This window comes from Dysgonomonas sp. 25, from assembly GCF_010501075.1.
Classification (GTDB): domain Bacteria; phylum Bacteroidota; class Bacteroidia; order Bacteroidales; family Dysgonomonadaceae; genus Dysgonomonas.
In genome coordinates this window covers 173,014-288,356 of the sequence record NZ_QVMN01000004.1, presented here as the reverse complement: position 1 = coordinate 288,356, position 115,343 = coordinate 173,014, and the positions used below count along the sequence as shown (strand labels likewise).

General features: G+C 41.8%; 92 protein-coding genes and 5 tRNA genes (2 of these 97 only partly in view). 40 read left to right on the top strand and 57 right to left on the bottom strand.

Annotation, left to right across the window (positions count from 1 at the left end; genetic code table 11):
- The 3 genes in view from D0T66_RS08905 to D0T66_RS08895 are tightly spaced (at most 8 nt apart) and all read left to right on the top strand, a layout consistent with a single transcriptional unit that may run on beyond the window.
- On the top strand, positions 1-133 hold the 3' end of the coding sequence (locus tag D0T66_RS08905) for a glycosyltransferase (RefSeq protein WP_163356917.1). Its footprint begins 734 nt before the window's first position; 133 of the gene's 867 nt are visible here — the last part of the coding sequence; its start codon lies off the left edge, out of view; the stop codon is at positions 131-133.
- A gap of 2 nt (positions 134-135) precedes the next feature.
- Positions 136-951, top strand: coding sequence for a glycosyltransferase family 2 protein (locus D0T66_RS08900; RefSeq protein WP_163356916.1), 816 nt, complete (start codon positions 136-138; stop codon positions 949-951).
- A gap of 8 nt (positions 952-959) precedes the next feature.
- Positions 960-1,430, top strand: coding sequence for an energy transducer TonB (locus D0T66_RS08895; RefSeq protein WP_163356915.1), 471 nt, complete (start codon positions 960-962; stop codon positions 1,428-1,430).
- A 6-nt stretch (positions 1,431-1,436) separates the two neighbouring features.
- On the opposite strand, the gene D0T66_RS08890 is transcribed toward D0T66_RS08895, so the two are convergent.
- Entirely contained in the window at positions 1,437-2,807 is a 1,371-nt protein-coding gene (locus tag D0T66_RS08890; protein WP_163356914.1) for an rRNA cytosine-C5-methyltransferase, read from the bottom strand.
- A gap of 99 nt (positions 2,808-2,906) precedes the next feature.
- Between D0T66_RS08890 and upp the strand changes: the two genes are divergently transcribed.
- Entirely contained in the window at positions 2,907-3,566 is a 660-nt protein-coding gene (gene upp / locus D0T66_RS08885; protein WP_163356913.1) for a uracil phosphoribosyltransferase, read from the top strand.
- 48 nt (positions 3,567-3,614) lie between these two features.
- Here the strand turns inward: upp and D0T66_RS08880 are convergent, their stop codons facing one another.
- On the bottom strand, positions 3,615-4,541 hold the full coding sequence (locus tag D0T66_RS08880) for an SPOR domain-containing protein (RefSeq protein ID WP_163356912.1): 927 nt from the start codon (positions 4,539-4,541) through the stop codon (positions 3,615-3,617).
- Between the two features lie 396 nt (positions 4,542-4,937).
- Between D0T66_RS08880 and D0T66_RS08875 the strand changes: the two genes are divergently transcribed.
- Together D0T66_RS08875 and D0T66_RS08870 are read left to right on the top strand one after the other, a co-directional pair.
- Positions 4,938-6,401, top strand: a complete 1,464-nt coding sequence (locus tag D0T66_RS08875; protein WP_163356911.1) for a capsule assembly Wzi family protein — start codon at positions 4,938-4,940, stop codon at positions 6,399-6,401.
- Positions 6,401-6,898 (top strand): GAF domain-containing protein, encoded by a 498-nt coding sequence (locus D0T66_RS08870; RefSeq protein WP_163356910.1) that lies wholly within the window; start codon positions 6,401-6,403, stop codon positions 6,896-6,898. Before D0T66_RS08875 ends, D0T66_RS08870 begins: the two co-directional genes overlap by 1 nt.
- Here D0T66_RS08870 and D0T66_RS08865 read toward each other — a convergent pair.
- The 29 genes from D0T66_RS08865 to D0T66_RS08725 form a co-directional block, all read right to left on the bottom strand.
- A complete protein-coding gene (locus D0T66_RS08865) occupies positions 6,895-8,724 on the bottom strand; it encodes an SLC13 family permease (protein ID WP_163356954.1) in 1,830 nt (609 codons plus the stop codon). The two genes, D0T66_RS08870 and D0T66_RS08865, sit on opposite strands and share 4 nt — an antisense overlap.
- A 162-nt stretch (positions 8,725-8,886) precedes the next feature.
- Entirely contained in the window at positions 8,887-9,927 is a 1,041-nt protein-coding gene (locus D0T66_RS08860; protein ID WP_163356909.1) for a dehydrogenase, read from the bottom strand.
- Positions 9,928-9,929: 2 nt separating this feature from the next.
- Positions 9,930-10,526 (bottom strand): SIS domain-containing protein, encoded by a 597-nt coding sequence (locus tag D0T66_RS08855; protein ID WP_163356908.1) that lies wholly within the window; start codon positions 10,524-10,526, stop codon positions 9,930-9,932.
- A gap of 315 nt (positions 10,527-10,841) precedes the next feature.
- A complete protein-coding gene (locus D0T66_RS08850; RefSeq protein ID WP_163356907.1) occupies positions 10,842-12,674 on the bottom strand; it encodes an acyltransferase family protein in 1,833 nt (610 codons plus the stop codon).
- A gap of 20 nt (positions 12,675-12,694) precedes the next feature.
- Complete coding sequence (locus tag D0T66_RS08845) at positions 12,695-13,993, bottom strand: nucleotide sugar dehydrogenase (RefSeq protein WP_221412200.1); 1,299 nt, start codon at positions 13,991-13,993, stop codon at positions 12,695-12,697.
- A gap of 17 nt (positions 13,994-14,010) precedes the next feature.
- A complete protein-coding gene (locus D0T66_RS08840; protein WP_163356906.1) occupies positions 14,011-15,147 on the bottom strand; it encodes a glycosyltransferase in 1,137 nt (378 codons plus the stop codon).
- The gene (locus D0T66_RS08835) at positions 15,122-16,369 is read right to left on the bottom strand and encodes a glycosyltransferase family 4 protein (protein WP_163356905.1); all 1,248 of its coding nucleotides are present in this window, start codon (positions 16,367-16,369) and stop codon (positions 15,122-15,124) included. The genes D0T66_RS08840 and D0T66_RS08835 overlap by 26 nt, the downstream gene beginning before the upstream one ends.
- 5 nt (positions 16,370-16,374) lie before the next feature.
- A complete protein-coding gene (locus D0T66_RS08830) occupies positions 16,375-17,619 on the bottom strand; it encodes a hypothetical protein (protein ID WP_163356904.1) in 1,245 nt (414 codons plus the stop codon).
- Positions 17,620-17,623: 4 nt separating this feature from the next.
- Complete coding sequence (locus D0T66_RS08825; RefSeq protein ID WP_163356903.1) at positions 17,624-18,367, bottom strand: glycosyltransferase family 2 protein; 744 nt, start codon at positions 18,365-18,367, stop codon at positions 17,624-17,626.
- A 232-nt stretch (positions 18,368-18,599) separates the two neighbouring features.
- Positions 18,600-19,481 (bottom strand): hypothetical protein, encoded by an 882-nt coding sequence (locus tag D0T66_RS08820; RefSeq protein WP_163356902.1) that lies wholly within the window; start codon positions 19,479-19,481, stop codon positions 18,600-18,602.
- A gap of 22 nt (positions 19,482-19,503) precedes the next feature.
- Complete coding sequence (locus tag D0T66_RS08815) at positions 19,504-20,676, bottom strand: glycosyltransferase family 4 protein (RefSeq protein ID WP_163356901.1); 1,173 nt, start codon at positions 20,674-20,676, stop codon at positions 19,504-19,506.
- A gap of 129 nt (positions 20,677-20,805) precedes the next feature.
- Entirely contained in the window at positions 20,806-22,113 is a 1,308-nt protein-coding gene (locus D0T66_RS08810; protein WP_163356900.1) for a lipopolysaccharide biosynthesis protein, read from the bottom strand.
- Between the two features lie 33 nt (positions 22,114-22,146).
- Positions 22,147-23,238: a Wzz/FepE/Etk N-terminal domain-containing protein gene (locus D0T66_RS08805; protein WP_163356899.1), complete on the bottom strand. Its 1,092-nt coding sequence runs from the start codon at positions 23,236-23,238 to the stop codon at positions 22,147-22,149.
- A 10-nt stretch (positions 23,239-23,248) separates the two neighbouring features.
- Positions 23,249-25,675, bottom strand: a complete 2,427-nt coding sequence (locus D0T66_RS08800; protein ID WP_163356898.1) for an SLBB domain-containing protein — start codon at positions 25,673-25,675, stop codon at positions 23,249-23,251.
- A gap of 227 nt (positions 25,676-25,902) precedes the next feature.
- Positions 25,903-26,925 (bottom strand): N-acetylmuramoyl-L-alanine amidase, encoded by a 1,023-nt coding sequence (locus D0T66_RS08795; RefSeq protein WP_163356897.1) that lies wholly within the window; start codon positions 26,923-26,925, stop codon positions 25,903-25,905.
- Between the two features lie 19 nt (positions 26,926-26,944).
- A complete protein-coding gene (locus D0T66_RS08790) occupies positions 26,945-28,282 on the bottom strand; it encodes a hypothetical protein (RefSeq protein ID WP_163356896.1) in 1,338 nt (445 codons plus the stop codon).
- Between the two features lie 97 nt (positions 28,283-28,379).
- The gene (pgl, locus tag D0T66_RS08785; RefSeq protein ID WP_221412199.1) at positions 28,380-29,102 is read right to left on the bottom strand and encodes a 6-phosphogluconolactonase; all 723 of its coding nucleotides are present in this window, start codon (positions 29,100-29,102) and stop codon (positions 28,380-28,382) included.
- Positions 29,103-29,149: 47 nt separating this feature from the next.
- On the bottom strand, positions 29,150-30,688 hold the full coding sequence (zwf, locus tag D0T66_RS08780) for a glucose-6-phosphate dehydrogenase (RefSeq protein ID WP_163356895.1): 1,539 nt from the start codon (positions 30,686-30,688) through the stop codon (positions 29,150-29,152).
- A 1-nt stretch (position 30,689) separates the two neighbouring features.
- Positions 30,690-31,586 (bottom strand): phosphogluconate dehydrogenase (NAD(+)-dependent, decarboxylating), encoded by an 897-nt coding sequence (gnd, locus tag D0T66_RS08775; RefSeq protein ID WP_163356894.1) that lies wholly within the window; start codon positions 31,584-31,586, stop codon positions 30,690-30,692.
- A gap of 210 nt (positions 31,587-31,796) precedes the next feature.
- A complete protein-coding gene (locus D0T66_RS08770) occupies positions 31,797-32,582 on the bottom strand; it encodes a hypothetical protein (RefSeq protein WP_163356893.1) in 786 nt (261 codons plus the stop codon).
- A gap of 113 nt (positions 32,583-32,695) precedes the next feature.
- Positions 32,696-33,139 (bottom strand): 50S ribosomal protein L9, encoded by a 444-nt coding sequence (rplI, locus tag D0T66_RS08765; RefSeq protein ID WP_163356892.1) that lies wholly within the window; start codon positions 33,137-33,139, stop codon positions 32,696-32,698.
- 23 nt (positions 33,140-33,162) lie between these two features.
- On the bottom strand, positions 33,163-33,432 hold the full coding sequence (rpsR, locus tag D0T66_RS08760) for a 30S ribosomal protein S18 (RefSeq protein WP_185154831.1): 270 nt from the start codon (positions 33,430-33,432) through the stop codon (positions 33,163-33,165).
- Entirely contained in the window at positions 33,433-33,804 is a 372-nt protein-coding gene (gene rpsF / locus D0T66_RS08755) for a 30S ribosomal protein S6 (RefSeq protein ID WP_163356890.1), read from the bottom strand. It abuts the gene before it with no gap.
- A gap of 105 nt (positions 33,805-33,909) precedes the next feature.
- Positions 33,910-34,614, bottom strand: coding sequence for an SAM-dependent methyltransferase (locus D0T66_RS08750; protein ID WP_163356889.1), 705 nt, complete (start codon positions 34,612-34,614; stop codon positions 33,910-33,912).
- 9 nt (positions 34,615-34,623) lie between these two features.
- Entirely contained in the window at positions 34,624-36,147 is a 1,524-nt protein-coding gene (locus D0T66_RS08745; protein ID WP_163356888.1) for a glycosyltransferase family 39 protein, read from the bottom strand.
- A gap of 84 nt (positions 36,148-36,231) precedes the next feature.
- The gene (locus D0T66_RS08740) at positions 36,232-37,335 is read right to left on the bottom strand and encodes a DegT/DnrJ/EryC1/StrS aminotransferase family protein (RefSeq protein ID WP_163356887.1); all 1,104 of its coding nucleotides are present in this window, start codon (positions 37,333-37,335) and stop codon (positions 36,232-36,234) included.
- An 8-nt stretch (positions 37,336-37,343) separates the two neighbouring features.
- Entirely contained in the window at positions 37,344-38,999 is a 1,656-nt protein-coding gene (recN, locus tag D0T66_RS08735) for a DNA repair protein RecN (RefSeq protein ID WP_163356886.1), read from the bottom strand.
- A 34-nt stretch (positions 39,000-39,033) separates the two neighbouring features.
- Positions 39,034-40,185 carry a metallophosphoesterase gene (locus D0T66_RS08730; RefSeq protein WP_163356885.1) on the bottom strand — a complete coding sequence of 384 codons (1,152 nt, stop codon included), beginning with the start codon at positions 40,183-40,185 and terminating at the stop codon, positions 39,034-39,036.
- The gene (locus D0T66_RS08725; RefSeq protein WP_163356884.1) at positions 40,182-41,306 is read right to left on the bottom strand and encodes a metallophosphoesterase; all 1,125 of its coding nucleotides are present in this window, start codon (positions 41,304-41,306) and stop codon (positions 40,182-40,184) included. Before D0T66_RS08725 ends, D0T66_RS08730 begins: the two co-directional genes overlap by 4 nt.
- A 154-nt stretch (positions 41,307-41,460) precedes the next feature.
- Here D0T66_RS08725 and D0T66_RS08720 point away from each other — a divergent pair, with 154 nt between their 5' ends.
- The 6 genes from D0T66_RS08720 (at position 41,461) to D0T66_RS08695 (ending at position 48,912) form a co-directional block, all read left to right on the top strand.
- Complete coding sequence (locus D0T66_RS08720) at positions 41,461-41,601, top strand: hypothetical protein (protein ID WP_163356883.1); 141 nt, start codon at positions 41,461-41,463, stop codon at positions 41,599-41,601.
- A 549-nt stretch (positions 41,602-42,150) separates the two neighbouring features.
- Entirely contained in the window at positions 42,151-42,909 is a 759-nt protein-coding gene (locus tag D0T66_RS08715) for an MBL fold metallo-hydrolase (protein ID WP_163356882.1), read from the top strand.
- A gap of 104 nt (positions 42,910-43,013) precedes the next feature.
- A protein-coding gene (gene prfB / locus D0T66_RS08710) for a peptide chain release factor 2 (protein WP_163356881.1) occupies positions 43,014-44,127 on the top strand; the annotation gives its coding sequence in 2 pieces (ribosomal slippage) (positions 43,014-43,076 and positions 43,078-44,127; 1,113 coding nt in all).
- Positions 44,128-44,378: 251 nt separating this feature from the next.
- Positions 44,379-45,335 carry a hypothetical protein gene (locus D0T66_RS08705; protein ID WP_163356880.1) on the top strand — a complete coding sequence of 319 codons (957 nt, stop codon included), beginning with the start codon at positions 44,379-44,381 and terminating at the stop codon, positions 45,333-45,335.
- 179 nt (positions 45,336-45,514) lie between these two features.
- Positions 45,515-47,740 carry a T9SS type A sorting domain-containing protein gene (locus tag D0T66_RS08700; RefSeq protein WP_163356879.1) on the top strand — a complete coding sequence of 742 codons (2,226 nt, stop codon included), beginning with the start codon at positions 45,515-45,517 and terminating at the stop codon, positions 47,738-47,740.
- A gap of 236 nt (positions 47,741-47,976) precedes the next feature.
- On the top strand, positions 47,977-48,912 hold the full coding sequence (locus D0T66_RS08695) for a hypothetical protein (protein ID WP_163356878.1): 936 nt from the start codon (positions 47,977-47,979) through the stop codon (positions 48,910-48,912).
- A gap of 133 nt (positions 48,913-49,045) precedes the next feature.
- On the opposite strand, the gene D0T66_RS08690 is transcribed toward D0T66_RS08695, so the two are convergent.
- From D0T66_RS08690 to D0T66_RS08665, 6 genes are all read right to left on the bottom strand, one after another.
- Positions 49,046-49,657 carry a hypothetical protein gene (locus D0T66_RS08690; protein WP_163356877.1) on the bottom strand — a complete coding sequence of 204 codons (612 nt, stop codon included), beginning with the start codon at positions 49,655-49,657 and terminating at the stop codon, positions 49,046-49,048.
- Between the two features lie 27 nt (positions 49,658-49,684).
- Entirely contained in the window at positions 49,685-50,236 is a 552-nt protein-coding gene (locus D0T66_RS08685) for an energy transducer TonB (RefSeq protein ID WP_163356876.1), read from the bottom strand.
- A 73-nt stretch (positions 50,237-50,309) separates the two neighbouring features.
- A tRNA-Asn gene (locus D0T66_RS08680) sits at positions 50,310-50,383 on the bottom strand.
- A gap of 30 nt (positions 50,384-50,413) precedes the next feature.
- A tRNA-Asn gene (locus tag D0T66_RS08675) sits at positions 50,414-50,487 on the bottom strand.
- 30 nt (positions 50,488-50,517) lie between these two features.
- Positions 50,518-50,591, bottom strand: a tRNA-Asn gene (locus D0T66_RS08670).
- Between the two features lie 30 nt (positions 50,592-50,621).
- Positions 50,622-50,695: transfer RNA gene (locus tag D0T66_RS08665), tRNA-Asn, on the bottom strand.
- An 86-nt stretch (positions 50,696-50,781) separates the two neighbouring features.
- Between D0T66_RS08665 and D0T66_RS08660 the strand changes: the two genes are divergently transcribed.
- The 9 genes from D0T66_RS08660 to miaB all read left to right on the top strand — a co-directional run bounded on the left by D0T66_RS08660 (position 50,782) and on the right by miaB (position 60,379).
- Positions 50,782-51,768, top strand: a complete 987-nt coding sequence (locus D0T66_RS08660; RefSeq protein WP_163356875.1) for an adenosine kinase — start codon at positions 50,782-50,784, stop codon at positions 51,766-51,768.
- Positions 51,769-51,833: 65 nt separating this feature from the next.
- Positions 51,834-53,177, top strand: coding sequence for a dihydrolipoyl dehydrogenase (gene lpdA / locus D0T66_RS08655; protein ID WP_163356874.1), 1,344 nt, complete (start codon positions 51,834-51,836; stop codon positions 53,175-53,177).
- A 64-nt stretch (positions 53,178-53,241) separates the two neighbouring features.
- Positions 53,242-54,090 carry an RsiV family protein gene (locus D0T66_RS08650; RefSeq protein ID WP_163356873.1) on the top strand — a complete coding sequence of 283 codons (849 nt, stop codon included), beginning with the start codon at positions 53,242-53,244 and terminating at the stop codon, positions 54,088-54,090.
- Positions 54,091-54,100: 10 nt separating this feature from the next.
- A complete protein-coding gene (rsmG, locus tag D0T66_RS08645) occupies positions 54,101-54,724 on the top strand; it encodes a 16S rRNA (guanine(527)-N(7))-methyltransferase RsmG (protein ID WP_163356951.1) in 624 nt (207 codons plus the stop codon).
- A 64-nt stretch (positions 54,725-54,788) separates the two neighbouring features.
- Positions 54,789-55,886 carry a M48 family metallopeptidase gene (locus D0T66_RS08640; protein ID WP_163356872.1) on the top strand — a complete coding sequence of 366 codons (1,098 nt, stop codon included), beginning with the start codon at positions 54,789-54,791 and terminating at the stop codon, positions 55,884-55,886.
- 1 nt (position 55,887) lies between these two features.
- Entirely contained in the window at positions 55,888-56,991 is a 1,104-nt protein-coding gene (locus D0T66_RS08635) for an LA_2272 family surface repeat-containing protein (RefSeq protein WP_163356871.1), read from the top strand.
- 1,154 nt (positions 56,992-58,145) lie between these two features.
- On the top strand, positions 58,146-58,421 hold the full coding sequence (locus tag D0T66_RS08630) for a hypothetical protein (protein WP_163356870.1): 276 nt from the start codon (positions 58,146-58,148) through the stop codon (positions 58,419-58,421).
- 3 nt (positions 58,422-58,424) lie between these two features.
- Entirely contained in the window at positions 58,425-58,925 is a 501-nt protein-coding gene (locus tag D0T66_RS08625; RefSeq protein ID WP_163356869.1) for a DUF6438 domain-containing protein, read from the top strand.
- Between the two features lie 92 nt (positions 58,926-59,017).
- Positions 59,018-60,379, top strand: a complete 1,362-nt coding sequence (gene miaB, locus D0T66_RS08620; protein ID WP_163356868.1) for a tRNA (N6-isopentenyl adenosine(37)-C2)-methylthiotransferase MiaB — start codon at positions 59,018-59,020, stop codon at positions 60,377-60,379.
- A 108-nt stretch (positions 60,380-60,487) separates the two neighbouring features.
- Here the strand turns inward: miaB and D0T66_RS08615 are convergent, their stop codons facing one another.
- From D0T66_RS08615 to D0T66_RS08600, 4 genes are all read right to left on the bottom strand, one after another.
- On the bottom strand, positions 60,488-61,057 hold the full coding sequence (locus D0T66_RS08615; RefSeq protein ID WP_163356867.1) for a hypothetical protein: 570 nt from the start codon (positions 61,055-61,057) through the stop codon (positions 60,488-60,490).
- 14 nt (positions 61,058-61,071) lie between these two features.
- On the bottom strand, positions 61,072-61,515 hold the full coding sequence (locus tag D0T66_RS08610) for a hypothetical protein (RefSeq protein ID WP_163356866.1): 444 nt from the start codon (positions 61,513-61,515) through the stop codon (positions 61,072-61,074).
- A gap of 194 nt (positions 61,516-61,709) precedes the next feature.
- Complete coding sequence (gene pgk / locus D0T66_RS08605; RefSeq protein WP_163356865.1) at positions 61,710-62,972, bottom strand: phosphoglycerate kinase; 1,263 nt, start codon at positions 62,970-62,972, stop codon at positions 61,710-61,712.
- 866 nt (positions 62,973-63,838) lie between these two features.
- Positions 63,839-64,435 carry a hypothetical protein gene (locus D0T66_RS08600; RefSeq protein WP_163356864.1) on the bottom strand — a complete coding sequence of 199 codons (597 nt, stop codon included), beginning with the start codon at positions 64,433-64,435 and terminating at the stop codon, positions 63,839-63,841.
- A 258-nt stretch (positions 64,436-64,693) separates the two neighbouring features.
- On the opposite strand from D0T66_RS08600, the gene D0T66_RS08595 reads away from it, so the two are divergent.
- Both D0T66_RS08595 and D0T66_RS08590 read left to right on the top strand, forming a co-directional pair.
- A complete protein-coding gene (locus D0T66_RS08595; protein WP_163356863.1) occupies positions 64,694-65,218 on the top strand; it encodes a hypothetical protein in 525 nt (174 codons plus the stop codon).
- A 355-nt stretch (positions 65,219-65,573) separates the two neighbouring features.
- On the top strand, positions 65,574-66,128 hold the full coding sequence (locus D0T66_RS08590; protein WP_163356862.1) for a hypothetical protein: 555 nt from the start codon (positions 65,574-65,576) through the stop codon (positions 66,126-66,128).
- A gap of 90 nt (positions 66,129-66,218) precedes the next feature.
- Here D0T66_RS08590 and D0T66_RS08585 read toward each other — a convergent pair whose 3' ends face one another.
- Together D0T66_RS08585 and D0T66_RS08580 are read right to left on the bottom strand one after the other, a co-directional pair.
- Positions 66,219-67,679, bottom strand: coding sequence for an aminoacyl-histidine dipeptidase (locus tag D0T66_RS08585; RefSeq protein WP_163356861.1), 1,461 nt, complete (start codon positions 67,677-67,679; stop codon positions 66,219-66,221).
- Between the two features lie 590 nt (positions 67,680-68,269).
- Entirely contained in the window at positions 68,270-69,622 is a 1,353-nt protein-coding gene (locus D0T66_RS08580; protein WP_163356860.1) for an FISUMP domain-containing protein, read from the bottom strand.
- A gap of 1,224 nt (positions 69,623-70,846) precedes the next feature.
- Here D0T66_RS08580 and D0T66_RS08575 point away from each other — a divergent pair.
- From D0T66_RS08575 to thrC, 3 genes are all read left to right on the top strand, one after another.
- On the top strand, positions 70,847-73,066 hold the full coding sequence (locus D0T66_RS08575; protein ID WP_370520781.1) for a bifunctional (p)ppGpp synthetase/guanosine-3',5'-bis(diphosphate) 3'-pyrophosphohydrolase: 2,220 nt from the start codon (positions 70,847-70,849) through the stop codon (positions 73,064-73,066).
- A gap of 160 nt (positions 73,067-73,226) precedes the next feature.
- Positions 73,227-75,185: an FISUMP domain-containing protein gene (locus D0T66_RS08570; protein ID WP_163356859.1), complete on the top strand. Its 1,959-nt coding sequence runs from the start codon at positions 73,227-73,229 to the stop codon at positions 75,183-75,185.
- Positions 75,186-75,594: 409 nt separating this feature from the next.
- Positions 75,595-76,893 (top strand): threonine synthase, encoded by a 1,299-nt coding sequence (gene thrC / locus D0T66_RS08565; protein WP_163356858.1) that lies wholly within the window; start codon positions 75,595-75,597, stop codon positions 76,891-76,893.
- A 60-nt stretch (positions 76,894-76,953) separates the two neighbouring features.
- Here thrC and D0T66_RS08560 read toward each other — a convergent pair whose 3' ends face one another.
- From D0T66_RS08560 to D0T66_RS08530, 7 genes are all read right to left on the bottom strand, one after another.
- Entirely contained in the window at positions 76,954-78,867 is a 1,914-nt protein-coding gene (locus tag D0T66_RS08560; RefSeq protein WP_163356857.1) for an alpha-amylase family glycosyl hydrolase, read from the bottom strand.
- Between the two features lie 206 nt (positions 78,868-79,073).
- Positions 79,074-80,000: a TIGR01212 family radical SAM protein gene (locus D0T66_RS08555; protein WP_163356856.1), complete on the bottom strand. Its 927-nt coding sequence runs from the start codon at positions 79,998-80,000 to the stop codon at positions 79,074-79,076.
- A 3-nt stretch (positions 80,001-80,003) separates the two neighbouring features.
- The gene (mutL, locus tag D0T66_RS08550) at positions 80,004-81,854 is read right to left on the bottom strand and encodes a DNA mismatch repair endonuclease MutL (protein ID WP_163356855.1); all 1,851 of its coding nucleotides are present in this window, start codon (positions 81,852-81,854) and stop codon (positions 80,004-80,006) included.
- 14 nt (positions 81,855-81,868) lie between these two features.
- Positions 81,869-83,584, bottom strand: coding sequence for an OstA-like protein (locus D0T66_RS08545; protein ID WP_370520780.1), 1,716 nt, complete (start codon positions 83,582-83,584; stop codon positions 81,869-81,871).
- A 42-nt stretch (positions 83,585-83,626) separates the two neighbouring features.
- Entirely contained in the window at positions 83,627-84,994 is a 1,368-nt protein-coding gene (locus D0T66_RS08540; protein WP_163356854.1) for a peptidylprolyl isomerase, read from the bottom strand.
- 90 nt (positions 84,995-85,084) lie between these two features.
- Complete coding sequence (locus D0T66_RS08535) at positions 85,085-85,957, bottom strand: peptidyl-prolyl cis-trans isomerase (protein WP_163356853.1); 873 nt, start codon at positions 85,955-85,957, stop codon at positions 85,085-85,087.
- Positions 85,954-87,984: a peptidylprolyl isomerase gene (locus D0T66_RS08530; protein ID WP_163356852.1), complete on the bottom strand. Its 2,031-nt coding sequence runs from the start codon at positions 87,982-87,984 to the stop codon at positions 85,954-85,956. The genes D0T66_RS08535 and D0T66_RS08530 overlap by 4 nt, the downstream gene beginning before the upstream one ends.
- A 201-nt stretch (positions 87,985-88,185) precedes the next feature.
- Here D0T66_RS08530 and D0T66_RS08525 point away from each other — a divergent pair.
- From D0T66_RS08525 to D0T66_RS16205, 6 genes are all read left to right on the top strand, one after another.
- Positions 88,186-88,267 (top strand) — tRNA-Leu (locus D0T66_RS08525).
- A 124-nt stretch (positions 88,268-88,391) separates the two neighbouring features.
- The gene (locus D0T66_RS08520) at positions 88,392-90,020 is read left to right on the top strand and encodes a tetratricopeptide repeat protein (RefSeq protein ID WP_163356851.1); all 1,629 of its coding nucleotides are present in this window, start codon (positions 88,392-88,394) and stop codon (positions 90,018-90,020) included.
- 170 nt (positions 90,021-90,190) lie between these two features.
- The gene (locus D0T66_RS08515; protein WP_163356850.1) at positions 90,191-90,811 is read left to right on the top strand and encodes a hypothetical protein; all 621 of its coding nucleotides are present in this window, start codon (positions 90,191-90,193) and stop codon (positions 90,809-90,811) included.
- An 18-nt stretch (positions 90,812-90,829) separates the two neighbouring features.
- Positions 90,830-94,093 carry an ankyrin repeat domain-containing protein gene (locus D0T66_RS08510; protein ID WP_163356849.1) on the top strand — a complete coding sequence of 1,088 codons (3,264 nt, stop codon included), beginning with the start codon at positions 90,830-90,832 and terminating at the stop codon, positions 94,091-94,093.
- A gap of 14 nt (positions 94,094-94,107) precedes the next feature.
- The gene (locus tag D0T66_RS08505) at positions 94,108-95,487 is read left to right on the top strand and encodes a hypothetical protein (RefSeq protein ID WP_163356848.1); all 1,380 of its coding nucleotides are present in this window, start codon (positions 94,108-94,110) and stop codon (positions 95,485-95,487) included.
- A gap of 32 nt (positions 95,488-95,519) precedes the next feature.
- Positions 95,520-96,776, top strand: coding sequence for a hypothetical protein (locus D0T66_RS16205; RefSeq protein ID WP_185154830.1), 1,257 nt, complete (start codon positions 95,520-95,522; stop codon positions 96,774-96,776).
- Between the two features lie 74 nt (positions 96,777-96,850).
- Here D0T66_RS16205 and D0T66_RS08495 read toward each other — a convergent pair whose 3' ends face one another.
- Positions 96,851-98,335, bottom strand: a complete 1,485-nt coding sequence (locus D0T66_RS08495; protein WP_163356847.1) for a succinate CoA transferase — start codon at positions 98,333-98,335, stop codon at positions 96,851-96,853.
- 105 nt (positions 98,336-98,440) lie between these two features.
- Here D0T66_RS08495 and D0T66_RS08490 point away from each other — a divergent pair, with 105 nt between their 5' ends.
- The gene (locus D0T66_RS08490; protein ID WP_163356846.1) at positions 98,441-99,445 is read left to right on the top strand and encodes a GlxA family transcriptional regulator; all 1,005 of its coding nucleotides are present in this window, start codon (positions 98,441-98,443) and stop codon (positions 99,443-99,445) included.
- A 106-nt stretch (positions 99,446-99,551) separates the two neighbouring features.
- Here the strand turns inward: D0T66_RS08490 and D0T66_RS08485 are convergent, their stop codons facing one another.
- Positions 99,552-100,637, bottom strand: a complete 1,086-nt coding sequence (locus tag D0T66_RS08485; protein WP_163356845.1) for a hypothetical protein — start codon at positions 100,635-100,637, stop codon at positions 99,552-99,554.
- Between the two features lie 465 nt (positions 100,638-101,102).
- On the opposite strand from D0T66_RS08485, the gene D0T66_RS08480 reads away from it, so the two are divergent.
- Together D0T66_RS08480 and D0T66_RS08475 are read left to right on the top strand one after the other, a co-directional pair.
- A complete protein-coding gene (locus D0T66_RS08480) occupies positions 101,103-102,140 on the top strand; it encodes a histidine kinase (protein ID WP_163356844.1) in 1,038 nt (345 codons plus the stop codon).
- 4 nt (positions 102,141-102,144) lie between these two features.
- A complete protein-coding gene (locus D0T66_RS08475; protein WP_221412197.1) occupies positions 102,145-103,218 on the top strand; it encodes a sensor histidine kinase in 1,074 nt (357 codons plus the stop codon).
- 9 nt (positions 103,219-103,227) lie between these two features.
- On the opposite strand, the gene D0T66_RS08470 is transcribed toward D0T66_RS08475, so the two are convergent.
- The 5 genes from D0T66_RS08470 to D0T66_RS08450 all read right to left on the bottom strand — a co-directional run bounded on the left by D0T66_RS08470 (position 103,228) and on the right by D0T66_RS08450 (position 109,303).
- Positions 103,228-103,668, bottom strand: a complete 441-nt coding sequence (locus D0T66_RS08470) for a thioesterase family protein (RefSeq protein WP_163356842.1) — start codon at positions 103,666-103,668, stop codon at positions 103,228-103,230.
- A 12-nt stretch (positions 103,669-103,680) separates the two neighbouring features.
- Entirely contained in the window at positions 103,681-103,974 is a 294-nt protein-coding gene (locus D0T66_RS08465; RefSeq protein ID WP_163356841.1) for a DUF721 domain-containing protein, read from the bottom strand.
- A 2-nt stretch (positions 103,975-103,976) separates the two neighbouring features.
- A complete protein-coding gene (locus D0T66_RS08460) occupies positions 103,977-105,074 on the bottom strand; it encodes a DNA replication/repair protein RecF (RefSeq protein WP_163356840.1) in 1,098 nt (365 codons plus the stop codon).
- A 70-nt stretch (positions 105,075-105,144) separates the two neighbouring features.
- Positions 105,145-105,762 carry a polysaccharide deacetylase family protein gene (locus D0T66_RS08455; RefSeq protein WP_163356839.1) on the bottom strand — a complete coding sequence of 206 codons (618 nt, stop codon included), beginning with the start codon at positions 105,760-105,762 and terminating at the stop codon, positions 105,145-105,147.
- A 61-nt stretch (positions 105,763-105,823) separates the two neighbouring features.
- The gene (locus tag D0T66_RS08450) at positions 105,824-109,303 is read right to left on the bottom strand and encodes a DUF2723 domain-containing protein (RefSeq protein ID WP_163356838.1); all 3,480 of its coding nucleotides are present in this window, start codon (positions 109,301-109,303) and stop codon (positions 105,824-105,826) included.
- Positions 109,304-109,523: 220 nt separating this feature from the next.
- Here D0T66_RS08450 and D0T66_RS08445 point away from each other — a divergent pair, with 220 nt between their 5' ends.
- From D0T66_RS08445 to priA, 5 genes are all read left to right on the top strand, one after another.
- A complete protein-coding gene (locus D0T66_RS08445) occupies positions 109,524-110,156 on the top strand; it encodes a hypothetical protein (RefSeq protein WP_163356837.1) in 633 nt (210 codons plus the stop codon).
- Positions 110,157-110,285: 129 nt separating this feature from the next.
- A complete protein-coding gene (locus D0T66_RS08440) occupies positions 110,286-111,386 on the top strand; it encodes a glycosyltransferase (protein ID WP_163356836.1) in 1,101 nt (366 codons plus the stop codon).
- A 38-nt stretch (positions 111,387-111,424) separates the two neighbouring features.
- Positions 111,425-113,248 carry a DUF4139 domain-containing protein gene (locus D0T66_RS08435; RefSeq protein ID WP_163356835.1) on the top strand — a complete coding sequence of 608 codons (1,824 nt, stop codon included), beginning with the start codon at positions 111,425-111,427 and terminating at the stop codon, positions 113,246-113,248.
- Positions 113,249-113,307: 59 nt separating this feature from the next.
- Positions 113,308-113,940 (top strand): porin family protein, encoded by a 633-nt coding sequence (locus D0T66_RS08430; RefSeq protein ID WP_163356834.1) that lies wholly within the window; start codon positions 113,308-113,310, stop codon positions 113,938-113,940.
- Positions 113,941-115,005: 1,065 nt separating this feature from the next.
- Positions 115,006-115,343, top strand: partial view of a primosomal protein N' gene (priA, locus tag D0T66_RS08425; RefSeq protein ID WP_163356833.1) — the 5' portion only. It continues 2,095 nt past the right edge of the window; only the first 338 of its 2,433 coding nucleotides appear in the window; the start codon lies at positions 115,006-115,008; its stop codon lies beyond the right edge, outside the window.

The window sequence follows — 115,343 nt, the reverse complement described above, 5'->3', positions numbered from 1 at the left end:
AGTTAAAAGACTATATAAGAATCAGTTATCCTTTGCCAAAGATTACAATATGCGCAGGGCAATAGTCAAGTTGTCTTTTTACAATTTCCTGCGCCCTTTTGCTCCATTTTTAATCAGAAATCTCCGAAAATAGCCATGAAACTATCGGTCATCACCATCAACTTGAATAACAAGGACGGCTTGATAAAAACTATCGAGAGTGTTATTTTCCAGTCCTTTACCGACTATGAATTTATTATCATAGACGGCGGTTCTACCGATGGCAGCGTGGAGGTGATACAACAATATGCCGATAAGATATCGTATTGGATAAGCGAGCCCGACACAGGCATTTACAATGCGATGAATAAAGGTATAAAGGCCGCCAAAGGTGAATACCTGCATTTTCTGAATACAGGCGACCGGCTGGTATCGGACGAAGTGTATAAAAAAATCTTTGAAGGTAATCCGCACGAAAGCTTTATTTGCGGAAACTTCGTAGAAGAGAAAGGCGAACAATATACCCTCAACGAATCGTATAAGGAGCGCGACTGGAGCGAGCCGCTATACGACATATACAGTGGCGACCTGTGCCATCAGGCATTCTTTATCAAAACGGATAATTTTGCAAAATACGGCTTATACGACGAAAGCCTCCGAATAACAGCTGACTGGAAGTTGTTCTTCATTGCCATCGGGATGAAGCGCGAAACTGTGCTTTACAAAGATGTAAACATTGTCATCTACAATATGGAAGGACTTAGTTCGACCATCGGCGGAGTGGCTATACAAAAAGAAAGGCGGGCTATTGCAGAGCAATATATGCCTGCTGCCTTACTCAAGCGGTACGACAGATTAAAGCATCTGGAAGCAGACAGTTACATTATAGACTTTGTCCATTCGCGCAAATGGATTTATTATGGCTTTCATGCCTTCCGCAAGATACTTCGTTCCATTGGATTAGCTAAATAACGACCCGGATGAAAAAAATAATCCCACTGCTACTCGTTTCCGCTTTTTTCATTGTCATAGTCCTAACAACATCCTGTAAACCGCGATTTATCGAATCAACCCGCGATTTAGGCACATGGAGAGCAGCACCTATAGAAGTAGATACTGTTATTTATAAAGTCGAAGAAGGGGCTACCCTACCCCGATACAAAGAGGGCAGCAACAAAATACTAAAAGCCCAGATAGAAGAGAGAATCGTATATCCCACAACAGCCATCGAAAACGGCATACGAGGGCGAACTATATTGGCATTCGAAATAGGACTGAGAGGAGAACTTACCGGAAACGTGAAATACCTCCGGACAACCGATTCTTCGTTTAATAAAGAAATCATCCGGGCAATGTCGGCTTTACCCAACAATTGGGTACCATCTAAGGATAAAGACGGATTCGCAACGTACTCGGAAGTTGTAGTAACAATAAATTTTGTATTGGAATAGCTTATATCACAGGACCGTGATTTCGCTCGCCGGCAGGTTATTCGAACGGATACGCCACTCTTGCGGGTAAAGGTTATTAGCCCTGTTCCCGATATTCTTCACAAAACCCAAAGCTATCCCCTTATAAGTAAGCAGGATATACCCTTTCGGCTGATCATCGAGCAACAACGGTTCTCTTTTCAGGTACGCGATGGCTGTCCGCCAGTCCACCTCATAAGCAGGAAAAGCCGTCCTATTCAATTTGTTTGAGATAGCCAACCCATGAGCCGGCAGGAAATCTTTGCCCTTCTCCTCACCCAAGTGAATGCCCATCGAAATGACATTTAGCTCCTGCAATAAGAAGTGAATATCTTCGGTGTATGCCTTCGGGATAGCATACCAGTCATTTCTTCTTTGCAGAAAATCAAAACTATCGGGAGTCTCTACATATCCCTTTACCGATTGAGGGGCAGAGGCTTTTGCCTTGCCTTTATCTTTCTTCGCCCTCCGCTGATAAGTTTCGCCTTCCGGCTTACGGAGTAGTGCCATAAAGAAGCCTTCGCCTTTTGTTCGGTGCGGAAAGAAACGGTAAACAGGGAGATTCCCTTTTTTAGCACCACTTATCCCCCACTCTACCTCCGTTTGCACGGGTAATACCTCTGCGCCGAACTCGTCTGCAATCCATTGTACATTATCTTCGTTTTCATCCGTATTATAGGTGCAGGTGCTATATATCAGCAGTCCGCCCGGTTTGAGGGCAGCCCATACATCGGCTACAATGCGCTGCTGGCGCTCTTTGCACAATTGCACATTGGCTACCGACCATTCTTTTATGGCAATCTCATCTTTGCGGAACATACCTTCGCCCGAGCATGGAGCATCGACCAATACGACATCGAAAAAGTGCGTCAGTTCACCTATCTTCGCCGGATCGTTATTCGTTGCCACAACATGCTCATTGCCCCACTTGGTTATATTCTCCGACAAGATATTCGCCCGCGAACGGATTACTTCGTTCGCAACCAGCAAACTACCTTCGGGAATAGCATCGGCTATCAACGTCGATTTGCCTCCGGGGGCAGCGCACAAGTCCAGAACTTTTACCTCTCCTTTGACGTATTGACTGAAAGCTTGACCGATAAACATAGACGAGGCTTCCTGCACATAATAGCATCCTGCATGAAATAAGGGATCGAAAGTAAACGAGGGACGCGACGGCAAATAATAGCCTCCCTCAGACCACGGAACAGCATTGCAGGATAAATCGCCCGCGTGGTACTTCCTTTTATTCAAGCGGATACTGACAGGAGATTCTTCGGAAAGCGCCGAAAGGAAAACTTCCCATTCGTCGCCTAATATTTTTTTTGTGCGCCCTATAAAATCAGAAGGTAGGTTCATATAACAATATTTTGTGCAAAAATACCTATTTTTGTATTGCCTATTTCAATCGGCTATATTGAAATTACTATAATAGACAAAATTATAAAGAAATACTACATGGAAATTATCAATTTATCGGAACAAAACACGATACTCAACAAATTTGTGAGCGAACTACGCGATATCCACATCCAGAAAGACAGCATGCGCTTCCGCCGAAACATAGAGCGGATAGGCGAAGTTATGGCTTACGAAATAAGCAAAAGATTAGAATATACTCCACTCGAAACACAGACTCCACTCGGAACATCTGTTACTAATGTTCCGACGGATGCCATCGTCATTGGCACAATCCTGCGTGCGGGACTGGCATTCCATCATGGGTTTATCAATTGCTTCGACAATGCCGAGAATGCTTTTGTATCGGCATACCGCAAGTATAGGGAAAACCATGAGAGTTTCCATATCCACATCGAATACATCGCCTCGCCAAAGGTAGAAGGAAAAGTACTTATCCTCACCGACCCGATGTTGGCAACGGGAGGAAGTATGGATTTATCTTATCAGGCTATCCTGACCAAAGGGCAGCCCAAGCATATCCATATAGCAACCATCATAGCCAGCCAGCAGGCAATCGACTATTGCGCTAAAAACTTCCCACAGGCAAAGACAACTATCTGGGCGGCTGCTATCGATCCCGAACTGGACAGCCATGCATACATCGTTCCCGGATTAGGGGATGCAGGAGATTTAGCCTACGGTGAGAAGGATTCCTAATCGCTGCAAGCAATAAAAAATAAAAGCCGGATTATTCCGGCTTTCTTCTTATCTGTTCCGCAGCGAAAGCAGCCAGGCATTTTTGTATTTGGGATATTCTTTTCGAAAAGTCTGCAGATAATCTTCTGCCATATCCTTATCATCAAACGAAGCGGCATACAAGCGGTACCGTTCGGACGATTTCAGCATAGCCGCGTCAGGAAAGTCTTTTTGTATCTTATTCAGCAGGATATCTGTTCTTCGCTTCGATGTCTCGCTCGCAACCACAATATAATATGTCCGCAACGACGTTTTTTGCGCCTGAGGCATTTCGACTGAAACGTTTTCCACAAGAGTGGAGGTTACGGCAGCTGTTTCGGATGGTACTTCCGCATCTTTAGCTGTATTTGCCGGAGAAGTAGTCATCAGCAAATGGGAAAAATCGGCCTGCTGTCCCACAGAAACATTCTGTTCGCCAATATGAAGGGAAGGCGAAATAAAGAACAACGCAACTACTGCTGCCGCAGCGATATAGCTCCAACGGCTTCTCTTTCTCAAAGGTGTATCTTCTTCCACCATAAAAGCAAGCGGATTCAGACGCACTTCGCTCAATCCTATATAATCGGGATGGATATAAGCACTGTTCGGCTCGAATGAGACTGCTTGATTATCATTCAGATAAAAGACACCTACTTTGCCCATCACAACCCTGTTGCCCTGTTTCAGATCGAGATTGATTTTTGCAACAGCAGCCTTTATCTTTTTATACGCAGCATCGTACGATATATTTTCCTTTGTCTGGCAATGAGTTACCAATATGCCGTCGTTGTGCCGGAGCTCCTGATTAAACGTTATCGACAGTTTAGGTGCGGTTAATCGTTTACCCTCATACACAGCCTCTTCGCGATTGAGAATAAAGCCCCCGAATCCGGGAACAATCACACAATCGTGCGAGAAAAGCAAGTAGTTGATATAATCCGCAATCTGATATTCCATAGTACAAATATATCACTTTTCGACGAATCGGAAAAACAAAAAAGCCCTTATAAAAGAGTTAAAAATGTGAATTAGCTGTCGAATTATAGTTGCAAATTTATCTATATTTATTTATCGGTTGACAGGTAGGCGATTAGGCAAGTTAACAACTGATGAGAAAAGCATTTCTTTAAAAACGTTGTAGGCTTCGTGGTCAAAAAGCAGAAAAATACGACTCATAAAAAAAACAACAAGTCTAATACAAAATATGGACACGATTGTCACTTTTTCGGTTGATAAAATTAATAGTCAATATACTTGCTCGAAGCAAGAAGAAATCTTACTTTTGTGCATCAATCCATTACATACGAATCTCGACCAAGAGAATATGCCAATCGACCTCTATAATTATAACTTATGAACAAATATTTGAAACTATCGATACTGTTATTGTTTTTTCCTTTTGCGTCCATTCATGCGCAGTTTCTCGACAAAGAGCCGGATAATGAAATCCTGATAAAGACAGAAGCTTCGGGTATCTTTACCACAGGCGATAATGCACCTTTCTGGATGATCAACAACCAATATGGAATCGGCTGGCACGAACGGAACAACCAATACCTGCGCGCCGGAATTTTCGTAGACAAGTCTATCTCGAAAATAGGCGTTTCGGCAGGAGGGGATTTCATTATAGCCAATAACCTGGAATCGGATGTATTTGTGCAGCAGCTGTATCTCGACCTGAAATATCAGAAAATCGGATTATCCTTGGGACAAAAAGAACGAAAAATGCTTTTCCGAAACAACAGCCTTTCGACTGGTGGGTTAAGCCTTTCCAACAATTACAGACCAATCCCGCAAGCCGAACTTTCGACAAAGGAATTTATTCCGCTTCCTTTTACCAAAAATAGCTTGTCGTTTATGGGCGGTGTTTCGTACGGCTTCTATACCGACAATGATTACAGGAATAAAGCCGGAAATGGCACTTATCTGAAAAATGCCCTGTTCCATCATAAATACCTGTATATGAAACTCGAAAAGCCACAATCGGCATGGAACCTGATTGCCGGTGTCGAGATTGCTACCCAATGGGGCGGAGACAGATATGACAACGATACCCTGAGCTATTCTAATCCGCATAGTTTGAAAGATATGTTCAAGGTGTTTACACACCGTTCGGGAGGAGGAGATGCAAGAGACGAAGACCAGATAAACAGATTGGGCGAGACTTGGGGGAGCTACCACTTAGTATTCAATTATAACTTCAAAAACAATTCCAGTCTTCGGATTTTCTACGAACACTTCTTCGACGATCGTTCGGGAATCGAGTATATGAACTATCCGGACGGGACATACGGAGTAGAATACAACTTCAATAAAAAGCAACTGTTATCGACTATCCTGTTCGAATTTGTTTATACCAGACATCAATCCGGACCAAGGGAATACGACGAAGACGGGAACTGGATACATATCAGTACGGCAGACGATTACTATAATAACTGGAGCTATATCTCTAACCAGCACCACGGTTTTGTGACCGGAAATCCGCTACTGACCTCGCCTGTGTATTATAAAGGTAAAAGTCTCGCGATATTGAATAGCCAAATAGCCGCTTATCACTTAGGAGCGGAAGGTTGGCTACACGAGAATTTATCGTACAAGGCGCTCGTTACCTACTCGCAGGGCTATGGAACACCTTTGCGAAAACTACCTAAAAAAGCTAAAGACTTTATGTCTTCCGTCGAATTGCGATATTCGAATCCAAGTCTGGATGGCTGGAAATTCTGTGGCGGAGTAGCGTATGACAACTCCAACATGTTTATAGGCAAAAACTTAGGTGTACAGTTCAAAATATCAAAGGAATTCAATATCAAATAATGGCAGAACATCTATCTACATTAACGGCTTCCTCCCGCGAGGAACAATATCAGCATCTTCTCCCACAGTTAAAGGCTTTAATCGAAGGGGAACCGGATGCAATTGCCAACTATGCCAATATAGCCGCCGCTTTGAAGCAGACATTCGGCTTCTTCTGGGTGGGGTTCTATTTTGCCAAAGGCGAAGAACTGGTCTTAGGCCCTTTTCAGGGGACAATTGCCTGCACCCGAATCAAATACGGAAAAGGTGTTTGCGGAACGGCATGGAAAGAAAACAGAACAATTATCGTCCCCGATGTCGAGCAGTTCGAAGGACACATTGCGTGCGATAGCGCCTCCCGTTCGGAAATAGTCGTACCCATACGCAGAAACAGCAAGGTAGTTGCCATCTTAGATATTGACAGCGAACACTTAGCCCATTTTGACGAGATAGACGGAGGCTACTTAGAAATATTAGCCTGCATCATCGAAGCCAATCTGGATAAATACAGCGTTTAGAAAGGGAAGATAAGCGGCAGCACCAATACCATTACTATCCCCATAATTATCTGTAGAGGCAACCCGACTTTGATATAATCCGAAAAGGTATACCTTCCGGCTGACATCACCAAAGCATTCGGCGGCGTGGAGAACGGCGATGCAAAGCACATACTCGCAGCTACTGCCACAGCAAAGAGCATCGGCAATGGACTCACTTTCATCGTAAGAGCAGCCTGCATGGCAATCGGCGCGAAAAGAATAGCCGTAGCGGTATTACTGATAAACAAGGTGAGTATGGATGTACAGAAATAGATACCGGCAAGCAGGGCATAAGGGCTGACATCGCCCAGATAAGTTACCAATGCCCCAGAGATGAGTTTATCTACCCCCGTATTGGAGAATGCAGCAGCCATCGGCATCATAGCACCGATGAGTACAATACTTTCCCAGTTGATATTATCGTATGCCTCCTTCATGTTTCGCAGGCAGCCCGTAACAACCATCAGTACGGCAGCCACAAGCACGGCTATTACGGGAGCTACAACATTGGTCACCATTGCAGTAATCATCAAGACCATGATAGCCGCTGCGATAGGAGCTTTTTGGTCTAAAGTCACTTTAGAAGCCTCCTGCAAAGGTTGGCCAACCAATACAAGATCGCTTTGCCTGTCATCTAAGCGGGCAAGGTCTTCCCAAGTACCCTGCACCAAGAGAGCATCGCCTGATTTCAGCTTTACATCTTTGATCTCGTTCATCTGATACTCCCTGTCATGTTGGATACCCAACACATTTACATTATACTCCTCGCGAAACTGTATCTCGGCAATCGTACGGTTTATCAAGCGGGAGTTAGGCATAATAAACACTTCGGCAATTCCCGATTCCTGGAAACCAGTAAAGCCTTCGCGGGCAGGATCCTGGTTGATAGAAAAGTTATTGTCTGATACGAAACGGTCGATATTCTCCTTATCTCCCTGACAATAGAGAATATCATCTTTCATGATTACCGATTTCGGCCCGGCAACCTCTTCGATATAGACTTTCCGGAAACGATATGCTTTGTCTCTACGGACAATCTTCACAATCGAGATATTGTACAGGGATGCAATTCTTGATTCGGCAAGCGTCTTATTCAGCAATGAAGAATCGGAAGTCACATCAATCCTATACGATTGTTGTGCCAGATTATAAGATGCAACTAAGTCGGCCAATGAACGGCCTTTCTTATCCTTGTTTACCGAAGTATCTTTCTTCGACACCAATAGCTTACTGAGGAAGAACAATACCACAACACCTACCGTGAGGCAAACAAATCCCACAGGAGCAAAAGAAAAGAAAGCCAAAGGCTCCTGATTATTGCTCGTAAGGGTTTCCTGAATCACAAGGTTGGGCGGAGTACTGATCAAAGTAAATAGCCCCATACTACTGGCAAAAGCCAAAGGCATCAGATAACGGCGCGAGTCGATATTAGCGCTGGCAGCCATACTGACCACTATCGGCATCATAACTGCGACCGTTCCCGTATTACTCACAAATGCACCTACTGCAGCTGTGACGAGCATAACAAGTATAAAAAGCTTGTTCTCGCTATTCCCTGCCAGACGGAGGATACGGCTACTAATCATTTTGGCCAAACCCGTCCGGAAGATCGCAGCTCCTACAACAAAAAGCCCTACCATCATAATAACTACCGAGCTGGAGAATCCTTCCAAAGCTTGGGTTGGAGAGATAATACCGAATATTACTAAGGCGAGCATTGAACAAATCGCAACCAAATCGGAACGAACTTTTCCCCGCATAAAGAAAAAAGCCGTCAGCACAAGGATGATTAGCGTAATGTTCATCGGTGAGAAGATGGTTGATAGTGTCATAGATATTCTTGTTAATTAGCGTCTTTGTTAATGCAAAGATAAGGAAACATCAATGATGAGTAAAAGTTTATTTTGTAAAAAAGATTAAAGGAGACCGCTTAGCCTCCTCCTGTCTTATATATCATGCTATCTTATTTAGCAAAGGCTTTTCTGATATAGTTTCCAGCCGTGGCAACCACCTTTTGTGAAGAGGAAATCAACCACCCTTCCATCAAGACGGTTTAAGGCATTAATTACATTTATCCTTTTCGTTGGTTCCACCACAAAGATAATGAATCCGCCACCACCTGCACCTGATATTTTACCGGTTATGGCTCCGGCATCGATAGCCACCCGAAAGATGTCGTCTATATGACTGTTAGATATCGACGAAGCCATTTTCTTCTTATCTTCCCAAGCTTGCCCCAATATCCGGGCAAAGCTGGCGATATCTCCTTTGAGTATTGCTTCCTTCATATCTATTGAGCTTTGCTTAATACGGTGCATAGCTTCAATGGCAATAACATTCTTCGATTCGGTATTCTTTTTCTGTTCATCTATAATCTTAGCCGATTCGCGCGAAGCTCCCGTATAATACAGAATAATAGAAGATTCGAGTTCATCTATAACCCATTGCTTAATCCGAAGAGGATTGACAATAACCTGATCATCTTTTTTGAACTCCATAAAATTGAATCCACCAAATGTGGCCGCATATTGGTCTTGTTTCCCTCCACTCAACTTTAGGTCGATACGTTCTACCTCGTATGCGAGACGAGCCATTTCATATTCTCCAAGAGGCAGGTTAAACCACTCACAGAAAGCTTTTATAATGGCAACGACCATAGTTGAGGAAGAACCCAGACCGCTTCCCGGAGGTGCATCGGAATAGGTAGTTATTGCGAACGAACAAGGGTCTATATTATAATCTCTGACAATACGGTTGTAGACAGCCTTATGCAAATCCAGGCAACCATCTATCGGAAGTTGTGATGCTACCGGATAAGTAGCCGAAGTATTTATATCCGGAGCATTTAAGGAAACTTTCCCATCTTCGGTCTCTTCGATCGTACAATATGCATACAGACTGATTGTCGCATTCAAGATGGAACCACCATATTCGTCGCTATAGGGGGAGACATCACTTCCTCCTCCGGCTAAACCTAATCGCAGTGGGGCTTTTGAACGTATTATCATAGCTATTTCTGAGGCTTTAGGTGATTAAAAATAATATCCTCAACTATGCAGCATATAATATGCCCGATAAGAATATGTGATTCTTGGATACGAGGCGTTTCCATAGACGGAACTTTGATCGTGATATCACATAGTTCAGCCATTTTTCCTCCAGCTTGTCCTGTTAATCCGATTGTATAGATACCTTTCTTCTTGCATTCTTCGAGTGCCGCAATAACATTCGGCGAATTACCGGAGGTAGATATCCCGATAAAGATATCGCCTTCGTTGCCTAAAGCTTGTACCTGACGAGAGAAAAGTTTCTCATATCCATAGTCATTTCCTATAGCCGTAAGAATCGAAGTGTCTGTTGTAAGTGCGATTGACGGGATTCCCGGGCGGTCAAAATAGAAACGACTCACAAACTCTCCGGCAATATGCTGCGCATCTGCTGCACTACCACCATTTCCGGCGAGTAAGGTTTTCTTCCCATTCTGATAAGCCTTCGTCACTACTTCGGCGGCTTTCTCTATATCCTCTATCAATCGTGGGTCATGCAAAATAGCTTGTTTGACCTCAATAGAGGATTTTATCTGGTTTGTTATAATATTCTTAGACATGATTTTTATTTTTGGCCCAATCCTTATATTTTTCTATTACAAAGTTACGGATATTTTCTATATACAGGGGGTAAAAAAAGAAAAGTACAAAAAGACAAAATATTAAAAATACATTAATCCATTTATTCATAATAGCTTAAAAGGGAAAAAGAGCAAATGATGTAATGAATTGAATCGTACAAAATGCGAGTTACATGTTAACTGGGTGTTAAGTGCCCAAGTGAAAAGGAAGCTTAAACGCATGAATGGTCGAAAATCCGCTTTTTCGTTCTTTTTTGCTTTTGCCCTTACAAATAGCTTACGTAAATTTTCATTTCAACGATGTAAAATAGAATCAATCAATTCGGATAATTGATGTCCTGAATATTTAGCATAGGTAAGGGATCCATATATGTTTAAATGTCCTGCATCATAATACATAATAGTATCTTGATAATATGGAGAATCTTTAAAGGCTGGAGAATCCGAAATATCAAGAAAATGAAAATTAGGATACTTATTCATATAATCCAACAACTCTTTTGGAGGTTTGTCATATTTAATTTCGAATTTAGCATTTTTTTCGCTATTTCTTAAAACTCCTCTATTAACTCTTATCGGATTTCTATCCAAAGTCGGGAAATCAGCCAAAAGTATTATATGTTGATTATTATTAATCATCGAATGTAAAGTTTCGAAAGCAGTAAGATGATCTGACAGTTCTCCCATTTCAAATGTAGTACATACAATAACAAGAGGTGTATTTTTTATTTTATCTCGTACAATATCGGTTAACCCGATATATTTATCATAGTCTGTTTTATTAGAGAAATACGATAGTTGATATCCAGGTATGTCCGCATAACGATTATTCGTAATGCTTCTAAAACAAAAATGATTTAGTTTGCCAATACTATCTAAAAAAGGTTTCATTACGAGTGCATGGCTATGTCCTAGCAATAACAACGTATCCTTTGAACTTGTGTCTCCAAGAATATCATCTTTAATAAATTGAGCATGATTATTTAGCCCCATCGGTTCAGAACTAACAAGGTGTGCTGGATAGTTGTTATTATGAATAAAAAGGTTTATCGCTTTCATCGATAATCCCAGTATTATGATAGTTACAGGTACAACTGAGAAGTAAATCAGGAACTGTTTAAGATTCAACTTCCTAAATTTATTTTCTATATACTGATATGATATATATGAAAGGAAGAATGTTAATAAAATGGCAAATAAGTATTGAGCGAAAGTTAATTCATATTCGACATAGTAGTATCTCATTAGAGCTAATATCCCCCAATGCCAAAGATATATTGAATATGATAATTCACCTATATAAACCATTACCTTATTAGACAATATCTTATTAACACCCCCTTTTTTATTAGCAAGAATAAGGATAGCCCCAAAACAAGGGATTAAAGTTGTTAAACCAGGGAATAGTGTATCTGAATTAAAAAATATTGTACTTAAAACAATAAGCAAAAAACCTATCCCTCCCAAGATCGATTGAAACAAATCGCTGAGTTTATTTTCCCATTTTATCAAACTGAGTATAACACCCAATAGAAATTCCGGAATACGAGCCGGAAGTGAAAAATACATTAAGTTCTGGTACCCTGATAAAATTTGATATTGAGCGTAACTATATAATAAAACACATATAATAATTGCAATGTAGAGACATCTCTTCCTATTTAACAAAAACACCAGCAAGGGCAGAAATAAATAAAATTGCATTTCTATTGCCAGTGTCCAAGTATGTAAAAGTGGATTTTCAGTACTGGCGGCTCCAAAATAATTATCGAGAGTCGCAAAATAATTGTTACTATTGAATATAAATGAATGCAAAAACTTTAATCGATAATTAAATAACAGATCGGCAGGCAGGTAAACGAGTATTGTGGCTACAGTTATTACAATAAGAAAGACATAATATGCCGGAATAATTCTTTTTATACGGCTAATATAAAAGTTTTGAAAGGTGAATTTATTATTTTCCTTTTGATGTAAAATTATTGAACTTATTAAAAAACCTGATATGACAAAAAATATATCAACCCCTATAAAGCCGCCGGGTAAGATATTTTCATTCAGATGAAAAATCCAAACAGACAATACAGCAATGGCTCTTAATCCCTGAATATCTTTTCTATATTCCATATTTCTGTATTAAATATATTTCACAGACGAGCATCAACAATCTCTCTGTCAATAAATGCTTTGACATCAAATATAACAGTATTATCGGCTTTGTGTTTTTTAAAATCAAAATGATAAAACTGATCATGAGCAACAGTAACAATTAATGCTTCATACTTCTTATTAGGATCGATTTCATTTTCGGCATATATATTATATTCTTCTTTGACTTCATTTATATCTACCCAAGGATCATAAATCTCGACATTAATTCCAAATTCAACTAGTTCCTTATATATATCTACAACTTTAGTGTTTCGAATATCAGGACAATTTTCTTTGAAAGTAATGCCCATAATTAAAACAGTAGCCCCTTTTATCGTATGACCTTTTTCTATCATGAGTTTCACTGTCTTATTCGCTATAAATGAAGCAATACTATTATTAACTCTTCGCCCCGATGATATAACTTCTGGATAATAACCTACTTCTATTGCTTTCTGAACAAGATAATAGGGATCTACACTTATGCAATGCCCACCGACAAGCCCTGGTTTATATTTCAAAAAATTCCATTTTGTACCGGCAGCATCCAGTACATCATTAGTATCTATACCTATTTTATCGAATATAATAGCTAACTCATTTACAAATGAAATATTGAGATCCCGCTGAGCATTTTCTATTGCCTTAGAAGCTTCTGCAACCTTTATATTAGGAGCTCTGTGCGTGCCGGCTTCAATAATTGAAGAATATAGGCTATCGACCAATATAGATATATTTTCAGTAGAACCTGATGTGACTTTTTTAATCTTTGTAAGGGTATTTACTTTGTCTCCAGGATTAATTCTTTCGGGAGAATAACCACAATAAAAATCCCGATTAAAGATCAAACCGGAAGCTTGCTCCAATGCCGGGACACAAACTTCTTCGGTACATCCCGGAAACACTGTGGATTCATATATTACAATACTACCTTTTGTAATAACTTCCCCCAGCATTTTACTTGCTTTGACAAGAGGTATTAAATCCGGATTATTAAATCTATCAATAGGAGTCGGCACAGTTACAATATAAACATTACAATTACGCAGAGAATCTTTATCTGATGAGAATTGCAGTCCTTTAGCGTTATTCATTTGCCCTAACTGAATTACTTCATGTAATAAATGTTCATCTGCTTCTAGAGTATGATCTTTTCCTGAAGCAAGTTCATTAATACGCTCCTTATTAATGTCGAACCCTACAACACTATATTTTTTCGCAAATTCTAATGCTAGTGGCAATCCGACATAGCCTAATCCTATAACAGCTAGTCTACAGTCTTTTAATTCCATCATATATGAATATTAAATTATTACTCTTTATTTTCTTTCAAATCGTATTTTTCTAAAACAAATTTTCGAATATTATTTACAAATACATCTTGATCAAATGTTTCTGCATGCTCACGAATAAATGTGTGATCAAAATCTATCATATCCATCTTTTTTATTCCATCAATCAAGCAATCACTGGTCTGACGGTAAAAAAAATAAGCAGTACACTTTTTTGCATTATTCCCATTGTAAGGGATCATTGTCTGAGTTACGCCTCCTTTTCCGTAAGCGATAACAGGCCTTCCCGAAGCATTCGCTTCAAGAGGAGTTAATCCATAATCCTCTTCCTGCGGGAAAATAAAAGCTTTACAATTCGCATATAAATCAGCTATTTCATTTTTAGAGAGTCCTTCTCTAAATTCAATATTTGATGTAGCTTTGGCTTGTAGTTCTCTTTTCTTTGATCCTGTCCCTACTATTATAACTTTCTTATCTGGCATTTTTAAAAATGCATCTACCACTAGATCTACTTTTTTATAATACTCAATCCGAGATATCACCAAATAATAATCAAGGCGAGGAGTATCTGATACAAAGAAATTAGAGCACGGTATTGATGACTTAATAACTGAGATTTCATTTCGAGGATTATAGCATACTTTTATTTTTTCTGAAATCTCAGGTGTGTTTGTTATAAACCAGTCAATATTTTGAGCTGCATTATAATCGATTTTTTTCAACCTATTTATGACAAACTTATATAATCTATTCTTTAGGCCATTACTATTTACCACTTCTGAATAACTTTCCGGAAACCAGGCTAATCTGAATGGATAATGACAAAATGCGATAAAAAGATTCTCCGGATTCGTATTTACATATTTAGCACAATTAGTTGTAGATATTAACACAACATCATATTCTCTCAAATTAATACTTCGCATAGCCCAAATACTAAAAGGATAAAACAAGCGCTTAAGCCACTTTTCATCCTTTACAAATTTAGAAAACCAGCTAGGTCTGATGTCACACTTCTTGAATTCGTCATATGTATTTTGAGGGTTATAACAACTCGTATATATTGGTGCTGTAGGAAATGCTTCATGTAAGCGTAAAGTTGCCTGCTCCGCACCTCCTCTTCTTACTAGCTCATCGTGAACTATTGCTATTTTCATTTTCTAATGTCTTTAAATAAAAATTCAATAAAGATCGAACATGATTTCTAATGCTATACTTAGATGCATTAAAACTTTGAAAAGAATTTTCGGAAAGTAAATCAATATAATTATCATCAACAGTTTTCTGTATGGTTCTTTCCAAAGAATCTGGATTCTCGACATTGAATAATAATCCGTTTTCATTATCAGTTATTAAATCGGCAGCGGCCGATTGGGCTGAGACTATACAGGGAATGCCATAACTTTGAGCTTCTAAGACTGTCAAACCTAAAGTTTCATACCATAACGATGGAAATATTAAACATCTTGTTTGTTTTAAATACTTATCTATTTCTTTTGGGGCCAACCATCCCGTGAATTTGATTTTAGTACCATATTTTTCTTCCAATTCCTTTTTTAATGGCCCATCTCCGATAACAATAGCATCTATAGCCATTTTTTCTGCTATGTCACAAAACAACCTTATTCCTTTTTCTTCCGATAGTCGGCCTAAATAAGTATATACCTTATTATCACTTACGTTAACCTTATCTTTACACAAAAGCTCTACCGGATTGTCTATGATCGAAATATTTCCTAATTCAGGAGAACGTAATAAGATTTGTTTCTTAGAAAAATCGGATACTCCTATATAGGATATATTTTCAGTACATTTTAGCTCACTGTTTTGTATATATTGCCGTACCACCCTCCATAATTTGAAATAATATTTTCTACTATCGCAATTGGAAAGAATACATTTCGCCGACATGGGTTTCAATTCGCAGATCCGCGCTTTAGGATAATTGTAATATCCTCCATTAGGGCAATTTATAAAATAATCATGTAAGGTTATTATTACACTAAAATCCAGTTCGTTTATAGCCGAGAAAATGGAACTTGAAAGAGCTTTTGTCCATGTGTGAACATGAATAATTGTTGTCTTTTTATCGAACTTTTCTAAAAAGGAATAAATGCTATTTTTAGCCTTTTTATTCCATAGCCCTTGCATAAATGCAGCCGGGCTAGACGGATTATTCAGAATGTCATACTGGTCAAGGCAAATAATACCTTTAAATCCTGCTTCTTTTAGCTCTTCCGATACCGGACCTACAGACGAGACAAAATAAGTATCATATGGACTGTTTTTTGCCAGGTCAATAGCACTTCTTATCGCCACAGACCCAGCTCCGCCATTAATATATGCATAGTCATTTATTATTATGATTGATTTCAGCATAATTGCTAATTGTCATTTTGTTTTGAATACTCAATGTTATAATATCCTTTCCTCGATGTATAATAATAAAAGAACAAAAAAAATGAGGTACCATACAATGTATAATGTCCCCCTCTTATTGTATATGCCATTATAACAAATAAAATAGCCATATTAATAATATTATTTCTTCTATAATTAAATATTACAAATATTATAAAAGAAACAATCCCGAATAAACCAAATTCCGACAATATTCTATTAAACAAAGAATATCCATCTTCACTATTAAGCCCCCATAAATAATAATTATTTTGTGGATATATACGGGAATAGTTTTCCGAATGAGTTCCTAACCCCGTACCAATAAGCCGAGAAGTCGCATTTGTTGCAATATAGTAATTTGTAAGTAGTGCATATGAACTCGGATTCAGTAACTCATAATCTTCTATTGTACTTAATTCAAAAACGGTAAGTGTCTGAGTCACCTTCCGTATCATTGTTTCTCCATACCTCTGATTATCATACTCTTTCCCCTCTAAACTTCCTTCCATAACAGAAAGTAGAATGGGTATAAGCAAAAGTGTAGCACATATTAAGAAGTACTTTGCATATTTAAATTTAGATAAAAGCTTTGAAAATACAATCAATAGCAACATAACATAACTTACGGTAGCGAAAGTCAACAAATATATAACCAAAATTAAAATACATTTCAATTTATTTTCTTTAAAATAGGATATATTAAAGAGCATGAAAGCAATTGCCGGAGTTAAGAAAGTTCCTAAATAACCTCCTTCGGAAAGGATGCTATGAATTGGCATTATTCTTTCTATAGGAGCTGGATAACTACTTCCATCCAAAGTATAAGGAAAAATGTCAATGACAAATATAAAACAAACAATGAATTGAATTAATCCTAGTAAAGAGACAATGTAAGATATTTTTAAATAACGATAAAACAATTTATCTAAAGATTCTTTATTAAACTCAAAAAATTGTCCATATGCTATGAATATGACCGACAGCAACACTATTTGTTGAATAAATTTATTTATATGATAACCATTTGAATATATAAGAACAACAGATAATATACTTACGACAAATAATCCTATAAATACTTTAGAAGTATTGTATAGTTTTTTTCGCGCACCCAAAATGAGCACTAGAATACTTATCGCTGCTAAAAACTCCGTGAGAACCCCTAGAACTATACCTAATAATACAAGCCATTGGGTCAAATCTATTATTTTGATTTTCAATATCATTATATCATATTTTCCATATTAGTCTTTTAAAGGCCAATCCTAGTATTCCCTTGATTAAATAATAAGAATTCATTAGCAAATTATTCGACTTATGTTGTTGCTTTACCTTAAATGTTTCAATAAGTCCTTTTATAGAAAAACTCGTACCTCCTATTTGCATTTTAATAATTATTTCATCCATGAAAATACAATTAAGAGTATTTCTCTTTCTTAGTAACAATTCGTAATCTGCACTAGATTTGTAAGAAGTGTCAAAAAAGCCAACTTCATCAAATAATTTTCTATTATGGAAAGAAGCTCCATGAGCAATATTCATGTAGTTACGAAAAATAGACCACGAGAAAGGAGCTCCATAATATTTCAATAATTTTCCAGAAGCATCTACTAACTCTTCTTTTCCCAAAATTAAATCTATTTCGTCAACTTCAGCTGTATCGGCAAATGCTAACATCTTATTCAAGGCATCAGAAAACATGATATCATCAGCTCCAATAAATTGAATCCACTTCCCTTTAACTACTTTTAATGCTTTATTCCATGCATCATAGATTCCATTATCTTTCTCTGATATAAAATAATCTATATGTGGCTTATATTTCCCTATAATCTTCGTCGTCTCATCCGTGGAACCTCCATCTATTATAACTAGTTCTACGATTTCACTTTTATTAGAAATTATACTTAAGAGACAACGTTCTATATATTTTTCAGCGTTATATGTAGCTACAATAATTGATATATTATACATTCTTTCAGTTATTATTCATAAAAACGAACAGAAATATAAAAGTACTTATTATTTTCAATGACTTTGAATCTATACGATCACTCTTTTCTTGCCTTATAAAGTTTACTATAAATACGCTCATTATATAATCCTATCTTATAAAGAAAACTTTTAATTCATAAATAATAAATTGCTTCAAATATCAATTAACTATATTTATAGTTTATAATAAGCACCTTTTCTTTCGAATAGATTATTTAAAAAAAAGAAACTTTGTCGAATACCTAAGTTTCATAATAATTTTACATCTAAAATAATGTATTTTCTGTCTTATTCTTTTCACCCCCCCAATAGGAAATTGATTAACTTCGAAAGAAATTGTATCAAATTCTTTTGCCAATTCATCCAAATTGTCAGAATTAAAGTAAATACTAAAAATTTTACTACCACCTCTGTATGTTTGGATTGTTCTAGTTTCGATAAGTGACGGATAATTTACAATACAATAAGTTCCATAAGTTTCAAATTCACTAAAACCATTTTTCTCCTCTTTATCTATAGCATAAATACATTTATCAAACCATTTCTCTCCTTTTATTTGTTTATTATTTTCTATTTGAGCAATTAATTCTTTCATTATATCAACATCAACCATCATATGTTCGCTAATAAATGATTTCACAAATTCTTTTTTATAGCCAATTAATCTTTCTAAGGTATCAAAATAAGCTCTATGATATTCTTTTTTCGCTGTAAATATATGTCTATCATCTTTAAAAAAAGTGATTTCATTTAAGGGAATTGTATCTGCATCCCAAATTAAATACTTCTTTTTTGCATATTCACTTAATGCAAATCCCATTTTTAGAAATTGCTGAAAATACCAACCATACCCTTTATTTATAAGGTGATCATCAATAGTAGCCTTTACTTTGCTAAATGTTAAATCTGGCAATAGTTTGTTTTCATCTATAAGAATAATATCTTTTATGAGATTAAATCTACGAAAATTCCGAACATCAGTGATGATATATATGTTTTGAGGGGATATATTTTTTCTTATATAAAAAATACTTTTTTTTAAAACATTACAGTCTTTAAGTGCAGTACAGATTACAACATCGAACTCATTCATAGTCTATTTAATCTATATTTAGTTACTTATATGTGTTGATTATTTTATTGTATATATCCACATATAGAGAACAAATGGATTTTTGAGAAAATCTGTTTTTTAAATTATTTATACCGCTAGAGCTTAATTGCTCATAATATAGAGGATTTGATAATATGCATGCCAATGCCTCTGCGATATTATTTACATCTTCGACATCAACCAAACAACCTGCCTCTCCATTATCAAGTACCCATGGAACAGCTCCAGATTTAACTCCACCTATTACAGGAATTCCTTTTGCCATAGCTTCTATTAAAGTATTCCCAAAACTCTCCTCTCGTGAAGTGTGTAATAATAAATCATAGAAATCTAGTGCTTCCATCATTTGTTCGAATTTAATATCGCCTTTAAATATAACATTTTTATCCCAATTATTATTCTTCGCTATTTGTGCTATCTTGCTTTCAGGAGAGTATTCGTTACCAATGAAATGTAATTCAGCGCGGATATCATTTTTTTTTTGAAAAATAGAAAACGCTTTTAATGCATTTATGGGATTCTTCAAATAATAACTACTATTAGCAATAAAGCAGATATAAAAAATGTTTTTATCTTTTGGAAATTTGCGTGAAGTGGTTATATATGTATCTTTTATAGGATTTGGGATTATAAACCCTTCCAAACCTATTCTTTCTTTTAAAACAGGCGAATTAAACATTACATTCTTTGCTTTACTTTTCACCCATGTATTCATCAGTAAACGGGTAATTAAATATGGACGCTTAACAACTCTTAATATTGTTTGGGCATGATCTCTAAAAGTTATCAGATGTGGAACATCTGATAATATAGTACCAATAGCAAATTCGTAGCTCCAATGTGCATTTACAATATCAATATTATTCTCTTCCTCCTTTATGAATTGCGCTATCTGTTTATACTCATTTCTGTCAAAATCTAACATCTTCAACTTGGTAGAAGTCCTAAAATAGCCGAAAATTATTTTAAGATTATCTCCTTGAAGTATATATTTTTCCTTAACTCTACGATCTAATGTAAAGACTATAACATTATGTCCGGCTTTTATAAAGCCATCAATTAATGTATTAATAGCAGTTCCCCCTAACCCTAACGTTAGATCATCGTCTGACAAATTATTTAAGTGCTCTTTTAGTGAATAAACCTCAATAGGCCCTGCAATTCCAATATTCATTATTATCGGTTTTTGAGAGATAATATTCTATTTCTGCTCTCTCTTTTAGTTAAATCTTATTTTTTCTCTTTTCCAGTCCATCCGAAATATTTAAAAATAATTCTTGGATCATCTCTATCCAATACATATCTATTTGTATATCTTACCTGCTTTAAAATTTAACCATGGTAACTTATATATACGCATAGCATAAACCATCACAAAAACGAATGTTAAAAATGAAATTAAAGCTGAAGCAATAACTACACCTACTGCACCTATATTCTTTATCAAGAAATAAGCCAATAATATCTGGGCAACACTCAAAAGGAATGTGACTATACCTAAAATTTTGGTTTTTGAACAATGGTAAAAATAATGTACAAACATTAAATATCCGCCATAAAAAAATTGAGATATCATAATATATGGTAAATACTTCACTGATTCTCTATAAGAAAAATCATAAACAAAATATATAATTGCATAAGATATCCAATATATAATAAAAATAAGCAATATCATCAATGCAATAAAGCCATAGGTAAGCTTAACCAATTGTCGTTTCTCATTGGTGAGACTGTTAGTACTCTCATCGAAATAAGCCAGTTTTTTAAAAACATAAGGCCCATATGCACCATTAAATGAAGATAGTACCATTGTTACAATCGCGCCTAAAGTCATTGCTACAGAATATAATCCATTTTCAGCCATCCCACACAGGTCCGTGATTATTATTTTATCAAACCCGCTTTTAAACCAATAGGAAATGGCTAGAGGAATTAGCGGAATTCCAAAATATAATATCTGTTTTATATAGTCTTTAGATATACTCAATTCTAAATATCCCTTTCTTCTTAGTAGAAACAGACTAAATAGTCCAAATACAAAAGATGAGAAAATATAACTATAAACGCGGCCTTTCCATCCTAATAAACAGATTATAACAAAGACAATAGTCGTAATGGCATTTAATAGAGATTGAGAAATTTGATACTTCCCAAAGGCAAAAGCTCTTTCTTCACACCTCCATAAAACTAAGTTAACATTTGTAATTGATGCAGACCAAACAAGAATAATAGCTCCTATTTGGAAAAGGAGTGATATTTTCAATTTTACCTCAATAAATTGATTAAACAATAACAATAAGAACAGAACCAAAATTGTTATCAGAGTATTTAGAATAAGCATATTTGAAACATACTTTTTTATTTGTTCTCCATCTAATCTGTAAAATCTCGCAGGAAGAGCCGCTAGAGTAGAGGAATAACAAAAAACAGATAAAATCTGAACAAGTACATTAAAATTAGTAATTAAACCATATTCTGATGGTATTATATAATAAGTTATAATAGGCAATAACAGAAATGGAATAGCCTTGTTTATTCCATCTGTTACAACATATATAAAAGAGTTCTTAATTAAAGGACGTGACAATATTGAAATTCGTAAAGACATTCTATATTTTTAAAATGTAAAAAATCTTTTATGTTAATACTTTTGAGTATTTCTCAATAATACATTCCAAAGGTCTTTCTTTAAAATCCAAAATACAGCCCCTACAAAGCTCAAAAACACAAATCCGACTAATATCAGTTTCTTTGATGGCTTAGCTGGAATTAAAGGCTGCACTGCCGGTTGAATAACGGTGAAAACAGGGGTATTATTTTGAACTTTTATCTTTGCCAATTGCAGTTGTTGAGCTGTCTGGTTGTACACAGAATAAGCTAAATTCGCTTCATTTTGCAACTGCTCCTGTCTGGTTTGATATTTTGCTGAAACAACGTTCATGTTAGCATCGATAAAAGATGCTAAATTCTTTTGTGCCTGATAATAATCTTTTTTCGATTCTTCGAATAAGTTCTCTGCATATTCGAGATCTTTACGTGCTTTCTGCGTACGGTAACTTATAATGTAATCCTGTAAATAGGATGTTATGGTATCGGCAAGATAAGCTGATATTTCAGGGCTTTGCATGGTTACCTCAACGGTCGTAACATTCGTCTTTTTATCCGAAGCGATAAATATTCTTTCAGCAAGAATTCCGATAGCCATCATTTCTTTTTGAGTCAGGATTCGTCCATTAGGTCGAACTGCCATTGCGCTATCTTCGTCAGATGATGAAAAAACTTTAAGCAGCAATCCCGGCGCTTTCAATATATATGACCACCAAGGAGCTTTTTGATGTTCTGTAAGATAATCATATAATGTCATATCTATTCCCTGCTCCGAATCTGTTACCTCAACATCAAACAAACCTCTAAGAAAAGGCGTCGAACGAATAACATCCGGATAGAGATCCGGCGAAGCTAATGCATCTTGCCCTCCGGCTGCATTCAGGTTGATACCTGCCAAAGATGCTAAAGAGCTCATAGAGCCCGATACGCCTGAGGCCTGCGATTCCGGCGTTAGTATTACCGTTGTAGTGTATTCTTTAGGGATGCTAAATGCTATTATTAATCCCAGGATAATGCCAACACCTACGACCTTGAATATAAACTTCTTTTTGGACCAGACCTTATTGCCTAATGCCAATAGGTCTATTTCAATTTCACCCTTCGTTTTTTCAGAATTGTTACTCATCTCTAAACCTTTAATTAGTTAAACTATTTATAAGCAAAGCAACAACCGAAGCCATAGAAGTTACACTCGTCCCTATGCTGACCATTTCCCCGACAGACATTCTGTTCCTCTTTTCTTTTGAAGGTACAATTATGCTACATCCGGGTTGTATAGCGTCTTTATTCGAGCCTTTTACTTTCGTAACCCGCCCATTCATATATACGATATAAGCTTTCTTTTTCTGAGCCTGATCGCTATACCCTCCGGCTAAGTCTATATAATAAGAAACCTTTTCGCCTTTTTTATACAAAACAGTATTCGGATACATGACTTCTCCGATGATTGTTATTGTATTATCATATTCTGGGATTATTAATTTATCGCCCGGCTTCAAGACCAAATCATATTCCGACCTTGGATTTGCAATCGCCTTATCCAATTCTATCCCGACGGCATAATACTTCTCAAATTCAGCCAATTCGTCCGATATAGAATCTTTCGCATTTCTTGCTGCTATATCCTGCATCGTCTTCCTGTATTGAGCTAATTCTTCTTCCGTACGGGTTCTTACCAAACGGGCACCTTGTGTATAGGCATATTTTGTCAGATTGCCGGCTCTCCTCACAACATCGGATAGCCTTTCGTCTTTTTCCTCCAAGGCATAGGCTCCCGGGAATAAAACCTCACCGTCCAGAATCACATTGCGCTGTTCTATGTATCCGGGACTTCTTCTTACAAAAACCTGATCATATGGCTTCAACTCAAATTCGGAATTACCATCGACTATCAAACCATTCTTCATCTCGAAAGTAAAGATTTTTGCAATCTGATTAGAAGCCTCCGTACTGGCAGGGTTTATAATCCGTCTCGAAACATCTACCTTAACCGTCGATGCAGAGCCTTTAAGCCCACCTGCCATTATGATAAGATCCTCGATGCTCGTTTTCTCTCCATAGCTATAAGTACCCGGATAGTTTACCTCTCCAAATATCTCTAAATTACCTAAATCTAAAAGAACTGTATTAAAGGCAATATTCAACGTATCATTTTTCCGAAGGACAATATCACTCGACTTGCCGGACAGCAGATTCGCCAAATTAATAGCAACAACTTCCCGCGTTAAGTCATCTTTTTCCCGTGAAAGGACAGCACGGTTTACAAAAGCATCTTCTTTAAGACCGCCTGCTTTATCGATAAGTTCTTTTATTGTCTTAATATCACCCCCTATACCATAACTTCCCGGACGGAAAACCGCACCCATAACAACCGCTTCATTTTCATAGAGATTCAACCCTGTACCAACGGTTATACTATCCTCATCTTGTAAGATAAAGTTACCGAAATCTGTTGAGGGCAAGGTGAATACTTTATTATACCCGCCTGTTTTCCTGTTCAATGTTATCTCGTCAAGATAGGCATCGCCTGTGAAACCGCCGGCATAATTTATTAAATCAGTTATCGTTTCATCCGAATTCATTTCATAAAACATCGGACGCTTTACTTTTCCCGAAATTCCTACCAATGAGATATACGGAGGAACGATTATAATATCTCCATCCGAAAGACGGATATTCCCGGACGATTTCCCGTACATTATATGTTGGTATATATCGACCGATTCGACCAGTTTTCCGTTCCGGTAGAGTTGGATCTCTCTCATCGAACCAATATCGTTTACCCCTCCGGCGGTATACAATGCATGAAAAACAGAAGACAATGAAGACAACGAATATGTCCCCGGAGTTACCACTTCTCCCATAACATCAATCTGAATGGTACGGATTTGCCCCAATGTCAGCTTTATCTGAGAGGCTCCTCCCATATTCGTATCATCCATTCCCGAGACACCGGAATAAACGGACGAAAATTTCTGCTGTACATATGCATTAGCTGCTTTTATAGACATCCCATTCAGATGGACAGGCCCAATTCTATCGATCACGATATCCCCTTCCGGAGAAATCGTTTCTCTGAATGTCACCTGTGATGCACCCCAAATATCAATAATAACTTCGTCTCCCGGGCCTAAGATATAATTCTCCGGAGTCGGCAGATTAGCACTGGGTGTAAATGATAAATTCTTCTGATTGAATATATTTTTTCCGAAAATTTCTCGTCCCGTAATACCCTTTTGGTTAGCCATTTGTGCTGCTGACGGATAGTTCAAACTATCAACCTTCTGCATATTAGCAGGAAGCGTATGTGCTCTCGATTGAGCAGACGTGGAAGAAACAGATGTACCTCCTTTTGCTTTTTCCTTCTCTACTTGTTTTTTTATTCTCTCTACTTGCGATTGGGTAACTCCCCTCTTTGTCAATTCAATACCGATTACCTGCTGAGACGTACCCTTGGCCATTTCGGACTGAACATACTGTAAAACCTGACTATCAGACATCTGTGCCTGAAGGAAAGTAGCAGATAGGAATAGAATAAAAGAAAGTAAAATAAGTCTTTTCATAAATCATTATATAAACTTACAGAGGAAGTTATTGTCTGCATTGAATTCCTCTATAATATAAGTTCAGATACTATTGAAACGCTTAAAAATGCGTATTTTTCACCAAAATAGGTCTGTATATTTTCAAGCCTACAAATGTAGATATTTTTTCCTTGAAAACAAAGACATTTCCGTGCGATAGTGTATTAATCAAAGCTTTTAGCATCACACATAAACCTGCCTCACCATTATTTTTGTTCTTTTTTCCAATTTTCATAATCCGCAATGAAACCACGACACATCCAGTTGGCCAGAGCTTCGCGATTGTTGGACTGCAAAAAACGTCGCTGGTCAAACTTATTCTGAATATTCCCCAGTTCGGCAAAAAGGGCTACGGGAGCTGTATTCGTCAGCACATAGAGATTCCGAGGACTAACCGTCCCGGTAAAGCCCCTGTTTGGCTGATGCTTATCGTAATGGCTGCGAAAAGTCTCTTTCATCGTTTTGGCAAGCTTTTCTCCCTTCGAACTGTTTTTGGCATGATAGAAGAAAACATCCAATTGCTGTTTCTTACTCCGGCTATCCAGATGGATGAAAACTGCCCGTTTATATTTTTCCTTTGCCGATTTATTCAACGTGTTAACTTTAATCACCCGCTGTTTCAGCCTATCTACCTGATTCAACGGGATAGCATCTCCCATGCAAGTCTCGGTCTTACTATTTGTCAGGTATTTACCATCACGAATACCATCATTCGCGTCTTGTATTATCATGTGCACAGTCGCCCCTTCCTGTAATAATTTCAGGGCAAGCCGCAACGTTATATCGTAAGCATATTCATCTTCGTGAAGGCTTTTTCCGTCGGCCTTCCCTATTGCCCCGGGATCGGGGCCTCCATGCCCGCTCGACAGGAAGAAGCAAGCACCTTTCAGCCGATCCGACTTTATGGTATATTCCTCATACTTACTCCCGAACAGCTTATTTTTTCGTGTAGCACCAACACTTGTATTTACCGATGCGGTTGAGGTTACGACGGTGCTTGTTGATATTGACGGAAATTCGTAACTAACGCCTTTCAACAGGGTATTATTTTTCCCTAGTTTACTCTTATTCAGTTCCAAAAATTGATTGTAGCATTCTGCCGTTGTGCATCCGTTTCGTTTAAGGAATGCGTTTAACCCTTCGCCTTTCTTAGGGATGTCTTTTTTATTTTGGGCTGATAGCGAAAAACATATAACAGACAGTAAAAACAGGCAAAATAAGGTTCTCATAATCTTACTTCTATCTTAGTCACTTCTCTTTCTTTAGAAAGATGAATTTACAGTCGCATTCTCTTATCTTCACATAATAGTTCATCGAGTTTCCATAGTTTTGGATGGAAATGCCTTTCTTCTCCCATACTCCTTCCAGCCCGTATGTATCGGTCGCTATATGTTCGGCATCTTCGTCCGAAATATCACCTAGGTTTTCAGCCCATTTAAACCCTTCGAACGTTATGTACGCTATCTCTCCATATCTGCCTATTTCGCGCGTGAAGCTAACATCGCCGCGATATTGAGTTCGGTCGATGGTCAATGTATAAAGGTATTTGCCGTCCTTTCGCTCAATTTTGGCTCTGACAGGGCAATTCCCTGATTCGGAATATTCTTCGTTAGAGATTGTATATATTCCTACTATCTCGGAGGAAGATGTGAAGTTGGTTTCAATTTCTTTTAGCTTTACCGGGGCTTTTTCATCCGTTCTCCGGTCAGTCCATTCTCCTGCGAATCCGCCATCTTTCAACAGCCCTTCTATCTTGATCGTATGCCCTTCCTTTTTGTTCCATGCACCAATGCTGATTGTTCCGTCTTGCTGATTGATAGAACCTCTTATGCTAGTCTCGATTCCCGATTCTTCTTCGAAATAGAATCCTTCCAATTCGCTACCCCGTTTTTCGAGGTGGGCGTATATCTTTGTAGTTCCGATAGTCCCCTCGAAATTTTTGATAAAGTTCAACTGCCACTTCCGGGGTGTCCCTTGTTTCTTGAGATAAGCCCGAAGTTCGGAAGTGTTCGAAAATTCGGGATATGTGTCTCCCGAATCATTGTTCCCTAGAGCTCCGCCATAGATGTCTTGTAGGCAGAAAAGCTGTTCGGGTAAGCTGTCGTAGTCGAGCGCCGCGTATAAAGCTCCTTGATAGAATGTCCCTGCCATCATATAGTGCTGGTAGTCGGAACTGTAAAGGATGCCTAGCTCGCGCACACCATCATTGTCGCAGTCGTAAAAGAATACCGATAGGATTTCGGGGGTGGATGGATTCTGGTGGAACTTGTCAATCTCTATCATCTTGTAGTCGGATGATTCATCGGCAGGTACTAGCAGTTTGCCTACAATACAGGTTTCGATGTATTTCCCGTCATCGCCTGTAATATCCATATCCCAAAAGGCAAAAATAACTTTACGTCCGTCGGGACTGTTCCATGTTGTTTCTATTACCGGATGTGCCAGCGTCTTTTCTTTTGGTTTTATCCGGTCGACGAAACTTTCGGCACTTTCATCTGTTTCGCGGGTATATGTTTGTGCAAATCCCAATAAACAGTTGCAAAGTAATATGACAAGTGAGATAGTCGTTTTTTTCATTGGTTGCATGTGTGCTGAATATTAAGTACAAATATAACGATTCTGCCGGGATAGAAAAAAGTAAGGCTACCTTATTTAGGTAACCTTATCATCGTATAATCGTTTATTATAGTTCGCTCGCCGCTTCGGCATCCATAAACCAATAGAGGTATCCCTGCTTGGGATGAACGCGGGCTGCCGGATATTTATCGTAATACAACTCGCGATCTTTGATGATGTCTTTGACCATCTTGGCCTTTCCTTTACCCATAACAAGGAAGGCGATATATTGAGCGTTATTCACTACCGTACCGCTCAATCCTACCCGTTTCATCTTACTGACAGGATGTTCGGTAACAATGCAAACTTTTTTTTCATTCCATTGATCTATTTGATCGGGGAAGATAGAAACCGTGTGCCCGTCGTCGCCTAACCCCAGCATAACAAGCTCGAAACAAGGCATATTATCATATTGCAGAAGCTTCCGCTGAAGGATAGAGCCATATCTTTCGGCTTCCTCGTCGGGTTCGCTCTCGCCATGAATGCGGCGGATATTTTTGGACATAATCTCCGGCACTTTGCTGAACAAGTGGTCGCGTGCCATGCCGTAGTTATTCATATCATTTTCGGGCGGAACACAACGTTCGTCGCCCCAGAAGAAGGTTATTTTTTCCCACGGAATCACATCTCTCGAATGTGCAGCCCAATAATCAAATATAGCCTTGGGCGTTGTTCCTCCCGAAAGGGATATATTCATGTGTGGATAGACCTCTAACAGTTTCAGTATAAAATTGGTAAATCCCTGACACAGCGAGTCGGAGTCCTGATAAATCTTTATTTCTTCTTCCATAATTCCTCTATTTTGTTAATTACCTCCAAAGATAATAAATATCGCTCTTACAATTCGCAATAAATACCGTCATCCGAAAGATTTTTGCATGGATAGCGCCAAGTCATTGCCGCCCCTTCTATCAAATCGTCGGCAACGGAAGGCCCCCACGAACCAGAAGGATAACCATATAGCGGAACGTCTTCATTCTCGCCCCAGTAGTCCAGTATGGGCTGAACAAATTTCCATGCCTGCTCCAATGCATCGCCACGGATATAAAGCGTCTGGTCGCCGATCATACAATCGAGCAACAAGCGCTCGTATGCTTCGGGCAAATAGGTGTTATGCAACTGGTTATAATGGAAATCCATATTTACTTCTTTCACCTGATACCCTCTGCCGGGAACTTTCATACCGGTTTTGAGGAGAATCCCTTCATCGGGCTGAATGCGGAGTATCAAGCGGTTGCCATCGTTGCGGAATTCGTCATTGTCGATAAACAGGCTCTGCGGAGTAGGACGAAAATGTATCACCACTTCCGAAGCCCTGATCGGCAAGCGTTTTCCCGTGCGGATATAAAACGGCACACCGGCCCAACGCCAATTGTCGATAAAAACTTTCATCGCAACATACGTCTCGGTACGGGAATTGGCATCGACACCTTTTTCGTCCCGATAGGCAGGCAACAGCTTTCCTCTTACATGCGCCTCGGTATATTGTCCGCGTATGATATTTACTTTCAGGTCGTCCTGCGTCAACGGGCGCAATGCCTGAAAGACTTTCATTTTTTCGTTCCGTATAGCATCCGCATCGATAGCCATCGGCGGCTCCATCGCCACCAATGCAAGAAGCTGCAACAGATGGTTCTGCACCATATCGCGCATAGCACCTGAATTATCATAATAGCTTCCCCGGTTCTCAACACCTATATTCTCAGCTGCTGTTATCTCTATATGATGAATATAATTCCTGTTCCAAAGCGGTTCGTATATGCCATTTGCAAAACGGGTAACCAGCATATTCTGCACCGTTTCTTTTCCCAGATAGTGGTCGATACGGTATATCTGTTCTTCTTCGTAGTCCTCCAAAAGAGACTTGTTCAAAGCAATGGCCGATTTCAGATCTGTACCGAAAGGTTTTTCGATAATAATACGCTTGAAACCATCACCTTCGTCGTTCAAGCCCTGTTCCGCCAAATACTTAGGCACTAAGGGATAAAGCGCAGGCGGCGTGGAGAGATAAAAGATATAATTCTTTCCTGTATTCAACTCCTCGCTGAGTTCATCCAACTTCTTTTTCAGGATAGCATAATCTCCGGCTTCATCCGTATTGATGGAAAGATAAAAAAGTTTCTTATTGAATGCTTCTATATCCTCTACGGTAGCCTCCTCGCGCTTCGATGCAAAATGGCGGATACCGTCTTCCATTTTTTCCCTGAACGATTCGTCCGTAAAGGAGCTGCGAGCCACCCCGAGAATAGCAAAATTCTCGGGCAAGGCATCTTGCTTGTACAGGTCGTACAGAGCAGGCACCAACTTTCGGTATGTCAAATCACCGGAAGCGCCGAATATGACTAATAGCTGATTTTTTACTTTTTCTTTGCCCATTTTACTCTTTCTTTATAGCATGTCCGCCAAACTGGTTGCGCATGGCTGCCAGCAATTTCATAGCGAATGAGGATTCTTGTCTCGATTCGAAGCGGGTAAATAAGGAGGCGGTGATAACATGCGCCGGTACATCAAAGTCGATTGCCGTTTGCACTGTCCAGCGACCTTCGCCGCTATCGGCCACATAATCCTTGATTCCGTCAAGGTTTTCGTTGCCTTCCAAGGCATTGCCTATCAGTTCGAGCAACCACGAACGCACCACAGAGCCATTCATCCACACGCGTGAAATCTTTTCCAGATCCACATTGTAAGGGGAATTTTTCATTATCTCGTAGCCCTCGGCATAAGCCTGCATCATACCATATTCGATGCCGTTGTGCACCATCTTCACCATGTGTCCGGCACCGCTTTCGCCGCAATACATATAGCCGTTTTCGGGGGCCAAGGATTTGAATATAGGTTCGGCAAAATCGCATGCATTTTTGTTTCCGCCATACATCAGGCAATAGCCGTTTTGCAATCCCCAAACGCCTCCGCTGGTTCCGCAATCCAAGTAATGAATCCCTTTTTCTGCAACTTTTTTGCCACGTTCAACAGTTTCGCGCCAATAGCTGTTTCCTCCGTCCACGATGATGTCGTCTTTGGAGAGGAGAGTTACCAACTGGGCTATATTTTCTTCTACGGGTTTTCCGGCAGGAACCATGAGCCAGACAAGTTTTCGCCCATCCAATTTACCCACAAGGTCTTTTAAATCTTTTGCCGGAACAGCACCCGACGACACAGCGTCGTCTATCTCGGGTTGTGTGAGGTTATACACTACTACCTGATGACCTGCTAACAATAAGCGTTTCACCATATTACCGCCCATCTTTCCTAATCCTACGAATCCTATTTTCATGATTTATATGTATTTAATGTATTATTTAGATCATAATCATTGTCTTAACAAATAGCAAGGGCTAAATGTTTTAGGCCTTCCACCTGAAACGAAAGTAAGCCTTATTCGGTTCCGTTTCAAATAAAAAGAAAAAGATGCCCCTCGAGGCATCTTCAAAACACTTATAATCAATCGATTTATCTGCAATAACTATTATTTATAACAAAGGGATTATTCCAAATCTGAAGAAGATATTTCGAATGAATTGATATAATTTCCATTTTCATTATTATAAACAAATCTCATTTTTACGCCCGCTTCAAGCATATTAAGCAAATCTTGGTCAGCCTCTGATAGAACATCGTCCTTTATATCAAGAAAATCTGTTTCTTCTAATTCAGAAGCAATTCTTTTCTCCAAGCGATAAGTATATGTCAGTGTCTTCCCTTCAACAGAATTATTAACTAAATACCAGCCATCTTCTAATTCGAATGGAGTTTCTTTATTCGACTGCGATGCTATACTTCGGAGTAAGAGGTTTATATCCTCATCCGAAATCATCTTATACCCATTCGAGGTATCTGTATCAGCCGGAGCATCATAGTCCTCCGGGGCAACAGCCACTTCTCCGAGCTGATTCCCTTCCATATCCCGATAAAGAAACAAAAGAGTTATCTGATTCTTTTTAAACAATTGCATATCAGAGGCCTTATTCCTAAAAAGTTGGACAAGGTGAGGTTTTTGGATTCTTTCAAAGTCACTTCCATTCAGAATCTTAAAATCATACTGATTTGTTGTATAATAATACCTTAGCGATCGGTCTCCAACAACAGAACAACTATCAGCCACCACGCCATCAGCCACTTGAATCGGGCAACTCTCATTTACCTTTTGTGCGGCCTTTTCCAGTTCTTTCTTAAGGCGAGCATCTTTTGCCCTGCTACATTGAGTTAAAGAGAATAGAAATGATAGTAAAATAACTAAGGGGAATGTGAGATATAAATATTTTCTTTTCATAGTATACAAAATTTAGCTATTCCAGACAAAGATATAAAACATAAAGAGGATATTACAAACAAAAAGAGGAATCTTCATCAGATTCCTCTTTCATATAGAGTGTAAAAACTTCCTTATTCCGATACTACTTCGAAAGGTATCTCAACTGATACTTCTTTGTGTAGTTTCACCAATGCTTTGTAGCTACCAACTTCTTTCACTGAATCTTTGATTACGATAGTCTTGCGATCTACATTGTAACCCAGTTTTTCCAATGCTTCGGCAACCTGAATGTTAGTAACCGAACCGAAGATTGTTCCTGTCGAACTTGTTTTTGCACCGATAGTAAGCGATACACCTTCAAGTTTAGCAGCGAATGCTTCAGCATCTTTCTTAATTTTCTCCAACTTGTGAGCGCGTTGCTTCAGGTTTTCAGCCAACATTTTTTTAGCCGACTCCGTAGCAATCACAGCTTTTCCTTGCGGGAGAAGGTAGTTGCGTCCGTAACCGCTTTTCACAGTCACCACATCATCTTTATAACCAAGATTCGCAACGTCTTCTTTCAATATAACTTGCATAATTCTTTTCCTCCTTTTTTAGATTATTTCATTAAGTCAGTTAGGTAAGGAAGCAAAGCCAGATGGCGAGCTCTCTTTACAGCTTGAGCAACACGACGTTGGAACTTTAATGAAGTACCTGTAATACGACGAGGCAGAATTTTTCCTTGTTCGTTCAAGAATTTCTTCAAGAACTCAGGATCTTTATAGTCGATATACTTGATTCCGTTCTTTTTGAAACGGCAGTATTTTTTCTTTTTCACCTCAACTGAAGGTGGAGTTAAATATCTGATTTCTGATTGTGCTGCCATGATTTAGTCCTCCTTAGTTTCTTCGGTTGTTTTTTCTACTTTAGCTCCTTTTTTGAGGCCTCTTCTCTTGAGTGCATACTCGTGAGCATACTTATCCTGACGGAATGTCAAGAAGCGGATTACGCGTTCGTCGCGACGGTAATTCAATTCCAATTTTGCGATGGTAGCAGGTTCAGCCTCAAATTCGATAAATGAATAGAATCCTGTAGACTTCTTCTCGATTGGGTAAGCCAATTTGCGAAGTCCCCAGTTTTCTTCATTGGTGATTTTAGCGCCTTCGGCTTCTAAAATACCTTTGAATTTGTCTACTGTTTCCTTCATCTGAGCATCAGACAAAACGGGAGTCAAAATGAAAACAGTTTCGTAATTGTTCATAATTTGTAATAAATTGATAATTAGTTTTTATACAATTTGCATCGAAATGCGGGCACAAAGATAGGCTTTTTTCGCAAAATTGCAAACCAATAAAGACAAAATCAGCTATTTATATAGCAGAAATATGCAGAGTTTCTTGTGTATATCGGGTAAATCCTTCTTCCAGTCTTTGATTGCCCGTGTCTTTATATACTCATCGTCGCAGGTGATATTCATCGCTATGCAGAGCTTTGTAGAAGAATTGCAATTGCGGATCAGGTCTTCGACAAGTTTTGCGTTCCTGTAAGGGGTTTCGATAAAAATCTGCGTCTGATGTTCCTGATAGATGCGTTGTTCCATCTGCTTAATCTTCCGCAAACGCTCGCCTCCATCGATAGGCAGATACCCTTGAAAAGCAAAGCTTTGCCCGTTAAAACCCGAAGCCATCAGCGATAGCAGGATAGACGACGGCCCCACGAGCGGCACAACGGGATAACCCTTGCTTTGGGCAATAGCAACCACATCGCTGCCCGGATCGGCAATAGCAGGACAGCCCGCCTCGGAGATGACGCCGACGTGTTCTCCTCGCGAGAGAGGAAGAAGATATGTATCCAGCTGTTTTAAGTCCGTATGCTTATTCAATTCATAAAAGGTAAGCACATCAATGTCAATGTCTTTATCCACTTTTTTCAGGAAACGGCGTGCCGAACGGATATTCTCCACCACAAAGTGTTTTATCTGTACGATTATTTCTTTATTGTACGTTGGCAATACACGTTCGATAGTTGTTTCGCCCAAAGTCACCGGGATAAGGAATAAAGTGGGTTGCATATATGCTTTTCAGTATTTTCGTTTATATAAGTAATAATTACCGAACGAACTCGGTACAGAATCCATGCGCTGGTATTGCTCATGAAACTCGGGCATGCCAACGATAAAGCGGTAATTCATCGAACGGTCATTCAGCACAATAAATTGAATCTTTCCGTCGCGCACATATCCCATTTGCGCCTGCTTCATTTCATCATACAATTCGTAAGCAATATTCGGCGTAATGAAATACCGCACATTGGGCATAATATTCTGGCTGGTAAACAGCACATTGCCATTGTCGTTGTTGACATTCATCAATGTCGGATTCTTTTCTTCGGCTATTATCGCTCCGAACCTTTTATTGAGGTCTTCCGGCACCTCCTCCCGAAGCAGCTGCTCACGCGTCATTCCAAAGAAATCTTTTTTGTTTATTCCTAAGAACAAAATACAAATCATCAGCAACAAACAAACGCGCTTCGCATAAACAATCGTTATATATTTTTCAACCCAATAGAATATACCTATAAGTCCCGTAGCGATGAAAGCATAGTAGGCCAGCGAGTAATACTGCACATATCCTTGCCCGTTAAACACAGCGATATAAGAGCTTAAGAAGGCTAATATCAGTGCTGTGCGAAATATCCATTTACGGATGCAGAGCAGAGAGAAAATAACAGTACCGATAGATGCAATGAAGAAATTGACAAAATCGAAGCGGTATTGCTGATAGAATCTGATAGCCAGCAATTCGAGTGTCCTTCCCAATGATGCCACCTGTGAATAGACAAGATTCAGGCTGATATAGGTATCGTAAGCGACGCCCAAAGCGCCGTTGATAATAAAATACAAAAGGATAGGAAGCGCCACAATCGCTACGCCCAGAAGGAAATACAATACGTTGCGGAAGAAATTTCCGTACTCCCTGTTTATCAACAGGTTCAACCCGATAAAGACTACAGGAAAGAACCAGAATGTAACAAGGTTCAGTTTGATGAAAAACGTTATCGAGAACATCGCTCCATGTATCAGCATCCATTTAGCCGGATGGGGCGTATTGCCTTGCTGGTTGAAGTATTTGACAAAGTAGAACAAACTGACGATTTCGCTGACAAGGACAAATTCTTCTGCCGAGCCTCCCTGCTGCGTTTTGGTCAATAACATAATCAGCATCAGCAAAGAAACGAGCATCGAATAAGGTTTATCCAGAAACATTCCGGCAGTGCGATAAATATAAATGCACATAACAGCCCAAGCAACGAACTGAATAATAAATACTCCCAGAAAAGACGTCCCGGAAATAAGATAACCAATGCCATAGATAAAGAAAATCAACGGTCCTTTGTGGTCGAAAGCCTCGGCATATATCGTTTTCCCGTTAAACATCGCTTTGCCCAGATTGAAATAAAGGTTTATATCCGACCACTCATTTATCGGGTACAATGGCGACATTTTGGAACAAAAGAAAAGCAAAAGGAAAGTAAAGGTAAGAAGCAAGCCCAACATGAACCAGTCTTCTCTCAAACTATTTCGCCGTAAATCTTTTGGTATCATTGATTTATATATTCTTTGCAGAAAAAATTCTCTAACCTGTTAATTTTCAATGCAAATTTAGTAAAAAGGATGTAATCCACACGTTTATTTCCACTCATTTATGGCGGATATGATAAAATCCTGTTCTTCGCTTGTGAGCGAAAGGTAAAGAGGCAAGCTCAAAACTTCCTCCTGCAATTGCTCGCAAACAGGCAAAGAAATATCTGCCAACTCCCTGTATGTGTTTTGTTTATGAATAGATTTAGGATAGTGTATTTGCGTCTGGATACCTTTCTCGGCCAAATAAGCCTGCAATTCCATGCGACGTTTGCAGCGAATCACATACAAATGCCAGACATGGCTGCCATCTGCAATATTAGCAGGAAGGATTATATCCTTGTGTTGGATGTTTTCAGTGTAATTCCCGACCAGTTGCAGGCGTTTTCTGTTATCCTCATCCAAATATGGTAACTTCACACGCAAAATAGCTGCCTGCATCTCATCCAGACGAGAGTTAAGCCCTTTATATTGGTAAAGGTATTTCTCATCCGAACCATAATTCGACAAGATGGAAACGACTTCTGCCAGTTCTTTGTCATTCGTCGTCACCGCTCCGGCATCGCCCATCGCTCCCATATTTTTCACAGGATAGAAACTGAATGCTGCCGCATCGCCCAAATTCCCTGCACGAACGCCATGCAGCATCGCCCCATGAGCTTGTGCTGCATCCTCGATAAGCAGGAGATGATGTTTTTGGGCAATCTTTTTCAGCTCGTCCATCGGAGCTATCTGACCATACAGATGTACTGCGATGATAGCTTTGGTCCGGGGTGTTATCTTTTCCCCGACCGAAGCCGGAGAGATATTAAACGTAGTGGCATCGCAATCGGCCAGAACAGGCTTCAAACCACTTTCGGAAACGGCTAACGCCGTTGCAATAAAAGTATTGGCAGGGAGAATAACCTCGTCGCCGTCTTGCAGCCTGCCAAGTATTTTATATCCTTCGAGTATCAGGCGCAAAGCGTCTAATCCGTTGCCTACCCCTACACAAGAATCGACGCCGCAGTACGAGGCAAATTCCTGTTCGAAAGCCAGTTTTTCCTCTCCCAGAATATACCACCCCGAGTCCACCACGCGCCGTACAGCCTCGTGCAATTCGGCTATATAGCGTTCGTTTTCATTTTTCAGGCTCAAAAAGGGTATCTTCATATCTATTTTTAAAAACCAAGCATCACTTTCGCATTCTCCATAGCAGCATCGGTCAGTACAGAGCCGCTAAGCATCCGCGCAACTTCTTTCAGGCGTTCGCCGTCATCCAAACGGCGAAGATGTGTCGTAGTAGTCTTATCATCATCCTGCTTATAAACAAGGTAATGAGCATTTCCTTTGGCTGCGATTTGCGGCAAATGGGTAATGGCAAGCACCTGCATATCTTTCGACATATCCTTCATGATAGAACCCATCTTATCTGCTATCTCGCCCGAAACGCCGGTATCTATTTCGTCAAAAATAATGGTCGGTAATGCCGACGCTCCGGCTATCATCGATTTCAGACAAAGCATAATGCGCGAAATTTCCCCGCCCGAAGCAATATTGGCGACAGGTTGCAATGGCACATTCTTGTTTGCCGAGAACTGAAAGACAATATCATCAGTACCGCAAACATTCGGTTGTTCGAGCGCATTCACCTCACACTGGAAGCGGATATTCGGCATACCCAGATAAGCAGCCTTAGCAATCAAATCTTTTTCGAATTGCGGGATAATCGCTTTGCGGCTTGCCGTGAGCTTTTTGGCCAGAGCAAGCATTGTTTCCGTCTTTTGCTGCAATTCTTTTTCGAGAACAGTTAGCTGTTCGTCCGAAGTTTCTATCGCTTCTATTTTACGGCTTAACTCCTGATAGAGAGTAATTAACTCCGCAACAGACGAAACGTTGTGCTTCTTCTGCAAAGTATATATTGTATCTAAGCGGGATTCGATAAAAGACAGGCGGTCAGGGTTGAACTCCACATCGCCAGCCAAACGCTCGACTTCCGCACTCAAATCTTTCAGGTCGATGTAGGCTGTTTCGACACGCTGAATAATTTCCTCCGCTTTGGTAAATATCCTGCTCAACGGGTGAGTAGTATTCAACACCTCCTTCAATGAGGGAACAGCGCCATGTTCATCGTCAGCTAACAGGTTATAAACCTTATACAAAGCCGATTTTATATCTTCGGCATGATTCAGCGTTTCCAGTTCAGCCTCCAATTCTTCCTGCTCACCTTCTGTCAAGGCAGCTTCTTTGAGTGCTTCGTATTGAAAGCGGAGATAATCTTCCTCCTCCTTGCTTTGCTTCAGAGCTTCTTTCAGTTCATCCAATGCCTTTTGCACTTCGCGGTACTGACGGAACGAAAGCTGATAATCCCGTATCAAGTCCCTGTTCCCTGCCAAGGCATCGACTATCTGCATCTGAAAACGGCTATCGCCCAACAGCAGATTCTGATGCTGCGAGTGAATATCTATGAGCATGCTGCCCAACTCTTTCAGGTCGGTGAGCGTGACAGGCGTATCGTTGATAAAGGCCCGGGATTTCCCACTCGACAACAATTCGCGACGCATACAACAGTTGGCATCGTAATCGATTTCGCGTTCGGCGAAAAAGTTTTCGAGGTGGTAAGCGGATATTTCGAACTGTCCTTCGATAATACATTTACTTTCGCCCTGCTTGATGGCTTTGGCATCCGCACGCTGCCCGAGGATAAGCGAAAGCGCCCCGAGGATAATGGATTTTCCGGCTCCCGTTTCTCCCGTAATCACAGAAAAACCCGGCTCGAAATCGATTTCGAGGCTGTCAATCAGTGCGTAATTTTTTATATAAAGCGATTTGAGCATTATATCATTTTAGCATAAGTGTAAGCAAATGTACTTATTTTTCTTTTCCGAACTGAACATTCAGAACAACAATTTCGGAAATGGTGCCGATACGGTATTGCGGTCCGGCAAGCCCCAGACCTGACGAAACATAGACATGCATCCCTTCTTTATTTTTGTATCCGTGACCTACCTCGAAAGCCATTGCTATCACAAAATTGTACGGGAAAAGCTGACCGTTATGCGTATGCCCGTAGAGGGCGATATCCGCGCCATTCGCCAGTTCTTCGCCCAAGTTTTTCGGCTCGTGATTGATAACAATCACCGGACGGCTTTTATCTACTCCTTGCATAATTTCGGACAAGGATTTGCGACCTTCCCATTTATCATCTTCGCGCCCGACAACATAAAAAGCGCTATCTACCAGCATTGCCGTATCGCGCAGCATGGTTATGCCCGCCACATCGTTCAGCCACTTGACTTTATAATCGATTTCGGTGCTATCTTCTACCCAAACATATTCGTGATTTCCCGTCGAGCCATATACACCGTAAGGCGCTTTTAGGCGACGAAACTCTTCCTGCATATTTTGCGCTTCGACCGAAGTGAGGTCATAATCGATTATATCGCCGGCAATCAGTATTATATCAGGCTTTTGCTCCATAATGCGGTCGACATACATGCTGAGAATATCCTTGCGGATAAGGACACCGGCATGCACATCGGACACCATGACAACTTTCAGTTCTTTCAGGTTGGGCACTTCTTTGTCGACAATCAGCGTTTTTTCCGTCACGGTAGGATGATGAAAGCGATAGTTCCCGTATATCATCACTCCGAAAATAAAGACAAAAACAGTGACGAAATAAACCCGCCGCAGACGCATCGATTCTAAGTTCATCCGCGAAGGAAATATCTGCCATCGCTTGTTGATAAAGCGCAGCAGGTCATACCCCAACAGCAATCCTCCGCCATAGATAAGCACAACCATCCAGGTGGTACCCAGCCACGCCACCCAGTGACGCAACTCCAGCGGCAATTCGGTAGAACCGAAAAAGCCTATGAGGTAAATGATTATTTCGACAGCAAAAAATGCGATATAAGGAATCCTGTACCGCTTCTTAGGCGGCAGTATCTGCCATCCGCGCCAGATAACATAAGCGTTGAGAATGACCTGTACGAATATGGCTTTCAGAAAGATTCTCATTGTTTGCCTGTCATGGTTACTACGACATATTCCGATTGTGTGCCGATGCGGAATTTTCCGCCCCAGAGACCGATACCCGAACTCACATAGACGTGGGTATCGCTTTTCTTCTTATACCCATGCGACACTTCGTACATTGCATCGGTCACCATGGATACAGGCCAGACCTGCCCGCGATGGGTGTGCCCGGAAAATTGGAAGTCTATCCCTGCCTGTTCGGCTTCTTCGAGGTGATAAGGCTGATGGTCGAGCAGGATAATCGGCTTCGACTTGTCCAAGCCGGCAACTAATTCCTCCAACGATTTACGCTTCGTATTCATCTTATCATCACGCCCAACAATGTAATAAGCGCTATCTATTTCGACGACCTGATCGCGCAAAAGTGTGACGCCCGCATTCTCTATAAACTTGGCACTCTCGGCGATACCGCTTATAAATTCGTGATTCCCCGCACAAGTATATACCGGCGCGTTAATCTTCTTGAAACTCGAAGCCATATCCCATGCAAGCAACGGGCGCGTACTATTATCTATAATATCCCCCCCAACAAGCACAATGTCGGGATTTTCGGCATTGATAAGGTCTATCCATTTTTCGAATTCCTTCTTCCCAATTGTGTAACCCAGATGCAAATCGCTGATGGCAACGATTTTCAACGGTTTTTCTACTTTCAGCGACTTGTTTACTTCCAACGGCAAATCTACGCGCACCTTCCAGTTATATTTCAGATAGCCGCATATCATCAGCATGGCTATGAATCCGACCATAAACGCCAATCCGACCCAATTGTCCTTCGTAAAACGGGTGATAGCATCGGCAGGCATAAAATGCAGCAAGCGGTTGGATAAACCGACCAAATCCTTCACGGCAAAAACCATTACAAAGTAGATGAGTATAAACAGCCATGACGAACCGACGATATACAGAAATTGAGACAGCCCTATCGGCAACGAATCGCCCGCAACAAAAAACAAAAAGAACGAACCAATAGCAATCACCGCGAAAGCAATAATCACAATACGCCCAATCAGGCTTGGCGGCATAGCCACCCATAAGTGATGGAAAACGTAGAAGTTACCAAGCAGATATAATAATATGATTAAGATAAACATTGCTTTCATTTAAGTATTTATTTTGTCGTTTTTTAGCTGTGCAAAGATAATTATTCTGTCGGTAAAAATTCTGCCGGATTTCGCAGCAAGGGAATAGAAATCATATTTTTACCTGTTATTTAATGTTTATTAATATATATTTTATAGCCACAGAATTATCTATATGGAAATAGTAGACGAGTGTACAAAATACGAGAAAACCACCTCCCCCTACCCCTCCGAGGGAGGGGAGTACAAAGGCCTCCCCTTGGGAAAGCTTGGAAGAGCTAAAGGTAACTCGGCAAAAAACATCGAAAATGAGTAGAGGTGTGTTACTTTTTTCTGTCATGCCAAGCAAACGTGAGAGGTCTCGTTCGAATAATACGACGAGATATTTCGCTTCGCTCAATATGACAAATATTTGTTGCTTCGTGAACTTGGTGTAGAGCCTTTGTGTTCTCCGTGGTTAAGTAATAAAAAGTAACTCAGCAAAAAACATCCAAAATGAGTAGAGGTGTGTTACTTTTTTCTGTCATGCCAAGCAAATGTGAGAGGTCTCGTTCCAATAATACGATGAGATATTTCGCTTCGCTCAATATGACAAATATTTGTTACTTCGTGAACTTGCTATAGAGCCTTTGTGTTTTCCGTGGTTAAGTAATAAAAAGTAACTCAACGAAAATATAACAAAAAAGATATACTTTTCGCATGCAAATAAAAGATAAAGACCTCACAACAAGAGGATAACGGAGGCAACAAAAGTAACAGCAGGGTGACAAAAAAGTGACAGTTTTGTAGCTTTTTAGGGAAAATAGGATTATCGTTTTGATTTAAGGCGATAAAAATCTAATTTTGGGGGAGCAAAAAATAAGCTATGAGAATAACCTTTTTAGGCACAGGAACTTCGACAGGAAATCCCGAAATAGGCTGCCGTTGCGAAGTCTGCACATCCCAAGATCCCCGCGACCGGCGGTTGCGTGCCTCCGTCCTCGTCGAAACGGATAACACCCGCATATTAATCGATTGTGGGCCGGATTTTCGCCAGCAGATGCTGCCGCTCGATTTCCGGAAGATAGACGGAGTACTGATTACGCACGAACATTACGATCATGTGGGAGGCTTAGATGATTTACGCCCATTCGTCAAGTTTGGCGATGTCGATTTATATGGCGAAGATTTCGTGTTAGAGACCATCCAACGCCGTATTCCGTATAGCTTCGCAAAGAACCGCTATCCGGGCACACCTTCGTTCGAATTGCATACTATAAACCCCGACGAGGCATTCAGGATTGCCGGAGAGACGATAATACCCATCCGGGTGATGCATGCCAAACTGCCCATATTCGGCTACCGCATCGGTCATTTTGCTTACCTGACAGATGTAAAATATATCCCGGAAGAGGAACTTGCCAAATTAGAAGGATTGGAGGTACTCGTTATCGATGCATTACGCCACACCGAGCATATTTCGCATATCACAATGAATGAATCGCTGGAATATATAAAACGTATTCAACCTAAAACGGCATACCTCATCCACATGAGCCATCAGATAGGCCTGCATAAAGAAGTAGAGAAGGTTTTACCACAAGACGTTTCCCTCTCATACGACGGTTTGGTTATCGAGTTGTAGGTAAATATAAAATCGGAAGTTAAGCCGATTCCGGTGTACAATAAAGACTTTTTCCTATCTTTGACATTCCAAAAACAGAACATAATAATAAAATAACCAGATTTATGATCACAACAGACCAACTAAAAGAAGTGTTGGAACGCGAGCAAGCGTTGAGGGGGTATCTTTGACATCGATACCAAGAAAATCCAATTAGAAGAAGAAGAATTGCGCACACAGGCTCCCGGGTTCTGGGACGATGCCAAATCAGCCGAAGCGCAAATGAGAATCATCCGCGAACTGAAAGGATGGATAGAACGATACAACACGGTACATGATGCCGTGGAAGAGTTGCAACTGTCTTTTGATTTCCAGAAAGAAGGCATTACAACGGAAGAGGAAGTAGACGAAGCTTACAGCAAGGCTATATCATTGGTCGAAGACCTCGAATTGCGCAATATGCTTCGCAAGGAAGAGGACAAACTCGGAGCCGTGCTGAAGGTAAACAGTGGTGCCGGTGGGACTGAAAGCCAGGACTGGGCATCGATGCTTTTCCGTATGTATCAACGTTGGTGCGAATCGAAAGGCTATAAGACAACCATAACCAACTGGCAGGATGGCGACGATGCCGGCATAAAAACCGCGACATTGCAGGTAGAGGGCGAATATGCCTACGGTTACCTGAAATCGGAAAATGGTGTCCACCGCTTAGTGCGTGTATCTCCTTACAATGCACAAGGAAAGCGAATGACTTCGTTTGCTTCGGTATTTGTTGTGCCATTAGTGGACGATACCATCGAAATAGAAGTCAATCAGGGCGATATTACATGGGACACTTTCCGTTCGAGTGGCGCCGGAGGGCAGAATGTAAATAAGGTGGAGACGGGTGTACGCCTGCATTACAAATACAAAGATCCTGAAACGGGAGAGGAAAAGGAAATCGTTATTGAGAATACCGAAAGCCGCTCTCAGTTCGGGAATAAGGACAATGCTATCCGTTTGCTGAAATCTCAGCTTTACGAATTGGAGCTGGAACGTCGCAGGCGGGCAGTTGCCAAGGTCGAAGCAGGTAAGAAAAAAATAGAATGGGGTTCTCAGATCCGCAGTTACGTATTTGACGACCGCCGGGTAAAGGATCACCGGACGAATCACCAGACATCGAACGTAAACGCCGTAATGGATGGGGATTTAGACGACTTTATCAAGGCATACCTGATGGAATTCGGAGACGAAGCATAAAAAAATATTAATCCATATACTTCCTGATAATCACAGCTTTCGCAAGAGGCTGTGATTTTTTTATCAATATTTTTTTGTCCAACATGCAGCGTTTTAGATTTCCTTACATCTTATATATAGTTTTAACAGAAACTTACAAAACAGCTAAAACAACAAAGAAAGGTTTCCAACCTTAGCTCAAACATTTTTATTGATTAATACAAACTAAAGTTAATACGATAATAATACGCAAACTTAAAAAAAATGAATTTATGAAAACAATTAAATTTTTAGTACAAACTTTACTAATTGCTGTTCCGCTTGTATTTGCGTCTTGTAGCAGCGACGATGATGATTATAAAGTTCCTACTTCGGAAAATTCCAAGGTGTTATTGGCATCATTTAGAGCTCCCATGACGCATAGTTCCGATCAAGAATACGGAACAATTTTTAGATATGATGAAAACAACCAGCTAAAAGAAGCCGAAACATATGGTTATGATAAAAACACAAATGACACACTCACATGGAGTATGATTCGGAAAAAATTTGAATTTGATAGATCTACTTCTGGTAAGATTATTGTAAAAATTTACGATCATAATGGGACGGATTGGATGTCTACAGCAAATAACACAGTCACATTGACTCTTAATAATAATAAAATTACAAAAGTAGAGCATGATTATACTACCGATTACTATTCATTAACTTGGAGTGGAAATAAGTTGACAAAGGTAAATAACAGCAATTCTTCGACAGAAGATCGATTGTTCTCTTATAATATTGATGGAAACTATAATGGAGCAACATATACTGAAGCTTGGGGGCAAGAATATACTATAGAAAGTGTGTTTGGTAATAAAGCTAATTTTTACCAGCTAATTCCATGTGAATATATTTTTGCGATGGAGCATAGTATAAATGAACAGGTTTGCCCTTTGTTCAGATGTTTTTCTACAAATAATATAGTTAAGGATACAAAAACACTAAGTAATGAGAGGTTCGACGCAAGTGGAAATAAGCATGAATCCCAATATATTACCACTACAGAGTATACTTATTCTTATACATCTTCTTTGACAAAAGATTTCCCTTCAAAAGCGATAATGAAAGGAGAGGAGGGAAAAAGTATAAACACCGATCACTCAACAGATCCGGCAACAGTAACAGAGTATGCAGGAACTTTATTCGAGGATGTAATTGAATTTACTTACATAAAAAAATAAGGTAAATTGCATTTATTATAATTGATAAAATCACTGTTGCATATATTGCAGCAGTGATTTTTATTTTTATTAAATAATATAGTGTTAAAATAATCAAATATATAATTTTATATTTTATCTTTGCTTTGAAAAGACTTCTGAAAAGAAGACCAATTATAAACTAATTAACACTATTATTTATGAAAAAATTATTATTGACCTGTTTAGGCTTAATTGCCTTTCTACTATGTCCGGCACAAACGGATCACCTGAAACCCAAAATCCATTTCTCTTCTCGTACGCTTGAAAAGATTGGAGAAGATACCTTTTTCGCTCCAAAAACAGACAATAGTAACTTATCTTTTAGTCACTATACAGAAGGAGAAGATCCAATATATTGGAAAACAGAAAACATGGGATTATTTGCAGTAGGAGAATATAATGAATATAAAATGACAATTACTTTCGACCCTCATTCGCCCATAAGTGGGCCTCTCCGTTATTTCTCTAATGGAAAATGCTATAGAATGGATTCTAATTATTATTTGAATTTATATGCACAAGATCAATTATACAACTACACCCCATTATTCACTATTACTTCAGGAGGGACATCTGGAAATGTTTTTGGAACATCAGAAATACTCCATCCTTTTCAGATTTATTTCTTCCATCGAAATGGCATATTAGAAGACACACCTTTTATTTTTAGGATCAAGCGCAAAGCCAAGAACCAATACGGGGAAACCCACAAGACATGCCGTATTATTTTTGCAAGAACTAAAGAGGAGGCCATAGAATATGCCAAAAGAAGCGAATTACCTGATAAAGTCGATTTGCAATACAAGATAGCGAAAGAATATAACCAAGGAGGGTATTTAGATGAGGCCCATTCTTCCGGCTTTTTAGAAGCAGACTATTCAGGGATAAGAATAGGCGAATATTATTGGATGGACAGGAACTTTTCGCATCAAGAACCATTTCGAAAGCATTGGACAAGCGGCACAGTGCATACAGGGCAAGAGGACGAAAACTATGAAAGTGTAAGTGGTATAAATTGGAGCCTGAACCAGAACAAGTTCGACACCTATCTTACTCATTTAACGCTCGATAAGAATGACTTCCAGGTGAACCTCGATACTTTCCGTCATTATTATGGACAATATTACGCCTCAAGTACCTACAAATTTATGAATACATGGGCTGATATGTACGAAAAAGGATGGAAACAACCATTGGATTACCGCACCTTCGAAGAAAGAAAGACCACCCCCGCAGATAAACGCAACTGGTGGGGCTTACCCGACCTGAAAGACTACCGTCAATTAATGGCTATGACGTCACCCATGGTTTCGCACCCCGAACTCTCGGCGGTTGATATTCAGCGCGAGTTAGGTGTACGCTACGGACAAACCCCTTTGGCGAGATGGGATAAACACCGGGTTTATTTCTTGCCCGGCTCTCCATGCTATAAGGAAATTGCCGGAACAGATTATTGGTTCGATCGTGCTGGAAGAATAGAAGATATAAAGTATGACTTCCGTTTGATGCCAAGTGGCCAACGCTTCAATGGCAACCATTATTTTGATACCAACTTATGCGGTGTTCCCAAAAGATTTCCAGCCCAAATGGGAGAAATTCAACAACTATTCTATGTAGCTACAATGGCTGTCAAGCCAACTCCCGGGACCGGTGTTCCCCGCTTCTTCCGCATCCACGATGCCATCGATTCGCGCGGAGAAGGATTGTATCATTGGTTCACAGTACGCTGGTGCAGGGAACTGACAGACAGAGAGCTGGGATATAAGATATTCATTAAAATAGATGGAATCGATAAAAATTCAGATGAATGGCAATCGCTTGTTGCAGGGGATGAAATACCACTGCTTATTGCTTTGAGGAAAAACAGAATTGACAGAAATAAAATTGCTATCACTAAAATAGACGACCCTTTTGTTGCTGCACCGGATGCTAATTATACCGAATTGCCAAAGGGTTACCTGCGTGGTTTCTATGTGCAACACAATATAGAAAAAGATGCTATTCGCAAAACAGATGCAGAAGTAGCCTACCTTGCGTGCAATGTGCAAGACGAAGTATTGGGTTACAGACCGCCTCATCAAGCAGGTGAAATTCCTACGGCATCCAGTCTAAGCAAGAGTCTGGCTTCAGAGACCTTTGGCATAATGGAAAGTCAAAACAATGTCTATATATCGCCTAATCCGGCAGATGACCAGATAACCGTTACTTCGGACGAGCCGATAAAGGAACTGAAAATTTATAGTGTTTCTACAGGTGTATTATATGTTAGCCTGAAGAACCCTACATCAGAGGTAATAGATATCAGAACATTGCCTAAAGGGGTATATGTAGTCGATATTAAAACTGAAAATGGCGAAGTTCAGAAGAAATTAATGAAAAAATAAGGTAAATTGCATTTATTATAATAGAGAAAATCACTGTTGCATATATTGCAGCAGTGATTTTTTTAATATTCTTTTGTCCTAAATGCAGCGTTTTAGACTTTCTTTCGTCTTACATATAGTTTCAACAAACTCACAACGCAATTAAAAATTTCCAATTTCGACATAGACGCTTTTTCAAAAAGCAAGCTAATGTCAATACAACAATTATAACATGCAAAACTTAAAACAAATGAATTATGAAAACATTTAAATTTCTTTTACAAACGCTGTTAATTACTATTCCTCTTGTATTCGCTTCTTGTAGCAGTGACGATGATTTCGAAATCCCTACGCCGGATAATTCGAAGATTCTGTTGTCGGAGTACAAAATAGACTATACCACAAACAGCTACGGTGCTTCTTTTACTTATAATAGTAATAATGAATTGACAGAGGCAATTACATATTACTATACTTCTACAGGTAGTAAGTCATACGACAAAAAATATGTTTTTGGGGCAAAAACAAATAACAAGAAAGTTGTTGAAGTTTATGGTTACAGTACAGCGCCTAGCGTATGGAGCCTAGATTATACAACAACTTTGAACTATAATACTAAAGGAAAAATCACAAAGATAGAAGATTATCAAGTAGGTGTTGATGTTAACATTACATGGGATGGAGATCGCGTAATCAAAACAATGCCAGTGGGAATGCCAAGCATGGCAGATTCTGCTCAATATTATAGAGGAAATTATTATATAAACCCGGATTACAAATTGGATTCAACCTGGGATGTTGGAGATCAGCTGTCAAAAACAACAGCAACATTCTCCACTTATGCGAACTATTGGCAAATGATTCCGGTGGAATTTTATGCTCTTGAATCAAGAAGCATATGTAGTTTAGGCGCTTATTTCTCTGATAATGCCGTTGACAAAACAGTAGTAGTTCAAGATCGAAAAATTTATACTGATGGTACTAAAACAACTTTATCTGAAAGCTCATTGTCTACAAAAACAGATAGCCACATGCTCACATTCGGCACAATGTCAAAAAGAGTTCCAGAGAAAGTCGTTATAACATCTAAAACAGTATCTGAAATAACAGACCATATCACTCCAAGCAATAGCAGTGAAAGAGAACAGACAAACAATCCGCAAACAATCACATTTACTTATATAAACAAATAAAGTAAATTGCACTTATTATAATTGAGAAAATCACTGTTGCATATATTGCAGCAGTGATTTTTGTTAGATTCACTCCTCTTACTTAGAACCAAAAGGAATATCCAACGTGACATATACCGGAACTTTCTCTCCGTCATGTTCTCCCGAATTGTATCTTATGCTCACTACTCCCCGATAAGGAAAATATCATAAATCCGGCATCTGTCAATTCCGTTATAGCTTTTTCCAATGTGTAATTATCCATGATCTTCAAGTCGTAGATATAATGAGTTGGATCTTCAATCAACCTATTCTTGTAGATTTCCATCCTATCTCTTATGCTATCATTTGCAAAACAGTAATCATGGCATCTCGTATTATGCAATAGCCTTTCGATAGCAGCTTTTTCTTTATCAAGGAAGATTACATCATATTCATAGCCGCAAAGGTATACTGCCCGTTTAGGGTTCTCGAAAAACAAATTTTCATTTTCAACTATCTCCTCTTCGTCCATAATGAGAACTGCCGCATTCTTCCTTTTCATTTTTACGTCATTGAAAAAGGCATTTGTGACAATGAAATACTTTGTATTGCCAGTAACAAAAGGTTTCCTGCCGCTTCCGCAACCAAATTCGATCGTATCTTGAATCGAGGCTATACTTAAAGAGTCAGCTGTTGTAGCACTTCCCTCTTTAGAAGTTTCTGTCTTGCATGAACAGAGAAGTGCTGCGAACAGAACCAATAAAGCAGCACAGAAACTCTTCATAAATTTGATCATTTTTCGTTTTATTTATTAGTCTATATCTATAGAAATCTCCATCGTAACATAAGCCGATACGGTTTCTCCTTTATCTTTTGCCGGAGTCCATTTTTGCGTAATAAATTTCATTACCCTCACTGCTTCCCTATCATAAGTGGGATTAAAGCCTTTCAATACCCTCACCTGATCAGTCTCTCCAGAAGTATTAATTACGAACCTGAGCAATATTTTTGCATGAAGTTCTTTTTCAAAGTAAGGTTCCGGATATTTGAAATTCGTCTTTATGTACTCTTCCAATGCTTTCTCCCCACCCGGATATTGAGGAGGATATTTCGGCCAGGAAAGAGGCTTGGGCTCTCCATTATCTTCGCAGGTACAAATACGATTTTCCGGGAGCTTCACACCTTCCGAAGTTGTTTTCGGCTTTTTAACTATAGCTATCTTCAGTTTGGGCGTCATTATCCGCTGCTTTGGATTCTCAACATATTCTTCGGATTCCGGCAGGCTCGCATCATTTTTCTCCGCCTTACTCTGGATACAAGTTACCAGCAAAGTAAGAAAAAGGAATATTGTAATCTTTCTCATAGCATTAGAATAAAGGTTCAGGCTATAAATATAAACAAAAAAACCGCAAAACAAAACTGTTCTGCGGCTTCTGCTCTTCCTCTTGGGCTTGAACCAAGGACCCCCTGATTAACAGTCAGGTGCTCTAACCAACTGAGCTAAGGAAGAATATACTTTTGAGCAATACTTTTGTCTTTGCTCTTCCTCTTGGGCTTGAACCAAGGACCCCCTGATTAACAGTCAGGTGCTCTAACCAACTGAGCTAAGGAAGAATATACTTTTGAGCAATACTTTTGTCTTTGCTCTTCCTCTTGGGCTTGAACCAAGGACCCCCTGATTAACAGTCAGGTGCTCTAACCAACTGAGCTAAGGAAGAATATACTTTTGAGCAATACTTTTGTCTTTGCTCTTCCTCTTGGGCTTGAACCAAGGACCCCCTGATTAACAGTCAGGTGCTCTAACCAACTGAGCTAAGGAAGAATGTTTTTATTACTCAAAAGTGAGGCAAAAGTAGGGCATATTTCTGAATTATGCAATATCTTTGACAAAAAAATTAAACATAGTAGATGAAAGTATTAGGAATGGGCAACGCCCTTGTAGATGTTTTGGCTCGTATTGCCGATGATAAACTGCTCGAAACATTGAATCTGCCGAAAGGAAGCATGCAATTGATAGACGAAAAACGTTTTGCCGAATTATCGGATGAAATACAGAAGCTCAACGCCGAAGTGGTATCGGGCGGCTCAGCTGCCAATACGATAGTCGGGTTAGCTTGCCTGGACATCAAAACAGGGTTTATCGGACGTATCGGGAAAGACACTTTCGGCAAACGCTACCGGGATGACCTGCTGAAATACGGCGTCGCTCCCCTACTCTCCGAGGTAGACGAAACATCGGGCGTAGCAACTACTTTCATTTCGCAGGACGGAGAACGCACCTTCGGCACTTATTTGGGTGCAGCTGCGCTACTCCATGCCAACGAACTGGATAAACAACAATTCGAAGGATACGACTATTTCTATATCGAGGGCTATCTCGTGCAAAGCTACGACCTCATCCGCCAAGCTATCTATATGGCCAAAGAAGCGGGGCTGAAGGTGATACTCGACTTTGCCAGCTACAATGTGGTGGAAGAAAGCAAGGATTTTCTATTGGAAATTATCCCGTCTCAGGTCGATATTGTTTTTGCCAACGAAGAAGAAGCTAAATCCCTTTACGGGAAAGACGTTACGCCGGAAGAAGCTGTTTCGCGTTTGGCTGAAATGGTCGAAGTGGCGATTGTCAAAGCCGGAGCAAACGGTTCGTGGGCACAACGTGGAAAAGAAAAAGTCTTTATCCCTGCCCGGGAAGTCGATTGCGTAGATACCACAGGCGCGGGCGACTTGTATGCTTCAGGCTTTATGTACGGGCTTATCCACGACCTTTCGTTGGAGAAATGCGGATTAATCGGGGCGCTATTAGCCGAAAATGTTATACAAGTCATCGGCCCTAAAATAACAGAGCAACAATGGGCTGCCATTAAACCAAAGATACAAGAGATTATTGCCGATTAACTTGCTTGGTATCGGACAATGCTTATATTTGTAATAATATAAAAAGGACTTAAAATCTAAATACTATGATTTACGATTTAGCTATTATCGGGGGCGGGCCGGCAGGATATACAGCCGCAGAACGTGCAGGAGCAAAAGGGCTTAAAACAATCTTGTTCGAGCGAAATGCGTTAGGCGGAGTGTGCCTGAATGAAGGTTGTATTCCGACCAAAACGCTATTGTATTCGGCCAAAACGTTAGCCTCTATACGGAGTGCTGCCAAATACGGTATACATGTATCGGGAGAGGCATCGGCAGATCTGGCTAAGATAATAGCCCGTAAGAATAAAGTCGTACGCAAGTTAGTTGCCGGAATCAAACAGAAGCTGAATGCGCACGAAACTGTAATAGTGAACGGTAATGCCGAAATAAAAGGCGAAAACGAAAATAAGCATATCCTTATCAGTTGCGAAGGTGAAACCTATGAAGTGAAGAAGCTATTGCTTTGCACCGGCTCGGAAACGATAATCCCACCGATAAAAGGGCTGGATTCGGTTTCGTATTGGACATCCCGCGAAGCATTGGATTGCAAAGAACTACCCGAATCGTTGGCTATTATCGGCGGCGGAGTTATCGGGATGGAATTTGCTTACTTTTACCACACACTGGGTGTGAAAGTCAGCGTGATAGAAATGCTGCCCGAGATATTGGCCAACATGGATAAGGAATCGGCCGAAATGCTTCGTGCCGAATATACCAAAGCCGGCATCGCATTCTATCTCGACACAAAAGTGCAAGAGGTGACTGCTGAAAAGGTCGTTGCCGAGAAAGACGGAGAAAGGATAGAAATAGAAGCCAGACAACTCCTGCTTAGTACGGGAAGGAGGCCGGTTATTGCCGGGCTCGGGTTAGAAAAGTTGAACATAGAACTGCATGGCAGAGGTGTAAAAGTCGACGAGCATATGCACACTTCCCATCCTTCGGTCTATGCTTGTGGCGACGTAACAGGCTATTCGCTATTGGCGCATACGGCCGTACGCGAAGCCGAAGTTGCCGTGAACCATCTGACAGGGACTTCCGATCAGATGTCCTACAATGCTATTCCGGGTGTGGTCTATACAAACCCTGAAATAGCCGGAGTAGGCGCTTTGGAAGGGGAAATAGAAGGCTCTAAGATCGTGAAACTGCCGATGGCATATTCGGGACGTTTTGTCGCAGAAAATGAATTGGGCAACGGCTTTTGCAAGTTGATTCTAAGCAAGGATGATATTATTATCGGTTGCCATATGCTTGGCAATCCGTCATCGGAATTGATTGTCATTGCGGGCATAGCCATCGAAAAAGGATATACGGTAGACCAGTTCCAAAAAATCGTATTCCCACATCCTACTGTGGGTGAGATTCTTCACGAATCTTTGTTTGCCGAATGATTTTTTTGAGAGGCTACTGCCTCATTTTGTACTATCTTTGCAGTTCCAGTAGATTTATATATTTATGAGAAAAGTTATTTACGGATTGATTCCGTGCCTATTAGTAACGTTGCTGTGCTGCGCTTCCTGCAAACGGACAGCAGCCAACGAAACACCGAATAATATCGCTTACGATACGCTAAGCGTTGTAGAGATATACCATCTCGACAATGATTCGGTCAAACCTTCTTGCTCATTGCAAGTTACCTATATTTATCCTGACAAGTATGAGGATGAAAAAATCCTTTCGCAGATACAAAATGAGTTGAACGTCTACCTTTTCGAAGACGAAAGCTATTTATCGCTGCCTGCGCGGGAGGCTTTGGAGAAATATAAAAAAGCGTATGTAGAAAACTACAAACAGGATGTAGTAATGCGCTTCCCTGACTGGGAAAAGTCGGGCGAAACGATGGACTATTTCTCTTATTACAAGAAAATCAATACACATGTATTGTTCGATAAAGGCGGGATTCTTTCTTATCAAATCGTATCGCGCGATTACAAGGGCGGAGCGAACTCTTCTACTTACTATCAAAATTTAGTATTCGACACGAAAACAGGTAAGCGCTTGAACGAAGAAGACATCTTCGTCCCTGAATATAAAGACACTTTAGGCGAATTTTTCGTTGCCGAGATATTGAAGCAAAACAAAGCCGAGTCTACACAGCAACTGATGGAAGATTTAGGCTTTTTCGGCATCGAAGATATCCCGTTCAACAACAACTTCATTGTCAACGAAACGGGGATAGACTATACCTTCAACGAGGGAGAGATAGCCCCTCAATCGGTAGGTGCTATTACGATTCACATGCCGTATGAAGAAATAATTTCCCTGTTAAAAGACAATTCTCCTATTTCACATTTCTATAATTAAACGGATGGATATCGATATCATTCTGAAATACTTCCCCGAGCTGAGCGACAAACAGAAAGAACAGTTTGCAGCGTTAGGCCCGTTATATACCGACTGGAACAGCAAAATCAATGTTATCTCCCGAAAGGATATAGATAACCTCTACGAGCACCACATATTGCACTCGCTTGCCATAGCCAAACTGATACAATTCTCTGACGGAACGCACATTATGGACGTGGGCACCGGCGGCGGATTCCCGGGAATACCGTTGGCTATTCTGTTTCCGCAATGTAAATTCCTGTTGGTAGACAGCATCGGCAAAAAGGTCATCAAAGTGGCAGGAGCAATCGCATCCGAAATAGGACTGACAAACGTCGAATGCCGCCATACGCGTGCCGAAGAGGTGAAAGAAAAATTCGACTTCGTTGTCAGCCGTGCCGTAATGCCTCTGCCCGACTTGGTCAAAATAGTGCGCAAAAATATATCGAAAGAGAACCGCAACGCTCTCCCGAACGGAATCATCTGTCTGAAAGGTGGCAATCTGGACGGCGAAATGCATCCTTTCAAGAAAACGGCCGAAGCGGATGATTTATCCATGTTCTTCGAGGAAGAATTTTTCAAGACGAAAAAGATTATTTATGTCTTAATATAAACTATCGCTTTTTTCGGAATAATCTATTATCTTTAGCGGCAGACACACTTAAATAATACAACTTATGAAAAGAGCGATATTTCTTTGCCTGTTGTCTGTTATTTTCTTCCAAACGATACAGGCTCAAACTAACAATGACAAGATAGAAGAAGCCATACAGCTGATGGAAAGCGGCAATATCGGCGAAAGTATAATCCTGCTGAATGAGGTACTCAAGGAAGAACCGGATTCGTACGTTGCAGGCTATGAATTAGGATATGCCTATTACTTGAAAAAGGATTACAAGGAGGCTATCAAAATAATGAAAAAGCTCGAAAAGCATAAAGATGTCAACCACCTGTTATACGGAATGATTGGCAATGCTTACGACGAACTGGGAGAGTCTAAAAAAGCATTAAAGACTTATGACGACGCGCTAAAGAAATTCCCCGAAAAAGGTATTCTCTACCTCAACAAAGGGGTAACTCTTATGCGACAGGAAGACTATAATGGAGCATTGGCTATCTTTGAGAAAGGTATAGAAGCCGATCCTATTTTCCCATCCAACTACTATTGGGCAGCCAAGATGTTCAACCTGGACACAGAGGAGAAAAACTGGGGGATGATTTACGGCGAGATATTTATGAACCTCGAACGGAATAGCCGTAGAACACAAGAAATAAGCAAATTGCTTTACGATACGTACAAGAATAATATAACAATAGTCAACGACACCACTGTTGCCCTTTCGTTTACGAAGAAAGAACAAACAATCTATTTAGACAAGAAAAAGTCGGGCGATGCAGCTTATTTGTTGAAGGCTTTGAGCCAGGCATACAACAGCAGTGTATACGATTCTGTGATGAAGGAAGCTGTACTCCCCGCCCCAAAAGAAATCGACTTGACATCTCTCAATACTATCCGCAATAAGTTCGTCACCATATACACGGAAAAATACGGAGAATCCGACCCGAATGTATTGTTCACTTTCCAGAAAGAGATACAAGCCTTGGGATTGATGAACGCCTATAACCATTGGATATTGATGCAGGGCGACCTCGATGCCTTCGACGAATGGCATGCTGAAAATCAGCAGGAATGGGATAGATTTGTCAACTGGTTTACAGCAAATCCCATCCAAATCACTCACGACAACAAATTTGTAAGAACAGCTAACCCATAAAATGACAAAAAGACTTTTGGGCATCATTTGCCTATCGTTATTTACGGCATACTTATCTGCCCAAGAGCAAACGACAGAGAATATAAAAAAGGATTTCCTGAAATTGGGTATTATCGGCAAGGTAAATACGCAAGGACAGGAGGCTCCTTCTTACACAAACAGTTTGTCGCTGAATCTGATTTACGGAAAATCATACAACGAAAACGGCTTTCTTTTCAGTGGCATTTTCAGCTCTGTGAGAAATGAAGCAAAAGGCTTTCAGCTTTCCGGGCTGGCAACCCGGATTCACCGCCACGGGAGCGGTGTATCTATTGCCGGGCTATACAACCGTTCGCACTATTACGACGGACTTAGCATTTCGGCAATAAATTTCAGCAGGCACAGTCATCGTGGCGTGCAGATAGGAATATACAATCTGGCGCAGGAAAATATGCAGGGTGTCCAGATTGGAGGATTCAATACGACAAAGCATCAGCAAGGACTGCAATTGGGGTTGATTAATCAGCGAAGCGAGGGGAAAGGTCTTCAGCTCGGGTTGCTCAATATCGCTCAGGAAAACGATTATCAATTAGGCTGGGTAAACATAACCAAAAGCGGACACAAAAGCCTCGGTCTGCGTTTCGACAGGCTGGGCAACCTTTTAACGACCTTCCGTTCGGGTGGAAGGCTCTTCTATGGCATTATCGGAGCGGGATATAATGTCCGTTCGAGCGAACATATGCTGGTCGTCGAGGGCGGTTGGGGCGTACATTTACGCTTCTGCAAACGATTCCGCATAGACAATGAAATAGCGCTGACTTATATGGGTAAAACGCACCTTGCCAGTCCCCGCTTACGTTTAGGGCTTAGCCTCAATCCCTTCACGCCATACGACAAAGATTATAATTACAAACATATCTTCAATCCGAGCTTACGGGTATTGCCCACATTAAGGTTGAGCAACAGGATAGAAATATATGCCGGCCCTACGCTTAGTTATATGTTAGCCCACGACGAGGCGCATAAAACTTTATTTCCGCATTTCTATTTGTGGCAGGACTTAGACGGACCTTCGTACAAACAACTATATATGGGGTATACGGCCGGAGTGCAATATTGTTTCTAAAGAATGTGAATCAGCAGTTGAAATAATATCTATAAGTTTATCAATATTGAAATAGTTGACGGGGTTATCAGTTACGAGAAAAAGTAACTCGCCAAAAAATTCCCGAAAATAAGTAGAGGTTTGTTACTTTTTTGTCACCTCGAATGGATGCGAGAGGTCTCATTCCGATTACGCGACGAGATGCTTCACTTCGCTCAGCATGACAGAGCGCGTCTGCTCCTTTGTGAACTTGGTGTAAAACCTTTGTGGCCTCTGCGGTTAAGTAATAAAAAGTAACTCGCCGAAAAACATTCAAAACAAATAGAGGTTTGTTACTTTTTGGGGGAGTGTTCTTAGAAAAACTTGGTATTCTTCGTGGTTAAATAATTATTAAGCTGATAAGTATACAAGTTACGAGAAAAAGTAACCCGACAGAAAACACTCAAAAATAAGTAGAGGTTTGTTACTTTTTTGTCACCTCGAATGGATGTGAGAGGTCTCGTTCCGATTACGCGACGAGATGCTTCACTTCGCTCAGCATGACAGAGCACGGCTGCTCCTTTGTGAACTTGGTGTAAAACCTTTGTGGCCTCTGCGGTTAAGTAATAAAAAGTAACTCGCCGAAAAACATTCAAAACAAATAGAGGTTTGTTACTTTTTGGGGGAGTGTTCTTAGAAAAACTTGGTATTCTTCGTGGTTAAATAATTATTAAGCTGATAAGTATACAAGTTACGAGAAAAAGTAACCCGACAGAAAACACTCAAAAATAAGTAGAGGTTTGTTACTTTTTTGTCACCTCGAATGGATGTGAGAGGTCTCGTTCCGATTACGCGACGAGATGCTTCACTTCGCTCAGCATGACAGAGCACGGCTGCTCCTTTGTGAACTTGGTGTAAAACCTTTGTGGCCTCTGCGGTTAAGTAATAAAAAGTAACTCGCCGAAAAACATTCAAAACAAATAGAGGTTTGTTACTTTTTGGGGGAGTGTTCTTAGAAAAACTTGGTGCTCTTCGTGGTTAAATAATTATTAAGCTGATAAGTATACGAGTATACAAGTTGCGGGAAAAAGTAACCCGACAGAAAATGCCCGAAAATAAGTAGAGGTATGTTACTTTTTATTTACAATTAACCCGAAGAAAAAGGATGAAATAGTATATATCTTTATATTTGCATAATGAAATTAAAAGAAGAAAATAAGCATAAGGCAGTACTGACAACCGAGCATGTGCTGACCAAAGGTTCGACAGTGACGTATGTCGTTTACGACGAAGATGGCGACTGGCAATTATTCGGCGACGAGGAATTTGATGAGGACGAAAATCCCTATGTCGTTTCGGTAGAAGAAATCCTTGAAATGGAACCTGTATTGAAAAAGTTGCCGGACATGCAGCCGGGGCAAACGGCTGTACGCGAGGCGGGAAGTTTCCGATGGACAATAATGGAGGAATAAGAAATGGGAAAATGTAGTATTTTATATATCTTGGTTCTATTATTAACATTTTCTTCTTGCAAAACCCAAGAAAACAGAGGAGACAATCAGATGAATTTTTCGAAACTCATATTTCATAAAAGTCGTTGTAACGGAACTTGCCCAACCATTTCCTTGGAGATTGACAATGAAAGAAATATCTATATAGAAAGAGAATATTTCAAGACAAAAAGCGAAACAGACCCACTGAACAGTGGTCGATTCAAAGGAAAATTATCGGAAAGCAATTACACTTATCTATTGAATTTATTGAAAAATTGCGACTTAGATACATTGGAGTTTCCAGAGAGTAATATTATGGATTTATCGAAAACAACGCTAATCATCTACTACAATGGGAAACAAAAGTATCTGAAATCAGTTGAAATACCAGATAAAGCAGAAGAGTTGGTTAATTTCCTCAATGTAATAGGCAATAACAGAGAGTTAGAAAGAACTGAGGAAATAAGGCAACTGGAATATTGAATAATCCAGCCAGTCTTCTAATAAAATTTAAGACACATAGGTTAGCTAAAAATGTTACCTTTGTACACTTTTTAAACTAAAAATATATCAGAATGAACAATCAGAAAGAAACGGACTTTAAATCCGTGACTGACGAAAAGAAGCTGTTCATCGAGACTTACGGATGCCAGATGAATGTGGCAGATTCCGAGGTCGTTGCGTCTGTCATGCAAATGGGCGGGTATACCGTTACCGATAAGTTTGAAGATGCCGATGCAGTCTTTGTCAACACCTGTTCGGTGCGCGACAATGCCGAACAACGAGTTATTCAACGGCTCGAGTATTTCAATGCCATCCGTCGCAAGCGGAAGCCAAATATGATTATCGGCGTATTGGGCTGTATGGCGGAACGTGTAAAAGAAGAGCTGATTGAAAAACATCACGCCGACGTAGTAGTCGGCCCCGATGCCTATCTCGACCTGCCTAATCTGGTGGGTGCTGCCGAAAGTGGCGAAAAGGCCATTAACGTACAGCTTTCTAAAACCGAAACTTATAAAGATGTTATTCCGCTGCGTATAGGAGGAAACCACATTTCGGGTTTCATATCCATCATGCGCGGCTGCAACAAGGTTTGCTCGTACTGCATCGTCCCATACACACGCGGACGCGAACGCAGCCGTGAGCCCCGCAGCATCCTGAACGAGCTTGCCGACCTGCGCGACAAAGGATTTAAGGAAGTAACACTACTTGGGCAAAACGTCAATTCGTATCGCTACGAAGAAGGAGGAAAAGTCGTCGACTTCTCCGAACTGCTGCGTCTGGCTGCCGAAGCAGCCCCTAATATGCGCATCCGCTTTACGACCTCCTACCCTACCGACATGGTAGACGAGACGTTGGAAGTCATAGCAGCTTATGACAACCTGTGCAAGTTCATTCATCTGCCCGTACAATCCGGAAGCACACGCATGCTCGAAATCATGAAACGCCGTTACGACCGCGCCTGGTATCTCGACCGCATCGAAGCTATCCGCCGTATTATCCCGGGATGTGGATTATCGACCGACATCATGTGTGGTTATCATTCCGAAACAGAGGAAGACCACCAAGAGACACTGTCATTGATGCGCGAAGTTTGCTTAGACTCGGCGTTTATGTTCAAGTATTCCGAACGCCCGGGAACGTATGCATCGCGCCATCTGGCCGACGACATACCCGAAGAAGTCAAAATACGGCGTTTGCAGGAGATTATCGACCTGCAAAACGAATGTTCGCTAAGAAGTAACACTCAGGATGTAGGCAAAGAATTCGAAGTATTAGTCGAGGGCTTCTCCAAGCGTTCGAAGGAACAGCTTTTCGGGCGGACATCGCAAAATAAAGTCGTGATTTTCGATAAAGGAAATCATCGCATAGGCGAATTGGTCAAAGTCCGCGTTACGGACAACACCTCTGCCACTTTGTTTGGAGAGGAGATTTAACCGCCAGCAAACACCTCACCTTTAGACAATTGCAAGGATTAAAAGATAAAAGAAGAGACTATCCTAATAAGGAATAGCCTCTTCTTACTCTATCATATTAACTGTAGATTATCTTATACGTCTCTTCAATTTCTGTTTCCGGTCTTCCCATATCCGGCTGATTGTTTTGACAGATGACCGGCGGGCGCGACGTTTCGGATTCTTGTGCTGCTCCAATGACGCTTGTTTGATACGATTCTTGATACGAGGTTTCATCTTCGAATTTCGGCTCGATACATCCTTGCGGTCCTTCTTCAGTACGAACTCCATCTTCCAAATATTCTTTTTCAATTCGGAGCGATATTCGGGAACGAGTTTGAAAACATACAGAAACTTCCTGTAATCGGAAAATGCCGGCATATTAAGGAAAAACTCTATCATATAAACCTGATGGTATCTCTCAAACCGTCTAAGCGTGAAGAAGTCATCTTCCTTTTTATGCTTTCTACGTGGTATCATATAGAGGGCATCGACCTCTTCGTCATATGCAAACTGAACCGAAGTATACTTATCTAACCGCAACTGCTCGCTCGCATACTTATTGAAGCGGATATTTCCCGAGACATTGATAAAACAGTACAATTCTTGTTCGCCTACTTCTTCCATCTCGAAGTATTTGGACCTCCGAGTTTTTTTCATTACAGACATTCGGCTTATTTCTCTGTTTTGGCGACGCGTTTGGTAGTTCTGCGCTTAACCGCGTTCTTCTTAATTCTTTCTATCTCTTCTTTGGTACGGGGAAGGACTTGCTTCTCCATTCTGAAAACAGTCTTCTTCAATTCTTCTTCGTATTGAGGAATCAGTTCGTATGTAATGGAATAGCGCACAAAGTCAACACCCAATGACTCGAAGAACAGTGCCGAATTAAGGTTCAGGTAACGTCCTGCTCCGGTGAGAGGAAAGTTATCCTTATTAATTTTCTTCTCGAATAAGAGATACATCTGACCTTCTTCATCTTCGAAGAATTTGACTGCCTGGCTTTTCTTTAAGCCCAATTCTCTCAGCGCGTCTGTTGTGAAACAAAGACGCCCATTAGCTTGCAGAGTACATCGCAAAGCTACATTCAGATTTTTTCTACTAAGTATTTTTAGTGCCATAACTTCTATTGAGTTTAAAATTGCCTTAATATTACTTTATATCTATCTATTTAACTTACCTATATGCAAATATACAACAGAATATTATATTTTGAAATCTTTTCTCATTAATAAAATAAAAAAGCCTGAGCATGTGTTATTGCTCAGGTCTTTTTTATTTTAAATGTATTTTGCTTAAATACTGATTGTCAAGATTAATAACCTCTTATTGCTTTGATACCCGGAAGGACTTTACCTTCAATGAATTCAAGTAATGCACCTCCGCCTGTAGACACATATGACACTTTGTCTGCGTAACCGAATTTATTAACACATGCAACCGAGTCGCCTCCGCCTACGAGCGAGAATGCTCCCGCAGCAGTAGCATCAACAATAGCTTTGGCTACCACTTGAGAGCCGTGTGCGAAATTATCGAATTCGAACACGCCAACCGGTCCATTCCAAAGGATAGTCTTAGATGCTTTTATTACATCAGCAAATTCGTCTTCGCCTTTAGGGCCTATATCCAATCCCATATATCCGTCAGGGATATTATTGGCTTCGGCAATAATCGATTTAGCATCGTTGCTGAATGAATCTCCGGCTTTAGCGTCAGAAGACAATACAAGATTTACGCCTGCTGCTTCGGCCTTCTTCATGATTTCTTTTGCTAATTCGAGCTTGTCGTCTTCGCAAAGTGAGTTTCCTATTTTACCGCCTTTAGCCTTTTCGAATGTAAATGCCATACCACCACCGATGATAAGGTTATTTACTTTCGAGAGCAGGTTTTCGATAATATCTATTTTGGATGATACTTTCGAACCTCCGATGATTGCTGTAAACGGACGAGCAGGATCTTTCATGATTTTCTCTACTGCGTCTATTTCTTTTTGCATCAGGAATCCGAACATCTTGTGATCGGCATCGAAATAGTCTGCGATAAGCGCTGTAGATGCGTGTGCACGGTGCGCAGTACCGAAAGCGTCGTTTACATATACATCTGCATAAGAAGCCAATTTCTTTGTAAAATCTTTCTGGCTTTCTTTGATAGCCTTCTTGGCTGTAGCTTTTTCTTCTTCGCTTGCATCATCTGCCAATCCGCGAGGTTTTCCTTCTTCTTCGGCATAGAAGCGAAGGTTTTCGAGCAAAAGAGCCTCTCCCGGTTGAAGGGCTGCAGCTTTTACCCCAGCGCTTTCACCCACACAGTCATCAGCAAATTGAACATCTACGCCCAACAGTTCCGATACGCGAGGTAATATGTGTTTCAAAGAGTATTTGCTTTCTACTCCCTTCGGACGGCCAAGGTGCGAAGCGATAATAGGGCTTCCTCCATCAGCTATGATTTTTTTCAATGTAGGCATTGCCGCACGGATACGTGTATCGTCAGTAATTTCGAATTTGTCGTTGAGTGGAACATTGAAGTCTACTCTGACAAAGACTTTCTTACCTGAAAAGTTGAATTTGTCAATTGTAATCATGATAATCTTACGTTATTTTAAAATATTAATTTATAAGCAGATACAAGAAGGAAAAGACTCCTCTTTTTTGCGAGTACAAATATACAAAATTTACACCAAAATAACCGGGCGGGACCGTCGATTTTTTGCATAAAGAAACTGGAGGGTTATCCATAGATTGAACTCTACCTCCCCCAAAGCCTCAATTAACATTGACTCACCTTCGTTCGTCGGACGTTGTTTCGAGGAGCGCAGAAAACTCCAAACCTCTACTTATTTTTGAGTGTTTTCTGTCGGGTTACTTTTTCTCGCAACTTGTTACTGTCCGTAGTGCGAAATAACTCGTAACTGATAACCCCGTCAACTATTTCAATATTGATAAACTTATAGATATAATTTCAGCTGCTGATTATTATTTAATAAAAAACAATCCAATGTGTCCGAAAGAGTGCGCGTATCCAGTTTTTTAAGGAATGCTACTTTCGCAAGCAATAATCCCGAATAGACATAAAGTTGAAAGACAATTTACTGAATAACAAGCGGATGCCCTTAGGGTGTGTATGTGAATAATCAGACATCTTTTACTCTATCTTCAACATTGGATTGTCATTTTTTCTTGCAAATATGATTTTTACTATTCTATAGCTCTTCTTTTACCTGTTTTCTTAATCCATAAAAAGTTACTATTTTATAAGAAGTACTATGAGTCAGACGTTTGTGACCTCTCTTTGAATCTCAAATATTCTGTTCTAATAAATAACTCTTTACAAAGGTAGACTTTTTTATAAAATATACAAATATTACAAAAATTATTTCGCAATCACGTATACAATCATAGGTGCACGTTTTACGATGTAAAGGGCGCATTATCGTTATGTAAAATGCTGTTATTTCAGATCTTTCCCCTTTATGACAAGGACGTTTTTCTCGTCCACATAAAGAAGGGGAAGCACCTCTTTATTCTCGTCCCACAAAGGATTTTTCTTATGAATAATACTTGTCGGATATGCAATCACATAACAATCGGCATCTACAGATTGGACGTGTTGTTTTTGCACCTTATTTTTATAGAGCGAAAGCGTATTTTCATCGACACTGATTTCTTCAGCCAATTGTTTTGCAAAAAATGCATTGTGCCTTTTCTGCCCAAGAGTAAACACCAGGCATGTATAACCGTTAATTGTAGTTACCGGTTGAGCCAGACATACCCGGAAGGTTTCCGGATGATTAAATTTTGCGTCCCGTATATGTTTTTTTACCGCCTTCATCCATATCGTGCCCAACAAAAAGACAAGAACAAATGGAATGGAGTAGAAAGTTACCAGCATTTCAGCCTTAGTAAGGTAAATCAGTCCGGCTAATCCCAAAAAGAGCAATAAAGAGGGAGGTATAAACGAATAATTTTTCCACCAGCCGGTTTGCTTCAGGTATTCTTTCTTGAAAATTGTTTTATCTTCTAATTTTACACAGTCAGCAGCTTTCATATGCATACATTTATTATTTGCTTTGGTATTTCTATGTGTCGTTGAATGTACAAAGGTAATATCGTTTTCACCATTAACACTTCTAAAAATCATAAAGAAACTAAAATATCAAAATAACTATCACTTTTCTATAGATAAATTAATCAAAGAAATATACACTTTTTATATTCTTTTTTTATGAAAATAGACCTTTTCGCAAAATCTCATTTAACATTCGCTGCTTTTTATGTATATTTGTGTAAATTTTAACGAAACAACGTGAAAGTCAAAATACGTATCTGCTTATGCTTATTCATCTGCTCTGTGCTTTTCTCGGCATGCGGCGACGATGATTACGACGGGTATGTTGTTCAGTTGTTAGGCGAATGGGAATACAAAGACACTCAATTCAATATAGAGACCAATAATACGGAAGCTACACAGCTTTTAAAGGATTACATTAACACGCAAGAAGAAACTGAAACCGGCAACATTCTTTCGTGCAAAGAATACAAAGGCCGTTATTATCATTACTCGTATTACAAAGACAACGAAGATCAAGTGTTGACCGAAGGGATTTATATCGTATATGAGAAAAATCTGTCGGTAGGCGGCCTGCCCGGCATGTGTAGCATAGAAATGGCCGATTCGGACAACACACTCCATATCACGTATGATATGGCGAAGAATCTTTCGCGCGAAAAGCTTGTCGATTTATACCGGCAAGCAGGGGTAGGAAATCCCGAGGGCATAGAAACGAAGACAATGACTATTTTAAAAACGTTTACCCGTAAGAATAAATAATCCGATGTGAGGCAAACCAGTATCAACAATAAGGATTGAATATGTATGAGAGTGTCGAATACAAATATTGTGCGGTTTTCGCATTACCCCTTTATTTGTTTTTCCCACTTGCAGCAACGATGATTACGACAGACACATTACCCGGATAGCAGACGGGATGAAATATTTGTCCGTTGACACGGAAAGGAAAAGTGAGTTACAATTGTGATTTACCGACAAAAAGAGCCGATTCGTCTACGAAACACTCTATTTCGTCTCAAAAAAAATTCACCTTTGCCTTTTACCACTAATTTCGTACTCCATACATAGATAAACGAATCGAATAATCACACAAAAAAGAAAAATTAAGTATTTTATGAAAGTAGCAAACACATATCTCGTGCAGCTTTTCGCACTCGTTCTTATTTGTCTTTTCACCGCATGTGGCGATGATGGGAACAACGAATTGCCAATTCCTAAAGGATTGATCAGCGAATGGGTAGTAACATCCTACGAGATAGACATAAAGAGTAACAAATCCGAATCTGATAGCAAACTACTCGGCGTGTTCGGACTGATGACCGACCGCAATGCAACCTATACTTTTACCGCCGACAGTAAATTAACGATCGACTACAGCGAGTCGGATAACAGAATATTCAACGACATAACGACCGGGAAATTCTATTTATATCCCAACAACGAATTGCTGATGAACATGAGAGCGCCAAGTAGCGAAAACTATTTCATCTTATTCTCTCTTGTGGCATGCAAAATGGAACTTCAGGAGAATGATATGGTACTCACATGGGACTACAAGTATAACTTCAACAATAACCCCGAATACTACATCAGCTACTTCGATATACGGAATACGAACTTCGAAAGAGTCACAGTAGTAAAGAGATTACGTAGAAAATCAGCTTATTAAAAGATAAAAAGAACGCTGGTTCTGTCTTGAAAACAATGGGGTTGCTATCATAAAGAAGCAACCCCGTTATTGTATATGATAAGAGAACCGTTATTTCAGCAATTCCAACGTTTTCAGCAGGTAATTATAGAAAGGCTCAACTGTATCTATTTCGACAAACTCGTCAGGCGAATGCGCATTCAGGATAGTCGGCCCGAACGATACAATATCCAAGCCCGGCGTGCTGGAAAGAATGATACCACACTCCAATCCGGCATGAACTGAAACGACTTTCGATTCTTCACCAAACATATCCTTATACAAATCTGCCATCACCTTCAATGTCTTCGAACCGGCATTCGGCTGCCATCCCGGATAAGGATTTTCGATACTTACTTTTGCTCCTGCAAGCATAAACACACTTTCGAGCGAAGAGCAAATCTCATCTTTACGTGTTTCGGACGAACTGCGGGTCAGAATCTTCACCTCCAATTTGCCCGGCTGCGATTTCACCGAAGCCAGATTAGTAGACGTCTCCACCGTTCCGGCAAAGATAGAATCGGTCAACACACTGATTACCCCATTCTGGCAACCCACAACGGCATTGATTACGCTATCCTGTATTTCTTCCGGCATAAGCGTCGCTGGCATATCAGCCGGCACAGCCACCAATGAGATATTGTTTTCGGTAGCCTTATACTCGTTGCGATAAGTCGTCTCATATTCTTTCACCAAAGCAAGAAAATCCTCTTTATCCTCCGGAGCCACCGTCACCACAGCAAATGCCTCGCGCGGGATAGCATTACGCAACGAACCGCCATCTATAGACGCAAGACGTACCTCGTAATTGGCTACCGCATCTTTCAGCAAGCGGCACATCAGACGGTTTGCGTTTCCGCGCCCCAAGTGAATTTCTGTTCCGGAGTGACCTCCGCGCAATCCGGTAAGGCTTACTTTGTAGGCAACATCCCCCGGCGCAACTTCCACATCTTTGTATTCCCATTCGGCATTCACATCCGCTCCTCCGGCACAACCGACACATAACTCACCCAACTCTTCCGTATCCAGATTGAGCAAGATACTACCAGTCAGAAAACCCGGCTTCAAGCCGAAAGCTCCGACCATACCTACTTCTTCGTCGATAGTAAACAAGGCCTCTATCTTTCCATGTTTCAGCGAATTATCAGCCAGCACAGCCATAGCTGCCGCCGCGCCGATACCATTATCCGCCCCCAAAGTAGTTTTGTTGGCGCGAACCACTTTGCCATCGATATGGGCATCGATAGGGTCTTTCAAGAAGTCGTGTTGTACATCTGAGTTCTTTTGCGGAACCATATCGAGGTGACTTTGCAGGATTACGGTCGGTGCATTTTCCATCCCTGCCGAAGCGGGTTTGGTGATAAGCACATTCCCTACTTCATCCTGTTTTGTGTCTAAACCCATCGATTTTCCAAAATCTACTATATATTTTTCTACCTCTTTGGTATGCCCTGTCGGACGGGGAATCTGAGTCAGCTCATAAAAGCATTCCCATAGCTTGGCCGGTTTAAGCCCTAATATGTCTTTTGCCATAGTATATATTTTATTTTATTATAAATGAATAATAACAAAGATAGCAAAATCTACCAACCCGCCTACGAGAATCCGCATGTAAAAGGAACAAACGTGTCACTTTTTCGTATTAGACCCATCACACCTGCCAAGCACTTTTATTCCTGTTAATGAATAATTTAAATATCGAAAAACTTTACAATACATATTTTTTTTGAAATACTTTTTTTGCCTTTTTTGATCACGGAGAACTTCTTTACAGGACTAATAGAGCAGTCAAGTTTTGCAAAAAAACTACATCACTGATAATCAATCGAAATTTAGTCAAAACTTGACACACTTGACAATTAACAATCGAGGAGCGTAGGCGACTCAAATTTGACGCGATACAGTGTTTTTTTTCTTGTCATTTTTTCTCCTGTCATGCTGAGCAAAGTGAAGCATCTCGCGCCGACTACGAACAGCGCAAAGCGCAACGAGCTCCCTCGCATCCGCTCGGGATGACAAAGTATATGTCAACTTGTTTACTCGTCTACTTGTCAACTTTTCTTATATAGATAAAGTTTCTTGTAACTCGTAACTTGTAACTGCCCGAAGGGCGAAGTAACTGATTAGTCGTCTTTCTTGCAACGGACGGGAAACATGCAAATGGTAGTACTCCCATTCCTTTCCATCCCAGTAGGAACTTGAGCTAAGTAGCGATGCCAGCACCATCGAGAATAAAGTCCATGGGCACTGGATGACCAAAAATAAGAAAGGCCTCCCCCCAAAGCTGAACCATTTACGACGTAACCTGTTGGAATAGCATCGAAGCCACCTTGCATTGCAGTTTTGCTACTACCTGAATGAGTAATGGTTTTCATAGCAGTACCGTGGGTACCTCGAAAGCTGCTATCATCATAAGAAAGCAAAGCTCCACCAATATCAGGGGTGGAACTAAAAGTAGCTGTTTTCAGAATAATCCCATTTTCCAAATCGGTCCACTCCTGATCGCTTGGCAAACACCACCCGGTAGGGCAAATACCTTGTATGTGCACATCCTCTTCAGCACTACCACCTTGTTCTATCACAAATCCGGGGTCGGGTGTTTGTCCGGGACCCGAACCCATATTGATAGCTGCGTACCAATTGTAGAGGACGCCCAATGTAGCGCGATTGGAAGACTGCAGAGCAGGATAATGGTAGTAAGGACTTAACGTGTGGTCGGAAGTGGATTTTTGAGTAATATTGCCTCCATCAGAGAATTTAATGGCACGTAGGTTTTCTGTCATCCATACGCCATCGTCAAAAGACACCCGTATTTGTCGCGTCTCTGTCGTTCCTGCATTCCAAATGGGGCTGGCCGGATTGCAGGAATAGCTCTTTTGCACATTATAAGTTTCTTTCTTCGTCTTATACCCTACATAGAAGCGGGCATAGTGATAAACCTGAGGTGTATCGCCAGAGCGACTATCCGTAAAAGTCCCGATATAGCCGAGAGGATAGTCTGCGGCACTTTTTCCCGCAGGCCAATCACTGGCAGGACTACTGGCATCTAAGTATTCAAAACTACGGCCGTCGGAACTGACAAACGTTAGCTGCTCCTGTATATCGGGATACTTTGTCAATGCCTGCCATTCCGAGCCGTCCCAGAGATGTACCCCCGGACAAAAACGGGTTGCCTCAGACGTTTCTTCTTTCCCGATATTATAGACCACCAATCCCACATGATCGGCAGCATTGAGCGTACCACTTGCCAATCCCATAGTTTCGGCAAGATCGGTTTTCGTTCTGATGTCCTTCAGTTCCACCCGTGGCAAGCCCAAACCTTTGGTAGACATCCCTTGGCTATCCATTTTCAAGTCCAATAGAGCACCCTTATTCGGCACTTGGTTACTTCCTATTGTTACTTGAGAGTGCAGGTTAATTGTTGTTGTTAAGAAGGCTAATATGATAATAGCCTGTGTCAAGATTTTCTGTTTCATGTTATATAAAGAATTAACCACCTCCCCCTGCCCCCTCCAACAGAGGGGGAGCAAGAAAAGATGAAGTGAATAATAAGTTTGATTGTATTTTAGCCCTACCAAACCTCCCCGTGTGGGAGGCTAAGAGAAGGATATATTCTCGTTTTTTGTTGAATGGTGGCGTAAACCCATTTCCCCCTTTGGGGGATAAAGGGGGCCGGTTATTGTCATCCCGAGTGGATACGAGGGATCTCTTTCGGTTTTTGTGTAGGGGCAGACCTATGTGTCTGCCCGATATATCGATTTGCGGGCGCACACATGCATGTATGTCCTTTTTAATTGCCTCCACTTTTAAGTGGAGGTCTCGAAGGGTTAGTTCAAAAAGGGCTTTAGCCAAATATCTTTTGACTAAAGTCACCTCCTGAAAGATGCAATCATACCCACGCCTTAAAAGGCGTGGCAACATTAGACTGCTAGCCTTGTCATCCCGAGTGACTACGAGAGATCTCGTTATAGCTTTGTATGGGGCAATAAACATTGCCCCATATATGTCGGATATTGCGGGCGAAAGATTTTTGGCTCGCCTGCGCTTCGCCGAACGATGTTTCGCCCCTACATTAATTTTGTTGACTGTTGACTGATAACTGTTGACTGAAAGATTGCCCCTCGCTCCCCCTCTTGTGGAGGGGGCTGGGGGGAGGTGTCCACGGCTGTCGCAGCCGGAAATACCCCTGACATTAACACAAGCATATTTTTCAGTAGACGAGTTACAAGTTACGAGTGACGAGTAGGGGCAAAGCCGTACAGCAGTTCGCAAGTTATCTCTTGTAACTCGTAACTGTGCGAAGCACGAAGTAACTGCCCGTAGGGCGAAGTAACTTTTCTTTGAAAATTCTTCTCTGAAACCTTGGATTAACCCGAAATATTCATTATATTCCGTGTGTGTGTGTGTGTGTGTGTGTGGAAGTCTCATTTTTTCAACTATCATGTTGATAAAACGACAATTATCTATAAATATAAAGCGATTATAACCTGCCATTATCAGATATTACATACTTATTAGCATCACAAAGAAACACATTATTCACGAAAAACACAACCTATTTCGGCTTTTTGTTTGCAAGAAGAAAGAATAGTAAAAAGATGTTATAATCCCGTTTTTATTATAAAAAAGCAATACCTTTGCAGCATATTATTTCGATAGGGCAAATAATCATCGGATAATAAATCAAAAATCTATTTGATGTGAGTTTAAATAAGCAAAATGACATAAAAAAAGACTATAACGTAACACCCTCGATCGCCAAACGGCTATTGAAGGATGCCCATAATAGCCTTTCTGCTGAAGAATTCGACAAACTGCGGAATATACTGAAAGAATCGCTGCGAAAAGGTATATACCAAAGAGGACGGAAGAGTTTCAGCCTATTGGAATCGATTGTCAATACAGCTCTTGTGGCAATGGAATATATGGGGCTGCGAAGCTCGGCCATCCTTGCTGTATTTTTGTACAACCCTGTTACCGAACATGTTATTTCCGAAGCAGAAGTAAAGAAAACTTTCGGGCAGGACGTATCGAAGATTGTCAAAGGCCTTATCAAAATAAATGACATGGAGGCAACCCAATCGGCACTCGCCTCCGAGAACTATGCCAACCTCCTCCTATCCATGGCTGAAGATATGCGTGTCATCTTTCTGATGATAGCCAACCGCCTGTATATGATGCGCAACGCGATGAGCTTCGATGAAAAGATAAGGATGAATCTCCTGACGGAAGTTTCTTATCTTTATACCCCTCTGGCTCACAAATTGGGGCTATATGCCATCAAAACCGAATTTGAAGATCTTTACTTAAAATATACCGATCCCGACTCCTATATTTTCGTCGAACGGAAAATCAGCGAAAGCCGCGAAGTCCGTGACAAATATATCAGGGAATTTATCAAGCCGATAGAAAACCGATTGAAAGATTCGGGATTGAAATATGATATAAAAGGACGCGTAAAATCGATTTCATCCATCAACAACAAGCTGAAAAAGCAACAGGTAGACTTCGAACATATCTACGACTTGTTTGCTATCCGTATCATCCTCGATTCGGAAGAAAGCAAAGAAAAAGCCGAATGCTGGCAGGTCTATTCCGTCGTTGCCGATCTCTACACGCCCAACCCTAAACGGCTGAAAGACTGGCTTTCCATCCCCAAAAGCAATGGTTACGAATCGCTGCACACAACCGTCATGGGGCCCGAATCGCGTTGGGTGGAGGTGCAAATCCGCACAAAGCGGATGGATGAAGTAGCCGAAAAAGGATTCGCCGCGCACTGGAAATACAAAGGCGTGAAAGATAGCCAGAGCAAACTGGACGAATGGCTTGCCAATCTGCGCGAAGTATTGGAAAACGATTCGCTCGGCACGGCCGAGAAGCTGGAAGCGTTCAAGCTCGACCTTTACGACGAAGAAATATACGTCTTCACCCCGAAGGGCGATTTGCACAAATTGCCGAAAGGTGCAACCGTCCTCGATTTTGCCTTTTCTATCCATTCCAAGGTAGGGGCTACCTGCGTATCCGGCTTGGTGAACGGAAAGAATGTGCCTATCCGCCACAAACTGAAAAGCGGGGATCAGATAGAAATACTGACATCGCCCAACCAATCGCCTAAACAGGACTGGCTGAACATCGTAACCACTTCCAAGGCCAAGAACCGTATCCGCCAGCAACTGAAAGAGGAAGCGAACAAACAGGTCGAGATTGCGAAAGAATTATTGGCGCGCCGCTTCAAAAATCGCAAGATAGAAGATTACGAGCCCAACCTGATGCGGCTCATCAAGAAATTAGGATTCAAAACGGTAACGGGCTTCTATATCAAAATAGCAGATGGTACGCTCGACATCAACAATGTGATCGATCAATACCTCGACTTCGGGAAGAAAGAAACGGAATTGCATGAAAAGCACGAGACAACAAGTGCCGATCAATTTATACCTCATCTGAATGAAGATGAAAAACATTCGTCCAGTGGCGAAGAACTCGTTATCGATCACAACCTTACGGGCATCGATTACAAATTGGCGAAATGCTGCAACCCGATTTATGGAGACGAAATATTCGGATTTGTCTCTTCACAAGGAATAAAAATTCACCGCAAGAATTGCCCGAACGCCAAGGATATGTTCGCGCGCTTTGCTTACCGGGTTGTGCCTGCGCGCTGGTCGGGAAAATCGGCAAGCGGCTACATCATTACGCTGCGTATTATCGGCAAGGACGATATTGGCATTATCAACAACCTCACCTCTATTATATCCAAAGAGTCGGGCGTCAGCATGCGTTCTATCAGCATCGATTCTATCGACGGGCTTTTTCAGGGAAATATGTCGGTCATGCTGAGTGACACTACTGCATTGAACGGGTTAATCAAAAAACTGAAAACCGTAAAAGGGGTAAAAGAGGTCAGCCGGTTGAACTGATTTTTTTCTGTTTTTAACAGATATTTTTTCTGTTTTAGTTGCCTGAGATTTGTTAATTTTAAAAAAAATCCTTTTCTTTGCCGCACAGAAATTAAGAATTAAACACAACATGCGTTTAATAACACAAATATATTTTACACACTAACTAAACTATTTTTTTATGAAAAAGACTTTGACGCAAGCTATGCTAATACTTTTAGCCTTTACTTTTGCGACAACACTCACCGGACAAGTAACAATAGGGAGTGACCAAACACCAAACCCCGGAGCGTTGCTCGATTTGAAAATGAACGGAACAACAACCAAAGGGATGAAGCTTCCTATCGTTTCATTAACCGATCCTGATAATTTATATCCTATGTTTACTGCCGGATCGAGCGAATATACCGGAACAAATAAAGCCGCGGAAGATGTTTTGCATACGGGATTAACAGTATATAATACAACTGCCTGTGACGGACAATTTGCGAAAGGACTGTATGTGTGGACGGGAAGCGGCTGGGAACAGGTGACAGACAACGAAGTGCTTTCGGCTGCCGAATTATATATGGTAGATACGCTACATATACCCAGTGGAATGGATGCCCGTACATCGGCCGCGCAAACGTTAAACTTCACATGGGACAGGGGTACGCACGCAGCTTGGTCATCGCTGACGAGTTCGATAGGAGGAGGACTGCAATTTACACAAGCCTATACGCATATAACACCAACAAGTTGGACAACAAGCCCTTCAGCTTTATCAGTTTATCCGGATGATATGACCAGCGCCTTGGTGACTATCTATAATCCGTGGCGTACGCGGGAATCGAAAGTGACTTTTGCTATTTATTCCGAAGAATGTCCTCCTGTAACTAAGGAGCTTGTTCTTAATCAAACCAATTATGCACTTTGGGTCAACGGTTCAGCTACACCAACCTGGATTCCTTATCTCTCCGGAACTATTCCTGTACGAGGTAACGCAACATGGCAAGCCTCTATTGTAAGTGTATCAGGAGCTACAATTACTCCAACTCTTGGTGGATCAAATAACACATTGGGTGGTAATGCAACTGATAACCTTACTTTCACGCCAACAGCCAACACTAAGTATAGTTATTCGTACATTACTATAGCCGATACCGAAATAACTAAACGCTTCGGAGATATAACTGTTCCTGTTTTGAACTGTACTGATGAGCCAGACATGGAAGGGTGGGCTATCCGAGCGGGTTTTGCCGTAGCCGATATAAATTCGATACCTGCAACAGGTGGCACATACAATGATGGAGTAAATCCGATAACAAAAGCAAATGGTATACAGCTGCATAAAGATCAAGATGGCAATATTTTTCTATCAGGTGATTTTGGAACTGCCGGGCGTTGGATGCTAAATAATTTAGCTGCCATTAGCTTTGCTTTTCCTGGACGAACAGGGGATGATAAACAAGTGAATATACCTCTGCCTACTTATCCAAGTCGCCCCGCCAATATACATGCGGCTACACCTATGTGGATCTACCCCAGCCCTGACAATTTTGACAATGCTACTGTCTATAACAATAATCCACGTTTAGGACTCCTTTACAATTGGGCTGCAGCCACTAATAGCCGTGGATATTACGATGTCGATGGAAATTTGTTACACTATTCAGGGCAGGCTAATATCACAGATGGCGAAAATGCAGCAACTCCTAATATAGATCCTCAAGTAGATAAGATACAAGGTATTTGCCCAAATGGATGGCATCTGCCGAGCGACTGGGAGTGGACTCAACTGGAAATAGAAATGGATACCAATACCAGTCAATATAGTAGTCTCGCAGATGCCAATGCATCTATAACAATAGCTGCAACAGGTTATAGAGGTTCTACTCATGGGTATGCGATGTATGACCTTTGTCCTGCACCTCTCCATACTTATTATATTTCTAATGCTGCAAGTAACATTATCTCATCTACATTACGTCCTGGGATGAATGTTATTTATAAGAATGGGTATATGCAAGGGGATTTTTTGATGACAGCTAGTGGTGAAGGATATAGTGCATGGTATAGACAAATATCTAATACAGGTGGAATACAAAGATCTGATTGGACTCGACCAAATAGCGGTTCCGTCCGTTGCAAAAAAGACTGATGTGCTTCGCACAGTTACTTCGCCCTTCGGGCAGTTACGAGTTACAAGAAACTTTATCTATATAAGAAGAGTTGACAAGTAGACGAGTAAACAAGTTGACATATACTTTGTCATCCCGAGCGGATGCGAGGGAGCTCATTACGTTGTTCATCCTCTGGTCGGGATGCTTCGCTTTGCTCGGCATGACAGAACCGTTCTTTTACTTTGTGCCCTTTGTGTAGAATCTTTGCGTTCTTCGTGGTTAAGTAATAAAAAATGACAAGGCAAAAAAACACTGTATCGTGTAATAATTGTCAAGTTTGTAAAGTATCCGATCTTTTATTCAACAATCAAAATGATTAAAAATAGAATCCATTCATAAAAAAATGCTATTTTTGTAATTCGTTTGACAAGAAATTGAATAGAAAATATGCAATATTACAGCACCAACAAACAGTCACCCGAAGTCGGACTACAAGAGGCCGTTGTCAAAGGGCTTGCGCCGGATAAGGGTTTGTATATGCCGCAAGAGATAAAGGTTTTGCCGCAATCCTTTTTCGAAAGCATCGATAAACTGTCCTTTCAGGAGATCGCCTATACCGTGGCCGATGCCTTTTTCGGGGAAGATATAGATGCCGCAACGCTCAAAGCGATTGTGTACGATACGTTGAATTTCGAAACTCCGCTGGTGCACGTCGAGGATAATATCTATAGCCTCGAACTGTTTCACGGTCCTACCCTTGCATTCAAGGATGTAGGCGGACGGTTTATGGCGCGGTTGTTAGCCCATTTCATCCGCAAGCAGGGACAAAAAGACGTCGATGTGCTGGTCGCCACTTCGGGCGATACCGGCAGCGCCGTTGCCAATGGCTTCTTAGGGGTCGAAGGTATTCATGTACATGTCCTCTATCCCAAGGGGAAAGTAAGCCCCATACAGGAGTGCCAGTTCACTACTTTAGGGCGGAACATCACAGCCCTCGAGATAGACGGTACATTCGACGACTGTCAGGCACTGGTCAAAACAGCCTTTCTCGACAGCGACCTCAACAACAAGCTGAACCTGACATCGGCCAACTCGATAAATGTCGCGCGCTTCCTGCCGCAAGCATTCTACTATTTCAATGCCTATGCGCAATTGAAAAAGCAAGGAAAAGCCGAAAATGTTGTATTCTGCGTGCCAAGCGGGAACTTCGGAAACATAACGGCGGGATTGATCGCCAAGCGTATGGGATTACCCGTGAAGCGCTTTGTCGCAGCCAACAACCGCAACGATATATTCCTGCAATACCTCCGCACGGGCGTCTACTCCCCTCGCGCATCGGTGCAGACAATAGCCAATGCAATGGACGTAGGCGATCCCAGCAATTTTGCACGGGTACTCGATTTATACGGACATTCGCACGAAGCTATCGTCAACGAAATCAGCGGTTACAGCTATACCGACGAGCAGATAAGCGAGACCGTAAAAGAGACTTTCAACAGAACAGGCTATCTGTTAGATCCGCATGGTGCATGTGGTTTCAGGGCATTGAAAGAAGGATTGGACAAGGACGAAACAGGTGTGTTCCTCGAAACAGCTCATCCTGCCAAGTTCCTCGAAACAGTGGAAGCCATTATCGGGCAGCCCGTCAGCATCCCCGATAAGTTGAAAGCCTTTATGAAAGGCACTAAGCAGCGTATAGAGATGGTAGCCGACTTTGAAGAGTTCAAGAAGTATCTGCTTCGATAACACCCATATACGGAAAAGCCTCTTTCACTAAAGAGGCTTTTTCATTGTCATTGGTCTGTGTTATTCGCTTATATAGAGCAAATATTCGCCGGGTTGCAGTGGAATAGAAGCTGTTGGCCCGGTCGTTGCGAATGTTGTTCCGGTAAAATAATCTTTCCATGTTGCCGCTTTGCCGAAGTTGACTGTCTCCGTTACGGCTTCCGTGTCGAAGTTAGCGATTGCACAGATATACGTATTTCCCGATTTCAGCAATACCGATTTAACCGGCTTGGCAAGGGATATAGTGTAATCCGACGCAGCAAAGGCATCATTCGTCTTGCGCAGGTTTATCATCTGGGCATACACATCATGCAAAGCGCGTCGTTCGGCTTCGTTGTAGTAATCCCAACGGATAGGCTTTTTATCGAGGCGTCCGTCTTCCATGCTGCTGCCTAACTTGTAGTCGTAGCCCAGTTCGCCGAATTGCCATATCATTTTCGGTCCCGGAATCGACATCAGTATAACTGCCGCCGCAGACGCACGTTCGGCTCTCGTTACAGGATCTGTAGTATCATATGTGCCATTCACTTTTCCCCATTGAGAGGTCTTATACATCAGGCGCTCCTCGTCGTGGCTTTCCATGTAGGTGACGAGATTCGGCTGTGTCCAGCCTCTTTCTTTATACGATCCCCACGAGATATCGGAGTTCCAGTTGCCGCCACCATTATCCTGCGTCCAGCCCATGGTGGCTTCGCACGAATTATGGTTGATATTGCCCCACAGCAAGATGCCGGCATCGGATAGTTCCTTCTCCTCTTCATTGAACGAGAGGTGTTCGCAGATCATCAGGGCATCCGGCTTACGCCTTTTTATCTCATTATGAATGCGTTTCAGTATATTGATACGGGCAGCATCGTAAACACTTCCCCAAGCCTCGTCGCCGCTGTTAGCGAAGCGCGTATTGGTAAATCCTTTGGTGAAGTCGAGGCGGAAGCCGTCTATCTTATATTCGCTCATCCAATAAGAGAATACACTATCGACAAACTGCTGCGTATAAGTGCTTTCGTGATTGAAATCATACCCCCATTGAGCATCCGGGTTGTCGAAGTTCGAGCGTTGGTTATACCACGGATTATCGGCAGTCGGCTGACCGGTAGATGTATCCTGATACATACGTACCAGCGGGCTTTGTCCGTAGCTGTGATTCAATACCATATCCATAATGACGGCGATGCCGTTTGCGTGGCATTCGTCTACAAAATCCTTGAAATCGTTGGATGTGCCGTAAGCTTTGTCGGGAGCGAAATAGAAAGACGGGTTATATCCCCAGCTATCGTTTCCTTCGAACTCGTTGAATGGCATCAACTCGACAGCATTCACGCCTAAATCTTTGAGGTATGAGACCTTTCCTTTGACACCTTTGATTGTCCGTTGCTCGGTAAAATCACGAATCAGAATCTCATAGATAGTCAATTTTTCGGGAGCAGCCACCTGGAAGTTATCTACCCGCCACGAATAATTATTGGGCGCAGTGCTTACTACCATCGCTATTTCGGTTGTTTTCCCCGTCGGATATTGAATCAGGTCAGGATATATGTCCGATGTGATTTCGCCGTCGTTCCACGGATCGGAAATCTTATTGGCATACGGATCGGCAATGCGGATCTTGCTGTCGATAAGGTATTGACAAACATATTCTTTATTGCTTTGGAGGCCACCTATCTTTATCCAGAAACGGTCGCCGTCCTTCGTCATTTTGTACTTGTCCGAAACCGCCCAGTTATTGAAGTCCCCAATCAGATGCACCGTACCCTTGTTCGGGGCAAAGAGGACAAACGCAAGCGAATCGTTACTGATACGGGTTATACCGTCGCGGTAATCACTCACACTACCACTTGGTGGTGGTGTTGGTTTCGGATCGTTGTCGCTATCGCTACAGGCTATAAATGATAAAGGGAGGAAGATGTACAATGCGTACAGGAAGAATTTATTCATGGTCAGTAAGGTTTTATATTTGATGTAATATCGCGTATCATCACAAAAATAACACAGATATCCTGATTTTAGTTTGTGAGTAAGCTATAAAAGTAAGCCCTAACAAAAACTACAATACATAAAATCAACAATTTACGCACACTCTATTTAGCTATAAAGTAAGGATTTTGTTATCGGAAAGGAAATAAATTATCTATAAGAAAAACTTACTTTGATACGAAATATTTTCCTTGTCTCGTATCCCGCTCTTTGAATCTTTTTAATATTTTGGCCGTAAATTCAAAATTCTTCAATCCCCAATCCGGTGCAATCAACAGCTCTTTGGGCGACTGCGAAACAAAGCGCTCGATATAAAAATCAGGATTCAGCCGTTCGGCGAAGTCGATGCAAAGGTCGATATAATCATCTACTGCGAAAAGGTCGAACCATTCGGGATGCTCTCTGAATTGGCGCGCCATAACCGTCCCCCGAATAAGTTGCAGTTGGTGCAACTTAATGGTAGTCAAAGGCAATTGCGAGATAAGGTTGGCATGCGCCAGAATCTCCTCTTTCGATTCGTGCGGTAACCCAAGAATGAGATGCGCCCCTGTCATTATTCCGGCAGAAGCCGTCTTTTGGATAGCTTCGCAGCTATCGGCAAAGGTATGCCCTCTGTTGACAAATGCCAATGTGCGGTCGAGCGTAGACTCCAAGCCGTATTCAATAAGCAGGAAAGTCCTTTTATTCAGTCCGGCAAAATAAGCAAGCAAATCGTCGGGCATGCAATCGGGGCGTGTGCCGATTATCAATCCCACGACATCCGGATACGAAAGTGCTTCTTCGTATTTTTCGATCAGCTTATCCGTAGAGTCGTACGTATTGGTATAAGACTGAAAATAAGCAAGATACTTCATCGCAGAATATTTGTGCGAAAAGAAGCGTATACCCTCTTCGAGTTGCTTGGTAACACTTTTCTCCGTAGCCCCATATCCCGGGCTAAAGCTCTGATTATTACAATAGGTACAACCTCCTACCCCTTTTACACCATCGCGATTGGGACAGGTGAAACCGGCATTAACCGATATCTTTTGTACTTTGTAGGGAAAATGCGAGGTGAGCAGTTCGCCGAATTCTCTGTAATATCCGTTTCTCATAGGTTATCGGAACATGCGGTCGATATTCTCGTCCTCGAGCATAGCAATTATCGTTTTGCCATCGGGCGTATGTTTTGGCGAAAGCGAGGCAAACAACTGATCCACAATGCGGTTCATCTCCTCATCCGTCAGCTTCTGCCCGTATGGGATAGCCGCAGCATATGCCATGGAGAGAGCCAATGTTTCCTGTATCTCCTCTTTCACGTCGCAGCCTGTTTCGATGCTTTTGTTGATGATGTTGTGAATAAGCTGTACGGCATCCACATTCATTATTTCGGACGGAACACCATTGATAGCATACGAATTGTTGCCCAAGAAACTCAGGTCGAACCCTACAGCTTCGAGGTCATCCGTGAGGTACGGAATCATTGTTGCTTCTGATGGCGAAAGTTCGATTACTTCGGGGAAAAGCGTTCGTTGTGAGATACCTTTTTTCTGTTGTATCTCCCTGATAAACTGATCGAACAGGATGCGGGTATGCGCCCGGTGCTGGTCTATCAGCATCAATCCCGATTTGGCAGAGGTCAGGATATGCCTGTTCTTATACTGATAATGGATATTGAGATCCAATGCGGACACTTCGCTCTCTTGCTTCGTTTCAGCAGCAGAAAAGAGTGTCTTATCATCGTCGGGGAGAACGGTATCTTGCGAAACCTCTTTCTCCTTCTCAAATCCTTGGTAAAATTGCTCCCAATCAACTTTCGGACGGTTATACGATTGTCCTCCTCCGCTTCCAGCCGAAGTGGATTTAAAGGGATTATAGTCGGGATTGACATGCACCTGTGGCGGTGTATTGCTCTGCACGGGGTTATATATCGGAATCTCAACAGCCCCGTCGGTATCGAAATCGATTGTCGGCACGGCATTGAATTTGCCAAGCGCTTCTTTCACCGCTGCCGAAAGGATTTGCCAGATAGGCTGTTCGTTCTCAAACTTAATCTCGGTTTTGGTGGGATGTATGTTTACATCGATTGTATCGGGCGCAACGTCGAAATAGATGAAATAATTCGGGTTCGCCCCTTCGGGCAAAAGATGCGCGTACGCCGACGTCACGGCTTTGTTGAAATACGGATGCCGCATATAGCGCCCGTTGACAAAGAAGTACTGCAATGCGCGGGCTTTCCGTGCCGCCTCGGGTTTACCGATGAAGCCATATATTTTGGCAAGCGACGTATCTATATCGAGGGTTATCAGCTGCTGGTTGAAGCTTTTGCCTATCACGTTCACGATACGTTGCCGGAGATTGCTCGCAGGGTAATGCAAGGCTTCGACATCGTTATCGACAAACGAAAATTCGACTTGCGGATTGACCAATACGATGCGCTCAAATTCGGTCAGTATATGGCGACGCTCCGTGTCGTTCGATTTCAGGAACTTACGGCGAGCCGGTATATTAAAGAAGATGTTGCGAATGGAGAAATTGCTCCCCGCGGGACAAGCTACAGGCTCCTGCATCTCTACATCCGAGCCGTTTATCTTGAGGAGTGTACCAATCTCGTCTTCGGCTCTTCTTGTCCGCAATTCGACATGCGAAATGGCAGCAATAGAGGCCAATGCTTCGCCACGGAAGCCCATTGTATGCAAGGCAAACAGGTCTTCAGCTTTGCTGATTTTGGAAGTAGCATGCCGCTCGAAAGCGAGGCGGGCATCAGTGGGAGACATTCCTTTTCCATTGTCGATTACCTGTATGAGTGTCCGTCCGGCATCCTTGATGATAACCTGTATGCTATCCGCACCGGCATCTATTGCGTTCTCTACCAACTCCTTGATAACAGAAGCAGGTCGCTGCACAACCTCTCCGGCTGCAATCTGGTTGGCTATCGAATCGGGCAAAAGATGTATAATATCACTCATTACAAGAAAAGTCGTTATTCGAATTCTACCGGAAACTCGAAATTATCGGGTATAATTGATTTATGTTCTTTGATGTCTTCGGCTCTTTTCTTCACCTTACGGAAGATATCCATTTTATCTTTCGGGCGGAGATAGTCGAGCCAGACAAAGTCTGGTAAGCGTCGTTCGCTATCCAATATCAGGTCGGGAGGCGAAAGCTTAGCGACAGGTTCGGGCCATGCTTTCATCTTTTCCAGCTTGGTTTCGTCGTTGAATATGACTTCGAAGTAGCCGCTGGTCATGTGATTCAAGCCTAAAACCGTTCCGTCGTCTTCCTCGGGATAATAGATGGATTCGGCGTTGCCGTCGATAAATATCCGCTTAATTTTCCCGTTTGCCATATAGGCTTTCATAGAGCGCCCCTTCATCTGGTTGTACATCAGGGAATCTTTCCGTTCGATGGAAAAGCTGTATCTTTTGACATGGATATAATCAATGGTGCTGTCGTTCATAAAGACATCTATCGTGTCGCCCGATATCTGGTTCGATTCGTGCCATAAAACAGGTTCGCGGAAGAGGTGCAAAACCGAGTCGCGCGAATTAAACTGCATCGAATCGCAAACACCTTGCAAATCGCGGCGGTAGAAACGAACTTCGTGATAGGCTTTCATTACGCGGTAAATCGAGTCTTTCTCGAGTTCCAGAATGTTGGCATGCAAGAATAAGCTGTCTTTCTCGGAATACTCGATGGCATAAGCCGAATCGGTTGCGAAAGCATATTCGGTGGAATCGTTGAAGTAGCCATAGTGCCCGCGCAGGATGACTTTGCGTACAGTGTCCTGCATAAACATGTTCCCGAATACCTCGCCATATCCTTTCCCTTTGTGATAGACGATAGAATCACCACGCAGAATCTTATCGCCCTGATTGCTGTAAACGGTAGACTGGTCGAGCAATACGGATTCTTCGGTCACGGTATTGTACCAACCGTTCGAGGTATGGATAACCCCGCTATCGGAAACTATCCGGGTAGGGCTTACTATCTTAACTATCTTGGTCTCTGTATAATATTCCAGCGAGTCGGATTCGAGCGTAAATTTGGCATTCACAACCTTCACATTGTCCCTGAAAAGGGCACGTTTGTTGTCAGGTTCGTATTGTCCCCAGTTGGATGTCAGTTCGTTTTCTTCGTCTACCAGCATTCCTCCGTCGAAGTAATACCCCATGTTGAGGTTACGGTCGTAATTGAGGCTGTCGGTATAGAGCGTCACCGAACTATTTTCGAGGCGCACATTATCCCTCACCTTTACGATAGAGGTATTCCCGTTGTAGTCCATAAAGTCGCCATAGAGAAAGAGCGTATCGCCCTGCTCCATACGGACATTGTTATAGGCTTCCATCTTGTTAGACTGCTCGTAAAGATAAACGCTGTCAGCAAAAAGGGAAGCTCCTGCATGCGTAAGGATTACGCTGTCTAAGAGCACATTGATATCGGGGTTGCGGGCCGAACTATTGTCCAGCTTTTTAGCATGCTTAATAATAATAACCCTCGATTGATCTGTTTGCTTGGCCGGTGCGACGGTATCGGGCGCCTGAACTTCCATGTATAATTCTTCCTGCGGAAATACAGGAAGCTTCGCCCGCGAAGAGAGGTAGGTTTGCCCCGATGCGTATATAGCAATGAGACACAAAACACCGAGAGCCGGTATTCTGTGCCTTTGCTTTAGATATTTGAATATTCTATTAATCACGTTAGAATTAGCTATTTTTAGCCGGTTCGGTTTCGGCAAGGACTATTTTACCCACCCTTCGTATTTGAAGTCGCAGTTCATCCAGTTCTTGTCGATATAGATATATGTACTGTTTATCTTGTCTTTTACCCACTTGCTGAGTACTTCCTGCCGTTTCCGTTGTTCAACGATAGCTTTGAGTGCCTGATAGTCATCCGAAATATTGGCGACATGCCCTTCGGTGCGGGAACGGAGTTTGACGATGGCAACGACTTCCTTCTCATTCGATAGCTTCATCAGGAATGGCTCGGAGATTTCGTTTACTTTCATCTTATCCACTACCTTACTCACTTCCGGCGGAAGGTCTTCCATGCGGAAACGGGATGTTCCGCTATAAGAGCGGCTCTCCGATTTATTAACCATCAACCCGTTGTTGGCGCGTGTATCTTCGTCCGCCGACAAAACAGTTGCTTCTTCGAATGTAAATTTCTCGGCGCGGATATCCCTTACGAGCGAATCCATCCGGTTGGTAGCTTCTTTTCGTTCTTTATCGGCTATTTTCGGGCGGAGGAGGATGTGGCGCACTTTTATACGATCGCCGCGACGCTCCACTAATTGAATGATATGGTATCCGAATTCCGTCTCTACAATATTCGACACCTTAGTAGGATCATTCAACGAGAATGCCATATTAGCAAAGCTGGGGTCTAACTCGGCACGCCCGTAGAATGGTAATTCACCTCCATTGAGTGCCGAACCGGTATCATCCGAGTGAATGATTGCCAGTGTAGAGAAATCTTCTTTGCCCGATTGTATTTTTTCCGAGTATTCGCGGAGACGGGCTTTTATACGGTTCACCTCGTCCAACGGAACGACCGGTTCGTGCGTAATAATCTGCACTTCGACCGTTGTCGGCATATACGGCAAGCTATCCTGTGGCAACTGGCTGTAATAGCGGCGCACTTCCGATGGTGTCAGTTTGACTTTATCTTTGGTTATATTATCTTGTACCTGCTCTACCATATAGTTATTACGGATATCCTCGCGCCACTCTTCGCGCAGCTTTGCCATCGGAGCTTTCAGATATTCTTCAACCTTCTCTTTCGATCCCATATTGCTTATATACATATTCTCGTAGTAAGAAACCTGACGGGATATATCGGCATTGGTTACGGTGATACTGTCTATTTTTGCCTGATCGAGAAACAGCTTCTGCACAGCCAATTGCTCCGGTATAAAGCAATAAGGATCGCCATTGAGGCGCTCGCCCCGCGCAAGCATCTCGATACGAACCTGCTCGATGTCCGATTTGAGGATCGCTTCGTCTCCTACGACCCATATTACCTGGTCGATGACATTGTCTTGAGCGCTGATGCTATTTGCTGCCAGCAGGAAAAATAATAAGATCAGTTTACTTGTCCGTTTTATCATATTTGTTGACGATTTTTATTTTGTGGCGTAAAGATAACGATTATTATAACATTCTTTATTTGTTCTTAACGTAAAGAAATCGGGTATAGTCTATTTATTATGAAAATTTATCTCTTTATCGGCAACAGCCCTGTTGTACAGGTCTTCCTGTATCTGTTTCATATAAAGAGCCCGATCGCGTTCTTTGAGCATATGCGAAACTTCATCCCGTACATATTCGAACGGGGCTTCGTCGCCCGTCAGCCTATATTCTTTGATGTGTAGCAGATAGACAAAAGAGGAGTCTTGCACATCGACGGACTTATTCGTTTTCACATACTGATCTTTATCGCTCACCTGCTTGGGGATAGTCGAAAATATCTGATCGAAGTTAACCCACTTGTTGTAAAAATATTCGTACCCGACAGCATTCTGCAAAGCGTTTTTCTCAATATCCCCGAGAGCATTCTCATTTTCCTGCGAATACCATTTGCGGAAGTTTGTCAGTTGCGACGACTCTGCCGGAATCTTCAGGTACAAGCCTTTTATAATTGGCTCCTTCAGGGTGAACTGCTTTTTGTTGGCTTCGTAAAACTCTTCTAATTTCTTGTCCGAAAGATTCTCACTATTTGCCAGCAGGTTATTCAATAACTCATCCTGATAGGAATGGATAATGAGCGACTTGCGGTAATCTTCGACCAGTTGGTTTATCGTTTTGTTGTCGATGATGTTCTTTTTTGCTTTCTCATATATCAGCACATCGGCAATCCACCTCTGCACGTACTGTGCTGCAAAATCGGCACTGTCTTTTTCCGATAATTTATACGGAAGGGCAGCTTCTACCTGATCCTTATACAAGGTTTGATCAAGCACCGTGACTATCGGCTCCCTGTTCTCGTCTATTTTCTTATCGCCCGATTCTTTGCAGGAAAACCCGGCCAATATTACGAATAATAGTATTGTATTTATTACGAGTTTGTTCATTTTAGATATTTCTTTATAGATGCCTGATCGATTTCTACCGTATATTTCTCGCGCAAAGACTTGTTCCAATCGGCTTCCCGTTTTTCGAGGTAATCGGCTTCTACTTCGCCTCTTACGTCTTCGAATAATTCGGGATTCTTCAACAGCTTACCGAAAACAGTGTATTCGGGATATTTATTATTCGGCGCAATAGTAGTCGGCATTTTAAAGATCGCCTTGTCTACATAAGCATTCGCACCTTTCTCCCAAACACCTTTGCTGATAAAAATCTTATCCTTCCAGTTTTCGCCGAAGGCACTTTGCAGCAATTGGCGGATATCACCCCCGTATTTAGCCGTTTTCAGGAGGTTATCCACTTCCGCTTTTGTTTCTCTATCGACCGAACGGACAATATAGCCTTTGTAATGCGGAGTAGCCCAGTGGTATTTCGATTTATGCTTATTATAGAAAGATTCAAGTTCCGAATCAAGGACTTCATTTTTACTCCAGATATTTTTTTCTTTCACAGCATACGCCAGCAATCCGTCAGAGAATTCCTGCAATTTCCACCTGACATCCGGCTGCCTTTCATCCATTGTTGCAGTGACATATCCGTGCAGCTGCCGCGCAGCAAATTGATCGATATGGTACTGAAGCCTGTCGGTAGTAAAATTATATGGATTCTTCGAACTTTGCCCGAATAGCTGTTCTAATTGGAATTTTTCGTTCGAATTATCTATCAACTGTTGTTCTTCCATATAGGTCATAAACTGCCCTACTGTATAGCGGATGGTATCGTCAATCGCGAAGAGGATATCGTTTCTATTGGTTATCTTGATAGAGAAATCAGTTGTCTCGGGATTTATTTTTCCGGCAACTTCCGCTAATTTTTGATATGCCTGCTCATTCAGTTCGAGATGATATTTACGGAACAAATAATGCTGAAACTCCGTAGCAAGATAATAGGCATAATCGCTTTTGGAGATTTGCGTATACAATTTCTCCTTCATCTCGGCTAATGGTTGGATAGGCTGCGAGCCTTTGAGCTGGATGATATGCACCCCGAACATGGTTGTGACGGGAAGGCTTATTTCTCCATCTTTTTTCAAGTCGAAGACAGCATGTATGAAATTCGGCGGCAGTTTACTATCGAGGGTGACAGCTTCGAAGCTACAACCGTTCTCGCCCAGACCATAGGCTTCGGTATATGCACGGCACAATTCGCGGAAATCAGCATCGGTATTTATCGACTTCTTAAGTTCGCGCACAACTCGCGTCACACTGTCTACCTGATGTTTAGTCGGCGGAATGGAAGGATACATAAATACAACCTGCTCAATTGTACGCGTTCCGATAGCCGGCCTTTTACCCAAAACCTGAATAATATGATAGCCATCGGCAGCCCTGACCGGCATACTGATTTCGCCCACAGGAATAGAATATGCCACATTTATGGTTTGCAGATTGAACATAAAAGGCGTAATCCAGCCGATATGACCGTTCGCTTTGTTAAAATCGGGAACAAGATCGGGCATAAGCGTATAATCGCGATAGGCATTCCCTTTGAAACCGTTTTTCAGCAATTGCTGACGAAGCTCCATCGCTTTTTTGTAGGCTTTGAGCGTATCTGCGGCAAAAACGATATTGCTTTCAGTGTCGAATGGAACGAAAGCGTGATTGATATCTACATCCTCCGTCATTCGGTTATAGAGCATCGCAATATACTCATCATGAAAAGCACTTTCGTCCAGATATGGCTGAACCAAGCTCGAACGAAACACATCATATTGGTAGCGGTAATTCTCGTTGGTATCGAGCTTCTGGGTATATGCCTCCTCTACATTCAGTTTGAAATCGATATATTTATCCAGAAAATCTTCCAGATTCTTCTTGTCAGTGGAATTATCCAGACTATTCTTTTTGTATGCAGTTTCAAATTCGGAAAGGTAAACGGGCTTCCCGTTTACAGTCGCAATAGAAATATCTTGTTGTTGAGCCGAAAGTGGTAATGCAAGAAAGGCAAGTAAGAAAAAACAGATATATCTCATCTTATAGTTGTTTATTTAAGAATCAAAGAGTTGCAAAGATACGAGAAATATAGGAATTTTGCCCTTACCGGAGCGTCTAAAAATATTTAAAATCACAGCAGGTTCTATTCCTGCCCCGGATAAAAGAACAGAAAAAATATGGAATAAACCTTGCTCAGAAAAAGTTTTATTATATCTTTGTATCCGCTAACGCAAAAAGCCGCGGATGTGGCGTAATTGGTAGCCGCGCCAGACTTAGGATCTGGTGCCGTGAGGCGTGGGGGTTCGAGTCCCTTCATCCGCACTGAGAGCGACAAATGGAAGATTTCTTCTTTTTGTCGCTTTTTTCGTTTTTCTAACCTGACTATTTCCGAGAAAGCGCTCATCTGAAGAAATATTACTATTTTCGTATAAAATTACACACACCAATGAAAAATATACTCTGCCTGCTAATACTTATATGTTCATCCGCTACCCTCCTTGCCAATAACAAAATACGCGAGACAATCGACACTGCCGACCGCATTGCCAAGAAAGACACCGAGGCAGCACAGGCGCTATTGAATGAGGTAAAGAACCAATACGACCAGCTCAACGATGAAGACAAGGCAGTATTCGGCGTATCGTATCTCCGTGTCTGCAACATGCAGGAGATAGAAGCGGAAGCCACATACATCGATTTCTCTCTGCAATACCTGAAAAACAAAAACGTAGACAACAACCTCGCCAAATGCTACCTGCAACTCGGCTATATGCATATCATACAACGCAAATATCCCGAGGCTATCAACAACCTGTTGAAAGGAATAGACGTCTGCGACAAAAAAGACAATTATGCACAAGGTAATCTATATGCAGCCTTAGGCCTCGTCAGCAGCTACCAGTTAGAAATGGAAGTCTCTCTGAATTATTACGATCAGGCAGTCAAAGCCTATCAAAGAGGTGGTTTTACCGACGATGTCGCTCAAACGAAGAGAAACGTGGGCATGATATATATGTATCTCGACAACTACGACTGGGCGATGCAATATTACAAAGAGGCGATAAGCATCTCCAATGATTCTACCCTTTTAGGCGACACATACGAAGAGATGAGTAATGTATATAATTTACTGGAACAGAACGACTCGGCACTCTTTTATGCGCAAAAAAGTCTGGATTATCCTTACTATTCGACTAACGGTACCAAACGCCTCTATCATGTTGCCATGGCTTATTACGATATGGAGATGTACGATTCGGCAAAGGTATATTGCCAACAGGTGCTGGACGGCTACAGCGACATATACATCGACGGGCAATGCCTGCAAATGCTTATCAATATAGAGAATCTCGAAGGGAACCCGGAAGAAGCGCTGGAGTATACCCGAATGTATAAGCAGACGCTCGACTCGATAAGCATTATCGAATCGCAGGCGAATGTCAAAGATGTGGAAAAGATGCACCAGATGGAGAAAGAGCAAGCAACAGCCAAAGCACATCGGCGAAATATTATTATTATCTCCGCCATTCTTATCCTTATTCTGGGCGTATGTGCTTTCTATTTTTTCCGCAAGACAAAGCATCAAAAGAAACATACCGAAGATTACAAGAATAAGCTTCAGGAAACGGAGGAGCAAAACAAACTCCACCAAATGGGATTATTGCAAAAGCAGGAAAGCCTGATAGACAAGCTGAATCAGGAGTTACAGCAGACAAAAAGCAGGTATCAGGAGGAATGGAAAGATGCCAATTTCTTGCAGCGCGAGGCAATCACTTTGCGTATTTATAAAGAAGTGCTGCTTTTCGAATCGCCCAATGAATTTATCAACAAAATGAATATCATCCTCAACGGCGTCCCGAACAAACTACAAACCGAATATCCCAACATCAACTACAACGACATTCTGTGGAGCTGCCTTTTCTTGCTCGACATCCAGACAAACGACATCTGCCTAATCATGAACTACAAACCGACAAGTCTCTACAAACTGAAACAACGGCTATATAAAAAAATAGGATTTGAAAGTGCAAAAGACCTCGAACAAATGCTGCAAAGCAAACTTTACGCACTTTAGCCCGGCTGCCCTAATAGGCATGTCTTAAAAAAAGCGCTTTGCCTCAATATTAAAAATATCATTTACAGTTAATTACAAAAAATTCCTGTCTCGGTCAAATCGAGGCAGAAATTAGGAATTATACCCGTCGCCCTCTATTTTTGTATCAACGAGAATCAGAAAAATGACAGATGACGGCAAACGAATTGGACAAAGAATACTATGTAATGGATGTCGACGGCGAAGACAATCATCCATTACTATCGTGGGCTGATGTAAACGACAGCCTCTTCATGTCCGGCATGCCTATCGGCGAATTCCGGTTAAAAGAAATCGGAACATTAAATGCCCGATTCGACGAACCCTACCCGTCCAAATATGAGATTCCGGATTGGATGATGCTGGGGAATACATTTGCCTGTTCCTTTCTTCTGAAAAGCCTGTTTGAGCGCAACAGGATATACGGGATAGAATTCCTGCCGATGGTCAGTATCATCGATAATCATGGACGAAAAATCAAGGGGTATTACGTTGTCCATATCTGGAACCGCCTGCCGGCCATCGACAATAAGAATTACAAAGGAGGTAAACCCAATCAGGATGGAGTGATTTTCGACCTCGAAAGCTTTTCGCTCGATGTGCAGTATTTGAAATCCATACCTCTCGAAAACAGGTTGATATTCGAACTTCGCGATTCTCCCGGGATTTTTATTATACACCAAAAATTATACAATATAATTATAAAAGCCAAACCGTCCGGACTCACTTTCTTTCGTGTCGACGACTGGAACAACCGGCTCTTTTACAGATAAACAAAACTAAAAAATACCATGCAAAAGTACTTCACATTTTCAGACGGCATATCCAACAAATACTGGTACATCTCCACCGACGACAAGGTGCAGACGATAGTGACCGGGAAAATAGGTAAAGAAGGCAAGTCGCAAAGCAAGACATTTGCTACCGGCGAATTGTGCGAAAAAGACACCATCAAACAGATTGCCGAGAAGGAAAAGAAAGGATACGAGCTTTGCAGCGAAATCCCCGATTTTCTATTAAGTGCAGCTACCGAAACAGCATCCGACGCTACCGCCGAACAACCGGCATCTGTATTGGCCGACGCTAAAAAAGGAATACAAGGACAGGATATTCGCAAATTCCTGCGAATGATAAAAAAAGACAATCTCGAATCGGTTTCTGAGTTCCTCAAGACAGGATTAGATCCGAATGAGGACAGCGAATGGGGGCAAGGATACGAAACAGCCTTGGAATCGGGAAGTGCTGCCATGATCAAATTGCTGACCCCTCACATCAAAGGATATGGCAAGAATGAAAAATCATCTTATATCCAAGAGGCTATCCGCAACAATTATTATAGCAGCCTGACTATAGCCGAAATAATCAAGGCAATGATGGATGGCGGCTACGACATAGCTAACGACCCGCACATACCGGGCGTATTGCCTTTCGCAGAATTAGACTTAGCGAAGAAACTGATTGAAGTCGCCCATATAGATGTCTGCAAAATAGACGACAAGCTAATGATTGCCGTCCTCGAACAGAAAAATAAAGACCTTGCTGTTCACCTTGTCGAGAAAGGCGTTCCACTCACAGGCATAGGCTTATTCAGCGGATTATCGGTGATGCACCTTGTGTTAGAACACTTTGGCGACGACCTGGCTTTTGTCAAACTGTTCGTTGAAGCCGGAGCCGATGTAAACACTTACAGTCAGGGACAATATATCCGCGAAGGCTTGGTCAGAGGCGGAGGCGAAACGCCACTCGATTATGCGATGCAACACATCAGCGACGAGGTGATGAAATACCTCGAATCGAAATGCGATAATCTTGCCATCTCTCCCGATACGGCATTCCGTTCGGCACGGCTCGACCTCTCCCCGCTATTGCTGCGCTTTGTAGAGAAAGAAGGTGCAAACGCACAGGATTCGAACGGCTTGTCTTTGCTTCATTATGCTTGTACGGCCGATCACGAAAGTACAAGCATACAGAATGCCATGTACCTGATAAAAAACGGAATAGATGCCAACCTGAAAGATAAGATGGGACGCAATGCCCTATTCTACCACAACTTCGAAAGTACGGGAAGTCCTTGGGGAATGGGCGACGAATTGAACGAATTTCTGGGAATAGACAACTTCTTCAATGCTGTTTTATCCAAAACCAGTTCGATGTTCTGGGGCGAACTACGCCAACAATATGGCGTCAAAGAGCCCGAAACGGCCGAAGAACGTTTCCAATACTGGCTCTCGGGCAAGAGCGGCGACCGTGATTTCCTGTCGCTTATCCTACGCAAAGCGGGAGCAGACATAGAATGTACCGACGCAAAAGGCATGACGCCACTGATGTTCCATGCCCGTTACCGTCCGGGAGAAGATTTCGGTCAGGAGATTACAACATCGACAGAAGGGCGCGAAGCGCTCTCGAATGTCAATCTGTTCGGCCCGGTAGCTGATAGAGACAGGAACGACGTGTGCCGTCGCAATGTGCTGATTTCTATTCTCCGTTGCCAGCCCGACGTAAACAAACGTTATCCCGACGACGGGGCGACAGCACTGCATCATCTGCAAAACCATAAAATATTCGAAAAAGAACGTATTCTGAAACTGATGTATGCTATGGGTGCGGATGTAGATGCGCAGGACTATAAAGGGCGTACACCGTTGCATTATGTAGCCCTCTGCGACAGCAAAGCGCAGTTTATGGACTTAGAATCCGAAGATGCTATCGAGCACCTGATTGCGCAGGGAAAAGCCAATCCCGACATTCAGGATGTGGACGGGAATACAGCCTTGCATCTGGCTTTAAACAATAAAAACGAACGATATACCGTCGGGGCATTGCTGAAATATGGAGCCAACCCGACATTGAAAAATAACGAAGGCCTCTCGGCCGAGGACATTATGGCTCAACGCGACTTATTAGAGACTTACCAGTCTGAATTATTAAACTTTAAGAAAAAACACGGCAAAGTTAAAGATATAGAGATAAAATGGAATCCATTAGAGATTAGTAACAACTGTACTATCCCAATCGGGAATCCCGAACTTTATGCTTCGACCGGCTTTCCCGAATATTCATTCCGCCATATTACAACCCTTGAAAAAAACAAAATCCTTGTATCAGGTAGTAGCTCCCTCGGGCGGGCACATTGCATAGACAGCGTTAGCGGCAATTTGCTGTGGTGGAGATATCATGTTCATTACCCGCTTTGGCATGCAGGAAAATTATATGCCGGCTGCGAAAACGAATCTTTCGGGGAGATAAATGCCGAAACAGGCGAAACAGTCTGGTCGGCTGCCATAGGCGGTGAAGTACGCAGCCCGATAATCATCCATCAGGATTGCGCCCTATTTGCCAACGGGCAGGATATTGTGGCGGTGGATATGAAAAGGAAGAAAAAGCGTTGGAAAGTACGACCATACGGAAGCCTGACCAAATATGTATTCCTATGGAACGGGTTATTTGTTGCCTTAGTCAAACAACCGGGCACTATCAACCTGCAATATATAAACATACAATCGGGCGAGGTGAAAAACGATATAGACCTGCGTACGGATTCGTCCATAGCCGAATGTCTGCACATCCACAATAAGCTATGGATCAGAACATACGACAACATTATTCTGTACGTCGAATTAGATAGCGAACGGAAGCAGAGTATTATCCTCGAATTCGATGACGATTTCGACTGGAAAGAGCACTCGGTCAACTGCTTATTCGAATACAAGAGCCAGCCATATGCTATCGTCCACCTGAAACCCCGCAAAGAAGGGCTTACCCCGACGTATCGCCTTTGCCGCGTCGAAGGTTTCTACGGGCATACCGTATCGGATGCGCCTACCGGCGGCTACGCCAAATCATACAACGACCAGATTGTTGTGTTGGGCAGAAATGCGCGAATGGTGGCAACATACAATATGCTGCAACAAGCGTGGGCTACATGGGAGTTCCCTTACTATCAGGGGGATGACGATGTCCTCAAACCGCTGCATATCTCCGATGGCTGCATATTTGTCGGTCAGGAAGGCGGCACACAGCATAAACAACAAGATTTACTATATATTCTAAAATAAACAACAAAGCTATTATGGAAAAAGAATTAGACAAAGACGCTCGCTTATTTGATAAGCCGTTTCATGTTGTATTGCTCGGGACAGGATTGGATATCCTTTTCCCTAAAACCTACAACAGCAAAATTCAGGATGTAAAAAGGAAATACCAGCAAATCGACGGCGAACACTATCTTTTCGTTAAAAGTCCCGACGGATATGTATCGATGGAACCGCCGGTGAGTAATCCCGGCTATATCACAGCAGTTGTACACACAAAGGATATGGCAGCAAAAGATTATTTTCAGACGTATGGAGGTATGTATCAGGATATAAGCGACGAATTGCCCGAAGACCTCGAAGTATGGTGTAAGGCGCTTTCGGTACCGCAGACACCTCCGGGAACGGTTACCTGTCAATTAGTAATCGAAGCGAAAAAGGGAACACTGATTATGTCGGGGACAGCCATCCCGAAGGACGAGCTGGACGAGTTTATGGCGCTTGCCGAATACATCAAACCTTACGACGGGGAAGTTCCCGACGAATCGGATAAGGAGGGCTACAAGAATAATACTTATCATCCGGTGATGAACCTGCTCGAAGACGACGATGACGAAGAAACATTGTTGGAAAAAGAGCTGGAACAATACGAAGATGAAGACCACGACGATTACGACGACGTAGACGATGACTGGCAAATCGTTGTTCCGTTGGACAATAAAGAAAAGATACGCCGCGTACTGAACCGTTTGATCGACAACTTCGACGAACTCGACGATTGCTTAGCCTTCGGTAAAAAAGTAAACGGCGAATTCGAAGAATATGAGTTCGACGACGAGGAAGTCGGCTACGGAAGCGAAATACCATTCTTCGAGGCAGCTGCCAAATTCCCCGAACTGCATAAGAAGATTATCGACTTCATCGACTTGGCTATCGATTCGGACGGGGCATGGCTGAACGAAGAAGTGCCTAAGGGCTTGAATGCGGGCTATGCATTGGCTATGCATGATCAGAAATACATCCCTAAATATATCGAACTTTTGAGGGCTGTGGATATGGATCACGAAGTATATCAGATAGGACAGATCGCGACTATCATCTACAAATGGCGCGATTACGACAATGCGTTGCGCCTGATGGCAGCCCGTTGTTGCTCGGCACACGGACAGCATGGATTCGAAAACCTCGATCCGGATCTGGTACAGGACGATCAGCGCAAAGAAACATTCCTGAAATTCCTTTTGCACGATTCGATGGATTCGTACTACTATATGCGCGAACGCCAGGATCAACTGATAGAGCGTATTATAGCGCCGGTATTGGATACGGTAGAAATAGACTATGATGAAAATAAACTGGCTAATGCAGTCAAATTCATGAACGAACAGGCATTGCCGGGATTAGACGATATCGTATAAAACAAGTATTATAAACATAAAAAAATTAAGACATGATTACACGTACATTTTACAAAAACAAAAAAGGACAGACTTGGTTCCTCGAATTGAACGGACTCACAATGACATCGGGTACAGAAGGTAATACCGAAACCAAAACTTTTTCGGATCAACAGGAAATCACCAACGCGTTCAATGCCCTGCTGATGAAGAAAATACAGGAAGGTTATGAGTTCGACAAAGTAGAAACGGAAGAAACACAGGAGGACATCGATGCCAAAACTGTGGACGGCGTGCTGTTGGAAGACAACCAGTTCATCGTTGATTTCAATGACCCGAACTCGCTGAAGGAAGTAATGACCAAACATGTAAAAAACTCTCACCAATATGTAGATGCCGTAAAAGACAAAGGTGTATACTACGGTGCGGTGAAAGATGGCAAATTCGTTCCTCATGCTGCTAAATCGGGAGATGTAGAGCACGAATTCTATATGGCTGTAACGGCTATTCCGGAACTTCGCCCATTGGTGAATGAGTTTGTTACGATGGTAACGACTATCAACTTCAGTGAAGATCCACGTATGCGCGACAAAGAAATGCCTATCGGTGCTATTGCCGCTTTTGCCAACGCATTGGCTGATAAACAATACCTGATTTCGTACAGACGCCTTGTAGACAGCATTCTGCCGATAGACAGCTACAAAGGACGCTTCAAAACGGCATCGGATGGCGGCCGCCACGTTCCGCAACTGATCGAGAAATGGGGATATAGCCTCGATGACAAAGAAACGTTTGCATTCCTTGTAGCACAGCTTATCAATATACAAAACTCGTCGCAGGCAGATGATACCGCATGCCTGATGAATGAATTCGGATTGGCAGAGGCAGTGAAGGATGAAAAATTCCTGAAAAAGTTGTATACAGATCTGATGAATCGGGCAAACCACATTTTCGATCAAAACGATGTCTCTTTCTCATCGGCCGGGGAAGATGTATATGTTGCTCTCAACTCGCTTGGAATCAAATGTTCGAAAAGTGATGCAGCCATGGTTTACCGCCTGATGGACGACATCGGTTCTTATCCGAGCCTCAAACAAATACTCGCAGGAAACATCAACGAAGATGATGATTTCCCTGGACTGGAAGGAGATTATGATGAGGACGAGGAAGAAAAGGATGAGGATGAAGATGATTGGGAAGATGACGACGACGATGACGACGACGATGATGACGATGATGACGACGATGATGATGACGACGATGATGATGACGACGACGATGATGACGATGATGACGATGATGACGACTAATCGACATACAAACTAATATAGGGAAGGAGGAACTCATTGAGATTCCTCCTTTTATATTTACCTCTAAAACAAGCTCATAGTGACATAACAGCATTTTTCATGCTGCCCGTTTCCATGAAAGCTTTATGAAAAGCAAATGCGTTATGCAAATTTACAGGTGTTTGTCCTTTTGCTCCGCTTGCTAAATACTGATATAAGAGTGGGCGGTAATCGGGATGCGCACAATTTTCTATGATACATTCAGCACGCTCTTTAGGCGACTTTCCTCGCAAATCAGCAACACCATATTCCGAAACGATGACTTTTACCGAATGCTCGGTGTGGTCGCTATGGGACACCATCGGGACAAAGGCGCTGATATTCCCGTTTTTTGCCGTTGAGGGCGTCAGGAAGATAGAGATATAAGCATTACGCGTAAAATCGCCCGAACCACCTAAGCCGTTCATTATTTTACTGCCTGTGATATGTGTGGAGTTGATATTCCCGAAAATATCCGCTTCGATTGCCGTATTCATGGAGATGATACCCAAACGGCGTATCACCTCCGGATTATTAGAAATTTCAGAGGTTCGCAGTAAAATACGCTCTTTGAAAAAGGGCAGATTCTGATAGACACGCTCGATATACGGGTTGCTTACAGTCAGCGTTCCTCCACTGGCAAATGTGATGCGCCCTTTTTCCAACAGATCGATGATTGCATCCTGAATAACTTCGGTATAGACTTCGAAATCAGGAATATCTTTATTGCTTCCCATAGCTGCCAAAACGGCATTGGCTACATTGCCTACACCCGATTGAATAGGAAGGAACGATGGAGGGATAGTGCCGCGCTTTATTTCTTCGACGAGGAAATTAGCAGTGTTCTCGCCGATTTTTGCTGTAATCTCATCGATAGGGGCAAAGCTACTGCCATCGTTCGGGACATTGGTTTCTACGATTACTATTTTGGCAGGATCGGCTTGAATATAGTCTTTGCCTATGCGCGACCTTACATTCGTAATATGAATCTCCTCGCGATGAGGAGGATCCTGTAAATTCAGCAGGTCGTGTATTCCCCGCAACTCTTTAGGATGCCAGCGATTTAACTCGACAATCACCAGTTTGGCCATTTGTATAATGGTGGGCGCAAGACCTACACCGCACGTCGGAACTATCTTTCCGTCTTCCGTTATATCCGATGCCTCGATTATGGCTACATCTACCTCGCCATAGAAACCATAGCGCAACTCCTGCGCCAAAGTGGAAAGGTGCAGGTCGAAATAATTGACTGAACCGTTGTTGGTAGCGTTCCTGATATCGCTGTTTGTCTGATAGGGTGTGCGGAATTTGATGGCATTGGCTCTCGAGAGTGCACCGTCGATGTTATCACCTGTGGATGCGCCCGTAAAAATCCCGATTGCAAAAGGTTCGCCTTTTGCGTGCTTCTGCTCTGCCTGTCTGGCTATCTCCAGCGGTACCACTTTGGGGCATCCGGCGTGCGTAAAACCGCTGAAGCCTACATTATCGTCGTGCCTGACCAATGATGCAGCTTCTGCTGCTGAAATTCTTCTTATTGCCATGATTGTTTGTTTAGTTGACCATAGGCAAAAGTAGCGCATATATCTTTTGGCATAAATGACAAATACACGTCCGATTCTGCCATTTAAATTATATATTTGTAAACTATGAATAAAGAGGTTAAACATATCGCATTCCTGATTATCCCCCAAGCTACACTGCTGGATATAACAGGGCCGTATGAGGTCTTTGCGCAAGCAATAGAGTATATCCAGCGAAATAAGGTCAAAACGGATTTTAGCTACGAATTACATTGCTTGTCCATCGACAAAAAAAAGAATATCCGGACAGCTTCCGGCTTAACAATTGAATGTCAGGAGAGTATAAAAACCTTCGACTATCCTATCGACACATTAATTATTCCCGGAGTTTCCAATTCGATGATAGAGCAATACAAACTACCCAAGAATGTCCTCAAATGGATTAACGGGCAATCGAAAACTGCGCGCCGTATCTGCTCGGTATGTACGGGTAGTTTTTTTCTGGCCGAAGCGGGTATCCTTGCCAATAAAAAAGCAACAACGCATTGGGAGAAAAGCCCTGTCCTACAGAATATTTATCCTGATATTCAGGTGGATAACCATCCTATCTTCATCAAGGATGGTAACATTTACACTTCGGCGGGAATATCGAGCGGCATGGATCTGGCATTGGCGTTGGTAGAGGAAGATCTCGATAAGTCTTTGGCGTTAGAGGTTGCCCGACAGATGGTTCTATACCTGAAACGTCCGGGAAGCCAGTCGCAATACAGCACGGTACTGAACTATCAAAAGACCGATTATCAGCCGGTTCAGATGACATGCGGATGGATACAGGAGCATTTGCAGGAAACGATAACAATAGAAGACTTAGCATGCAAAACATCCATGAGTCCCCGCAATTTCGCAAGAGTTTTTGTGCGGGAGACAGGGATTACTCCTGCCAGATACGTCGACAAAATAAGGCTCGAAACAGCCTGCCGCTATCTGGTCGATACGCGGCTTTCGCTGAAAGAGATTGCTTCCCTGTGCGGACTTGGTTCGCCCGACAACATGCGCAAGGTATTTATCAAATATATCAAAACAAGCCCTGCCGAATACCGGCGGAATTTCAGGACATCCCTATCGGGTTAATTCGGGATATTTCAGGGATGCCAACATTGTTGAAAAGGATAAAAAAAGGGAAGCCGTAGAAGCAGCTTCCCTTGCATTATACAGAATGTTAAGGCATATATTTGAATTATTTATTTGATTTAGCATTTTTCCCTGCCCAATACATAATATTGGCAAATAGCTGAGAATTCTGAACAACGTATCCAGCTCCATAATTTGTTCGGGGAATAGGGTGAGAGTCTTCATCTATTGCAAAAGGACAAGCAGTAGCACCACTAGGAGTAGGGCCAATAGTGGTTGACGGATTCGACAAGAACCCTCCATCGCCAACAAAGAATAGATTAACATCTTTCAGCCTGAATATCGAAGCATAGTCGGAGTTAGTAGAACTACCAACCACATTCCCTTGGCTATAAACAACTGCCTTGCCGGCAGGTATCCCTTTGATCCCGAAGGTTGTAGAAGAATCTTCTCCCCAATATTTGCCTCTCAGGTCTCCAAATGGACCATTGGTTATCTCATCGTCAATAGCCGATGAGATAGTATACACTGCTCCGGGACCACTCAATCCAGATCGGGATATTTGCGATGCATCCGCCGGAAAGAGCGCCTTCAACAACCTTATAGTTAAACTATTCGCTTCGACTCCATACTCATCAAATAAGATCAGCACACCTCCACTATTCAGATAGTTCACCAAAGCATTAACAACATCCGTCGAAGTTGTATGAACATGATGCCCTGCAATCAAGATATCCGGATTGGCGCGAAAATAAGATGTGTTGGTGAAATTGGCAGTTGTCATCCCATCAATCACTAAGTGCCCAAGAGGTATAAACGGATTGCTTCTTGTAATACTGGTTGGTAATTGCCCGAAATTATTCGGCGAGAAAAGGAGTGCTCTTGAAGCAGAACTCTCGGCTGAATATCCATACGTATTGACAGAAAAGCCAAAAGATAATATAGTAGAACTTTTGAGACCACAAGGGCCAGGATATCGTTCCCACTCAGATCCGTCCCAAATGTAAAGCCCGGAACATAAATCTTCATTTCCGACATGATATACAACCATACCAACATAACCCTTCTTCTGTTGGTCTGTTGCTCCCGGAAATATCGGATCCAGTTCATCTTGCGCCAAAAGATTTACACGTGGCAATAAAAAGCCTTTATCCGCTGTAACATTATCTGCATCCGGCTCGCTTTGTTTCAAGTCTAATAAAGCCCCCGCTGCCGGAGGAAGTGCAGAACCAATAGTTACTTGCGAATAGGAATACGTGTAGTTTAAAAGCAGTATAGTACAAATGAATACTACTTTAGTAAAAAAAGATATTTTTCCCATGACATTTTTTTGATTTTCTTCAAACTGATTTCTTATGTATTTAAGTTATTGATATCACTATTGCCTATGCTGTAAAGTACCATTTTTCGTAATGTATAGAACAAAAATAAGAATAATTTTTAATTTCGCCTAATAAAAATCAGCTTTTAACAAAAATCATTAACTTCCTAATAGTATGACCGTTCTACCGACTACCTTCTTGAAAACGTACCAGAAGCGGAAGAAATGGAGCAAAGAACGTCATTACAGGCTGTTATTTTTAAGATAAGTTTAGATTCCACACTTTCGTTTCTCTTGGTTGGAATGTGTATCTTTAGGCCCTCAACCTGTTTGCTTATGAAAGAACAATCATTAATATATAAGTTTCTGCTTACACCTCAATTTCGTATATGGAGGTATATCGCCCTTACTCTTTTCTTTTCTATTGTAGCCATCAACCAATCAATCATTACTTATGGCTTTACATCCGTATTGGGTAATAAGTTATACTTAATTGTAGGTTTGACAATCCTCATCTATGTGGGCGCAGTATATCTGCTACTCCGCTTTTTTGTTCCTAAATACCTCTTCACGGGTAAGTATTTCCGCTTTATAATTTGCATACTTGTCGCAGCATTGATCTTTTACATTATACCCAACATAGTCCTGCTGATATTTTTCGAGGATAATCTTTTCTCTATCACCTACATAATGGATGATTTTTCTGCATTCATCGTATATGTCTTATGTATATCGGGATTCACTATTCCTGTTTTCCTGAAAAGCTGGATAATATCGAACCAACATCTGCAAGATCTGAAGAAGAAACAACGATTGTCGCAGATTGAGCATCTGAAAGAACAGATTCATCCCGCATCTTTCTTCAAAGTCCTTGACGAAAGTGCGGCTTTGGCAAAGAGCGATCCCGATAAATCGTCCAGCATGTTAATGACACTGAGCCTGCTGCTTCGTTATCAATTATACGATTGCCGGAGGGAACAGGTGCTGTTAACTGCCGAGATTTCTTTCCTGAAAAACTTCCTGAATTTAGAAGCACTTTATTCTTCCAGATTCAATTATACAGTAACTGTTTCTGGCAAGACAACCGCAGTACAAGTCTATCCATCCATACTCCTGCCATACATACAGAGTACTATAAGAACTTTTCGCCCGGAGAATGAACAACAAAAAATAGACATCCACATTAGCGTTATAGAGCATACGCTCAAGGCCGACCTCAAAGTTTCGGGTATCGATTCTTCATTACTGGAAATCGAATTACTGAATGTGAGGGAAAGGCTCGAAACACTATACAAAAACATGTATGGATTAGATATAGTACATGATGAGCTTTCCGATGAAAGTGAAATAGGTCTAACATTAGAATTGAATTAAAACAATGCAGCAAAAATATAATACAGACAGCTCTGCTATAAAACTAATGATACTTCCTAAATACAGGATAATCAGGCATCTGATCTTATTAGTCCTCCTCTTCGCTATAACTTTCGGGCTTATATGGAGCCCTTTGTCGGAGGAATCGTTGATGCCGCCGCTGGAACGATACGGGAGTGGTCTCGTATTTATCGGGATTTTAGTGGGCGGCAGCTATCTCAATATCTATGTATTGGCTCCTCGCCTCCTGATGAAAAACAGATGGGGGCTTTACTTTAGTTCATTGGCGCTGATTGGACTATTGATGATAATAAATATTTTCCTACTATATACTGCCCATCTCAGGTTATACGAGCACCTTGCAGCTATTGAGAACTTCGCCTGGCGAATGGGATTGAATTTCGCGTCTGCATTTCTTTCATTTATGATGCTGTTTGTAGGTACTTCATCCTTTGTTATCTTCAAAAACTGGATATTGGATTCGCAGCAAGCCGAAGAACTGGAAACGACAACAACTCAAATGGAACTCAAATTGCTGGAGAAGCAAATCAATCCGCATTTCCTTTTCAATATGCTCAACAATGCCAATATAATGATAAAGGGAGATCCCGACAGAGCCTCATCTATCATACTGAAAATGAAAGATATGCTCCGCTACCAGATGAATGATAATGCACAGGAGAAAGTGTTTCTGAAAGACGACATCCTATTCCTGAACGACTATCTGGAACTGGAGAAAACACGGCGCGACGCCTTCGAATACTCCATATCGCAGACAGGCAGTATGGATAAGATACAAGTACCTCCGCTCCTGTTTATCACTTTCGTCGAGAACGCCGTGAAACACAATATGGACAGCGACGCCTCATATGTGCATATCTGGTTCGAGGTAGTGAAAAATAAGCTGATCTTTATTTGTGAAAATTCTATTCCTTCAAAACCTGCCAAGAAGAAAGAGGGAGGATTAGGGCTCACAAACATCCGGAGGCGTTTAGACCTCTTATATCCAAACAATTACTCGCTAAAACTGGATAAGACAGACAGCAAATACACAGCCCGGTTAGAGCTGAAAATATAGCTCCCGGTATCAGGCTTCGGAGAAAGTCATTTCCTCGTATTCCTCTATGGCTCTCCGCCATTCGTCAGGGATGAGCATCGAAGACTGTAGATCAGGATTGTAGGCAACAAAGGTAGAAGTACAGCGGCACTTTATCTCGCCGGTTTTCACATTGCGTATCTGTTGCAGGAACTTCCCGCTTTTATTGCCCAAGTGTGTCACTTTTGTATCTACCACTATCGACTCTTTATAGTAGATAGGAGAATAAAAGTCTACCTCGATGCGTGCCACGACGATTGTCCCTTGCATCCAATGGAAGTGCGATGCCTTGATATGTTCGAAATAATAGGTCTTCCCCAAGTCGAAGAAACTGAAATATACATTGTTATTGACATGCCCCAATGAGTCGATATCATTGAATCGGATCTGTATAGGATGCGTCATTCGGAATACTTCGGATTTGATGTCCATAATGGTCGTTTTTTATCTGAAAATAATATCATTCACCACATTCAGCCCGGCCATACTATTCAGCTTGTTTATCAGGTGCTCTTTAGCCATTATCAGTTCCGAGCGCAAAACGGACGAACTGAGGTGGACATACAGAATGTTGTTTCGTATATAAATATTAGTAGTGTAGGAAGCGATTGCCTTACCCAACAGTGTAGGCCAACCCGAAACGACGCGGCTCTCGGCAAGCTTCTGCCGGAAAAAAGCATTCTCGCTGAAAAACTGCTTCAATGCTTCGCCGATTGTCTCCGTATTCTTCTTTCTCATGGCTACACGTTTTTCTGGATCACTTCACCTTTACCCACTTCGTACAAATGGTAATTCGTCTGCGTACGGGATAGTATTTCGTCCAGATGCTCGCGATTGGTATCGGTGACAAATATCTGCCCGAAATCTTTATCCAATACGAGATTGATTATCTGTTCCACACGCAGCGAATCGAGCTTGTCGAAAATATCATCCAACAGCAAAATAGGGGTTACAGAGGTGGTTTTACGAAGGAAATCGAACTGTGCGAATTTCAATGCGACCACATACGTCTTATTCTGTCCCTGCGAACCTACCCGCTTGATAGAATAGCCATCCATCTGCATATCGAGATCATCCTTATGAATCCCCGCCGATGTATATCCCAATATTTTATCCTTCTCGCGGCGCTGACGTATCAGTTGAGCGAAATCACCCGCCTCGAAATGCGATTCGTATTTCAGCTCTACCCGCTCATTAGATAAACAAATAAAGTCGTAGAATCGTTGGAAAGTCGGAATAAAATCTTCGATAAAAGCTTTCCGTTTAGCATATATGATTTGCCCTTCGGCAACCAATTGGTCGTCCCAGAGGTCGAGCAATGTATCGTCTATCCTGTCGTTTTTCAGCAATGCGTTGCGCTGCTGCAAAGCCTTGTTATAATTAATCAGTGCATGCAGGTATTCTTTGTCGAACTGCGACAGGAACATATCCATAAATTTGCGCCGTTCGTCACTCCCGCCGTTGATCAGTTCCGAATCGGAAGGCGATACCATCACAAGCGGCAGCATGCCGATATGATCCGACAGGCGCTCGTATTCTTTCTTGTTCCGCTTGAATTGCTTCTTCTGGCGGCGGCGAAGGCTGCAAAAGAATTCTTCCTGTTTCTCGCCCAGCTGATACCACCCTTGTATAACTGCAAAATCGGCATCGTGCATAATATTTTGCGAGTCGATAGGATTGTTATGGCTCTTGCAGAAAGAGAGGTAATACACAGCATCCAGCAAGTTCGTCTTGCCCATACCGTTGCTTCCCAAGAAACAATTTATCTTGGGCGAAAGAGTCAGCTCGGTCTGAGCCAGATTCTTATAATTCAGTATGGATAGACGTTCTAATATCATTTGGATTAAACAAAACTTCCGTTATTAACAAATATAAAAAAATAATAACTATAAGCCGTATATCTTTTAGTTATAATACCTTAAAGGTATATCCCTGCTCCAGCAACCACTCGATGCTGCGCGGCAAGGCGTACTTCATCCGCTCTTCCGATTTGATAGAATCGTGGAAGACAATTATCGAACCGTTGCGCGTATATTTCTTCACATTTTCCAATACCTGCTCCTTCGTCATCCGTTTGCTGTAATCGCGCGTCACCACATCCCACATAATTATCTTGTAGCGGCTCCGCAATGCCAGTATCTGCCGGATGCGGATATGCCCGTGCGGCGGACGGAATAAATCGGAATCGATATACTCCGAGCACTTCAATGTATTTGCCAGATAATTTTTGGTACGGGTTTTCACCCCTTGCACATGGTTGAAGGTATGATTCCCTACCCGATGCCCCCGTTCGAGCAACATATTATATTCGGCAGAATGCTTGCGGACATTATCGCCCACACAAAAAAATGTAGCCTTAATATTATACTTATCCAGCAAGTCCAATACCCAGGGAGTAATATCCGGTATCGGGCCATCGTCGAATGTCAGATAAACGACTTTCTCGTTCTTATCCGCCGGGCGTCTCCTCCACGTAGTGAATGGAAATAACCAGCGATATAGTTTTGGTGGTTGCTCTATAAACATGTCAAAATGCAAAGAAAGAGAGCAATATATATTTTCGTTCTATTGCTCTCTTATATATGTTTTACTCATCTCCTTCCGGTGCTCCCCCTTGATATTTCTCGAGGAGCTTAGGATTATAAGCATGCATTATATTAAATACTTTTCCGGCTAATTCCTGAGCCCTCTCCCTTGCCGCTTCATTTCCGGCATTATCGCGGGCATCGCGGGCAATCAGATAATAAATGTAATCGAGCGGGTGATCGCGGTTGTCGAAATTCACATAGTTGCTCATAAATACCTGCATCTGGTCGATTGCCTGAGGCAGAAGCTCTTGATATTTTTCTTTATTGTATTGCTGATAAAGACCTAAAGCGGTGGTCTTGATGCTGATATACTCGTTGATTTCGCTATTGCTATGCATCATATTGTATTGGTCGAGGCGTGCATACCACTGCAACGAGCGTTCAGCCCGATCGTAGATTTCGTTAAGGATGCTGTCACCTTTCTCCTCTTGCCCAAGGGCATAATACGAGCTGGCAAATACCATAGACTCTTCGCCGCGAGGGATGGTCGAACCCGGAAGCACTTCCATAGAGTAGTCGAGCGCTTCCAATGCCTTCTCATCTTTCCCTTCCTGAATCAGTGCAGGAATCAGGCGGGCAAACATCAAGCGGAATGTACGGCACATGCGCAACGTATTCTCGTCGAGGTATACAGATGGTTTCCATACATTACCCCAGGCAAATTTGTGCATCATATTGTCATACATAGCTTCGGTATCCACGCGCATAGCATTCGTTTTACCCGGAAGAATACGATAGTTGATACCCTCGAGTACGAGTTGCGAATTAATATTCAGCGGATAATCGCCGATAGTCGCCGCGTAATAGATAGGGCGTTTCCAACCATCCTTATTGATGTTGTTCAACATTTCCAATATCATCAGCTCCTGACGGTAGATACCACCTTTTCCGTCGCCCATATCGAACACCAGTTCGGTTGTAGGCTTCGTACCCAAAGCTTCCCAGTTGACATTAGCCGTATCAATCGGCATAACGAATTTGCTTGCCGGAATAACGACGCCATTCGAAACAAACGGATTAGCAGGAGCATAGTTATCTTTCGTTTTAACGATATTCAGTACATCGTCCAATAGCATTTCGTTTTTGAATGCTGCCGTATCGAAATAGCGCGAATAGTCTATATAGCTGCCCCATCGTTGTTCCTGCCTGTCGAGCTGCGATTTGATTACGCGCTCCAAGTCTTTTCGTGACAAGACATATGCGGCACGTCCTTTTTCGCCCATATAGCGGTCGCGTTCCCATTCGATAGGAAGCGGTTTCGAATCATAGGCCTGACGGCGCATCTGGTCGACATACCAGTCCGTTTGCAGATAGCTGAGGTTACATACACGCACATCGGTACGGTAGCCTTCTACCTCCTGCACATACCACAACGGGAAGGTATCGTTGTCGCCATTAGTGAATAATATAGCATCCGGCTCACACGTTTTCAGGTAGTTTTCGCCAAAATCGCGCATCGCATAGCGATCCGAACGGTCGTGGTCGTCCCAGTTCTGAGCTGCCATCTGAATAGGCACACCCAACAGGAGAACCGATGCAATAGCTGCAGCCGGCGTTTCGGGCAGGACTTTCTTCAATAGCTGATATATAGCCGCCACCCCGAATCCAATCCATATACAGAAAGCATAGAATGATCCGGCATAAGCGTAATCGCGTTCGCGCGGTTCGAATGGTTGCTGGTTGAGGTATAAGATAATGGCAATACCTGTCATGAAGAACAGCATAAACGTCACTAAGAACTGCTGCTCCCCTTTCCGTCCTCGTGTCAATTGGAAAGCAATTCCCAATAGCCCGAGGATAAACGGCAGGGCATAGTAGGTATTATGTCCTTTGTTATCAGCGACATTTGGAGGCAGATCATCCTGAGGCCCTAAGCCAAGAACATGTTCGTCGATGAAGCCGATACCGGTAATCCAGTTACCGTTGCTTATCGTTCCGGTGCCTTGTATATCGTTCTGGCGTCCCGAGAAATTCCACATGAAATAGCGGAAGTACATATAATTCAACTGATAAGACAGGAAGAATTCCATATTATCGAAGAATGTCGGCGGCACTTTCTGGTCTTTCATGCTTCCCCAGATGCGATAACCCAGCAAGTGGCGCGGCACATCGGTCGAATACATACGCGGGAAAGCCATTGTATTAGTATAGGCATACGTAGGCGATTTGCTTGCTACGTAGTAACGGTCTTTTTCATCCGGCGACATTTTCACTATTTCGTCCCAGCTTTCCTTTTCATTCTTTATGACAACATTGCCACTGGCATCGCGTTCGAGCTCCGAAGCGTATGTTTGCCCGTAGAATAATGGTCTGTCGCCATACTGCTCGCGGTTGAGGTAAGACGCCAGTGTAAAGATATTCTCCGGCGAGTTCTGATCCATCGGTGTATTGGCTGCCGAACGGATTGGAATCAAAGCGAAAGAAGAATATCCTATCAGGATAACCAACAGGCTGAGCAATATCGTATTGATCAGGCGGAAGGAAAGTTTTTTATACAAGAGTACGAAAGTGACCAATGCTCCCATGAGGAATAGGCTAAGCAGCACATTGCTACCCATAAACGGAATACCGCTCAGGATAAGGCTAAAGACAAATGCTACTTTGGCGCGCTTTAGGTTTCCTTTTTTCGCGAAGGATTCGTACAATCCCCAAACGATAGCGCCTATCAATATGGCAAAGTAGAAGAATGTACCTGTGTTATAGGCAAAGCCCATTTCGTTGACAAACAGGCGCTCTATCCATCCACCCACTTTGGTGAAGCCCGGGATGATACCATACATCAATACGACGATAAGGGCACCCGACAGCAGCGTGGCTAAACTTAACCCTAACAGGTTCGGTTTCTCTGCTTTCTTGAAGTAGTAGACCATTCCAATAGCCGGAATACACAACAAGTTCAATAAGTGGACACCGATAGACAGTCCCATACAGTATGCTATCAGTACCAGCCATTTATCCGAACCCGGTTGGTCTGCGCGGTTTTCCCATTTCAGTATCAGCCAGAATACCAAGGCGGTAAACATAGACGAGTAGGCATAAACCTCCCCTTCCACGGCCGAAAACCAGAATGTATCGGAAAAAGTATAGGCCAACGCTCCTACCAGTCCGCTACCCATAATGGCAATCGTCTGGCCGAGTGTTATATCTTTCGATGTATCGGTGTAAATCAGTTTGCGTGCCAGATGGCTGATTGTCCAGAAAAGGAACAATATAGTAGCCGCACTAAGCAATGCCGACATGGAATTGACCATTCGGGCAACATCCTGAACATCAGAAGCAAACAGAGTAAAGAATTTACCTGTAATCATAAAAAACGGAGCGCCCGGAGGGTGTCCGACTTCTAATTTGTCAGCCGATGCAATAAACTCGCCACAGTCCCAGAAACTGGCTGTGGGCTCGATTGTAAGCAAATAAACAATGGCTGCAACAAGAAAAGCGAACCATCCGCACAGGTTGTTTATCAGGTTATATTTTTTCATATTTGGGTAAATAGATTTTTCAAATAAACGAGTTGCAAAGATAAGAAATTGTTCGTAGTTACAATTCTTTAGCTGCTTTTTTGGGTAGAATATCATGTGAAATTTTAATAAACAGCTGTTTCGTCGACAAAAAAGTCGCATTGGTCTATTTTCCCGGCAACAAGCTGATGATTGTCTTACATTTGATCGAATACATCAATAACGTAGGAGAAAACAAGCTATGAAAAAGGTATTTTTATTTTTACTCTTTATCGCACTGGGCAGTCAGCTGCTCGAGGCAAGAGTCACAGTAACAATAGAGAACAAGTCGAAAAAAACGATACAGGCACTCTATGTATGCCGAAGCAATGCCGGAAGCTGGGGAAAAGAGGTACTAAAAGGCAGAGTGATACAAAAAGGAGGCGTCTTTCATGTAGAACTTCCCGGAACCGGCAATTGGGACTTTATGATTGTAGACCAATCAGGAAGCACATTTATCAACTGGTACGAAGCGATAGACAGGAATAAAAAAATCAAGATAGGAGGATGGAGCTCCGAATTTGATGAAGTGCCATACATCGAACCGGGTTCTACATGGGTAAAATTAAAAAAAAATTATAATTACGGTATCGATTGGATGTATGCAGAACAACTCAATGCATCCGGCTTTCGGATTCCAGGAACAAGAGAAGACTGGGAAAAGTTTACTAAAGATCAAGTAAGGTCTGGGGTATGGCTAAAGCTTCCCAAACCGGGAAAATGGAAGTTTCATATTGTATACCAGAAAGAAGATTGGGAGTCTGATGAATTGAAGTTAGTTCAAGATTGGAATGAAGAGACATTACATTTAAGACAGGGGTATAATTTATGGTAAAATTAATCCTGTTACGGTTATGGAATTCTTCTGTATTTCGTCTCCATAAGATAGCGTTTCGTCTACTTACGGACACATTTCATCTATTTGTGTCTGCAGTTAAGTGCTTTATTACTACATTTGTAAATTATGAGAATATTGCTGATAGGCGAATATAGCCGTTTACACCTTTCGCTGGCGGAAGGATTGAGAGAGTTAGGACACGAAGTGCTGGTTGCCTCCGATGGCGACGGGTTCAAGGATTATCCGCGCGATATAGACCTTACCCGCAAAAGTTCGGGCATAATCGACACCTTTTCGTCTATTTTCAATTTCAACCGCAAATTCGCGCGCTTCACAGACTACGATGTGGTGCAGGTCATCAATCCGTGCTTTACCACCCTCAACGTCCGGTTCAACGAATCTTTCTGGGGAAAATTGAAAGGAAATAACAAAAAAATCTTCTTAGGAGCTTTCGGCGACGATTCGTACTGGGTGCGGGCACTGAAAGAGAATAAGACATTCAAATACAGCGAATTCTTTGTTGATGGCAAACCGACAAACCTGAAATATAACGAGAAATTAGAGGCTCTCTGGCTCGATAGCCCGCGCGAAAAAGCAAACCGCGAAATGGCAAAGGAAGCCGATGGCATAGCTGCCTGCCTCTACGAATACTATAAATCGTATGAGCCTTATTATTCGGGGAAGTTGCGCTATATCCCGCTGCCGGTGAATATGAATCTCATCGCATATAACCCGATAACCACCGTCCCCGAGCGCGTGAACTTCTTTATCGGCATCAATCGCGACCGAAGCGAATACAAAGGAACGGATATTATGGAGCGTGCTTTGCTCCGCCTTGCCGGGAAGTATCCCGATGAGGTGATTGCCACCCGCGTGGAATCGGTCAGCTACGACGAATACAAGCGCCTGATGTCGGAAGCACATGTCGTACTCGACCAGTTATATTCATGCTCTCCTGCCATGAATGCCTTATTGGCAATGGCACAGGGCAAGGTATTGGTAGGTGGTGGCGAACCCGAAATGTACGACCTGATGGGCGAAAAAGTGAATCGCCCGATAGTCAACGTCCACCCTACGGAGGAAGACGTTTTTGCCAAACTCGAATGGCTGGTACAAAATAAAGAGCAGATTCCTGCGTTATCAGAGCAAGGCTATAGCTTTGTTGCTCAACACCATAATCATGTAAAGGTTGCACAGCAATACCTCGATTTCTGGGGTAAGCATTAATAAAATAGATACTATTTCAAACTTAAAAACAAGAGCCGATGAAAAGCAGATTATTCATTTACACGACACTCGCTTTGTTTTCCGTTTTTTCACTTAACGCCGAAAACAAACCGATAAAGGCAACAGTTAAAGAAGCTACCGTATTTTTCAGCGGGGCAGAACTCACACACCATGCTACAGCTACGCTCACTAAAGGAGAAAATGAAATCTCGATAGAGGGATTAAGCCCCAACATCGACCGCAACAGTCTAAAAATAAAGGCCAGTAATGGCGTCATGGTTTCGGCCTACGAGTTTTCTATCGATTACCTGACCGAAAGCAAAACCAACGATGCTTCCATCAAGCGGATGCAGGATTCTATCCAATATTATCGCGACAGATTGCAAGCGGTAGAAATCGACATCAAAGTGAACGACGAACTTTCGGGAATACTGAAAAAGAGTACCGAAAAGAATACATCAGGCTCGGAAAAAGGGTTGTCTATCGACGAACTAATCAAAACGATGGACTATTACAAAAAGCAGAAAACCGATTTGGACAAAGCCGCTAATGCGCAGAAAATAGAGCAGAGCAAGCTTAAAAAGTCTATCGACCGCCTTACCCGTCAGGTAGAGCAGGAATCGACCAAGAACAACAAAACATCCGGCGTTCTGAAATTGAACCTGACAGCTTCGTATGCGACTAACAGTCAGTTGACAATAAGCTATTACACCGCATCGGCGAACTGGTCGCCTTATTATGATATCAATATCACTTCCATCGATAAGCCGATAAAGATTGCCACCAAAGCGAAAGTACGCCAGACAACCGGATTAGACTGGAACAAGGTGAAACTCAGCCTTTCCACAGCCACACCGAGCAACGGCAAAATAGCGCCGCTTTTCTCAGCCTGGTTCTTGGAGGAAAGACAGAATAATATGGCTTCATTATTGCAAGGAAGAGTTCCCGGTGTTGCCGTACAAAACTCTTTCTCTTACGCAGATAAGAAATCGGTTAAAAACGAAGAATCGAGTGTAAGGGTAAGAGGCGCAGGTTCTCTTTCTCAATCCTCGTCTCCACTCTATGTGGTAGATGGAGAGGTAATGGATGAAGAAGATTTCAGGGATATCGACCAAAGCATGATAAAAAGCATCGACGTACTGAAAGATGCTTCGGCGTCGTCTATCTATGGTGCGCGTGGAGCAAGCGGAGTAATCGTCGTTACGACGAAAAACAGCATGGACGACTATGTATCGTTGAGCGACAACCAGCTGAATATGGAATTCAATATAGATTTGCCGTTCACAGTTCCGGGTAATGGGAAAGAGCAAAGCCTCGACCTCAACACGCAGGATATTATGGCGGAATACAAGTATTATTGTGCTCCGAAGCTCGATACCGAAACATATCTGTTGGCTGAAATAGACAACTGGGAAAAACTAAACCTCTTGTCGGGAATGGCTAATATCACTTATGACGGTACATACGTGGGCGAAACGAATATAGAAGCCAACAGTACACAGCAGAAGCTGACACTGACGCTGGGTTCGGATAAGCGTGTCAGCGTAAAACGCGAAAAGCTACGCGACTACAGCAGCACCAAATTCCTCGGAAACGACAAGGAACAAGTCTTCACATACAAAATGACGGTAAAAAACAACCAGAACAAAGCCGTGAAAATGGTGCTAAAAGACCAATATCCTATTTCGACGCAAAAGAAGATAGAGGTAAAACTACTCACAAAAGATACAACCACCCCTACAGTCAACAAAGAGGATCTGGGCGTTATCACCTGGGAAGAGACATTGCAGCCCGGCGAAACCAAAACATACCAGATTAGCTATAGTGTGAAGTATCCGAAAGAGATGAACTTGAATTTGTAAAGAAACAATATATGCTCATTATTGTTATCTATCTATAGTCTAACTTAAAAAAAGAGTTTATGAAAACGATTAAAACATTCTTTATATTAGCATTGCTTATGGCAATAGGCATTAGTAGTGCGTCATCACAATTACGCTTCGGGGTGAAAGGCGGTGTCGACATAGCCGATCATAAGATAAGTTCCGACATATTAGATAGTAAAAACAGACTGGGCTTTCAAATCGGGCCGATGGTCGAGGTGAACATACCTTTTCTCGGCATAGGCATCGACGGTGCTTTACAATACGGATACAAGAAATACAGCATAGATGAAAAAGCAGCAGATGCTACTATCTCCAACTACAACTATCTGTCTATCCCTGTCAACCTGAAAAAACGTTTCGGCATAGTACCGGGACTGGCTGGCATCTTTGTCTCTGCCGGCCCATACGCTAACCTCCGCTTGAGTGGTGGCGACCTCAAAGTCAAGGATGAGATTGAAGATGTTTACCACGACTTCAAAGCCAAAAACTTCGAAATGGGAGTGAATGCCGGTCTCGGAGTAGAGTTGGTGGAAAAACTGGATATAGGTATCTATTACCGTTGCAAATTGACTGACAACTATTCGGATGATAAAGGGAATCTCGACATAGGCACTTTAAAAGACAAAAAACGTCAGACATGGAGCATTGCTGCTACCTATTATTTCTGAAAAACAATTTAACAACCAAATACAAAGTATCCTGTCTTCATTTTAAGGCAGGATATTTTTTTTCGAATCTTTCTGATATTTATTTATCTATATTTATTTAAAGAGTTACTTCGTGCTTCGCACAGTTACGAGTTACGAGTTTACAAGAAAAGTATACTTGTGTTACTTTTTGAGGGGAAACGTTCTTTAAAAATTTGGTAGTTTATATTTTTCACCACAGAGTGACACAGAGTTTTTTCCACGGAGTTCTCGAAGAAGAAAAAGAAAAGTAACTCAACAAAGAAACGCTCATAAGGAGTATACTTGTGTTACTTTTTGAGAGTTTTTGTCACCTCAAACGGAGGTGAGAGGTCTCGTTCCGATTATGCGACGAGATGCTTCACTTCGCTCAGCATGACAGAGCGCGGCTGCGCCTTTGTGAACTTGGTGTAGAATCTTTGTGCCCTCTGCGGTTAAGTAATAAAAAGTAACTCGACAAAAAACATCGAAAATGAATAGAGGTTTGTTACTTTTTTTGTCACCTCGAACGAATGTGAGAGGTCTCGTTCCGATTATGCGACGAGATGCTTCACTTCGCTCAGCATGACAGAGCGCGTCTGCTCCTTTGTGAACTTGGTGTAGAGCCTTTGTGTCCTCTGCGGTTAAGTAATAAAAAGTAACTCGATAGAAAACACCCGAAAATAAGTATACTTGTGTTACTTTTTGTCTCCTCGAACGAATGTGAGAGGTCTCGTTCCGATTATGCGACGAGATGCTTCACTTCGCTCAACATAACAGAGCGCGGCTGCGCCTTTGTGAACTTGGTGTAGAATCTTTGAATACTTGGTGGTTAAAAAACGAAAAGTAACTCGACAAAAAAACGGTCGAGAGGAGTATACTTTTTACACCCATTTTCAACTTAATCGATTCATAATAAGAAATATACAAAACAAACAAAAGTAACAAAAAGGTGACACATAGGAGACTTTTTCCGGGAGCAGAATTGAGTGCCATTTCACATAAGAAATAAAAAGAAGTCGATTATTTTCCTAACTTCGTAGACAAATACGAAGGAGAAAAAAAACGATGCTGTATGCCGATGTAATTATGCCCCTGTCTTTGCAGGACACTTATACCTATTCCGTTCCGCGGGATATACAGCATAGCGTATCGAGAGGCAGCCGCGTGATAGTGCAATTCGGCAAGAAGAAGTTCTATACGGCTATTGTCCTCCGCCTATACGAAGAGGACGAAAAGGAAGGCATCAAAGAGATTGCCGGCTCACTCGAAGACTATCCCATCGTATCGGAAAAGCAGCTCGACCTATGGCAATGGATAGCAAGCTATTACATGTGCGCTTTGGGCGATGTTTACAGGGCTGCATTGCCCTCCGCCCTGAAATTGGAAAGTGAGACATATGTCGT

Excerpts from the sequence above, each read along its gene's own strand:
- D0T66_RS08460 (WP_163356840.1), bottom strand. The coding sequence starts at position 105,074 with ATGATATTAGAACGTCTATCCATACTGAATTATAAGAATCTGGCTCAG.
- D0T66_RS08845 (WP_221412200.1), bottom strand. The coding sequence starts at position 13,993 with ATGATGGAATTAAAAGACTGTAGACTAGCTGTTATAGGATTAGGCTAT.
- D0T66_RS08855 (WP_163356908.1), bottom strand. The coding sequence starts at position 10,526 with ATGTCTAAGAATATTATAACAAACCAGATAAAATCCTCTATTGAGGTC.
- D0T66_RS08455 (WP_163356839.1), bottom strand. The coding sequence starts at position 105,762 with ATGTTTATAGAGCAACCACCAAAACTATATCGCTGGTTATTTCCATTC.
- D0T66_RS08465 (WP_163356841.1), bottom strand. The coding sequence starts at position 103,974 with ATGAGAAAGAAGAATACGGAGACAATCGGCGAAGCATTGAAGCAGTTT.
- D0T66_RS08570 (WP_163356859.1), top strand. The coding sequence starts at position 73,227 with ATGAAAAAGACTTTGACGCAAGCTATGCTAATACTTTTAGCCTTTACT.
- upp (WP_163356913.1), top strand. The coding sequence starts at position 2,907 with ATGGAAATTATCAATTTATCGGAACAAAACACGATACTCAACAAATTT.
- D0T66_RS08790 (WP_163356896.1), bottom strand. The coding sequence starts at position 28,282 with ATGCAACCAATGAAAAAAACGACTATCTCACTTGTCATATTACTTTGC.
- lpdA (WP_163356874.1), top strand. The coding sequence starts at position 51,834 with ATGATTTACGATTTAGCTATTATCGGGGGCGGGCCGGCAGGATATACA.
- D0T66_RS08540 (WP_163356854.1), bottom strand. The coding sequence starts at position 84,994 with ATGATAAAACGGACAAGTAAACTGATCTTATTATTTTTCCTGCTGGCA.
- D0T66_RS08555 (WP_163356856.1), bottom strand. The coding sequence starts at position 80,000 with ATGAGAAACGGATATTACAGAGAATTCGGCGAACTGCTCACCTCGCAT.
- gnd (WP_163356894.1), bottom strand. The coding sequence starts at position 31,586 with ATGAAAATAGGATTCGTAGGATTAGGAAAGATGGGCGGTAATATGGTG.
- D0T66_RS08825 (WP_163356903.1), bottom strand. The coding sequence starts at position 18,367 with ATGTATAATATATCAATTATTGTAGCTACATATAACGCTGAAAAATAT.
- thrC (WP_163356858.1), top strand. The coding sequence starts at position 75,595 with ATGCAATATTACAGCACCAACAAACAGTCACCCGAAGTCGGACTACAA.
- recN (WP_163356886.1), bottom strand. The coding sequence starts at position 38,999 with ATGCTCAAATCGCTTTATATAAAAAATTACGCACTGATTGACAGCCTC.
- D0T66_RS08900 (WP_163356916.1), top strand. The coding sequence starts at position 136 with ATGAAACTATCGGTCATCACCATCAACTTGAATAACAAGGACGGCTTG.
- D0T66_RS08580 (WP_163356860.1), bottom strand. The coding sequence starts at position 69,622 with ATGAAACAGAAAATCTTGACACAGGCTATTATCATATTAGCCTTCTTA.
- D0T66_RS08585 (WP_163356861.1), bottom strand. The coding sequence starts at position 67,679 with ATGGCAAAAGACATATTAGGGCTTAAACCGGCCAAGCTATGGGAATGC.
- D0T66_RS08770 (WP_163356893.1), bottom strand. The coding sequence starts at position 32,582 with ATGAAAAGAAAATATTTATATCTCACATTCCCCTTAGTTATTTTACTA.
- D0T66_RS08440 (WP_163356836.1), top strand. The coding sequence starts at position 110,286 with ATGAGAATATTGCTGATAGGCGAATATAGCCGTTTACACCTTTCGCTG.
- zwf (WP_163356895.1), bottom strand. The coding sequence starts at position 30,688 with ATGGGCAAAGAAAAAGTAAAAAATCAGCTATTAGTCATATTCGGCGCT.
- D0T66_RS08815 (WP_163356901.1), bottom strand. The coding sequence starts at position 20,676 with ATGAATATTGGAATTGCAGGGCCTATTGAGGTTTATTCACTAAAAGAG.
- D0T66_RS08890 (WP_163356914.1), bottom strand. The coding sequence starts at position 2,807 with ATGAACCTACCTTCTGATTTTATAGGGCGCACAAAAAAAATATTAGGC.
- D0T66_RS08660 (WP_163356875.1), top strand. The coding sequence starts at position 50,782 with ATGAAAGTATTAGGAATGGGCAACGCCCTTGTAGATGTTTTGGCTCGT.
- D0T66_RS08495 (WP_163356847.1), bottom strand. The coding sequence starts at position 98,335 with ATGGCAATAAGAAGAATTTCAGCAGCAGAAGCTGCATCATTGGTCAGG.
- pgl (WP_221412199.1), bottom strand. The coding sequence starts at position 29,102 with ATGGAAGAAGAAATAAAGATTTATCAGGACTCCGACTCGCTGTGTCAG.
- D0T66_RS08615 (WP_163356867.1), bottom strand. The coding sequence starts at position 61,057 with ATGAAAAAAACTCGGAGGTCCAAATACTTCGAGATGGAAGAAGTAGGC.
- D0T66_RS08650 (WP_163356873.1), top strand. The coding sequence starts at position 53,242 with ATGAGAAAAGTTATTTACGGATTGATTCCGTGCCTATTAGTAACGTTG.
- miaB (WP_163356868.1), top strand. The coding sequence starts at position 59,018 with ATGAACAATCAGAAAGAAACGGACTTTAAATCCGTGACTGACGAAAAG.
- D0T66_RS08820 (WP_163356902.1), bottom strand. The coding sequence starts at position 19,481 with ATGAATGAGTTCGATGTTGTAATCTGTACTGCACTTAAAGACTGTAAT.
- D0T66_RS08520 (WP_163356851.1), top strand. The coding sequence starts at position 88,392 with ATGAAAAATATACTCTGCCTGCTAATACTTATATGTTCATCCGCTACC.
- D0T66_RS08685 (WP_163356876.1), bottom strand. The coding sequence starts at position 50,236 with ATGAGAAAGATTACAATATTCCTTTTTCTTACTTTGCTGGTAACTTGT.
- D0T66_RS08805 (WP_163356899.1), bottom strand. The coding sequence starts at position 23,238 with ATGAGTAACAATTCTGAAAAAACGAAGGGTGAAATTGAAATAGACCTA.
- D0T66_RS08600 (WP_163356864.1), bottom strand. The coding sequence starts at position 64,435 with ATGAAAGCTGCTGACTGTGTAAAATTAGAAGATAAAACAATTTTCAAG.
- mutL (WP_163356855.1), bottom strand. The coding sequence starts at position 81,854 with ATGAGTGATATTATACATCTTTTGCCCGATTCGATAGCCAACCAGATT.
- rpsF (WP_163356890.1), bottom strand. The coding sequence starts at position 33,804 with ATGAACAATTACGAAACTGTTTTCATTTTGACTCCCGTTTTGTCTGAT.
- D0T66_RS08450 (WP_163356838.1), bottom strand. The coding sequence starts at position 109,303 with ATGAAAAAATATAACCTGATAAACAACCTGTGCGGATGGTTCGCTTTT.
- D0T66_RS08470 (WP_163356842.1), bottom strand. The coding sequence starts at position 103,668 with ATGGACATCAAATCCGAAGTATTCCGAATGACGCATCCTATACAGATC.
- D0T66_RS08475 (WP_221412197.1), top strand. The coding sequence starts at position 102,145 with ATGCAGCAAAAATATAATACAGACAGCTCTGCTATAAAACTAATGATA.
- D0T66_RS08880 (WP_163356912.1), bottom strand. The coding sequence starts at position 4,541 with ATGGAATATCAGATTGCGGATTATATCAACTACTTGCTTTTCTCGCAC.
- D0T66_RS08630 (WP_163356870.1), top strand. The coding sequence starts at position 58,146 with ATGAAATTAAAAGAAGAAAATAAGCATAAGGCAGTACTGACAACCGAG.
- D0T66_RS08840 (WP_163356906.1), bottom strand. The coding sequence starts at position 15,147 with ATGAAAATAGCAATAGTTCACGATGAGCTAGTAAGAAGAGGAGGTGCG.
- D0T66_RS08515 (WP_163356850.1), top strand. The coding sequence starts at position 90,191 with ATGACGGCAAACGAATTGGACAAAGAATACTATGTAATGGATGTCGAC.
- D0T66_RS08795 (WP_163356897.1), bottom strand. The coding sequence starts at position 26,925 with ATGAGAACCTTATTTTGCCTGTTTTTACTGTCTGTTATATGTTTTTCG.
- D0T66_RS08610 (WP_163356866.1), bottom strand. The coding sequence starts at position 61,515 with ATGGCACTAAAAATACTTAGTAGAAAAAATCTGAATGTAGCTTTGCGA.
- D0T66_RS08435 (WP_163356835.1), top strand. The coding sequence starts at position 111,425 with ATGAAAAGCAGATTATTCATTTACACGACACTCGCTTTGTTTTCCGTT.
- D0T66_RS08725 (WP_163356884.1), bottom strand. The coding sequence starts at position 41,306 with ATGAAAGCAATGTTTATCTTAATCATATTATTATATCTGCTTGGTAAC.
- D0T66_RS08625 (WP_163356869.1), top strand. The coding sequence starts at position 58,425 with ATGGGAAAATGTAGTATTTTATATATCTTGGTTCTATTATTAACATTT.
- D0T66_RS08865 (WP_163356954.1), bottom strand. The coding sequence starts at position 8,724 with ATGAACATTACGCTAATCATCCTTGTGCTGACGGCTTTTTTCTTTATG.
- D0T66_RS08505 (WP_163356848.1), top strand. The coding sequence starts at position 94,108 with ATGGAAAAAGAATTAGACAAAGACGCTCGCTTATTTGATAAGCCGTTT.
- D0T66_RS08800 (WP_163356898.1), bottom strand. The coding sequence starts at position 25,675 with ATGAAAAGACTTATTTTACTTTCTTTTATTCTATTCCTATCTGCTACT.
- D0T66_RS08480 (WP_163356844.1), top strand. The coding sequence starts at position 101,103 with ATGAAAGAACAATCATTAATATATAAGTTTCTGCTTACACCTCAATTT.
- D0T66_RS08895 (WP_163356915.1), top strand. The coding sequence starts at position 960 with ATGAAAAAAATAATCCCACTGCTACTCGTTTCCGCTTTTTTCATTGTC.
- D0T66_RS08830 (WP_163356904.1), bottom strand. The coding sequence starts at position 17,619 with ATGATATTGAAAATCAAAATAATAGATTTGACCCAATGGCTTGTATTA.
- pgk (WP_163356865.1), bottom strand. The coding sequence starts at position 62,972 with ATGATTACAATTGACAAATTCAACTTTTCAGGTAAGAAAGTCTTTGTC.
- D0T66_RS08590 (WP_163356862.1), top strand. The coding sequence starts at position 65,574 with ATGAAAGTAGCAAACACATATCTCGTGCAGCTTTTCGCACTCGTTCTT.
- D0T66_RS08715 (WP_163356882.1), top strand. The coding sequence starts at position 42,151 with ATGAGAATAACCTTTTTAGGCACAGGAACTTCGACAGGAAATCCCGAA.
- D0T66_RS08810 (WP_163356900.1), bottom strand. The coding sequence starts at position 22,113 with ATGTCTTTACGAATTTCAATATTGTCACGTCCTTTAATTAAGAACTCT.
- D0T66_RS08510 (WP_163356849.1), top strand. The coding sequence starts at position 90,830 with ATGCAAAAGTACTTCACATTTTCAGACGGCATATCCAACAAATACTGG.
- D0T66_RS08750 (WP_163356889.1), bottom strand. The coding sequence starts at position 34,614 with ATGCAACCCACTTTATTCCTTATCCCGGTGACTTTGGGCGAAACAACT.
- D0T66_RS08695 (WP_163356878.1), top strand. The coding sequence starts at position 47,977 with ATGAAAACATTTAAATTTCTTTTACAAACGCTGTTAATTACTATTCCT.
- D0T66_RS08870 (WP_163356910.1), top strand. The coding sequence starts at position 6,401 with ATGGCAGAACATCTATCTACATTAACGGCTTCCTCCCGCGAGGAACAA.
- rplI (WP_163356892.1), bottom strand. The coding sequence starts at position 33,139 with ATGCAAGTTATATTGAAAGAAGACGTTGCGAATCTTGGTTATAAAGAT.
- D0T66_RS08690 (WP_163356877.1), bottom strand. The coding sequence starts at position 49,657 with ATGAAGAGTTTCTGTGCTGCTTTATTGGTTCTGTTCGCAGCACTTCTC.
- D0T66_RS08720 (WP_163356883.1), top strand. The coding sequence starts at position 41,461 with ATGGAAATAGTAGACGAGTGTACAAAATACGAGAAAACCACCTCCCCC.
- D0T66_RS08430 (WP_163356834.1), top strand. The coding sequence starts at position 113,308 with ATGAAAACGATTAAAACATTCTTTATATTAGCATTGCTTATGGCAATA.
- D0T66_RS08745 (WP_163356888.1), bottom strand. The coding sequence starts at position 36,147 with ATGATACCAAAAGATTTACGGCGAAATAGTTTGAGAGAAGACTGGTTC.
- D0T66_RS08445 (WP_163356837.1), top strand. The coding sequence starts at position 109,524 with ATGAAAAAGGTATTTTTATTTTTACTCTTTATCGCACTGGGCAGTCAG.
- D0T66_RS08705 (WP_163356880.1), top strand. The coding sequence starts at position 44,379 with ATGAAAACAATTAAATTTTTAGTACAAACTTTACTAATTGCTGTTCCG.
- D0T66_RS08640 (WP_163356872.1), top strand. The coding sequence starts at position 54,789 with ATGAAAAGAGCGATATTTCTTTGCCTGTTGTCTGTTATTTTCTTCCAA.
- D0T66_RS08730 (WP_163356885.1), bottom strand. The coding sequence starts at position 40,185 with ATGAGAATCTTTCTGAAAGCCATATTCGTACAGGTCATTCTCAACGCT.
- D0T66_RS08835 (WP_163356905.1), bottom strand. The coding sequence starts at position 16,369 with ATGCTGAAATCAATCATAATAATAAATGACTATGCATATATTAATGGC.
- D0T66_RS16205 (WP_185154830.1), top strand. The coding sequence starts at position 95,520 with ATGATTACACGTACATTTTACAAAAACAAAAAAGGACAGACTTGGTTC.
- D0T66_RS08490 (WP_163356846.1), top strand. The coding sequence starts at position 98,441 with ATGAATAAAGAGGTTAAACATATCGCATTCCTGATTATCCCCCAAGCT.
- D0T66_RS08740 (WP_163356887.1), bottom strand. The coding sequence starts at position 37,335 with ATGAAGATACCCTTTTTGAGCCTGAAAAATGAAAACGAACGCTATATA.
- D0T66_RS08535 (WP_163356853.1), bottom strand. The coding sequence starts at position 85,957 with ATGAACAAACTCGTAATAAATACAATACTATTATTCGTAATATTGGCC.
- D0T66_RS08850 (WP_163356907.1), bottom strand. The coding sequence starts at position 12,674 with ATGGAATATAGAAAAGATATTCAGGGATTAAGAGCCATTGCTGTATTG.
- D0T66_RS08860 (WP_163356909.1), bottom strand. The coding sequence starts at position 9,927 with ATGATAATACGTTCAAAAGCCCCACTGCGATTAGGTTTAGCCGGAGGA.
- D0T66_RS08875 (WP_163356911.1), top strand. The coding sequence starts at position 4,938 with ATGAACAAATATTTGAAACTATCGATACTGTTATTGTTTTTTCCTTTT.
- D0T66_RS08700 (WP_163356879.1), top strand. The coding sequence starts at position 45,515 with ATGAAAAAATTATTATTGACCTGTTTAGGCTTAATTGCCTTTCTACTA.
- D0T66_RS08530 (WP_163356852.1), bottom strand. The coding sequence starts at position 87,984 with ATGAGATATATCTGTTTTTTCTTACTTGCCTTTCTTGCATTACCACTT.
- D0T66_RS08560 (WP_163356857.1), bottom strand. The coding sequence starts at position 78,867 with ATGAATAAATTCTTCCTGTACGCATTGTACATCTTCCTCCCTTTATCA.
- D0T66_RS08635 (WP_163356871.1), top strand. The coding sequence starts at position 55,888 with ATGACAAAAAGACTTTTGGGCATCATTTGCCTATCGTTATTTACGGCA.